Consider the following 85,533-nt stretch of genomic DNA (forward strand, 5'->3'; position numbering starts at 1 on the left):
TACACTTTCATGCCATATAAAGTGTTGAAAACTAAATAGCGAACACCAATTATCATCAGCATTATTGAATAAAACCATTCAGCTTGAAGTTTTGCTACATAAAACGCTAAAAACAAACCAACAAATAAAATAATAGTGCTTTCTAAGGCCAATTTACCTAATGGATTTTTAGGATCATGATTGCCAGAGCGTTTAAGCGCTTTTGAAAGTAGCATGGCTAAAGGATGTATAAACATACCACCAAAAAACAAAGTAAGCATACTCGATTGATTTGAATGCAGTAATGCGACAAAGCCAGCTATACACCAAACCAAGCCAGACACTAATACACCGGTTCCACCACCGAAGTATGCGAGGTTCATATTTTGTTGCGCATCTTCAAACTTCATAAAAATCCTTAATTTTAGAAATATCCCTAATTTAATATTATCGCATCGTTATTAGTTACAAATCGTTACTCGAATACACACTTAAAATAGGGAATTTATAATCGGCAAACGATACAGTTACCGATTGTGTTTCGTTGCCTTTAAAACCGAGTTTAAATTCCATTGGCATGAATCGGCTGCCGTCAGCAAAAAGTGCAAGTAAGTGCTCCTCGCCTAATTCGCGATTGCCCGACGATAAGTTAGTTAGCGTTATAACAGCCCAGCGTTCGCCCTCTTCATTGCTCATTAATACATAATTAACGATTTTAAAATCCCCTTTTTTAGGGGTTATGTTGCTATCGTTTGCAAACGATAAGTGCATGCTATTTGGTACTGCACGGTCAACATTTAGCGCTTTGATAGAGTCGGCTTGGGTTGCCCACGAAAGCACCAATAAAATGATCACTAAGGCTTTATTCACTGTTAGTTCCTTTTTATTACCTAGTAAAATACCTAGTAAATTACTTAACAAATTACATAACAATAACTGTTTAAATTATATTTCGCATTCCATACCTATTATGTAAACAAACAATCATCGTTATTTACCCAGCGCTTTGGCTGCGCCATTGCAGACTAAGCGCTCATTCAGTGTGCTTGCGCTACTTTAGGGTAATAACGAGTGATAAGAGTAAATAATTCAAAGCTAACTTAAAGTAAAAAGCGCGATTAAACAGGAGTATAAACGTATGGCAAGCACACATAAAAACTCAACAATGGATTTATCTGATCCCAGTAATAGCATTCAAGTAAGAGGGGCGCGCGTTCACAACTTGAAAAATGTAGACGTTGATTTACCTCGTAACGCATTGGTTGTTTTTACAGGAATATCGGGCTCTGGAAAATCGTCGCTTGCGTTTGGAACGCTGTTTGCTGAGTCGCAGCACCGTTATCTTGATTCAGTATCGCCTTACGCCCGTAGGTTAATAGATCAAGTTGATGAGCCCGATGTTGATTCTATTGAAGGGCTACCGCCTGCCGTTGCTTTGCAGCAGCAACGCGGCGCGCCCTCGGTTCGCTCATCCGTTGGCAGCATAACAACTATTTCTAACGCGCTACGCATGCTTTACTCTCGTGCTGGCGAATACCCCAAAGGGCAAAGCATACTTTACGCCGATGCGTTTTCGCCGAATACGCCACAAGGTGCGTGCCCAGAATGCTCAGGGATAGGCCGAGTGTTTGAAGTAACCGAAAAGCTACTTGTGCCAGACGATACAAAAACTATTCGCCAGCGCGCCATTGAAGCGTGGCCACCAGCATGGCAAGGTAAAAACCTAAGCCGTATTCTTACTTCCCTTGGTTATGACATAGACACACCTTGGAACAAACTTTCTAAAAAAGCACGCGATTGGATTTTATTTACCGACGAAACACCTACTGTGCCGGTATACCCAGAATACACCTATGAGCAAACACAAAATGCGATAAAAAATAGCGAAGATCCAAGCTACATGGGAACTTTTTCAAGCGCTAAACGCTTTGTTTTACAGTCTTTTGCTACTACGCAAAGCCCGCGTACAAAAAAGCGCGTATCACAGTTTATGCAAATATCGCAGTGCCCTACTTGCCAAGGTAAAAAATTAAAACAAGCATCGTTAAGTGTTAAATTTGCAGGGCTCGATATTGGCGAGCTATCTCAACTTACCTTAAACGAACTTGCTAAAAAATTAAGTAACGCCGCCAACACCAAAGTAAATAAAAATACAAAAAATCCAGAGCAAGCCATTGTTACGCAGCGCATTGCCAGTGACATTCTCACTCGTATTGAAGCACTAACCATGCTTGGTTTAGGGTACTTGTCGCTAGAGCGTACAACGCCAACGCTCTCACCCGGAGAACTACAACGATTGCGACTTGCCACACAAATTCGCTCTAAATTATTTGGGGTAGTTTACGTGTTAGATGAACCATCTGCGGGTTTACACCCTGCCGACACACAAGCACTTTTAAAAGCGCTCGATGAGCTAATAGCGGCTGGCAATTCTGTATTTGTTGTTGAGCACGATGTTAGCGTTGTTAAACACGCCGATTGGATTGTTGATGTAGGCCCTGATGCAGGTGTGCATGGTGGCGACATTATTTACAGCGGCCCTGTTGAAGGGTTAAGAAAAATAAAAAATTCGCACACCGGTCGTCACCTTTTTGCTAAAAACGCCAGTCAAGAGTCTACTCAAAACAGCGCGCAAAAAAAGGAGCATAGGCAGCCAAAAGCGTGGTTAAAATTGGCTGATGTTGAGCGTAACAATCTTAAAAAACTCAATGCAGAATTTCCATTAGGTGTTATGACAACAGTTACTGGGGTTTCGGGCTCTGGTAAATCAAGCCTAGTAAGCCAAGCGTTAGTAGAACTTGTTTACGAAGCACTTGGGCAAAAAGTAGTAACACAAGCGCCAACCGACGAAGCCGACTTACTCGAACAAGAGCTGCAAACACACACCAGCGGAAAAATCATTGAAGGTATAAATAATATAAGCCGCCTAATTACCGTAAATCAAAAAGCGATTGGCCGTACCCCTCGTTCAAACTTAGCTACCTATACGGGTTTGTTTGATCACGTGCGTAAACTATTTGCTTCAACACAAAAAGCAAAAGAGCGCCGTTACGATGCCGGTCGTTTTTCGTTTAATGTTGCTAAAGGTCGCTGTAAAAATTGTGAAGGCGTTGGCTTTGTGAGTATAGAGCTACTGTTTTTACCTAGCGTTTATTCACCTTGCCAAGTATGTCATGGCAAACGTTATAACGAGCAAACGCTTGAGGTTACATATCGTGATAAAAACATAAGCGATATCCTCAATTTAACGGTTGAATCGGCGTATACCTTTTTTGAAAACGAACCTGCAATACTACGATCACTCGATGCACTTATGCAAGTAGGTCTTGGGTATTTGCGTTTAGGGCAACCTGCAACTGAGCTTTCTGGCGGTGAAGCGCAGCGTATTAAATTAGCAACCGAGCTGCAACGTGCACAGCGCGGCAACACGCTTTATATTCTCGATGAGCCAACTACGGGTCTGCATCCATCTGATGTATCAATGTTAATGTCGCAGTTAAATAAATTAGTTGATGCTGGCAACACCGTTATTATGGTTGAACACGATATGCAAGTAGCCCGTAATAGTGACTGGGTAATTGATGTAGGCCCAGGCGCGGGGCAACAGGGAGGCGTGATAGTCGCACAAGGTACACCGCAAAAGGTGTCTGAGTCAAAACAAAGTAAAACTGCGCCATTTTTAAAAGCGCAATTAAGCCACACACACTCTGGTTAAGCGGTTTATCGTCAGTTTGCGTGTAATAAAAAAGAGCCAGAGGCTCTTTTTTATTAATCAAGGGCCAACCAAACGCCCACAAGTATCATTAAACTGCCTGCTATACGGTTCATCCATTTAATATTATCGCCACGGGCTAAAAATAAACGTAAGCTTTTACCGCCTGTTGCATACGCTAACATACTTAAAAATTCGGTGGTCATTATAACGCCAAGCAATACTAAAAGCTGAGGAGCTACAGCATGGTCAACACTTATAAACGGCGGTAATAACGAGATCATAAACGCCCACCCTTTAGGGTTAGCAATTGCGGTTACAAAACCCTGAGTAAATAACGACTTCCTACTTACGTCACTTGGTTTTGAGGTATCGACCGACATTTTGCCTTTGGCTCGCCACATGTTAACGCCAATGTAAATTAAGTACGCACCGCCTACCCACTTTAAAATGGCAAATGCATCTGGGTAATTTAGCATTACGCTTGCAACGCCTAATACCGCAGCTATGGCAACGGTTGCTACGCCTAACAGCTCGCCTATCATCATCCATAATGTGCGGCGCACGCCAATGCTCATACCGAGTGTCATGGCAAGGGTCATACACATACCTGGGGTGATAGACACAAAAAAGAACGTAGGAATAAAAACCGCAAGTGCTGATACATCAATCATTAATTTACTCTTATATTAAAAGCAAAAACGCGGCTATAAGTAGCCGCGCTGTTGCTTACTCATGTTTATTACTATTGCCCAGTACTTACCACGGGTTCAGTAATAACCTCTACTGGCTCTGCTGTATCATTTAGCAAATACTTATCTAACCACTGTTCTTGTTCCCACAATACATGTAATAAGCTTTTACGCGCACGGTAACCATGTGCTTCGTAAGGGAGCATTACTAAGCGAGCATCTTTACCTAAACCTTTTAGCGCTGCGTACATGCGCTCACTTTGCATTGGGAAGGTTCCTGAATTAGGATCTTCTTGACCGTGGATCATTAGCATTGGCTCGTTAATTTTTTCAGCGTGAAAAAACGGCGACATATTAGCGTACACACTTTGTGCTTGCCAAAAATCACGCTCTTCTCCTTGAAAACCAAACGGCGTTAATGTGCGGTTATACGCGCCACTGCGGGCAATACCTGTTTTAAATAAATCGCTATGAGCCAATAAGTTAGCAACCATAAATGCACCGTATGAGTGCCCTGCTATGGCAATTTTGTTTTTATCGGCAATGCCTTTTTTAACCAATACATCAACAGCTGCTTGCGCACTTGATACTAACTGCTTTCTAAAGTTATCGTTTGGCTCGCTGCCATCAATACCCACTATTGGCATTTTAGGGTCGTCAAACACAGCAATCCCTTTAGCAAGGTAAGGCATTGGCCCCCAATAACCAATGTAGGTAAATGCATAAGGCGATTCGCGAACTTGCGATGCTACGGCTTTATCTTTGTATTCAAGTGGGTAAGCCCACATAAGTACCGGTAACGGCCCTTGTGTTTTATCGTACCCTGGTGGTAAATAAAGCGTGCCCGAAAGCTCAACACCGTCGTCGCGTTTATAACGTAATTGCTCTTTAGTTACGCCTTTAAATGCAGGGTACGGGTGCTCAAATGTCGTTAATTGCGTTAGCGTGTCGTTATCTAAATTGCGTATAAAAAAGTTAGGTTGCTCAGTTTTAGATTCGCGAATAGTAATAAAGCGCTCACCTTCGTCGTCAAGCAGAGCGCGTACACGCTCGTAGTATGGCGCTTCTGATTGCCATAAACGCTTGCTGCTATTTGTTTTAACATCGTATTGGTCTAAAAACGGGATATTACCTTGCTCTGAAGCTCCATTACCGCGCAGGTAAATATAACGCCCGCCTACAATTTTAATTACGTTTGCGCCTAAATCGTTGCGCTCGTAAATTGCATTACCAGGGTCTTTATACGCATCGTTGTAACTACGCTCTGAAAATAGCACGCGGTTTCTGTCGGCATTTCGTGGTTGTACTATGTAAGTACGTACTTGGCGATCGCTAAAGCGCCAGTCTGTCAGCATGGCTACGTTTTCGTTGCCCCACTCAATACCAGAATAACGGCGTTCTACTTTGGCAAATAATTTAGGCTCGCGTTTAAATGGTGCACGTAAGCTGTGAACATAATCATGATGCTCAACGTCGGTTTTCATGTCGCCGCCATCTTGTGCTTCTGCCCAAATAACTTCAGCGCCTTGATCGGCTCGCCATTCAAAATCACGGCGGCCAGTGCGTACACTGTCGTAACCTTGTGGAATGTTATCGGCAAGTGGCTGTTTTGCCAGCTCTGCTAATGCATAGCCGCGCATGCCCCATATTTGCCACGTGCTTGCAAAGCGGCTGTAAGGCACTTGATACGAAAACGGCTCATTAATACCGGCAACTAAAATATTGGTAGAATCAGGTGATACCGAAAACGATTTAAATAAAGAAGGGCTACCTATTGCTTGAGTATTGCCATCAAGCGTTACGTAAGCCAGCTGCCCTTGGCCGTAAAACTTAAATTGTGCTTCATCAAACGGGCTTGTTAATAAATTTTGGTAAGTACGTGCTGGTGCTTTTTCGCCAGTACTTTGTTGAATAACAGGCACTACATTTTGGCTGTTATTTTCAAGCCTTGGTTTACCAAAATTAACAGCAAGATTTGCAACAATGGCGCTGCTATCTGGCAGCCATTTATATGGTGAGGCAGTTAGTACCGAATTTAACGCAGCACTAGTTAACTCTTTTGCTTGTTTGGTTTCAACGCTGTAAAGCCATAAGTTGGCTTGGGTTGGTTGCTCAACAACAAAGGCTAAATATTGACTATTAGATGACCATTTAGGTGAGCGAATAATGCCATTAGGTAAGTTGTTAATACTGATAACCGACCCGCTTTGAACATGCTTTAGCTCCACGGCGCTAAATTTGGCACTCACACGAGAGCGCGAAAAATTAGCGGGGTTTAGCTTAATACCAGCAAGCTTAAGCTCTTCTTTTGCAAGTTCATCAAGGGTTACTACACGTTTGCGTTCAAAAAGCGCTAGCCACTGGCCATCGCTCGATAAGTAACTAGTGGGTGCTAACTTAGCGTCAACCAATGCTGCAAGTTCAGGTGATGGGGTTTGATAGCCCTGCTCGGCGTAACTTGTTGGTACTAATGCCGCACAACAAATAAAGGCAACTAACAGCCTAAAAGCGCTCATGTTTTTATCCTTTTGTTATTTTTTACTCTTATAGGCGTATATAAACACGTTTTGCTTTGTTCATAAAGTATTAAGGTAAGTTAAACACCTCTAAAAGATGACTTAATAGTGCTGATTAAGCTAAACTACAGCGCTATTTATTCACCACTGCGGTACTTAAAATACAATGCATAACAAAGCCAAATCAGTCACTATTTTTGATGTTGCAGAGCGTGCTGGTGTATCAAAATCAACCGTATCGCTGGTACTTACCAAAAGCAATAAAGTGGGCAATAAAAGTAAACAAAAAATACTCAAAGCGATTGATGAGCTAGGTTACGTTTATAATCGTGATGCCGCTGCTATGCGCTCAAAGCGCTCAAATTTAGTGGCCATAGTAATAAACGATTTAACTAACCCAGCTATGGCACACCTTGCTACCAGCCTACAACTTTTGTTAAACGACAATGGCTTACAAGCCATGATTGTAAGCAGTAATAATAGTCTTGAACTACAAGCAAACGCAGTTAAAAACTTAAAAGAATACAACGCGGCTGCATTTATTATTTGCCCCGTTGCTAATACTTGCCCCAAATGGCTTGATACGCTCAGCGCGCAACACAAAGTAATTACCGTAATGAGCGAAGTGCCCTTTAGCGCAGCTCCATGCGTATTACCCGACTATAAAAAAGCCAGCCACGTAGCCAGTATGCATTTACTCGCACAAGGTGTGACAAACATAGCATTTATAGGCAATGAACTTACTTTAAGTGATTCACAAGCACTGCAAAGTGGCTTTAATACCGCATGCGCGCAGCACAGCATTGCACCATTAGCACCGATTGACTGCGCAGTAAACACAGCCCTTAGCGCTAAAAATGCATTTATAGAAGCATATAAACACAACCCCACATTAAACGCAGTGGTGTGTGCAAACGATATTATTGCTCAAGGTGTTATTGCCGCCATTAACTCATTAACTCATCACTCTATAAAAGTAGTGAGTTGCCACCACATTCCTAATAGCGCGGTTATAAATAATCAATTAACCACTGTGGCTATTAGTACAACTGATATAGCTAAGCGGTGCCTTTTAATACTGCAAGAGCTACTACAAAATACAGCCCCGCCAGTAAAAACACTGGTAAATGTAAACTTACAAATTAGAGATTCTAGCCAATGAAAAAAGTGCTGGTAATTGGCTACGTATGGCCAGAGCCAAATTCGTCTGCTGCGGGAACGCACATGATGTCGTTATTAAATGCATTTAGAGCGCAAAACTGGGTCGTTGAATTTGCAACGCCCGCGCAGCGCACCGATCACATGGTAAATCTTGACGACTTCGGCATAACCAGTCAAAGCATTGCACTAAACTGCGACAGCTTTGACGAATACGTTAAAGCCTATAATCCAGATATAGTCATGTTTGACCGTTTTATGATGGAAGAACAATTTGGCTGGCGCGTCGATAAACACTGCCCACAAGCGATTAAAATTTTAGATACCGAAGATTTACAATGTCTGCGTAACGCTCGCCACGAAGCGCACAAAGGTGAGCGCGAGTTTACAACCAGCGATTTACACTCAGACATAGCAAAACGCGAAATTGCCGCTATTTTACGCTGCGACCTAAGCTTAATTATTTCAAGTTATGAAATGAGCCTGCTAAACAGCGTATTTAAAATAGAGCCAAGCTTATTATACCATTTACCGTTTATGGTCGATTTAAGCTCACTGCCTACAAGTACAAAAACGTTTGAGCAGCGCCAGCACTTTATGACCATAGGTAACTTTAGACACGCGCCAAACTGGGATGCTGTACTTTACCTACAAAAAATATGGCCACTTATTCGCAAGCAGCTACCAAAAGCAGAACTACATATTTATGGCTCTTACCCACCACCAAAAGCCACGGCACTAAATAACCCTAAAACAGGGTTTTTAATAAAAGGCTGGGCCGATAATGCGTTTGATGTAATGCAAAGCGCACGCGTATGTTTAGCACCACTGCGTTTTGGTGCAGGCATTAAAGGTAAATTGCTTGAAGCCATGATTATGCAAACACCCAGCGTTACCACCAATATTGGCGCAGAAGGCATGCATAACGATTTACCATGGCCGGGTAAAATAGCCAACACCGCCGATGACTTTGCCAATGCTGCCATTGAAATGTACACCAATCAAAGTGACTTTGAACAAGCGCAGCAAGATGGCAACACGCTCCTTAATACGCTGTACAACAAAGTACAATTGAGTGCTGCGTTAATTCAAAAAGTCGATTCAATAAGTAGTGATTTAAACGCTCATCGCGAAAAAAACTTCACAGGCCAAATGCTCAAACATCATACAATGCGCAGCACTCAATACATGTCGCAATGGATAGCTGAAAAAAATAAAAAATTAGATTAAAAATGACTAGACACGCACCAATTAGTGTTTAAAATCGCGCCCATCAAACGTGGGCATTTTTAGCTGTATTGTCTATATTTTTAGCTTAGTTATCGCAATATTTGGTCCAAAAAGATTTGAAAACTGCAACCTTTACAGAAAAACGCAAATTTATCGTTAAATTGGGTAAGATGCTTCACAAATACGGTACGCCTGCTTACCGCTTAGAAGCTCACCTCATGGAAGTGGCTACATACTTAGGACTTAAGTCGTCGTTTGTTATGTCGCCAACCTCTGTAACGTTTGTTATTTGGACCGATGGCCACGAAGACGAATATACCCATGTTGCACGTGTAGACCCTGGCGATCACGATTTAGGCTCACTTGCCGACACCGACGACCTTGTAAACCAAATGCTTGACGACAAGCTAAGTTTACAAGAAGTTGATGCGCAACTAGACGCTATTTTTGTAATGCCAAACCCATACAACAAACTTGTTACGGGCGTTGCGTTTGCAACTTCTGGTGGTGCGTTTGCAATGTTAATGGGTACTAGCTGGACTGATGTTATTTGGTCATCGCTACTTACCTTAGTTGTTTATGTGTTTGTACTTTGGTCTGGACGCTCAAAACGCGTAGCTCATATGCTTGAGCCATTAGTGGCCATAATATCAGCCATACTTGCCTGTGCAGTAAGCGTGTATATAACACCTGAGATAAATATACGCTTGGTGGTACTTTCGGCCATTATTGTGTTTATACCCGGTTTAGCACTTGCGCTTGGTTTAGCTGAGCTGGCAGCACGGCATTTAGTGTCGGGCACAGCAAGAGTAATGGACTCGTTTATGCTGTTATTTAAACTGTATTTTGGCGGTTTTATTGGCATAGGTATTGGCTTTGCACTTTTTGGGCAAGCCGATTTTGTACAACCTGAACCATTACCAAAGTGGACCGCATGGCTGGCTATATTTTTACTTTGTAGCAGCTTAATCGTTATTTTTAGAACCAAACTTAAACACGCAGTTTGGTCTATTGCATCAGGCTTTATAGCGTATGGCACCAGTATTGGCTCGGCTATGTACCTTGATTACACATTAGGTACGTTTGTAGGTGCTTTATCGGTGGGTATATTTAGTAACTTGTTTAACCGCGTTGCTAATGCGCCGGCCTCTATTGTTGCCATGCAAGGCTTGATTGTATTAGTACCAGGAAGCAAAACATATATAGGCTTAAACTCACTTATTGAAGGCCAAGACTTTGTATATGCAGAGCACATAGGCCAACAAACGTTTTTAATATTTATGTCGCTTGTTGCAGGGCTAATATTTGCAAACGTCGCCCTACCGCCTAAAAAGAGTTTGTAAGTGATACTGAGCGCTCGCTTTACTTTGATTGAGTAAAGCGAGTGAAACGTTAAACTAAAACAACGACCAAGTAGCAATTGATGCCAATGCTAAGTGTTTTAGCTCTTTACATCGCACTTGAGTGAGCTCAAAAGCATCGTAGTGATTCCAACACTATACTAAAAATCTTCCATTTTAATCATATCCTACTTCTAATTTACACTTCCCTATTGAGCCAAAATACTCAATAGGGAAGTAACTAACTAGCGTGACCAGTTAGTTTTGGCAAGCTCTACAATTTCGTTTCCTTTGCCATTTATCAACGCTTTCATCATGTAAACACTAAAGCCTTTTGCTTGCTCTAATTTGATTTGCGGCGGCATTGAAAGCTCTTGTTTTGCTGTATCGACTTCTAAAACAACAGGTCCTGAGTGATTCATCATCTCGTTCATTGCCGATGGTAATTTTTCAGGGTCGTCCACATGAATCCCTTTTAAGCCACAGGCCTCTGCAATTTTAGCAAAACTTGGGTTTTCTAAATCGGTATCGCTTGATAAAAACCCACTGGCTTTCATTTCCATAGCCACAAAACTAAGTGAGCGATTATTATAAACAACAATCTTTATTGGTAAATTAAGCTGCTTAAGTGAGATTAAATCGCCCATTAACATCGAAAAGCCACCATCACCACACATTGCAATGACTTGGCGGTCTCTATCTACAGATTGAACCCCCATTGCCTGCGACATGGCATTTGCCATAGAGCCATGATTAAACGATCCAATTAACCGGCGCTTTCCATTCATTGATAAATAACGCGCAGCCCACACTGTTGGTGTACCTACATCACAAGTAAAAACAGCATCGTCAGCCGCTTGCTCGTTGAGTAAACGTGTTAGGTATTGCGGGTGAATTAAATTTTGCGAGGTTTTTCCACTGGCTAGTTCATCAAGATCTTGTCGAGACTCTTTGTAGTTTTTAACACATTTTTGTAAGTGCGAACTGCTCCGTTCACCTTTAATATAATCAAGCAGTGTGGTCACTGAATTTTTTGTGTCTCCTAATACGCCACAATCAATTTGAACGTGTCGCCCGAGTGACGCAGCCTGATTATCAATTTGCAATATGGTGGTATTTTCAGGATAAAAAGCACGATAAGGAAAACTAGTACCAATCATAAGTAACGTATCGGCTTCTTGCATTGCATGATAGCCCGACGCAAAGCCAATAAACCCAGTCATACCAACATCGTAAGGGTTATCGTACTCAATAAATTCTTTACCGCGCATAGCATGCACTATCGGTGCTTGCAATTTTTCGGCTAGCGCAACAATTTCATCGTGGGCATCCTTACAACCAGCACCACACAATAAGGTTACTTTTTTACTTTTATTAAGATGAGTCGCCATTGCTTCAATATCAGATAAAGCAGGGGTATAAGCTGCTGGTTTTGGCACGTTCCATTTTGGTTTGATAGCTTTAGGCATATCTTTTAATGCAATGTCGCCAGGTAGCACAAGTACACTCACGCCTTTGTTTAATATTGCTTGTCGCATTGCGGTTTCTAGCAGGTACGGCATTTGCTCAGGGCTCGACACCATTTCACAATACACACTGCATTCTTTAAATAATTCTTGCGGATGGGTTTCTTGAAAATAACTACTGCCAATTTCAGATGAAGGAATATGTGCGGCAATAGCTAATACCGGTACATTATTGCGCTGACAATCAAATAAGCCGTTAATTAAATGAAGATTACCTGGCCCGCAAGAACCCGCACACACCGCAAGCTCGCCTGATAAATGCGCTTCGCCACCGGCTGCAAATGCGGCAACTTCTTCATGTCGCGTTCCTAGCCATTCAATTGTTCCCATTTTTCGCAGGCTTTCACTAATGCCGTTAAGTGAATCGCCAGTTACTCCCCAAATGCGCTTTACGCCCGCTTGTTCGAGGGTTTTAGTGATAAAACTTGCGATATTTTGACTCATAATATAGAACTCCTAAATATTCAGTTATTCTGCAAATTGATTTTTTGCCTCTGCTCTATCAAGTAAGTCATCGTTTCGAAATGCGCTCAATTGTTGAGAATCGATAGGCTTAAATATTTTGATAACGATAGATATATTACTACTGAGACTTTACTAACAAACGCCTGGGTTTGCTGCGCCCCCATACTGATACATAAAACATGAATGTCCGCTTTAAAGTGTTTATGAATATGCGGGTGCGAGATTTTTAGTGGCTTAACTATGAATATGTTATTATGCGCTCAATTATTTTACTGAATGCTTTTCTCTTACTTCTATGTCAAATTCTGCTTCGTGCTTTACATTATTTTCTCAAAATATTGATTCTCTCGCGCTTCCGGAAAAGTTTACTTTCCCTTTTTATTACGAGCCGCAACCATTAGCTGTAGCAGCCACAAAACAATTACAGCAACAACTTGAAACGTTAATGCATTTAAAAGCAGAAAATGCCGGTAAAATGTTTGGGGTTTTAGTGGTGCAAAATACTAAGCAACAATTAGGCTTTTTAAGTGCTTATTCGGGGCAAATTGAAGGTGATAAAGCCAATATTAGCTTTGTACCGCCAGTTTCTAGCATGCAGCTGCAAGACGATAGCTATTTGACTCAAAGTAAAATAATTAACGATATTAATGCTCAAATTGAGCAATTAGAAAATAGCGAACAACTGCATGAAGTTAATAGCAAACTTGATGATGCAACACAAAGCTACCAGCAAGCACTATTAGCCCAACAGGCAGTAATGCAAGCCGGTCGCCAGCAACGTAAAATACAACGTACCGAAGGCGAATTAGAGCTTAGCGAAAGTGATTTTGAGCAGTTAAAAAATAAGCTTGCAGGGCAAAGTATCGTAGAAAAAAAGCAACTGCTGGCACTTAAAGCCTATTGGCAAAATATAATCGAGTCACTGCAGCAAACACACATCAATATTTCTGATGAAATTGCTCATTTAAAAAAGCGCCGTAAAACGCTTTCTAAAAGCTTACAAAAAAAGTTATTTGCGCAGTACCAATTTTTAAATGCAAATGGTGAAACTACAGACTTAAATGCCATATTTGCAGCATTACCTGAGCACACTCCTCCTTCGGGTGCTGGCGATTGTGCAGCGCCTAAATTATTACAATACGCCTATAAACATGACTTAAAGCCACTTGCTATGGCTGAATTTTGGTGGGGAGCTGCGCCTAAATCAGCAATTAGGCAGCATAAAAACTACTACCCTTCTTGTTACAGTAAATGCCAACCAATACTTGGGCACATGCTAAAGGGTTTAGATGTTGAAGATAACCCGCTACTTATCAACCCCGCTCAGGGTAAGGATTTAAGTATTGTTTATAAAGATGACGACTTACTTGTGGTAAATAAGCCCGCTGAGTTTTTATCGGTGCCTGGCGTAAATATTGAAGACTCAGTTTATATGCGAATCAAAACGCAGTTTCCAGAGGCATCAGGCCCACTAATTGTACACAGATTAGATATGTCGACTTCTGGGTTATTGATGATCGCACTTAATAAACGCGTGCACAAAGCACTGCAAAAGCAGTTTATTGAACGCACCATAGATAAACGTTATGTCGCATTAGTTAGTGGTAACGTAGCTGAGGATAGCGGAGTAATTGATTTACCCTTAGTGCTCGACTTTGATGATAAACCGCGCCAAATGGTGTGTTACAAACATGGTAAGCCATCACTTACTACCTGGCAGGTTTTAGAGCGTAACAACGATATTACCCGATTACAGTTATACCCTAAAACAGGGCGAACTCATCAATTAAGAGTACATTGCGCGCACAGTTTAGGTTTAAACATGCCAATTATAGGCGACACACATTACGGGCAAAAAGCCGATAGATTACATTTACATGCAGAATACTTAGCATTTACTCACCCAATTACACTTAAACGATTAGAATTTGAAGTAGCCGCAGATTTTTAACAAAAGCACATAAACCGCTACCACTAAAACGTACAAATATTGGCTTTTATTAATTAAATTGATATTGTTTATGGTCTTATTTTTCAATGATGAGTATAAGAAACTGTTCAAACCCAAGTTTATTAAGCAATGCGAAAAAGTATTTCAATAATAAAAATAAGTCAGCAAAGGATTAACATGGCTAACAATACACAAATAAAGATTTTAGGTAATACTTTATGGGCAAAGTATATTGTTCTCATTTTATTTTTACTTTTAAGTAAGCTTGCCTCAGCTAACGGCAATTCATTAAGTGCAACTTTACATGCGCTAGACTTTGACACGACTCAAACTCTCATCAATAACATAAAACAGAATGAACTAGACTATCTTCAAAATGAAGACAAACTCACTCAAGCGTTTGAAATAAGCAAAGAGCAAAATTGGGAAAACCTTCATCTAGAAGCGGCCGCTTTGTATGCGGAGTTACTTTTTAGACAAGAAAAATACGAAGCGTTAAACACACACTTATCCTATTACTTAAAGAACAAAGAGTTACCAAATCAAAAAAGTGTATATTTATTATTTCTCGAATCACAACTCAAGTCTCTAGCGAGAGAGCCAAACCCAGCTCCAGCACAAACGCTAGCCACAAAATTAGAAGAGAGCTTGCAACAGCATTCAACTAAAGAAAAAATCATTATTTTACGAGCACTTGCTTACTATTACACCGATACAGATGCATTGAAAAAGACCCTAAATGTTGCACTAGAGGGGTTAGAATTAGCATTAAAAGATGATGATTCAGCATCTCAAGGATACTTTTTTAGAAAAATAGCCGATGCATATAATTATCTAAACGAAAAAGACAAAGCCGTATATTATGCAAAAAAAGCGGTTGCGGCATATGAGCAAACACAAGATGGGCTTTTTACCTCAAAAGCATATTGGAGCTTAGGCAATGTATTGCTGGAGATTAAGAAACCTAAAGATGCCTTAATATACCTAGACAAAGCATTGCTCTATTTCAAAAAAGTTAATATGCAAAAAGGCTTAACCTTTGCTCAGTACTCAATTGCCAGTATTGAGTACTTACAAGCAAATTACGATAAAGCTTTAACTCTAACTAAAGAAAACATTGAGCTTGCTCGTTCTGCAGGTGTTCACGACATGCAACTCGCATCGCTCATTTTGTTAGCTGACATATATATAAAACTAGATTTACTTGATCAAGCAAATGAAGCAAACGATGAGGTGTTTTTTAAATTAGATAAATTCAGCCGCAGTATTTATAAAGCCGATTTTTTAAGTAAACGCTATGAGCTAAAACGACGCCTTAACTACACTGACGAGGCTTTTGAAGCAATTGAACAAAAGCTCCTTTATACAAAAAAACACTACGAAGCTACCAGTGAAAATAATATAAAAACACTACAGATACAGTTTGAAGTAAAAGAAAAAGAAGAAAAAATACAGCAACTAGAGTACGCAAAAGATATTAGTGAGCTACAAGCTAAAGAAGAATATCATCAAAAAATAATTTGGCGACTTAGCGCTGCTATTGCGTTTATTTTAGTTATTGCTTCATTATTATTATTTTATCGGCAGGCTCGACAACGTCAAAAATATCACAATATTTCATTAACAGATTACCTAACAAATTGCCCTAATCGCAGAGGAATAATGCGAGCAGCAGAAGCAAAACTTGGTGAAGGTAAAATGACTATAGCAATTGTTGACTTAGACTACTTTAAAAAAGTTAACGACCATTTTGGTCACGATGTTGGCGATTTAGTTCTTATTGCCTTTGCAAAAGCTGCAAGAGAAACACTATGTAATGATCATCAGTTTGGCCGTTACGGCGGCGAAGAATGGTTATTTGCACTAAATACGGCTGATGAACGAATAATTCGCGATATATTTAACCGACTCGCCATTAGCTTCGCCGAGCATTGCAGTAATATAGAAGACTTTCCTACAGATACAAAAATCACTTTTAGTGCAGGAGCCTCTGTAAGTAGCCCTTTAAAAAGCACACTGGATATTCTTATTAAGCATGCAGATAAATTACTTTATAAAGCAAAAGAAAACGGAAGAAACCAAGTCGTAGTTGATTAAATAAACACAGCTAAAAGTATTGGCTCATTTACTTGACTAAAGTCCGTCTAAAACCATTTGTTTAATTTTATGTGCTTTTACAAAATGATCTAATTTATGGGTGTGTATCCACCAAGTAGCAGCTTCCATAAGTAGCTCTGGGTCGTCGTTTTTATTAGCAAAAAAGGCATAAAAAGAAAGCCCTACATTTTCGCCTTTAACTGCTATTTTTTTATCGCATACGGTAATTATTTTTGCTCTTAGTTCTTCCCTCATACATACCTTATTTAGTTATATTTTTACTGTATATGTACTATTGAAATACGCCATTTAAAAAGCTAACGATTAGCTGTAAAAGACTTCTATCAACCAAACCGTGATTCTCAAGCTCTTTATTAGGCGTATTTACTTTTGCAGCTTTGCATTCATTATCTAATGTTTCATTTTTACGTGTATCGGTTTCGTATGCAATATCTGCTTGTTCCATACATTTTGCCGAACCTGCGTAAGGCTGTGCCGCACAAGCGCTTAGTAATAAAAAAAGTGGAATTACTATCAATAATTGCTTCATAACTAATCCTATTTTTACGCAACTTATTTACTTTAAATTACAGCTGCAAGTTAGCCTATTTACTTTTCTACCACCATTACAAAAAATTCAAAAAAGAACGTACCGATAGCATCAAAAAAAGTGTCATTTTTTTCATCCTTTTTAATTTGTGCGCTAATGCATTGATTATAAACTTCTGAGCTTGTTTGAGCGCCATTTCGAGCAACCGTTTCAGCCTCTTCAATGCATAAGTTAGGGTCAGAACGTGGGGCTGTACTACAGGCACTTAGTAAAGCGCACAGCAATAATGCGGCGATGGGGCTTTTTATGTTCATCCTTAAACTATCCTATTAAGTTAACGTGCTACCTGCATTTATACCGATTGGTATTATATGTGGGAGTAATACATATAGGTTGTACCTAAATAATGTTGCTACTTTATCACTGCAATAAAATAAACAACCAGTAAATATTTGTAAGGTTCTGTAGGGATTTATACTCACTTTATAATTGAACTACGTAAAAGCCTGAAATTATTGCATTCATATCACTGTAAAATTTACAGTGATAGCAGCATAAAAATAAAAAATCAAAATAAAAGCAATAAAATACATCAACTTAATATTTGGCATTTAGTTTGCTAGTTAATGGTATAAGCAAATAAATTGTAAAAGGATTAGTTATGAATATTTTTGAAGCACTACGTCATGACCATGACAAACAAAGAAAATTAGTAGATGCACTTATTCAAACGCACGGCGACACAGAGCAGCGCCACACGCTAATGGACGAGCTAAAAACAGAATTAGAACAGCACGCAAAGTTTGAAGAACGTTACTTTTACAACCCACTTATGTTTGATGACTTAACTCATGAAAAAGCGCGCCACAGCGTAGCTGAACATCACGAAATTGATGAATTAATTGAACAACTTGAAGATACCGAAATGAGCTCGTCTGCATGGTTAGTTGCAGCTAAAAAGCTGCACCATTTAGTACATCATCATTTAAGTGAAGAAGAACACGAAGTATTTCAATTAGCGGGTAAAGCACTAACCGAAGGGCAAAAACAAAGCTTAGCAAAGCAATACAACGACGCTATGCATTAACGTATAAACCGACTTCCGCACTCCCTGTGTACTTATTGGTTATAAGCCTTATGGCTTATAACCAATTTTTTTGCATGTACTTTATTACTTTACAGTAAATTTCACGTCTTGGTCGCGTAACAAGTAAAGTGCGAAACACGCAGCCCACATTGGCCATGCAGTGAAGAATAATAAGTTATTAAAGCCATCTATATACTGGTTGTACGAAGAAAGCGTTGATAAGCCATGCATTACAAAAATGATACCGTAAGTTATACGCTTTTTAATACCCGCTAAAAATGCCAATACTAATACAAGTTGTAGAGCACCGATAACATAAGCAACTATGTCAGATGAGCCACTAATACCGTAAAAATGTTCGAAAATACGTGCGCTATGACCAGGGTTTACGAATTTATCGAACGTCCACATAACCATTACAATAAATACGCCTAAACGCAAAGATAAAAGTGACCATTGCAAACGGTTTTGCACATCAGAACTCATTGAACCTGTCATAAAATTTCCTTAAATGAATATTAATAAACGTTGAAGTAACCTAGACCGTATAAGTTATTTTTTATTTCAAAAAAATTTAATTATTTTAACTAAAAAAGTAATTAAGCTTTGTAGTAATAAAAGTGAAGCTTATTTTAGGAATTAAAAAATGCTGCGTAAAAGTTAACAACTTTAAAATGTTAGCAGGTGAAAAGTAGTCTATAATTTAAAAAGCCCATTAAAAGCAAATATTTACATTCACTCTAATACAATCGCTCTATTGATATTTTATCGACTGATAAAACTATAGTACTTAATTACCACCTTTATAATACATCTGTTTTGTTATGTTCTAAAAAACAAAAAGAATCGAAATTTTACTGAAATTTATTTTTAATCCTTTCGGTCTTTATCGCCAACAACATTTTAACCGTAGAGAGAAAACGTTTGAAACACGCATATTTAGCACTTTCCCTAGCCACTATATTAAATACACCACTTAATGCTTTTGCAGCCGAAGAATCAAAAACAACAAAAGATGGCGCAATAGAGCGCATTGAGGTGGCAGGCCAAGCTATTAAATCTCAAGGTCTTTCGGTTAAAAACGCCACTGTAGACGGCCCTTTTGGCGACAACTTAGCCCTACAAGATATAGCCCGCTCAGTCACACCAATTTCAAGCGAGTTAATAGAGCAACTCAATATTACGACTTTACAAGACGTGCTCGCAGTAAGCCCTAATACCTATTCAGCCAGTGGTTTTGGCGCACCTAGTTTACCTACTATTCGTGGGCAATTAGGTGAGCTTTTTCAAGATGGCACACGCCGACAAGCCGGTAATAACGGCTTTGGTGTGCCCTTATCGTTCAACTCTATAGAACAGATAGACGTGGTAAAAGGCGCGCCGCCGGTATTATTTGGCTCAAGCCAACGCAACGGTGGTTTTGTAAACTTACATTCTAAAAAAGCATCAACTGACGAAAGTAAAGGCAAAGCAACGGTATCTGCAGGTCGATGGGATCAGTACAGTGTTTTAGTGGATTACAGTGCACCCATTGTAAAAGACAAAGTAGGCTTTAGAGTAAGCGCTGAACACATAGATAACGGCAGCTACTACGACTTTTCAGGCACAAAGAGCGACAGCTTATTTGCATCATTACGCGTATTACCCGATGACAAGAGCAGCTGGGATATTAACTTTGAGTTATACCAAGTTGAATTTACCGATAACGCAGGTATTAACCGCCCTACTCAAGCGCTAATAGATAATGGCCTTTATATTACCGGCCAAGGCGTGCAAGCAAACGGCAGTACTGTACCGGCAGCAGGTTCAATAATCTCACCAACTGGGCAAGTAAAAATAGACCGTAGTACAGTACTTACCGATCCTGATAATCAAAACGAAGCCACTACTTATTTACTACACAGCATTTATAAGCGTGAACTTTCCAACAACGCATCAATAAAAAACATTACGTATTTTCAGCACTTACAACGCGAAGAAATTGCACAAAATAGCTTTGTTGAAATTATAGATGGTGCCGATACCGCGCAAAACCGTACCGAGCTTACCTATCTTTGGAATAGCGACCAGCAAACAATTTTCGCATTTGATGTGCGTTATAACCGCGTATTAGGCTACAGCCAATTTACAACAGAAGCCGACTTACCTATTGATTTAACTGGCCCACTTTCAAACCGCCGCATTCCTTTAACTGATGCACAACAAGCACGTTTAATTGAAATTAGCTCAGGTGTATTTGTATCCCCTGGTGGTCAATATGATATTAATAATGACGGCAGTGGCGACTTTAACTTATCAGACACTACCGATTCGCGTTCATGGCAAACAGGTTTTGCTATTCAGCAAGATTCTGATTGGACAGATAAGTTTCATACAAGTGTTGGCTACCGCATTGATTTTTATGACGTAGACGCGCACGACCCAATAGCACCAGAGGGTGAAATTGCAGCTCGCGATAGCATTAACGATAAGCTACATTCTGGGCAAGTAAGCTTTAACTACCGATTAAACGGTGATTACACCACTTATGGTGCAGCAAGTTACAACGAAGCCACATCAAATAGCATGGCTGGCGGCACGTCTCTTGGTGGCGACAACACGATTAGCGCACAAAACTTTTCAACCGAAAATACCTTAGTTGAATTTGGTTTGAAATACGCACCAACCGACAGTGATTGGTACGCCGATGGTGCGGTGTTTAGCCAACGTCGTAGTTTACGTAATCGCGATGGTAGCAATACCGGCATTCGTACTACCGGCTTTGAAAGCCAAGTATTTTATGATGCTTACCCTTATTGGCTAAGTGCTGGCTACAGCTATATAGATGCTCGCTACGATAATTCTGCAAGTAGCCAAGATTCAGCACAAGTCGCTGATGCATTTGACAACTCACGTCCAGATATTATTGAAGGTACCAGTGTTGGCGCACCTAGCTTTACCGCTTTTGCACCTTCAAACACCCGTGTACAGGGCATTCCTGAGCAATCGTTCAGCTTTAACGGAAATTATTCAATTAATTCGAAATGGCAAACGGGTTTTTCAGGTCTATATACAAAGAGTTACCCATTAGACTTTTTGGCGACAGTAAAAATTCGTGATCAGTACACCCTAAACGTAAATACTAGCTATGCTTTTACGCCTAATACCAAGTTACGATTAGATGTGAACAACGTGACGAATCAAAAAAACTGGCGTCCAGTATTTGAAGGCGGTTACTTTGGTGCAACTTTAGCTTTTCCTGAGTTGCCAATTAACGCCAAGTTAACCCTTACGCATAGTTTTTAAGAGAGAGAACATGATAAAAAAAATATTTCTATTATTGATTGCAGCGGCCGCCGTCGGCCTGTTCTTTCATTTTGACTTACACCAACTACTTACGCTTGATGGCTTAAAAGGATCGATGGATCAGTTTAACCAATACAAAGAGCAGTCACCGTTACTAGTTATTGGTGGGTTCTTTTTACTATACGTAGTAGTAACTGCTCTCTCTTTACCAGGCGCCGCTATTTTAACACTTGCCGCAGGTGCATTGTTTGGCTTAGTTGAAGGCTTATTGGTTGCATCTTTTGCCTCAACTATTGGCGCAACACTTGCCTTTTTAGTATCGCGTTACTTACTACGTGACACTATTAAACAACGTTTTCCTGAGCGATTAGCCGCCATTGATGCAGGCGTTGAAAAAGAAGGTGGATTTTACTTATTTACCCTTCGTTTAGTGCCGGTGTTTCCGTTCTTTTTAATCAACTTACTAATGGGTGTTACTTCAATAAAGTCTTGGACTTACTACTGGGTAAGCCAAGCAGGTATGCTCGCCGGTACATTTGTATTTGTTAACGCAGGTACACAACTGGCGCAAATAGAAAGCTTATCTGGAATTTTATCATTCAACTTAATCTTATCATTCGCTTTATTGGGTATATTCCCATTCATTGCAAAAGGAATCTTAAACGTGTTTAAAAAGCGTCGCGTATACAAAAACTACACTAAGCCTAAAAAATTCGACCGTAACATGATTGTTATTGGCGCAGGCGCAGGTGGTTTGGTAACAAGTTATATAGCCGCTGCTGTTAAAGCAAAAGTAACCCTTATTGAAGCGGGCGAAATGGGCGGTGACTGTTTAAACTATGGTTGTGTTCCAAGTAAAGCAGTCATTAAAAGCGCTAAAATTGCAGAACAAATTCGCCATGGTGAAAACTACGGCCTAGAAAATGCGACACCGCAGTTTTCGTTCAAAAAAGTAATGGCACGTGTACACAAAGTAATTGCCGATGTAGCACCACACGACAGTGTTGAGCGTTACACCAACCTAGGCGTAGATGTTGTAAAAGGTTACGGTAAATTAATAGACCCGTGGACTGTAGAAATTAAACTTAACGACGGTGGCACGCAAACACTCACCGCTCGTACTATTGTTATTGCAACTGGCGCACGCCCATTTGTACCGCCACTACCTGGTATTGAAGAAACTGGCTATGTAACAAGCGATACATTGTGGAATAAATTTGCAGAGCTAGATGAGGCACCTAAAAAACTTGTAGTACTTGGTGGTGGTCCAATTGGTAGCGAATTAGCACAAAGCTTTGCTCGTTTAGGTTCAAGCGTTACGCAAATTGAAATGAGCGAACGCATCATGATCAAAGAAGATCTTGAAGTGTCTACTTTTGCTCACGAAGCGTTAACCGAAAGTGGCGTTAATATTTTAACATCGCACCAAGCACTACGCTGTGAAGCTCGCGATGGTAAAAAATATATTGTTGTTAAACATAACGACAAAGAAATAGATATTGAATACGACGAGCTATTATGTGCCGTTGGTAGAAGTGCACGCCTTAAAGGTTACGGTCTTGAAGAGCTAGGCATTGAAACAAACCGCACAGTAGTAACTAACGAATACCTAGAAACACTGTACCCTAATATTTTTGCAGCAGGCGATATTGTAGGTCCGTATCAGTTTACGCACGTCGCCGCTCATCAGGGTTGGTACGCAGCGGTAAATGGCTTATTTGGTCACCTTAAAAAGTTTAAAGTAGATTACCGTGTTATTCCGTGGACTACGTTTATTGACCCAGAAGTAGCACGTGTTGGCTTAAACGAGCAAGACGCAAAAGACAAAGGCATAGATTACGAAATCACTCGTTTTGAATTTGAAGAGCTAGACCGTGCAATTACCGACAGCGCTACAAAAGGCTTTATTAAAGTGGTTACACCCAAAGGCAAAGACAAAATATTGGGTGTTACTGTAGTATCTGAACACGCTGGCGATTTAATTGCTGAGTTTGTACTGGCAATGAAACACGGTTTAGGCCTTAACAAAATACTCGGTACTATACACAGCTACCCTACTTGGGCTGAAGGTAACAAGTACGCAGCAGGCGAGTGGAAACGCGCTCATGCACCTGAAAAAGTACTTAACATGCTTGAAAAATACCACACATGGCGCAGAGGCTAATATGTTTAAAACACCTCTAAAAGCATTGCTACTTGGTTCGGCTTTAGTTGTAACATCGTTTGCAACATCATTTTCGGCCCAAGCCCAAAACATGCACGATAGCTGGAATGCATTATTAAATAAGTATGTTGTCGCTATTAATCATAATCACAGTACTGAGGTTGATTACGCTGCTATAAAACGTGAGCATGCACAGCTAAAAACGTATTTAGATTCGTTAACGGCTGTAACGCAAAGCGAATTTGACGCGTGGGAAAAGCCTAAGCAACTCGCTTTTTTAATCAATGCTTATAATGCGTGGACTGTTGAGCTTATCGTCTCAAACCTTGCCAGTAAAGAGTACCCTGATATTAAGTCAATTAAAGACTTAGGGAGCTTTTTTAGCTCACCATGGAGTAAAGAGTTTGTGCCATTACTTGGCAAAACTCGCAGCCTTGATGATATAGAGCATGGTTTAATACGTGGCAGCGGTAAATACAACGACCCACGTATTCACTTTGCAGTAAATTGCGCGAGTATTGGTTGCCCAGCGCTTCGAGAAGAGGCCTATACAGCCACTGATTTAGAGAGCCAATTGCAAGAGCAAACAGTGCGCTTTTTATCAGATATGACACGCAATTTGGCTCAAGAAAATACGCTAAGCGTGTCTTCAATATTTAAATGGTACGGCGATGACTTTGAAAAAGGCTTTAGAGGTGCAAACACGCTACAGCAGTTTTTCTTGCAGTACAGCGATGCGCTTAAACTGATACCCGCTCAGCAAAAAGCACTTGAAAATGATGACATGAAAGTTAAATTTTTAGACTACAACTGGGATTTAAATGTTCGCCATTAAGTTTTGGCAAACACTGGCGCGATACAGCTTTTGCTGTGTCGCGTTTTGCGTTTGTACAATCGCAAATTTAGCTGCTTTTTCGAGCATTGCGTTTGCTAATACCGTTATTAACTCAAATAATAAAAGTAATTTAGTAATAAACACACAACAGGGATCTCGCTGGCAACAAGCTCAAGCACTTGGTAGCAATCAAGATGTGTACTTTTATGCATGGGGTGGCGACGCGCAAATAAATGCTTATATTCAATGGGCAGCGCAGCAAGTTAAAACTAAGTACAACATTAACCTGGTACATGTAAAATTAAGTGACACCAGCGAAGCAGTAAGCCGTGTACTTGCCGAAAAATCAGCAAATAATAACAACCAAGGCAGCGTAGATTTAATGTGGATCAACGGAGCTAACTTTGCCACCATGAGTGAACACTCTCTGCTTTTAAAGCAATGGGCGAATAAACTCCCCTACTTTGCATTAACCGATCCGGCTAATAACCCTGCTGTAACATTTGATTTTGGTTTACCTACCAATGGGATGGAGGCGCCATGGGGGCAAGCGTCACTTACGTTTTATTACGACAGCATTGCAATAAATGGTAAGGCAAACAATAAATTGCCGACGACATTAAACGAATTATTAAACTGGAGCGCACAAAACCCTGGCCGCTTTAGTTACCCAAAGCCGCCTGACTTTTTAGGTATGAGCTTTTTAAAATACGCCTTAGTTGTGCTGCATAAGCACAGCAGCGAAAACATTAAAGCGCAGCTAAACCAACCAGCTACAACTAAAAATACGGCGCAAGTGTTAAATCCACTGTGGGACTTTTTAGATAAACTACACCCAACTCTTTGGCGTGCTGGCACTCATTTTATGCAAAGTGGTGCTCAAATGCGCCGCTTAGTAGACGATACAGAGCTGAGTTTAGCCTTTACTTTTTCAGCACCTGAAGTACCGGCAGCTGTAAAACGCTATGATTTACCAAACAGCATTCGCAGTTACGCAATGAGTGATGGCAGTTTAAGTAATACCCATTTTGTGGCAATCCCTTACAATGCAAGCCACCAGCAAAGTGCGCAATTAGTGGCTAATTTTTTAATGAGCCCTGAGGCGCAAGCTGAAAAACAAAAAGCGCATATATGGGGCGATAAAAGCGTACTTATTCAATCAACGTTAACGCCTGATCAGCAAGCCTTATTTAAAACAGCTAAACCACATCCAAGTGCACTGCCTTTAAACAGTATTAAACGCACATTGAGCGAACCTCATCCAAGCTGGGTAAACGCCATTATGCAAGGTTGGCAAACCCGTTATGGAGTAAGCCAATGAGCGTTATTTCAAAAAGTGTACCTATTAATACCAAAGCAACAACGCAGTGCAGCACCGATATGTTTACGCGCATTGTAAAATTTAGCCCGCGATTTTTACTCGCTTTACTTATACTACCCGTACTTGGTGGCTTAATTAGCGTATTGCTGCCTGCCTTTGGTTATGCGCCCGTACTTGAGCAAACAACGTTTAGCTTGCAAGGTTTTAATGCCCTTTGGCAAACACCCGGCCTTACCCAAATGGTTACCTTAAGCGTTGCAACGGGCTTAATAAGTACTCTGCTTGCATTTATCATTACCTTAATGATTTTAGCTGCGTTTTTTAATAGCCCGTGGCTTAACCGAATTCAGCGTTTATTGAGCCCTATATTAGTTATACCTCATGCCGCCGCGGCTATTGCGGTAGGGTTTTTAATTGCCCCTTCAGGTATGATTTCACGCTTAGCGTCGCCTTGGTTAAGCGGCTGGGAACTTGCGCCAAACGGCATGTTTCCGCATGATTCATTCGGTATTAGTATTATTTTAGGCTTAACACTAAAAGAGCTTCCCTTTTTATTATTAATGGCACTGGGCGTACTTGCTCAACCTGAGCTTGGCAAAAAATTACGCCAACAACATAAGGTTGCGCTTAACTTGGGTTATTGCCCAATGACCGCCTTTTTTAAAGTAATACTGCCAAGTCTTTATCCGCTGCTGCGTTTGCCCCTTTTAGCCGTGCTTGCCTATGCAAGTGCCAGTGTAGAAATGCCACTCATTTTAGGCCCAAATACACCACCCACGTTGGCCGTTGCAATAATGCATTGGTTTAATGATGTTGATTTAAACCTGCGTATTAAAGCCTCAGCAGGTGCTTTATTACAACTGGCTGTTACAGGCGGGTTATTAGCCCTTTGGCTTGGCGCAGAAAAGGCCGTAAAAGTGCTATTTAGCGACTCTCTCACTAATGGAGTGCGCGAATACGGCGGATTTTATTGGCAAAAAATAACGGTCGTACTCACCACATTAGTAATTAGCTTCATATTGTTGTCACTTATTGGTTTAGTTATGTGGTCGGTTGCAGGCTTTTGGCGCTTTCCAGATGCAATGCCTGAGCAATTTACACTACTGCATTTTAAAAGTGCGCTAATGCAAATGAGCAGCCCGCTTTTTAATACGCTAGCAATCGGCTTAGTAACCACATTATTTGCCATTATTCTTACTTTATTGTGTTTAGAATCAGAGCAATTGAGTGATAAACCTATTTCTCGTTTTACCAGTTTAATTATTTACTTACCGTTATTAGTACCCAGTATTGCCTTTTTGTTTGGGCTAGTATGGATACAACAACTGGTAAATAACCAAGCCGCATTTTTTAATGTGGTACTTACGCATTTACTGTTTGTGTTGCCTTATGTGTTTTTGTCACTTGCGAGCAGTTATAGGCGCTTAGATCCTCGTTTTGCTCATGTTGCAGCAAGCCTAGGCGCAGCGCCGTGCAAGGTGTTTTTTAAAGTAAAACTACCTCAGTTGTTTGCCCCTATTTTAATTGCAGCCGCAATGGGCTTAGCAATTAGTTTTGGACAATACCTCCCCACGCTTTTAGCTGGTGGCGGGCGCATAACCACAATAACAACCGAAGCCGTTACGCTTGCCAATGGCGCAAGCAGACGCACCAGTGCCGTGTACGCTATTATGCAAATGGCGTTGCCGCTTATTGGATTTATACTGGCATGGGGTTTACCTAAATATTTTTTCAAAAGTGCACGTATTTAAAAGTGCACATATTTAAAGCACCCATGTTTAACACTATCAGGGTTAAGGTTTTTTAATGCAGTCATCGTTACAGATTAAAAATTGTCAGCTTTATCGCCAAAATGAGCTGTTACTTAGCTTAAACGAGCAAGTTAATGGCGGTGAAATTCTGACTATTATGGGCCCATCAGGCAGTGGTAAATCAAGCTTATTAAATTGGCTTACGGGTACTTTACCAAGTAGCTTTAAGGCCAATGGAGAGGTGTGGCTTAATGGTCAAAATATCGATAACACCCCTCCACACTTGCGCCATATTGGAGTGCTTTATCAAGACGCTTTATTGTTTTCGCATTTAACTGTTGCTGGTAACATTGCCTTTGCAATGCCAAAAGGCAATAGAAAACAACGCCTTGAAAAAATAGAACACGCACTTGAGCAAGTAGGTCTTAAAGATATGGGCAATCGTCACCCCGATAACTTATCGGGCGGGCAGCAAGCCCGTGTTGCATTATTACGTATGCTGCTGAGCGAACCTAAAGCCATTTTACTCGACGAACCCTTTAGCAAACTCGACACCCAACTGCGTGTTGATACACGCGAACTCGTGTTTAGCCAAATACGCGATCATAAGCTACCTGCAATTATGGTAACTCATGACCATAGCGACGCCGACGCTGCAAATGGCAAACTCATTACTTTAAGTAGCGCACTTTAAATACATAGCTTTAAACGCATAAGGCAATAAACATGCTAGACAAATTTATCACCCCTGTCATTAAGCCTCTTTTAACACCTGTGGTTATGCTTATGCATAAACGCGGCATAACCGCCGATCAGCTAACCGTAGTTGGCTTTTTAGTTGGCTTATTAGCCGTGCCATTACTGGCGTTTGAAATGTGGTACGGCGCATTAGTGGCCATTGCTTTAAATCGAATTTTAGATGGACTTGATGGCGCATTAGCACGTTATGCAAACCAAAGTTCAAGCGCGGGTGGCTTTTTAGATATCACACTCGACTTTTTATTTTACGCGGCTATTCCGCTTGGCTTTATTTTGGCAAACCCTGAGCAAAACGCGATAGCGGGCTCGTTATTACTTGCCACTTTTATTGGTACGGGCTCAAGCTTTTTAGCTTTTGCGATTGCCGCCGAAAAATTTAAACTCGAAAAACCGCAATTTAAATACAAAAGATTTTACTACTTAAATGGCTTAACCGAAGGCACTGAAACAATAGCGCTATTTATTGCATTTTGTATTTGGCCGCAGCACTTTGCTGTTATGGCGAGCATTTTTGCTATTGCGTGTGGCATAACTATTTTTACCCGTATACATGGCGGTTATCACACGCTTAAGCAACAAGAAGCCGATGCTAACAAAGCAGCTGAAAACGTGCCTAACAGTGCAAATTCTGAGGTAATAGATGACTAATGAAGTATGGTGGCGACTCGGCTGCTTTTTTAGCATTTTAATTATAATGATGCTGCTTGAATGGCAAAAACCTGCTCGCCAAGCACCTATTAAAAGCAGTACACGTTGGTTTGCTAATTTTGGATTAGTGTTTGCTTCATCAGTTATTGCGCGCTTAGTGGTCCCTATTGGGTTAACCGCTGTTGCACTTTACAATCAAGAGCACGGCATTGGCTTATTTAATCAAATAGCCCTACCAAGCAGTTTAATTATTATATTGAGCATACTTTTACTCGATATATTAATTTATTGGCAGCATAGATTATTTCATCAAGTGCCTATTTTATGGCGCTTGCACCGTGTACACCACGCCGATGCACATGTTGATACAAGTACGGGCTTGCGCTTTCACCCTATCGAAATTGTGCTGAGCATACTTATAAAACTCATTGCAGTAACAGCTCTTGGCGTACCTGCCATTGCGGTACTTATATTTGAAATAGCACTTAATGGTTTAGCATTATTTAATCATGCAAATATACGCCTACCTAATGCCATTGAAAAACCACTGCGTTTAATACTAATGACGCAAATTTTGCATCGAATTCACCATAGCCAAGTGGTTAGTGAAACCAACTCAAACTATGGTTTCAGTGTAATTTGGTGGGATAAATTATTTGGTAGTTACAAAGGTAAAGCTAAAAAAACCGACGCAGATATAAATATTGGTTTAAAAGAATACCCAAGCCAAAACCAAAATGCGTCCCTTTTGGGGTTACTTACAATGCCTTTTAAAAACAAGTAAAAACAAGCATATTTTATCTCATACAATACCAATCCACTTAAAATTGCTTTTATGTAGATTGGTATAAACAAAATACTCCTTAAATACTATAAATATACCTGTAACTAACCTTTTAATTGTTAAGTCCTTTCCTACTTTTTTGACGTAAAAAATATTCCGCTCACGCTCTCATCAAAAAACACAAACAACATAACTAATTGTATAAACTGCAATTTATATACAATCTAAAATTGGTAAACTGGTCTTACCGTAAACTAATTGTAAATAAAATAAACAAATATGTTGACCATTTGCGTACTCCACAATATCATTTGTAAGCGCTTACAAAACACAATCTAAAATGTAAGCGCTTACAGTATGAAGAACAAAGCTCAAAAAACAATTAATCTGACAATAATCTGTTGAAACCGGGGTTCAGTTATGAACATTGAAACAACGCACATTACACGTATACTTGCCGCTATCTCTTTAGTTACGTTAGCTGGCTGTGGTGGTGACTCTGCCACTAAATCAAATTTTGAAAATGTAGATGCCTCTGAGCCAGTATCAGATTGGCAAATGGTTTGGAGCGACGAGTTTGAAGGCTCAGCCATTGATACAAACAAATGGAACTATGAATTAAACTGCGATGGCGGTGGTAACAACGAGAAACAGTGTTACACCGACAGTGAGCAAAATGCATTTATTGCAGACGGTGTGTTAAACATTGTTGCCCTACCCGCTGAAGAGGGTGCAGAAAAACCTTACACTTCAGCGCGCTTAAATACGCGTTACAACGCCGACTTTACATATGGTCGCTTTGAAGTGCGCGCCAAACTTCCATCAGGACAAGGTAGCTGGCCAGCATTTTGGATGCTGCCAACTGATGAAGTTTACGGCACTTGGCCTCGTTCTGGCGAAATAGATGTTTTAGAATCAGTAAACCTTAAAACACCAGATGAAGACGGCGGTATAGAGTCTAGTATCCACGGCACACTTCATTACGGACGCGCGTGGCCAGATAACAGCTATACAGGTAAAGAATACAAATTCCCTGAAGATACTAATCCAGCAGATGATTTCCACACGTATGCTGTTGAATGGCAAGAAGGTGAAATTCGCTGGTACGTAGACGGTTACCTTTATGCAACTCAGCGTCAATCAGAAGTTCGTACTAATGCAAGTGGTGAGGCTGTAGGCCTAAAACATCGTGGTTGGTTTGCAGAATACTTTGAACAAGGTTCTGGCGAACTTACAACGCATTGGGATAGCGCACCATTTGATAAAGACTTTCACTTATTGCTAAACCTAGCAGTAGGCGGTGACTGGCCTGAAAACGTAAATGATTTAGGTGTAGACGCTAGCGCATTTGAAAACGGCCAAACCTTTGCTATTGATTACGTACGTGTTTATCAATGTGCATCAAACCCTGAAACAGGTAAAGGCTGTGAAACTATTCGCCCAGGTTACAATAGCCTAGATGATGCTTTGCTTGAAGGCGATGCACCAATTCCTAGCCCACCTTCGACAGGCATTGCAACACCGCTAACTATTTTTGGTGAGTCATTTAATCCAAATTGGCCTGCATGGGATTGTTGTGGTGGTTCTACTCCCGCTATTGTTGCAGATGAAACCCAAGGTGATGTAGTTGAATTTGTAGTAGGTGCAGAACCCACTGTAATGGGCTTTATTAGCCGTGAGATTTTTATTACTGACGAAGCAGGAAAAGCCAGCCCGTTTGATGCATCTCCAATGCTGGATGAAGGTTACGTTCGCTTTAAAATGAAAGTAACAAATGCACCAGGCACAGCTGATGCAGCTTGGCTTGTAAAACTTGAAAGTAATGAAGGTTCTAGCGCAGTAGAAATGCCGATCACAGACAGTGTTGAAGGCGTAAGCCCTGTTGTTGGCCAATGGCAAACTTATACATTTTTACTAAAAGATTTAGATGCTGCAGATTTAGATATCAGTGCAATTGATGTGATCATGGTGTTTCCAACATGGGGCGCAGGTGAAGGCGCTGTTTATTTAATTGACGATGTTGAGATTACTCAAGATAACTTAGGCGTATCACCTGAACTTACTATTTTTACTGATGAGCAAAATCTAGCATGGCCAATGTGGGATTGTTGTGGTGGCTCAACCCCTGTTGAAGCTATGGATGATGAAGAACATGGTCTAACTGCAGAGTTTAGCATTGGTGCAGAGCCTACTGTGATGGGCTTTAATAGCCGCACATCGTCAGGAGGCGCAGGCGAATCGTTTGACGCTAGTAGCATTTTAGATGAAGGCGTTATTCAATTTGATTTAAAAGTAACCTCTACTCCTAGCGACCCAGCTACACCGTGGTTGTTTAAAGTTGAGTCAAATGGCGGCGACTCTGCAGTAGAGCTTGAGTTAACGGCAAGTGTTGAAGGCGTAGCGCCAGTTACTGGCGAGTGGCAAACATATACATTTAAATTGTCTGATCTTGCAGCTGCTGGCTTAGATGTAAGTACTATAGATGTACTGATGATTTTCCCAGCGTGGGGTGCAGGTGAAGGCTCTGTTTACCGTGTAGATAACGTTAAGATTTATAATCCAAATGCAGCGCCAGCTGCAACGGGTGAGCTTACTGTATTTAAAGATGCAGCTGCCGATCAGTGGAGTATTTGGGATTGTTGTGGTGGCTCTACACCAACAACAGAAACCGATGATGACGCGCATGGCGCAGTAGCGCAATTTAGCATTGGTTCTACTGCTACAGTAATGGGCTTTATAGCTGATGAAGACGTATCGTTTGATGCCTCTGCAATACTTGAAAATGGTGTAGTTCAATTTGATATGAAAGTTGTATCAGCCCCTTCAGATATTGACGCTCAGTGGCTATTTAAAATTGAATCAATTGGTACATCGAGTGCCGTAGAGCTTGCTTTATCAAGCAGTGTTGAAGGCCAGGCACCTGTAACGGGCGAATGGCAAACATACACCTTCCCTCTTCAGCAATTGTTTGATGCAGGCTTAGACATTAGCGCATTAAACGTAATTATGGTTTTTCCTAGCTGGGACATGGGCGATGGCGCGCTTTACCGTATAGACAACGTGATTATTGCAAATCCATAAAACACACACCAATAGGCGCTTAGCGCCTATTGCTACACAACAACATTTTATAAAGCAGAGCTATTATGAACACATTCAATTTTAAAAAGAGCCAACTTGCGGCTTCTGTGTCTCTCATCATTGCTGCGAGCACATTAAACACAGCTATTGCGGCAGAAGCACAAACAAGCGTTTCATCTGATGTAGAAGTTATTGAAGTAAAAGGTATTCGTGGTTCACTTATTCGTTCTATGGATATGAAACGCGACTCTTCTGGTATTGTAGATGCCATTTCGTCTGAAGAAATGGGTAAATTCCCAGATACCAACTTAGCAGAATCATTACAACGTATTACCGGTGTATCGGTTAGTCGCGCAAACGGTGAAGGTAGCCAAATTACAGTACGTGGTTTTGGCCCTGAGTTTAACTTAATAACCTTAAATGGCCGCCAAATGCCGGGCACAGGTTATACACGTTCGTACAACCTTGAAAACGTTGCCTCTGAGGGCGTAAGTGCCCTTGAAGTTTTTAAAACAGCACGTGCAGACGTGCCAAGCGGTGGCTTAGGTGCAACAGTTAATATTTCTACTGCGCGCCCTTTTCAAAAGCCGGGTCAAAACTTTTCAGCAACCGTTAAAGCAAATCACGACTCGTCAAACGAAGCTGGTGATGACGTAACACCAGAGTTTTCTACTGTTTACAGTAATACTTTTGTAGATGACACTTTTGGCTTTGGTTTTTCGTTTTCGCACCAAGAGCGTGACTTTCAAAAACAAAGTGCAAATATTCAAGGCTGGCAGGCAAACGTAGACTTACCTGAATTAGATAGCAGCAACGTCGTTGATAACCGCACAGACCCTGCAGGTAACTACTATTTCCCTAAAGACATGAACTACTCTATTGAAGATGTAGAACGTGAACGTACAAACGGACAAGTTACCTTTCAATATGCACCGGTAGATGGCTTTGTAGCAACACTTGATTACACTGCAAGTAAAGCAGTTACAGGTTCTCAAAGTATTGGTTGGGGTATTTGGAACGACTTTGGTAGCAATATTAATGGCTACGAGCTTGATGAAAATGGTACGGCTGTTTATGCTGATATTAGCGGTAACGATGCCTCGTTTACAGCCAACAAAGGCACTACAGAAGTAAAAGCGCGCTCACTTGGTTTAAACCTAGATTGGGAAATTAGCGACACGTGGCACGTAGAGCTTGATTACCACGACTCTAAAAACGAAACCGATAACGGCGCCGACAATGGGCTGGGAAGTGCCGGCCAAGTAATTTTAGGTTCTGATCAGCTAGCTAATAAAATTTATGATTACCGCACAGGCGAAGTACCCAGTGCACAAGTTAATTGGTTAAATGGCACAAGTGAATTAACGCCTGGCGAAATTGATTCAAACTTTAGTCAATTTACTCACTCACCGGGTGAATCAAACATTGAACAATTACAGCTACATACAACATGGTATAACGAAAGTTATGACATTGGTTTAGTTAAAGTTAAATTTGGCGCATCACGTACAGAACAAAACACCGGTGGTTACACCGCGTGGAGTGGTTTAGTAGGTGGTCCAGGCTTTAACCCATCATATACAGAAATATTCCCAGACGGCATGTTTACCCGTCACGATACATCGGGCCTTTTAGATCAATTTGAAGGGGGCGGCAGTGACTTACAACCTGGTTACTACTATACCTACGATTTTGACGAAGCTGTTGCGCGCCAAATTGCTTACTTAACAGCAGATGTAACAGGCGGCGATGCATACGCCGCAAATGCATATATGGATGGTATTGACAGCGAAAGCTACGTAGAAGAAATCACTAATAGCTTTTATGTTCAATCAAGCTGGGAATTTGACGTAAGTAACTACTACGTAAAAGTAAATGCAGGCCTACGCTATGAGCAAACAGATGTAACCAGTACTGTACGTCAACGCGTTGAAGATCAAGTTAATTGGATCAGCGCTTCTGAGTGGATCATGCAATACGCTGCGGGCGGCGATGATAACTTCTTAGAACAACAAGGTGATTACGATGTTTTACTACCTTCAATCGACGTAAGTGTTGATTTAACTGAAGACGTAGTAGCTCGCGTATCTTGGGGTAAAACAATGTCGCGTGCACCACTAGGTAATTTAGCCGGTGGCCGTAGTTTAACAGGCAGCCCAAAACCGGGTTCTCGTACAGGTAGCCAAGGTAATACAAACTTATTGCCGTTTGAATCAACAAACCTTGATTTATCACTTGAGTATTACTACGCAGAAGGTAGCTACGCGTCTGTTGGATACTTTAAAAAAGATGTTGATAACTTTATTCAAACCACCATTACGCAAACCACTATTGATGGCTTGCACGATATTTTAAACGGCCCTCGTTACTTACAAGCCGTAAGCGATATTGAATCACGTGGTGAGCAAGCAACAACCGACGCTATTTTTGCACAAATGATTGCCAGCGGTTACGGCAATGCAAATGGCGTTATTGAACCAAACAGCGACGATCCGCTAATTACATGGAATATTAGCCAACCACAAAACACCGACAGTAAATCGGTAGATGGTTTTGAAGTAGCTGTTCAGCACTTAATTGGTGAAACCGGTTTTGGTGTAGGTGTTAACGCGACATTTGTAGATGGCGACGTTGAATTTGATAGCGAAAGCCTTGATCAACAAGCACCGCTTACAGGCTTAAGTGACTCAGCTAACTTCCAAGGCTTTTACGAAAAAGATGGCCTATCTGTTAAAATTACTTACGCATGGCGCGACTCATACCTAATTGGTGTTGGCCAAGCACAAGGTTCAGCTGATGCGCCTCCGCAATATGCTAAAGCGTATGGCCAGTGGGATATGAGCGTAAACTACGATGTAAACGAAAACGTAACCGTATTTTTTGATGGCATAAACTTAAATAATGCCACCGAAGAAGGCTACGGCCGTTACGAAGAGCAGTTTTTATTTGCTAATCAGTACGGCCCACGCTACTCAATTGGTGCCCGTTACACGTTTTAAACTATTCCCTAGTTAGAATAGTTAAGCCGCTTGTTTCAACAAGCGGCTTTTTTTATAACGTTTTTATTTGCTCAAGCAATACATCAGTTGTCCAATCAATGCCGTTATATGCCACATCGGGTTGGTAAAAGTCTCCTGCCCCATGTAGCGCATAATACAGTGATTGTATTTTGTTTTAACCAAGCCTAATTGCAATTACCACAAAACAACTAGTCTATTTTTTAGGCAAAAATCTAATGCATATTTTACTAAACTGCAAAGTTAAGATGGGTGCTTCGTTTATTTTTACCTAAATGCCAGCTCTAGAGATTGCTTAATGCTTGAGTAGACGAATCCATTCATCGGGGTTTGCTAAAATAAAGTCATAAGTATCTTCATTATCTAAAGTGATTGTTATGGCATCGCTTGTTAGTGGTAAAATGCCTGCGCCTGTCCCTGCTGACTTTTCAATTTTTACGATTGCGCTTCGTGTAAAAGTATAAGGCCCTAAACCAGCACTTTCATTGTATGGCTCAAAACGTACTTCACCTTGCGTTACATAAAATTTACCATCGGCTTTTGCAACACCACTTTGATACGTAGCGGTAGATGATTTGAGTATTTTATTGTTCATTCGGCGTTCCTGCTAATTAATGTACGTCAATAAAATGTATTCACTTTAGTAAGTTATATAGCTTTATGCTTTAAGGCAATTAGTTTGTACCTAAAAAGCAAATTATGATGACACCTACTTTATTTAACCCATTAGAATCTGGGCATCAAAAAACGCAAAGTTTGGATGGGTTTATTGTTAATTCTTCTACATCTTGTTAATTCTTCTACAGCCTCAACGCCAAGCTCACCGGTAAATTGGGAGCGTAGCGAGTAATTTATCCGCGTGCAGCTTTTTGTTAGGCATAGTCGGGGCAAGCTCCCTATTTTAAGCAGCACTTCTTGTGTTTTTTCCCAGTACCACATGGGCACTTTTCATTACGCCCAATCTTCTTAGATTTTCTAGTTACTGTGTTAAAATTAACCTTACTTTTTCCTTTCAATGACTGAGGCTTAGGAAGACCCTTAGTCGCCTTGTCCATTTCATCAGACTGTTCCCATTTAAACTCTTTACTAACACCAAATCTCAACCTTTGGGAACTGGTGCCAATGCATACACCGAACCATTGGTCAGCCTTCTGCTCATATTTCCTGACCTCACAATGACGATCTAACCGCTTCGCAGCCTCGGAATCTGAGTCATTGTTGCAGTGAATAGTAAGCCCCGTACTTCCTTCACTTATGCCAAGTGTTAAATCATGATGTTTACCATCTTTTTTCCCCAATTCAACTAACTTCGATATTCCGTCATTAATCATTTCGATTGTGTCGCCACTAAGTGTCAACAGCATAAAACCGAAATCTACAGTGCCTGAATGTTCACGCAATTCAATGTCTTTAACCAATCTGTCGAAGTGCGTTCCTTCGTACTTTGTTAATATCCCATCTGGAGTCTCACTGCCAGGAATGCCATCTCGTCTCGTCATCATTGCAAGATCTAAGTCAGCGCAAATGTCATCTCCTAGCTGCATCATTGTGTATTCACCATCCATCCAGAGATTTTGTTTTAGATGGTATGACAAGATCGTTAGCTCGTGAGTGGATAATATTTTATCGCCATACAGCGTTCTTCTGTTGACGTAGCTTAGGAAGTGCAAAGGAGACCTTAGCATCTCTGTTGCAACATCCAAGAAGAAAACATCCATCACAAATGCTGGTTTAATCAAATCGGTAGGATTTTGCTTGAGGAACTGCCTAGCTTGAAATGACAAAGCGGGATAATGATCAGATACCACGCAGAAGGGGTAGATTTCTTTAAATTCTCTTCTGATGGTTATTTCATTACCCTTTTCGTCTAAGAGCTTATAGTTATTGTCAGATAAATAATTTGAACATGAAAAGGCTTGGTCATATGCATCTTGAACGGCTTTTTTAAAGTCATCTTTTAGAGATAAGTCGTTCCCTTTGCGGGCAGCTATAGTCAGTTTCTTTGACTTTGCCTGCAATACTATTGCTCTATTTGCAAACACTACAAGAACGTCTATTTCACCAACTTTATTGCGCTTCGCATCAACAATATCAACATTCTGAAAAACTCGTTTTTCTCCGAAAACTCGCACAAGCCTTCTGCTTGAAAATTCTTCTGTAAATTCGCCGCGATGTCCCATCGCAATACTTCTGTACGCCGCATCCGAATTGAACCAAAAAAACGGCGTTTCGTATAACGCTTCTACCAAACTGTAATTTTGAAACAGTAAGTATTTATCTTCTTCAAGCTTTATTATTGGATAGGCATTTATTGGATTAAAGTCATCTAAGGATATGAAGTCGTTTTGTTCAATTGGCGAAACAAAAGATTCAATAACACACCTACAAGCCTCAACATCCAATCCGGACTTAGCGGCTATTTCTCTCAAGGAAAAGGTATAAGCTTCAAAGAAAGTCCATTCGTTTGGATGTTTATTTGCTAAACCAACAAGAGCATCATTAATCTTGTCGTTCTGCAACACCTGAATTGCTGATACAACAGACATGACTTGCTCAAGTGAATAGCCTTTGTTTTCAATTAGCCATGCGTTATCTTTTCTGTACTTATCTTCAGCTAGATCTCTATACTGAAAGTGGTATGCTGATTCACCCCCATAAAAAATTGACTCTCTTAATACAGCGCCAGAATTGAAAGGGTTAAAGTCAGCATCACCAATTTTATTTGGGTCAAATATCTCTTGCATTGGTGGCATCATGGAATGATGCAACTCCTGAAGTAAAGCATCTGTTCCGCTAATATATTCTTGCATCACTTCTGGCGAAGGTATTGTTGCATCTATATTCTTTTTACTTGCCAGTCCAATTAGTGTAGATATTTCTGTTCTTACCAAACGCTCCATTGAGAATTGTTGCAATACATCTTCAGGCTTCACTTCATCAGCGTATCTGATGGTGTTATCTCGAAAACAGAAATATGCGATTGCGTGGATGTAACCGGTAGATTGGCAAAGAACTTCTAGTTCTTTAAATATTTCGCTTTCCTTTCTGGCTATTTTATTTTCCGGCATCCAGTGCTCTCCAGATTGTATTGCCTAACACCCACATAAGGGGCAGTAACGCATGGGCTAGAATCCGAGCGAAGCGACAGAGCCCATGCGTTACTGTCCCAGCGAGCCTGCGAGCGGCTTAAAGTGATTGTTATATTTTTTTACCAAGCTTCTCTGAGCGGCTTTTTTTAACCTGTTTTTTTGAGTCCGTCTTTCCTTTGATAAATTCTTCAATACGCTCTATTTCATTTTTTTGAGCGATATCTTGCTGCTTTATCGAGTAAGATTTAGCTTCATCCTTGGTGCTAAACGATTTCATAACTTTTCCATCTACATCGATAACATCATAGATGATTTTATTTCCATCTTTTCTAGACTCAATCGGATAGAGAAGCTCACTGTTTTCAGAATTCAAATTTGTTTCCTTAAAATATAACAACTTTGTCTACGACATTTGTCGTTTTATAAACCGACAAATGTCCCTATATTACAATGCATTTATCTTAGCCAGCAAATAACCACCTGTAAACAATTAGTTAACTACAAAGAAATCTCCGTTAATGCTGTAACACACCAAAATGGGGGAGAGCAGTAATATCCGACAATGCATAAATCACTGCACATTTTTAGAGCAACTTTTATAAAAAGTTAATATCGTAAAATCGTTTTTAACGCAGGTAATGAGTTATTAAAACGCTTAGGTTTTAACGTTTTGAACCCGGCTGGTATTGTACTTATATATTACAACACGCTTAAAGTAGCGTTGTGAGCAATGTGAATAAAAGCGCTGCAAATATGCAGCGCCCTCATTACTTAATGGTTGTTGTGTTTAAGTTTGAATTGCTTTATTAGAAAAAGCCGAGCGGGTCTTCGCTGTAGCTCACTAATAAATTTTTAGTTTGTTGGTAGTGATCAAGTGCCAGTTTGTGCGTTTCGCGCCCTATTCCTGATTTTTTATAACCACCGAATGCAGCATGTGCTGGGTACATGTGATAGCAGTTGGTCCACACTCGCCCTGCTTCTATTTTACGACCCATGCGATAAGCACGGTTCATGTTTCTACTCCACACCCCTGCGCCTAAGCCAAATTCTGAGCTGTTGGCAAGTTCAAGTGCTTCGGCTTCATCTTTAAAGGTCGACATAGAAATAACAGGGCCAAAAATCTCTTCTTGGAATACACGCATGTCGTTTGTACCTTTAAGCAGTGTAGGTTGTATGTAATAACCGCCGTTTAAATCGTCATTTAGCTGCTCTACGTTGCCGCCGGTGAGTACTTCAGCGCCTTCTTTTTTGCCTATGTCTATGTAACTAAGTATTTTATCAAACTGTGCTTTTGAAGCTTGAGCGCCCACCATGGTTTCGCTGTCGAGTGGATTGCCGCGTTTAATTTGTTGGGTACGTTCGAGTATCCGCTCAATAAACTGCTCGTATATATCTTCTTGAATAAATAATCTTGATGGACAGGTACATACTTCGCCCTGGTTAAAGTAAGCAAGTACGGCGCCTTCTATAGCTTTTGATAAAAAAGCATCGTCTTTTTCCATTACATCATTAAAAAATATATTGGGCGATTTACCACCGAGCTCGACCGTTGAAGGAATAATATTTTCAGCAGCGCATTTCAAAATATGTGAGCCCACAGGCGTTGAACCCGTAAATGCAATTTTAGCGATACGCTTGCTTGTTGCCAGTGCTTCACCCGCTTCTTTACCAAAGCCGTTTACTATATTTAATACGCCCGCAGGGAGTAAATCGCCAATTATCTCCATTAAAACTAAAATAGAAGCTGGTGTTTGCTCAGCCGGTTTTAAAATTACACAGTTACCTGCAGCAAGTGCTGGCGCTAGTTTCCAGGCGGCCATTAAAATAGGGAAATTCCACGGAATAATTTGCCCAACCACACCTAGTGGCTCGTGAAAATGATACGCAACGGTGGTTGCGTCTATTTCACCTATAGTGCCGTCTTGCGATCGTAGGCACCCTGCAAAGTAGCGAAAGTGATCTGCCGCTAGCGGAATATCAGCAGCGAGTGTTTCACGAATTGCTTTACCGTTATCCCATGTTTCGGCAACAGCTAGTAACTCTAGGTTTTGCTCAATTCGGTCGGCTATTTTTAGCAGTATGTTACTTCGGTCGGTCACCGACGTTGTGCCCCATTGCTCTCGCACTGCATGCGCTTTATCGAGAGCCAGCTCTATGTCGTCTTTGTCTGAACGCGGTATTTGGCAAAATACCTTACCGTTTACTGGGCTTATATTATCAAAGTATTGGCCATTTACTGGCTTCACCCACTCTCCGCCAATGTAGTTCCCGTATTGTTGTTTAAAGTTTACGAGTGCGCCATCGCTACCTGGATTTGCATATATCATGTGTGTGCTCTCTTTATTGTTGTTAGCTAAAGGTCGAACATTTATATAAAACAAAATGCTTTATATTTAATCAATGTTGATTGACATTAAACTAACAAGTACCTAAAAACTTGATTAGCTGTCCACAAAAGTTGTCTGTGAGTCCAAACTAATAAAACCTAAAGGATTGATATGCACACATCTCAGTTAAACAAAAAACGCCAACAACTTGATGTATTAATAGAAAATAAAGTCACATTCGCTGCAGATAGCAGTGAGTTGAGTATTTACGACACGTATCAAAGCGCGCAAAAGGTAGCACTGCACTCAAACGAGCTGCTGTTTTGTGCCATGCTAAGCGGCAAAAAGGTAATGCACGTAGAAAGGAGCCAATACCATAAAGTATTTTTACCACACGAGTCGTTTGTATTAGCGCCAGAGCAAGGTGTTTTAATTGATTTTCCACAAGCATCAATGCACGCCCCAACCACCTGTTTAGCCATTGAAATTAGCACAGATAAAATAACGAGCGTGGCGAATGCACTAAACATGCAGCAAAATTTTGCACACGATGGCTTATTTGAATATGTACCTCAGTTAGTGCATACCCAACATAATATTCAAACGCAGCAATTATTAGAGCGCATGGTGCATTTATTTAGTGAGCAAGGCGCACAGCGACATTACTTGATTGATTTGTCGTTGAACGAATTGATCACCCGTTTATTACAACAACAAAGCCGCGAGCTATTGCTAGCTAGCTGCGATAAGCCACGCCTTAAAACAAAAGTGAGCGATGCCCTGCTTTATATTGAAGAACACTTAAGTGAAACGCTCGACATAAATACCTTATGCAAAATAGCATGTATGAGCCGAAGTAAGTTTTATCATCAATTTAAACTCGCATTTGGCACTACCCCAGCCCTTTGGCAGCAACAGTTAAGACTAAAAAAAGCGCGTACTCAATTACTACAAGGCCATGCAATTAGCCAAGTGTGCTTTGATGTTGGATTTAATAGCGCGAGCCACTTTAGTCGCCTATTTAAACAAACCTTTGGCATTGCGCCTAAAGAATGCCGACATTAGCCCTAAAATCTTATTTTTTTACTTTGCTAACGCCCTGAATATGTTAGTTTATTAACATGAGTATTGAGTAAAGAATTGGTATGAGTAAGCAAACCCGCTGGACCCTAAAAAGTATTGCTAAAGAGTTAGGTGTTTCTAACGCGACAGTATCTAATGCGTTTAATCGCCCTGATCAGCTATCGGCTAAACGCCGAGACGATATTCTTGCAGCGTGTAAAACTTTGGGCTATTACGGGCCTAATAAGGCCGCGCAATCATTGCGTAACGGCACATTTAATATTGTCGCTTTAGTGCTGCCCGATAGTGTGGAATACATGGTGTCGGACCCTGTAGCTAGCAGCTTTATGCGCGGTGTTACCTCGGTGCTTGAAAAAAATGGCATTAATGTTTTATTGTTTTCAGGTAATAGCGATAACCTTAACAACGTGGTCGACTTTGTAGATGGCTTTATTTGTTATGGCCGCCCTCGTAATAACGCGTTAGTAGAGCAGTTAAAAACAGTGTCTAAACATGTAGTGACAATTGATTTTGATATTGCTCGCAATGCCTCTGTAAATATTAATAACGAGCAAGCAAGTTACGAAATTGCTAAACACGTACTACATAATCAAAACGATAAAGTGGCTATATTAGGGCTTAGGTTACTTGATGAAAACGTATTATGCCGCGTGTATGAGCATCACGAATTTGAAACCGGACAATCTATTTCGCATCAACGTTTACGTGGTTATCAACGCGCTTTAAGCGAGGCAAATATTACGGTGGCTGACGATCGTATTTGGAACATTCCTGAAAGCAGCGAGCGTTTTGCTAATATTGCTGCTAAAGAGGTTTTAAGTGCCTCCCCTCGCCCTAACGTTATTATTTGTATGAGTGATTTAATTGCCCTTGCCACAATGCGAGAAGCAATAAAACAAGGCATAAAAATAGGTGAAGAACTGCGTATTGTGGGCTTTGATGGTATTGATGAAGCAGCCCGGTTTGTGCCTCGCCTCACCACCATTCATCAAAACAGCCAAGAAAAAGGCGTTATAGCCGCTGAATTATTTATTTCTAAAGAAGAAAAAACTCAGGAAGTCAGTTACGAATTAGAGATTGGTGCGAGTAGTTAGCTTACAAACCTTGTAATAGTTTTATGTGTTAAAAAGCCAAGCTACTTAAGCTTGGCTTTTGCTTTACATGGCGTTTGTAAATTACTTTTATAACATTAAGCTAAAAATGAATTTAAGTTAATCGTTGTTTCTTCATCACCATTTACCTGCGTAATAAGTGCATGGCGTAATTTAAAATCAACAGTAAGTGAAATAGTTTGCTCATCTAGTTGCCACGATAAACAACACATACTGCCTTCACCTTGGGCGCTAAATTCACCTGCAAATGCAGGGTGTGAATTGCGAATTTTAATTAATTCAATTAAACCTTTTACTACAGGCTTATTTAAGGCTTTGTCGATTATATTTGCATCTAAATATGGGCGGTTAATATCACGGCCAACATTTGTATTAGCTAATAGCTCCATATCATTTTCACAGGCAAATAAGCCGCCGTAATACACTTGTGGTACACCTGGAGCAAAAAATTGAATTGCACGCGACAGTAAGTAATCAAAGTCTTTAGCACCTAATGCGTTGTAGTACGTACAGTTAACTTGATATAAGTCGACATTACTCGCTGCAGCGCCCGTAGCTTGGCGGCTTTGGTTGTTGCTGTTGGCGTGCATAGTTTCTACTAGGTTATCAATCTGCTGTGCATTTAATAGCCCTGGTTTGTCGCCCATTGGACCTGCGTCAATAATGCCAATACCGTCGTGTGTATCAAGTACGGTTAAGCAATTACGTGGCGAAATTTGTAACCATTTGAGTAGTGCATCTACATCGTTGTTAAATAAGCTGTGTAAAATAAGCGGTGGTAACGCAAAGTCGTAAACCATATTTACGCGTTTTGCCACTTCTACCTGAGTTTGATAATGGCTATGAATTTCTGCAATGGTTTCCATGCCTAAATCGTTTGCTTGCTTAGATAAGTTATCTAGGTAGCCAAACGTTTCATCAAGCATAAAGCAGTTAGTGCCAGCTTGCTTAATGGCGTAACCCGCCGCATCTAAACGAATAATATTTACATTGTTAGCCGAAAATTTAGTAAGTACGTTATTTAAATACGCAACACCGGCTTCTACTTTTACGTTTATATCAATTTGGTTATCGGTAAAAGTGGTCCAAAAGTCGTACGTTTGGCCGTCGCCGCACTGCATTGGCGTAAAGCAACTACCTGGGCGTGGGCGGTAAATTGCTTTTTGCTCAGCTTCGCTCATACCATTTGGAAATACATCATCTTTGGTTAAAAACAAATCCCAAAATTCTGATTGCTTACCTTTAGCTAATACATCTTGAAACTGAAAAGACTGCGCCGATACATGGTTAACAATTAGGTCAGCCATTAAGTCGAGATCTTTACCTAATACTTGTATGTCTTCCCAAGTGCCTATTCTAGAATCAACTTCACTATGATCAATAGGGTCAAAGCCAGCATCGCTGCCATCAATAGGATTGTAAAATGGCAATAAGTGCACACCACCAAATACGCCTTTTAAAGGGCCGTTTAAAAGTGTGGTTAGCGCGCCTATATTTTGGCCAGTGATTCGATCAGCATATGTGATCAATTGAACTTTATTCTTCATCATTGTGTGATTACCGTGTTGAAACTTAATCGATTAAGATATATCTTTAACTAGCGAGTAAGAATTTACAAGTAATTTTTAATAATTTTACATACAAATTTCGTGTCTCACGTAATACTACAGTAAGCAACTGACTGACTTACGAAGTATTAATAGAGAATTTAACGAGGAATAAACACATGACAAAATCACACACTCACGTAAGCAGCGACCCACTGCAACAAATACGCTGGCTTACATACATGATGTTTTTTATGTTTGCCATGACCTCTGACGCAGTCGGCATGATAATCCCCGAACTTATAAAAGATTTCGGTTTGAGCATGACTCAAGCTAGTGCATTTCATTACGCTCCTATGGCACTCATTGCCTTTAGTGGATTATTTTTAGGCTTTTTAGCTGACAGCCTTGGCCGTAAAAAAACCATTATGCTAGGTCTATTAATATTTTCCGCGAGTTGTTTTTTATTTGCATTTAGCACCAGTTTTACTTTCTTTTTAGTATTGCTTTGCTGCATAGGCCTGGCCATTGGTTTATTTAAAACCGGCGCACTGGCATTGCTTGGCGATATTTCACATAGTAACGACGACCATACTAAAACTATGAACAAGGTTGAGGGCTTTTTTGGCATTGGCGCTATTGTAGGCCCTGCCCTAGTTGGTGTTTTATTAGTGCAAAACGTTAGTTGGACATACCTGTATATTACCGCGGGCGTAATGTGTTTAATCCTTGCTTTATTAGCATGGCGCGCAGACTACCCTGACGTAGTTAAAACAACTGAAAAGCCAGCCTCTTTGGCCACGACCATGAAAATGGTAAAAAACCCTTATGCACTTGGCTTTTCTTTAGCTATTGCACTTTATGTAGCGACTGAAGTGGCTATTTATGTATGGATGCCAACGCTATTAAAGGACTACACAGGCTCTTGGCCACTCCTTGCCACTTATGCACTTACTATATTTTTTATACTACGTGCTGCAGGTCGTTTTATTGCCGTATGGTTACTAAATCGTTATAGCTGGCAAGGTGTTATGGCTTATTTAAGCTTAGGTATTGCGCTTTGTTATGTGGGTACACTTATTGGTGGCGTTGACTGGGCTGTAGGGTTACTACCTCTTTCAGGTTTATTTATGTCTATGGTTTACCCAACTTTAAACTCTAAAGGTATATCGTGTTTTCCTGCTGAGCGCCATGGAGCCGTAGCCGGCGTTATATTATTTTTTACCGCATTATCGGCTGCTTTAGCTCCTTTATTTATGGGTATGATCAGCGATTACTTTGGCCATGTGCGCTATGGCTTTTACTTAGCAACAGGGTTTGCCGTGATTTTATTTGTAGCTATGTTGTTCAATTATTTACGCGACCCATCAATGAGTGCTTTACAAGAAAATAACCCAACAGCTTAAAAACTTGTATCTCAATACAATAAAAAAACACTTTTAAAATCAATACATGAATAATAAAAGAGCAAATTAAACACAAAATGATTTGCTTATTGTAAAATATTTGTTATTTTTACTTAATCGATTAAGTAAAGACAACAAATCCTACTGGGTTCAACACAACGAGGCGTTCACATGACAACACACAATACACCTTTATATTTAATCAGCGCTTTAGCACTTGCCGTAAGTCAAGGCGTTAACGCACAAGAAACAGACCAAGCAACACCTGAAGCATCACAAAACAAAGGTCTTGAAACAATTGTTGTAACCGGCGTACCACGTCGAACAACAATCATGGCTTCAAGCGTATCAGTTAGTAGCGTATCACTTGAACAAGTTCAAGTGTCTACTCCTCGCTCAACAGCCGAGGCTTTTAGAATAATCCCTGGTATTCGTGCAGAATCTACAGGTGGCGAAGGCAATGCAAATATTGCTGTTCGTGGCCTGCCAGTTGCTTCAGGCGGTGCAAAATTTTTACAATTACAAGAAGATGGTTTACCTGTAATGCAATACGGTGATATCGCTTTTGGTAATTCAGATATTTTTATGCGATTAGATAACACTGTGCAAACTATCGAATCGATTCGTGGTGGCTCAGCATCTACTGCAGCAAGTAATGCACCTGGTGGCATTATTAACTTTATCTCTAAAAATGGCGAAAACGAATCTGGCAGTGTGTCTACAACACTTGGCTTAGATTACGACAGCGTTCGTACAGACTTCGAATACGGCACTTACTTAACCGATAGCGTGCGTTTTCATGTTGGTGGTTTTGTTCGACAAGGCGAAGGCCCGCGCGAAACAGGTTACACGTCTAATAAAGGTGGCCAAATAAAAGCTAATCTTACAAAAGATTTCGACAACGGTTACGTTCGCCTTTATTACAAACACTTAGACGATAAGAGTGTTGGCTACCTTCCAATGCCAATGTACTCAAATGGTGACTCTATTGCTGGCTTTGATGCGCAATCAGACACACCTCACTCAGCATTATTTACTAAAACAGTACGCTTAAATGGTGAAAACCAAATTAGCAGTGGTGATATCCGTGATGGTATGAATCCAAAGGTTGACTCTGTTGGTTTTGAAGCTGTATTTGATTTAGATAACGATTGGCGTATTGAAAACCGTTTCCGTAAGTCATCAATTAGCGGTAACTTTAATTCACCTTTCACAGAACAAGTCGGTAGTGCAACATCAATAGCTGAAAGCATTGGTGGCGCAGGTGCAACCTTGAGTAACGCGAACACCGGTGAAGCGTTTAACGATGGTTTAGCAATGAAGATGGTGACATTTGATGTCACAATGAATGACTTCGGCTCTATAGTTAATGACTTTAAATTAACTAAATCGTTCGACGATGATACCAGCCTTACATTTGGTTATTACGCGTCAACTCAAAACATTGCTATGTCGTGGTTATGGAATTCTTACGTAATGGAGCTCAAGGGTGACAATGCTGCATTATTAAATGTAACAGGTGCCGATGGCACTGAGTTATCTGAAAACGGTTTATACGCCTACAGTGCATTTGGTAACTGTTGTCAACGTGATTACGATACAGAATACGATACTCGCGCCCCTTACGTAGCATTTTCGACTAAGCTAGGTGACGTAAGCATTGATGCAAGTGCTCGCTACGATAGCGGTGAAGCTCGCGGAACATACGCAGGTGCAGTGACTTCAACAGTAGATATGAACCGCGACGGTGTGATCTCTGTGCCGGAACAAAATGTTGCTGGAATTGATACTGCCAACGCAAGCCCAGTAAACTATGACTGGAACTATTCGTCTTATTCAATTGGTGCTAATTACCAAATTGACCCAAGCCTTGCCACGTTTGCACGTATAAGTAAGGGTGGGCGAGCAAACGCCGACCGACTTTTATTTGGTAAAGTACGCGCCGACGGCTCTGTTGCAAAAGAAGACGCTGTTGATGAAGTGAGCCAATTTGAGTTTGGTGTTAAAAAGCGCTTTGATTCATTATCAGTGTTTGCTACTGCGTTTTTTGCCGAAACTGAAGAGCAAAACTTTGAAGCAACATCACAAACATTTTTTGACCGTGAATACGAAGCAAAAGGGATCGAAATAGAATCTACTTACTTTATTGATGCATGGGATTTTCGCGGTAATTTAACCTGGACCGATGCAGAAATAGCCAAAGACGCACTTGCTCCTGAGGTAGTAGGTAATACACCGCGTCGTCAAGCCGATTTAATTTACTCATTAATGGCACGTTACAACTATGAAAAAGGCGCTGCAGGGGTAAGTTTCATTGGTACTACCGATGCATACGCTCAAGATAATAACGATCTACAATTTGACGGCTACACACAGGTAAATGGCTTTGTAAGCTATGACTTATCTGAAAACCTTAATATTGCGCTTAATGTGAATAACCTATTTGATACAGTAGGTATTACAGAAGCAGAAGAAGGTTCAGTACCTGAAAATAACATTATTCGTGCCCGTACTATTAACGGCCGCACAACGTCGGTAACTTTAAAATACGCTTTTAACTAAATGTGTGTATTGCGCTGCGGTGAGTAGTCACTGTAGCGCCTTTTAAAGTATGAATAAATAACACCCTTCACGTTTTTTAGCCTAGCCTTGCTAGGCTTTTTAGGATATTCCAAATGACTAAACTCCTGTGCTTAGGCGAGCTATTAATTGATATGCTGCCACAAGATGCTAATAACTCAGCCTATTTACCTATACCAGGTGGCGCGCCTGCCAATGTAGCTGTTGGCTACGCAAAACTCGGCGCAGAGGCTGCATTTTGTGGTGGTAAAGGGGACGATCATTTTGCCAATCAATTAAGTAATGCATTAGCGCAATACAATGTAAATACAGACTATTTATTTACCATTGCAGGCTCACAAACCGCCATGGTTATAGTAAGCCTTGATGAAACCGGCGAGCGTAGTTTTGGCTTTTATCGCCATAATACAGCCGATGTACTATTAACCCAGGCGCATTTAGCGCATATAAATTGGCAAGAAATAAGCACACTACACTTTTGTTCAAACACATTAACCGAATCAGCAATTGCCAACACAACGGTTAAAGCGCTAGAACTTGCAAAAGCGAATAATAAGCTCGTCAGTTTTGATGTAAATTTACGCTACAGCTTGTGGGAAAACACAAACGATATAGCAAGCAATGTAAAAGCCTGTTACACCTATTGTGACATAGTAAAACTCTCGCGTGATGAACTTAATTTTTTAGCCCAGCATAGCGATACAACGAGCGATGATTACATTCAAATGCTATTAAATACCGGAGTTAAACTGGTGTTTTTAACCGATGGGCCAGAGCCTGCCACGGTTTACCACAGCGCATTTACACTTAACGAATCGGCACCAAAAATAAACGCCGTAGATACAACAAGCGCAGGTGATGCATTTATAGCGGGGGTTTTATACTACTTAAATAACTTAGGAAGTGATTTACCACTAGCAGATAAACTAAATGATAAAGCGAGCGTAAAAGGCGCCCTGCACTTTGCTCTTAAATGTGGCTCTAAAGCGTGTTTAGCTAAAGGGGCATTTCCGGCATTACCTGTGCTGGCTGATGTAATTTAAATGATTAAAGCCCCATGTTACGGGGCTTCAAGTTAGAGTTATATCTATTGCTTTATAAAAGTGACACCTTTTGGTATTTCATCTTGGGGTAACCGAGTAGAGTGCATTTGCGATAACAACCATTTGTCGCCCACTTTTGATACAACGGCACTTTCTAACCAATAAATATCAATACTTCTTTCGGTGCTTTTAATATTGGCTTTATTCCAGTAATTAATAAATGCAACATCACCCACTACACGCGAATTTATAACACTAAAATAATTAGTTCTTATAAAGTCAGAAGGCTTAACAACATTTATAAAGTCATTAATAGTCCACACTTCACCGTGCTCTAAAAGTAGAAATGAATCATCAACGGCCGCACGCATTTGCGTGTGATCAACGTTAGAAACAGCCAAAAAAAGATCGCTAACCGGCGTGAATATGTTGTTATCTTTTGCATGTATTGATGTAGAAAATATCAGGAATGTAATAAAGGTAAGTACTTGTTTCATTGTTTTTATAATGTGTAGTTTGCTCAATAATAATTAGTGTATTTTAATAGAGCAGTATTAACAATTGAAATAAACCGAATGTAACTACCTAACAATGTTACTCATAGAGCAAAAAAGCACTCTATAAGAGTGCTTTAATTTAATTTTTTCAATCAAGCTATTCATCTAGCCAATCTATGGCTGCGGTAGCATTTTCAAAGTATTGAACCTCACCCGATATGAACCAGTTACCTATTTTTGCCATTCGAGCTTGCCACTCTTTATTACCGTAAATAGCTACTTTTTTAAATTCTTTAGAGTGCTTAACACCTAACTTTAAGTCATCCCACGCTGCGCGTAGTTCCCAACCTTCAAGTTCGCTACCATCTATTAAGGCGTTCACGACTGGGTGCTTAACTTCGCCAAGAGCTGAGTTTATCATTGGGGTAATTATTTTATAATCGTCGTGAGTAAGCGTACCAACGGCTTTAAGTTTTAAAAAAAACTCTCTTCCTGCACGTTCAAGACCAATCGATAAACCATGTGTTGTGTGTACCATTACTGCTCTCCTTAAATAGGCTGAGTGGTAAAGTACACCTTCTAAAATTAATTAGTCCTGAACTAAATCAATAAATAATCTCAAATAAACGACTCAATTACGCATTTTGTACGCGAGATATCTGGTTTTCTACATCAGTTAAATGGCCCGTTTTAAGCCATACTTTTGCACCATTACTTCCCGCTTTAACGTTAACAGAGCTATTAATAGGCACTCTTAACCAACTGTTTTTTACAAAGGTATCGGCTTGCTCATCAAATGAGCCTTCTAGTACTAAGAACTCTGCTCCACCTTTTGCGTTTATAACCATGCAAGCGTTAGGCTTAAAGTGCAACAAGCATACGTCTTCAAAGTCGTCTTGGTATAAAGGGGTTACGGCTACATTTTTAAAACTAGGATGCACCGTACTTTGCATCAAGTCTGTTTGCAAACGCACGTGCGTTCGATCATCTGGCTGAAACTGCCATAACTTTACAAATATAACGCAGCCATTTTCAGACCCCGGTTTATGCTTTGATTGCGGTGGATTACGGATATAAGAACCTGCCACAAAGTCACCATGTTCATCTTGAAATACCCCTTCAAGCACAACAAACTCTTCACCGCCTGTATGAACATGCGGCGAAAATTCACTGCCAGGTGCATAACGAACAATAGTCGTTGCGCGAGCAACTTCGTCGCCCACACGGTCCAGTGCTCGTCTATCAACACCCGCCATTGGCGATGCAACCCACGGTAGCGTTTCGCTATGTACAACAACTCGTTTACTAAAATCGGCAGCAATTTTCATATTTGGCTCCTAACCGTAACTCCACTTAAACTTTAAACTAACAACCTAATTAAGCCGCAACACTTGGGCGTTCTGCTACTTTTTCTTGCCATGCAACTAAATGGGTTAACTTATTCGGGATTGCTATTTGTGCAAATCCAGCAAATACCAGACCAGCATACAATGTAATATCAGCAATACTAAACTGCTCACCAGCAACAAACGCCGATTGCGCTAGTACATCATTAAAATAGCTAAACCCTTGGCGTGCTTTTTCGCCTTGTTTTTCACCCCAAGCCACATTTTGATACGTTTCAAGCTCTGGACCTAAGCCATCAGTTGCATGATGAAAGTAAGTTGCCACAGCGTCAAGCACCATAGATTCTGCGCGTTTTTGCATCATGTTAATTACTGCACGCTCTTTTGCGGTTTCACCCATTAAAGATGGGCCTTCAAATGCGGTATCAATATACTCAGTAATAGCGGTACTTTCTGATATAAACGTGCCGTCATCTAGCTCTAATACGGGCACACCTGCTAATGGGTTTTTAGCTAAGAAGGCTTCTGTTCTGTGCTCACCATTTAATAAATCAACAGGTACAAACTCAACATTTGCAGTGGCATTTTTTTCAGCTAAAGCGATACGAACACGAAGTGGGTTTGGAAAGTTTTCTACATCATAAATTTTCATAGCAATCTCTATCTTTATTGTTTAAAAGTGAATTAATGGCAGCAACCTACCTACCGGTAGGTAATTTATAATATTAAACTAAATTTAAGTCAACGTTTAAATTTTTCTGATTTATAGGATTTAACTTAATTCATAATAAAATTAGGGGGTTGCTTAAAAATAAAAACGCTTGTAAATAACTACCTACTGGTCGATAATTTTGCTATACCAATTGCATTAAATAAGTGATCTATTATTGCGCTAAGAAAATAGCGCAATAACAACAAGGCGAAAATTATGACATCTAGTTATTCTATATGAATAATTTTTAACGCAGTTAGTGAGTTGTTTAATGCGATACAATGATCATGTTTTAATAAAATTGGTATTACTGCAGATAGGAAAATATTAAAAGTGAGTAAAAAAGAAGCGTTATTAAAAGCAGCTGAAAACAAGGTGCGCCTTGGCGGATACAGTAATTTTAGTTTTAGAGAGCTCGCAAGCGAAGTTGGAATTAAGAGCGCCAGTGTGCACTATCACTTTCCGACTAAGGCCGATTTAGGTGCTGAGCTTGCTCATCAATATACTAATTCTTTTTTAGCTGCGTTAGGCGAGCCAAACGAGCTTAAAGCAAGCGGTAAAAATCCTATTGATGTGTACACTCAGCTTTTTAGAAGTGCATTAGTAACCGATCGTAAAATGTGTTTATGTGGTTTGCTAGGAGCCGAAAGCGATAGCCTTCCAGATAAAGTACGCCTTGAAGTAAAACGCTTTTTTAATCAAAATTTAACATGGCTTAGCGCTGCGCATTTAGCTAATGGTGACCTCAACCCTACTAAAGCGGCTATTCAAACAGTGAGCTTGCTTGAGGGCGCTATGATGATAAGCAAAACGCTCGACGATAACAGTTACTTTGAACTTGCAACTCAGTAATACCTTAATTTAGTACACAAAAAAAGCGAGCTATTCATTATGAATAGCTCGCTTTTTTAATGCTTGAAATAACTTATGTGATTATTATTAAACCGCTGTTGGTTTAACTTTATGCTTAGAGTGCACAATAGCTAAAACAATTAAGCCAATCACTGTTACTACAGCACCAATAGGTTTACCTAAATCACTTGATAAGTTAAGACCAATTGCGGCAGTACCAATATAAGAAACCGTTACCGCAGTTGCTATAACAGCAGGAACACTCGCAATCCAATGGAATGTACCACGGTCAAACAAGTACTTAGTGGCAAGCCATAATACGCTTGTAGAAAGCAGCATGTTTGAAAATGCAAAGTAGCGCCAAATTAATGAAAAATCGAGTTTCGTCATAAAGTAAGCAATAGTAAGTATAGGTACAGCCACTAATAAGCGATTACGTAAACTTTGCGGAATATTAAACGCATCAACAACTGTTAAACGTAATGAGCGGAACGCTGTATCACCAGAAGTAATTGGGAAAACGGCTACTGCAATAATTGCCATTATACCGCCAAATACACCTAAGTAACTGTTAGCTACATGGTTAACAACTAAACCTGGACCACCTTGATCAAGCAATGCTTTTAAGCCAGCGTAACCATCTGGGAACGCTGCAATACCTGCAAGTGCCCATACACAACCTACAATACCTTCACACATCATAGCGCCGTAGTAAACTGGACGTACGTATTTTTCGTTAGTTAAACAGCGCGCAATAATTGGCGCTTGAGTAGAGTGAAAACCACTAATAGCACCACAGGTAATTGTTATAAATAACAATGGCCATGTTGGTAATCCATCTGGGTTTGGCTCTAAAAAGTCATGTGCGTGATCAGCTTCAAAGTAAGCTAAAAAGTCACTTGGTACCGGTAAGTGCGGCGCATTAATTAGTAATGAAATAGCAATTGCCACTGTCATTACAATCATTAGCGCACCAAAAATTGGGTAAAACTTCGTGATAATTTTATCAATTGGTAGCAAGGTAGCTAAAAAGTAATACGCTAAAATAGCGAGTACCCAAAAGGTATTATTTGCCAGTATTGTACCTTCAAAAAAATCAAGGTTACTTAGCAAACCTGCAGGGCTCATAATAAATACTACACCTACAAAAAACAGTAGCATGGCAGTAAATACAAGCATAAAGCCTTTAAATACGACGTTGTAATAATGGCCTGCGATTTCTGGTAGGCTTTTACCGTCTTCTTTTATACTCATTACACCTGAGAAGAAGTCGTGTACAGCGCCACCTAAAACATTACCAAGTACAATCCATACTAGTGCAACTGGTCCGTATAAAGCACCTAAAATTGGGCCAAATATTGGACCTACGCCAGCAATGTTTAAAAACTGAATTAAAAATGCTCGTACAGGGTGAATAGCTACGTAATCAACACCTTCGCTAAAGCGTTTTTGTGGTGTGTCAGCAGTTGAATCCAAACCGGCTTGTTTTTCAACAAATGGGCTGTAAAACTTATAGCCCAGTATTAAAATAGTGAGGCAGATAAAAAAGATGATCATAAAGCACGTTTCTCTTTTTGTATTTTAGTTATAGAGCGCATTGTGTGTCGCCCCGCCTTTTCAATCCGTGAATAATCGACGAACAATAACAAAGCTTCAACCCTCAAACAATAAGACGTTTAGCTAATACAATAATCGATATAAGCCACTATTTACGCAACCTGCACACTAAACGTTCCACATTGAATGTTTATTACACACGTCTTATTTTGGGCACAAAAAAAGCGGTTAAACTTTTACGTTATAACCGCTTTCACACACAATGTTTTTTTAAAGTGGGTTCATAAACTCACTAATTTGTTGATGCGTTAAAGTAGGTGTTGCGCCAGAACTTTCGGCGACCATTGCTCCAACGGCACATGCAAAGTCAACGGCATATTGCGCGTCGTCGTTGCTACAAAGCTGATAAATTAACGAACCTAAAAACGAATCCCCTGCGCCAACAGTGTCAATTACGCTAATTAAATAACCTGAATTATAAAAATTCTCGCCTTTGATTGTTAATAAAGCACCGTGGCTACCTTTGGTTACACATAAGTAATCGGTATTTGTTTGCTGTGCTATAAACGCTAAATTTTGTTCAAGCGAATGAAACTTACAACCCATCGCTTTTGCTATTTCGTATAGCTCTTCATCGTTTAATTTAATAAAGTCTGCTTTATTCATTAAATCTACAAGTGTTTCTAGCTTGTAATGCGGTGCACGTAGGTTTACGTCAAACACTTTGAAGTTTGCTACATCAACTAATTGATTTAACGTTGCTAAAGACGCTTCGCTTCGCCCAATTAAGCTGCCAAATACAAATACATCACTACTTTTGACTTTACTAAGTAACTCATCAGTAAGCGCTATATTATCCCACGCAGTGTCTGCCACTATTTCATAACTTGCTGAGCCACCACTGTCGAGTGTTACCTCAACCGTGCTAGTTTTTTTGTCACTATTAATAGCAATGTATTCGCAGCTTACGCCTTTGCTAGTAATTTCGCCTAGTAACTCAGCGCCTAACTCGTCGTTACCAACAGCGCTGATCATGTCGGCTTTAATGCCTAGTGAGTTGATACGCACACACATATTAAGTGGCGCGCCACCTAAGCGTTTACCTGAATCAAAACAATCCCACAGCACTTCGCCAAAGCAGCTAACACTTACGTTTTCGCCTGATTTATGATTAATTAAAATGCTCATAATTAGTTACTCTTTTGATCAAGTACAGCCTGCATAATGGCTTTAATTTTACTATTAGGTGCATACAACGCAGCAATCGACTTTTTATATTCAGCAGTAAACGTTTCGTTATGCTCAAGCTTACCAAACAAGCTCGTTAACTTTAAAAATGCAGACGGGCTAGTTTGAGTCTCTTGCGCGTAAGAATTAAGCTCTTTGTGCATCGCATCTTGAATTTCAAGTTGCTCGCCGTTTTCACTTAAACCCTTATCGCTGTATAAGCACCAAGTAGCAATAACAAGCGTTGCCAGTGATACATCGCGACCTTGTACTAGGTTTTCGTTAATTGTAGCAATTAAAAACTTAGGCAGTTTAGCTGAGCTTTCACTACAGATACGCGCTAGGCTGTCTTTAATATTAGGATTAGCAAAACGCTCTATTAACGTATCTTTGTAGCTTTCAAGGTCAATACCTTCAAGTGGTTCAAGATTTGGCGTTACTTCTTTATCCATAAAAGCACGCAGGTATGTGGCAAATAATTCATCAGATACCGTTTCGTCTATAGTGCCATAGCCATGGATTGAACCTAATAAACCAAGTACAGAATGCCCTGCATTAAGTAAGCGTATTTTCATGGTTTCATAAGGCGTTACATCAGTAACAAACTGTGCACCAACAACGTCCCAATTTGGGCGAGAGTCACTAAATGTGTCCTCTATTACCCATTGTGTAAACGACTCACAGGTAATTGGCCACTCGTCGCTAACACCATATGCATCAACCACATAATCAATATCACTCTTTTTAGATACCGGTGTAATACGGTCAACCATCGCATTTGGAAACGATACGTTTTGCTCAATCCACTCACTTAGGTCTTTGTCTTGCTCTGTAGCAAAGGCTAAAAGCATTTTACGTGTTACGTTACCGTTGTGCTGAATGTTATCGCACGACTGCACTGTAAATGCGCCTAAGCCTTGCTCTTTACGCAGTTTTAACGCAGCCGTAATGTAACCAAACGCTGTAATTGGGTCGTTCGGGTTATTAATGTCGTTAATAATATCTGGATTACTGTAATCAAACTCGCCCGTTGCAGGGTTAAAGTTGTAGCCGCCTTCGGTAATAGTAAGCGACACAATTTTAGTATCGCTGTGCGCTAACTTATTAATTACCGCTTGTTTGTCCTCTGGAGCAAACAAAAAGTCGATCATTGAGCCAATTACTTTGTTATCTATTTTACCGTCTGGGTGTCTAACAGTAAGCGTATAAAGGTAATCTTGCTGCTTTAAAATATCACGCAGACCACGGTTACCCTCTAAAAGGCCAACACCACATATGCCCCATTGCTCAGAGCCTGGGGTTTTTAAAAGCTCGTTAACATATACCGCTTGATGAGCACGATGAAAACCGCCCACGCCAATATGAACAATACCGGCTTTAACTGCGCTACGGTCGTAGGTTGGTGTATCAACATGGCTTGGTAATTGAGCCAAGCTTTGTTGGTTTAGCCCTGTAACTAGAGCGTCAGTGTGTTGATGTTGCGTCATGGTGCGACCTTACTAAACAAAAATAAAATATAAATTACGATACTGTATTACGATAAGTAATTACGATGCTGTATTGAGTACTTTATGGCGTTTTAACGACCAGTACGCAGTAACAAAATAAATAACAGTACAAATAAAACAGGCTATTTCGAATTGCGATTTATTAGCGCTGTACATACTCATAGTTTCACTGAAAAACATCACCTGGCTGGCAAATATAAAAATAATAACCAGTGAAACCGTAGAAACCGCATTAAGTACTTTGGTAAATACAGAGCTGTCAATTACTGGCTTTGGAATGTCTTTAGCTTCAGCAGCTTGATATTCTTTAATATCACGTTGCTCTTGCTCTTCTGCTTCAATCTCTTGTGTGTAATCTTCACCGGCGCCGTATTTTTTAGCTAAAAGCGTATAAATAACGATTGTGAAAATCCACGTAGGAATAAACAAGTAGTAAAACGACATTACATCAATAGCATTTAAACCAAAGCCAAACACAAGCGCTAACGCCCAAGATGCTATAGCCGGTACGCTGCGGGTAATGTTTTTATATTTAGCCCAGTAACGTGTTAGGCCAATTTTAGGAAATAACACATGTTCAGCAAACACAATGCCGCCTACTGGCACAACTAATAAGCCTGCGTAGGTAAGTAGCGGAAGCATTTGTGAAAATACAAACGGGAAACACGCAATAATCACGGTTACAACACCTACAATAGCGGTTGTGCGTTCACGTGATTGATTAACAAATATAGATTGTGCTGCAAGACCTGCACGGTAAAGGTTTGCGTTAGCTGTAGTCCAACCGGCAATAATTACAATAACAAAGCCAGTCCAACCTAATGCATGGTATGCAACATCGCCCGGATCAAGTGATGAAATAGTTGTTTTAAGTAATACCGCAACACCTGCGCCCATAATACCGGCAGAGATCCACGCTAAGTAATGACCAAAAAACATGCCCACGCCAGAAAACAAGCCATAGCTTTTGCGTTTAGCAAATCTAAAAATAGCCATGTCGATTAAACCAAAGTGAGTAATTGAGTTAGCAGCCCATGCAAAGCCAATCACTTCTAATAGGCCAATGCCTTTTTCACCATCGGCATTGGTGCCCGTCCATATGGAGGAGTCGCCTATGGTCATAAAGTCGCTAAAGCTAGTTAAAGAGGTAGAACCTAATACGTGATTTGAAAGCTCAGGGAATAACGCGAACGAACCTGCAATAAATATAACAAATAGCCACGGCGCGCACAGTTTCGAAAAGTCAGCAACCGTAGAAAAGCCATACATCGCAACAAACACAACAATAGAGCCAACAGCTAAAACAATGGCTACAAACCAAAAGCTATTTGGATACCAATCAAGTTGCGCAGGTATATCAAACAAAAACCGCACGGCGGTGGAGGATACCGTGATCATGGCGGCCGATATAACACTAAAAATAACCACGTTAGCCCAGTTATAGAGCTTGGTCATTGAGTTACCAGCGATTTTGTTTAAGTAGTTATATAAACTTAAGCGGGTTTCTACTGCAATGGGTGCAGTAATCAGCCACCAAGAACACATTGCTAACAGGTTACCTATTAATAAACCCAGTAGAATGTCGATGGTTGAAGCGCCTAATGCAACAAACGTTGCACCAATAACAAATTCAGTAGCCGCAACATGTTCGCCGGCGTATAGCCCTGCAAAATGCTTCCAGCCGTGAAGCTTATTATTAGCAACAGGAAGTTGCTCTTCGTTTACATCTTTAAATGTTTGTGTGTGTGGACTCGTTGCCATGGTATTTCCTATTGTTAACAGCAAAGTACTTAATACCTAAATACTTCGCCTTTTATAATTTGGCTTATAAACGCATGATGTTTTGCCATGTTTTGTTTTATTTTTAGTAAAGCAAAACCATCTACATTTATATTTTGCGTTTGCTTGCCTGTCAGTGTGTAAGGCGAGCAAATCGCGTTTAAAACTTTGTTTATTTAAAAAGCTGCGTGTTTACTGCTTTTTAAGTGCAGGGTATGCACTAAAAAAATCTTGCCAATGCGTTAAATGATCAACATTTGGGTAAGCACTGTGTACATGATTAACAGAGCCTTGCATATGTTGCCCACCGCTGTAATGCAGTACTTGCATGTTGGCGTCAATTCCTGCATTTACGCCGGCTTTACTGTCTTCAATCACTAAACAATGCTCTGGCTTTACACCCATTTGTTTAGCTGCATGTAAAAATAAATCGGGTGCTGGTTTGCCACGCTTAACTTCGCTGCTGGTAAAAACCGTATCGCTAAAGTACTTACTTAAACTCACTACGCTCAACGCTTTTGCGGTGCGTGCTGGGCTGCTGCTAGTAGCTATACAAATAGGCACAGCTAAATTGTTAAGTACGTCTTTTATACCGTCAGTCGTGGTTAGCCCTGTTTCAAATTCGTTTAACAGTGCTTCGCGGTAGTCACCTTCAAAGCTTTCAGGAAGAGTGACATTAAATGCATCCGCTATTTTTTGGCTTACTGTTTTAAAATTGCAGCCTAAAAAGTGTTGCTGTACATAAGCACGGTCAATATCAACGCCTTTTTCAACAAGCATATTAATGAGTACTTGTGCGCTTAAAATTTCGCTATCAATAACAACGCCATCACAATCAAATATCACTAGCTCAATGTTAGTATTCATCTTGTCACCTTATTAAAACTGTTTGGTTTAGCTAATTTAAGTATAACGAGTTAAGCGCGATTAATATTGTGCAGCTTTTTAGTGCAACTCAATAATGAGCATAAGCCCACCGATTGAGCATATTCCCTTTATTGCACGAATATGTCAACACACTGTAAGTATAAAACGCACCAGCTTGGTGAAAATACACTCAGATAAAACTAAAAACCTTTGTATTTAATCAACTTTATAAAAGCATATTGCGACCAAGGTCGTAGTAAAAAAATTCCGTTAACGTAAAAAGTGCTCCTGTTAATTTATTTCATCTATTTTACAAATCACATCAATCTAATTAATCAGTTTTACCGAAGTCAATAAAATCAATACTATCGTTAACAGATTAACAGCCTGCACCACTGCCGGCACTTTTAAATAGATGAGGTCGACAATGAATACTCAAATAAACAAAACAAAATTAACACTAACTGCACTGGCACTTGCAATAGCATTACCGGCAAGCGCAGCAACAACACTTACTAAAGATAACGGCGCAGCTGTTGGTGACAACCAAAATTCAATTACTGCGGGCGAACGTGGCAGTGTATTACTAGAGGACGTGCAACTAATTCAAAAACTGCAACGCTTTGCACGTGAGCGTATTCCTGAGCGTGTTGTGCATGCTCGTGGTACTGGCGCACACGGTGTGTTTGTAGCATCAAAAGAGCTAGACGATTTAACAATTGCAGCACCGTTTGCACAAGCTGGTAAAGAAACAGACGTATTTGTTCGCTTTTCATCAGTAATTCACTCAAAAGGTAGCCCAGAAACACTGCGTGACCCACGTGGCTTTGCAACTAAGTTTTACACAGACCAAGGTAACTGGGATTTAGTAGGTAATAACTTACCTGTGTTCTTTATTCGTGATGCGATTAAATTTCCAGACATGGTTCACTCTTTAAAACCATCTCCGGTTGATAACATTCAAGATCCTAACCGTGTATTTGACTTTTTCTCGCACGAACCAGGTTCTACACAAATGCTAACGTGGGTTTACAGCGACTACGGTACACCAGCAAGTCTTCGTAAAATGGACGGTTGGGGTGTACATGCATACAAAATGATTAATAAATCGGGTGATGTTAAATACGTTAAGTTTCATTGGGTAAGTCAACAAGGTATTGATAACCTTGACGCAAAAGAAGTGGCAAAAGTACAAAGCCAAAACTTTCAGCATTTAACACAAGATTTATACACTGAAATAAACAGAGGCAATTTCCCTAAATGGGATCTGTACATTAAAACGCTTGATCCATCGCAGCTTGATGACTTTGATTACAACCCGTTAGATGCAACAAAAATGTGGTTAGACATTAAAGAAACTAAAGTAGGAACAATGACCTTAAACCGTATGCCAACTAACTTCTTCCAATCTACAGAACAAGTAGCAATGGCACCGGCAAACATTATTCCAGGTATTGAGCCATCAGAAGACCGCTTATTACAAGGTCGTATGTTTTCTTACGCTGATACACAAATGTACCGCCTAGGTGCTAACCACCAGCAATTGCCAATTAACCGTGCAAAAGTTGAAGTGGTTAACTACAACCAAGACGGTGCAATGAACTACGGGAACACAACAAGCAATGTGAACTACCAGCCAAGCCAAGAAAACGTAGCTGAAAACCCAATTGCACGTAGAAGTAACACAGAGCTTAAAGGCTTTGTACAACAAGCCGCGATTAAAAAGCAGCAAAACTTCGCGCAAGCAGGTGTTATATACCGTGGTTTTAGCAAACAAGAACGTACAAACCTAATTAATAACCTAGCAGGCGATTTAGGCAAAGTGCAAAACAGCAGTGTTAAACACAAAATGCTTAGCCACTTTTACAAAGCAGACAGTGAGTACGGTACACGCTTAACTAAAGCTGTAAACGGCGATATTAAAATGGTTAAACAACTAGCAGCTAACTTGTAAGTAGCTAGTTGTAATTAACTAGCTGTAAGTAATCAGTTGTAAAAATTAGTCCCAACTAAGCAGCTATACAAACAACCACAATAATGAGGAAGGGATAACCCCCTTCCTCTTTTTATAAGAGACAATTGTTATGCGTAATTTATTAATTATAGTCGCTCTACTACTGAGCTTTACCAGTAGCGTTTACGCTCAAAATACCCCAAGTACACAAACACCCAGTACGCAAGTTGAAAGCCAACATTCTGCAAAAACTCAATACCAAAGCTTATTTGCTTATTACTTTGCCGCAGCACGTACCAACGACACCGCTGTAATAGAGCAATTTGTAGATGCTGGTATCCCTATCGACAGCTACAACAATAAAGGTTACACCGCGTTAATGATTGCCACTTATCACGGTAATAAAAACACAGTTAATACGCTATTGCACTTAGGCGCTAATGCCTGTTTAGAAGATAACCGTGGTAACACAGCGCTAATGGCCGCTATTTTTAGAGGTGAATTTAGTATCGCTAAAACACTTGTTAGCCTTGATTGCGACAATGCGCATCAAAACAAAGCAGGTCAAACAGCCGAGCAATTTGCACAAACATTTGGTCAACAAAAAGTTATAGAGTTACTAGCGCAGGTAAATAATGCAAAATAATCCGCACACAACAAAAAGCCCTAAAATAATAGGGCTTTTGATTTACTAAATATATGTTCAAATTAAACGTACTTACTCTAAAAACAGTGTGTTTATTAAGCTTTCTTGTTCTTTTCCAGCTTCATGTTTTAATGCTCGTATAAAATCCATAGAATTAGCGGGACTGTTTGGATAACCATGATTTTTCCAAACCAACTTGAGCGCATTAATAATGGGTTCATCCCCAATAGCAGCGCGTAGCTTAGCAAAGACAATGGTTGCTCGCGAATATTGATCAAAGCTTTGTGTAGCATCAACTAAGGCTGATCGCTCCTTTATGTTCATCAGCATACTTTGCTCATAGCGTGTTGTTTCATACTCAACCAGCGCTTGCATTGTTGCTTTCCCATAACGCTGCTCTATAACAACAAGCTCAATATACTTTGCCATAGACTCCACTAAAAAAGCGCTATCTGAAAATACCCCATTACCAATATCATGGCCAAACCATTGATGCGCGGTTTCATGAACTGCACGGCGATAGCGTTGATCAAAGCCTGCATTAGCGCTTGGCTTTGATCTAAAACCAACACTGTCTTCAATAAGTATAAGTTGCGGCAATGCATAACCTGTAGCACCAACACTAGGCGAGCCTATTAAACTCAATTGTTTTGCTCTATAAGGGCTTATATTATTAAGCCATTTTATTGTATCGCCCATTGCGCTGAGGTTTACAGCTATAGACACCGCTCGTGCTGGCTCGTTTTTATCTTTAGCAAACACGTTTAATATCACGCCATTTTGCTGTTTGGTAACAGGGGAATAAGGCACCGTCACCCAAGCTGGGATAGCATTTATGGGTGTACGAGTCTCAAAATGAAATATTTCGCGGTCATCTTTGCTGGTACGTGATATTTCCTCTCCTTGGGTTATAACCTGATAACCCCTTGTTGTACTCACTTTACTCGACATAGTAAGCCACTGGTAATGAGTACTTGCTTTCGCCGTTTTAGCAAATAGCTTCGTGGGTCTAATCACCGACTTCACTTTAAGTGTGTGTTGCTGACGAAGTATAGGATCGGTTAATTCATAATTATCTTGATAGCCAACAGTCGGCAATAAAGGCACTGATCGTATATAGCTAAATTCAGGGGTTATTATCTGATGGCCTCTTACTGGCCAAAGCTTAGCTTGATGAACATCAAACCGTGTAACTAGTTTACGTATTTCTCCTGGCTGCATTTCATTCTCAAACTTAAACACAGCTTGATTAAGCAAGGGAAAGCTTTTAGCCCTTTGCGCGCCATAGATTTCAATATCAGCCCATTTATAAAAACCAGAGCGCCCAACCAATATCTCTTTAATAGGGGCTTGATGGGTGTTTTTTAAGGTATATATTAAGGAAAAATGAGCTTGCTGCTGATGCGGGTAAAAGTCTACATTAGCATCAATGTGCATAATGCTTGGCTGTGCTACATTGCGCCATTGTGAGAATGCTTTTTCGTATTGTGCTTTAAATGCCTCGCGTTTATGCGAGTTGGTTAAAGGCTTCTCCTCAACCAGTCTTAAATGTAATTGAGTAAATAGCGCCACAGTGATAAGTAAAGGTATAAGTAACCAAAAATGTTTAACCCCCATTACTCTTTGGCTCAACCCGGCACCTCGGTGATTAAAAATCCCCGTAATTATAACTAAACTTATACACGCCACTAACCAAACTGATATATAAGGCCAATAACTACTTATACTTGCACGATAACCCCAAAAGTTATCAGGTGCCTGCAAAGGCGTCCAACCAACACTCCACAATGTATGCGTAAGACCAAGATAAGTCATTATCGGTGTAAATTTGATCAGTAAAATAACAGCAATTAGCAAACCCGCAATAAGCTGCGAACGACACAAATTAAATACACACAAAAATACACACGCAATAATGGCAAGCACAATTGCCATCAAAAATAAAATGGTTAAATGTACTTCAAATTGATATGCACTGTGTAAAAACCACTGAGCTGCACTTACCCCTAATAAGCTCATTGTTAAAAAAACCAATATCATAGTACCTAGGACCAGTAACTGACTGTTTAAAAAGTAATATGTTTTGAGCGGTGTGGCAGCGATCAGCTCAGCTATATTATAGTATTTAGCAAAGCAGCTTACTTGCCAGCTCCACAAAGCCATTAATAAAGTGCCAAACAACAATTGCATATCAAATGCATAATAGCTAATCGCATCAAGGCTTGTGGTGCTCATAACACTCATTGGTTCAACATAACTAGACGACGAGGCAACACTATTAAAAACCATCACCGGCCAAACAAAAATAATCAGTAAAGTAACAGGGTGTGAAACCAAATTAACCAGCGTAATTTTGTATAAACTGGCCATCATCAAAAATGGTTTTTGCGTGACTCTCGCTGTTTTATATTCAGCGGGTTTTAACGTGTTGTAACGAATGTATTCGTTAGTATTTTTACCATTTTCACTCTTTAATAATGTGTTTTTTTTATTGTTACTAAAAGTAATATAAAAAATACCAACAGTAAGCATACTCACAACAACGCGATTAATAGCAAATGAAGCCCCTAATGAATTGGTTAAACTGTTTATTACGGCTGTGTATGCAAAAGGGTCAAGCCAAACAAATAATGTATAAAATCGATTGCTTATAATACTACTTCCAGCAAGTATTGGATTTCCGGTAATACTTGCAAGCATTATGTAGCCTATCCACAACACCGCAAAAACAACATAATTGGGTAATGAATTAGCTGATTTATGGCAAACAAAAAAGGCAACAACAACTAAAAAGCAGCTATTTGGTAACAACACTAAAAAGCTATTAAATACAGTAAAAGAAACCATATTTGGTATATAGCCCAATTGCCTTACTTGCATGTATATCATTACTAAATCACTGATTAAACTAATAATAAAAACCAAGCAAATCAGTAAGCATACTCTTGCTAAACTGCGCTTAAATAAGCTAGTTTGCGTAGCATAAATAAGCTCCTGCATTGACGCGTGCTGATCTCGTAAAAATATAACGGGCGCCAATACTCCTACAAGCACAGGTAACTGCATCATTTGTAGCATTGTAATATTTAACTTAAATTGTTTTAACGAATTAACTTCAACTGCTGCAAGCCCAGAGGACAACATAACCGCAAATACCAAAGGGATAATAATGCACAGCCAAACAAGTGGTTGGCGCACTGCATATCGCCACTCATTAAAAATTAACATGTTTGACTTCCTTCATTGAGTGCAAAAAAGTACTTGTCTTGAAGCGTAGCGGGCGAGTTTATTGCATTTTGTGCAGGCGCTGTGTCTGCATACACACGAAATGACGCTCTACCATAGCGATGGCTCTTACTTAATACATGCTGATTTGGTATGCCCGTAGGTAAACTTTCGAGCTGCCAAATCTTACCTTCTAAAGGAACTAGTAACTCTTTTACGTCACCGCTTTGTATGAGTGTTCCTTGATCTATAATGGCCACGTAGTGACATAAATTTTCTACATCTTCAACAATATGGGTCGATAACAATATCAACCTATTTTGACTAATACTAACGAGTAAATTATTTAAACTTTCTCGTTCCACAGGATCAAGCCCAGCAGTGGGTTCATCCATAATAATTAGTTTTGGGTTACCTAACAAAGCCTGAGCCACGCCAAAACGCTGCTTCATTCCTCCCGAAAAATTAACGACCTTTTTATTAGCAAACTGAGTCAAATTGGTTAGTTCAAGTAAACTATTAATTTGGTTTTTGCGTGCATTACCATCTATGCCTTTTAATACGGCAATATGCTCAAGTAACGCCCGGCAACTCATATTGGGATACACGCCAAAATATTGTGGTAAATAACCTAGCTGCGATCTAAGCGCATCTGGTTGGCTAATCACATCAAGGCCATTAAAATTAATATGTCCGGAGTCGGCATTTTGTAAACACGCGAGTGTGCGCATAAGTGTTGATTTACCCGCCCCATTAGGGCCAAGTAGACCGACCATACCGGCGGGTAGAGTGATCGTCACATCATTCAAAGCCTGCGTACCATCTGCGTATTTTTTGTTGATATTTTTCAGTGTAAGCATTAGTTTCATCCTTAATTGGTATAGCACCAGCTTAAGAAAGCAAGTCAATACAAGCGAGAAAATAATGGTTAACGTATTGAAATAAATGATGAACATAAAAAAGTAACGTTGGTCATTTAAATATGACCTTTCATCATTTAAATAAACGGCCTAGTATGCTTAAAACGGTTACTAACCCTATGAAATAAAATAATTATTTTAAAAATAAATTATGATTGAAACAATTTTATGGATAAACTAGCGCGCTCAGCGTAGTGAATTGTGCAAAGGTAATGTTTAAAATAAAAAGACAATTTTATCTAAGCATATCTGCTCAGAAACTATAATAAAAACGGAGTCACATATGCAGCAAGCCAATACACCAATATGGCAACGCTTTAGCATTACCCAGCTAATAATTTTTTTACCGCTAATAGCCGCTATTATGCTCGACTCTCATATACGCTTTTTGTCATCACATATGGATTCAACGAGCCAATATCTGGCTATTAATATTCAACTTTTTTTACAGTGTATTCCCTTTTTTATTGCCCATGCGTTTGCATATCGTTTATTACTTACACCCGCAATCATAGTTTGGCTGTTAGGCTTTTTAGCCTATCCATCTCTCTTGCTAGTATTTAATAACCAACTTCTTAACTTTTCGCAATGGCAATACCTTGATGCACAATGTTGGACACTGTGCGCATCTGCAAGTGGTATATGGCTTATTACTAAACGCACTAATAAAAATAACAATGTGTTGAGTAATAAATGGCTTAAATCCTTGTTTTCACTTGATACTGTCGTGTTTATAGTACTTTTAGGTTGGGCAATAGTTACATCAAGCATACTCAATACGCACACTGATCCTATGTTAAATCAGCCTATTGAGCCTGTTATTGACGTTTATAAAGTATTCACACAGTTTGATACTTTTTTGGGTTACCTTTGGCAAATTACTGTTTGTGCCGGATTAGTATATGGAGTGTATTTATTAAATAGATATTTATTAATACGCTACGTATTAACCTATCATGGCGTATTAATATTTTTGTTTGCAAGTTTAATAAGCCTCGTTGTACTTACACCTATATTAACATCGTGCTTGCTACTGTTACCTATTAACGATTTACCCTCAGGCATTGCTAACTTAACACCAGGCGGTAATGATAATATTTTCAGCCCTGAAAATTATCAGTTTGTATTCTTATTTTTGGCTATAAGCACACCGATTATTTTAGCGTTTGAACGACAGCAACAACACGTTCAAATTAGCAACATTGCCCAGCAACAAACAAAAACAGAGCTAAAGCTACTTCAACAGCAAATTAACCCTCATTTTTTATTTAATACATTAAACAACCTTTACGCACTAACATTAAAAAAAGCAGATAATGCACCAGATCTTGTTATGCAATTAGCTAACTTACTGCGTTACAGTGTTTATGAAGGCCAAAAAGCACAGGTGAGTTTAGAAAAAGAAATTAATTAATTAAAAGGTTTTATTGCATTGCAGCATTTACGAAGTGCTGAGCGCTGCAACTTTGATGTGCAATGGCCTGAATATCAACAACACTATTTAATTTCGCCACTACTGTTAATAATGATTTTAGAAAACGCGATAAAGCATGGTGTAGAACCCACGTCACAAAAAGTAACGGTTGTGTTTAAAATCACCATGGCCGATAACATACTAACGCTATTTTCCTCTAACCCTATTCTACCTAATAACAATTCAGAGCATGGGGTGGGACTTAACAATTTACGCCGTAGGCTGACTCTTTTATATCCAAATAAGTACACATTAATTATTAATGAAAATAAAAATCTTTGGCAAACCACACTTAAATTGGAGCTGCCTGCATGTTAAACACAATAATTGTTGATGACGAGCCGCTCGCGCATGACGTTATACTTCATCATTTAAGTGCACATAAAGACATTAATATAAGCGGACAATACCTTAACGCTAAAGATGCATTATGTGCTTTAGCCACATCATCTATTGATTTGTTATTTTTAGACATAAACATGCCCGAACTATCAGGCATTGCATTACTCAAAGTGCTCGCGAATCGACCACAAGTGATTATTATTAGTGCGTATCAAGAATATGCTTTAGCCGGTTTTGAACTTGACGTAACTGACTACCTACTAAAACCAGTCTCTGCGCAACGCCTTGAACAAGCACTCAATAAAGTACGGAAAAAAAGAAAACACATAACGCTAAATCCCAAGGCACCTCTGACTATTACGCTTAAAATCGATCGTGAAAAACATAAAATTCAATTAAGCGACATAGACATGTTTGAAGCGTATGGAAATTATGTAAAAGTATGGCAAGGTGAAAAAGCATTACTTGCAAGCTGCACTCTCAAATACATATTGCAAGAGCTTGATACTTCATTTATTCAAGTCCACAAATCTTACGCTATTAACCAACACAAAGTGGTTGCGTTAAGTAATGAAAGCGTTCAACTAGCATCAGGCGTGTCAGTAAAAATTGGCAAGTCATTTAAACAACAAGTGCGCGACATTATTTAACCTGAGATCTTATTTTATGTTTACCTAAAACATAACTTTAAGCTCCCCCTATCAGCGACTCTAAACTTTAGCACTTAACCTTTGCGGCTTTTCTCGCGTTACAAAGTAGCAAATTAGCGAGCCCACTGTTACCAGTACAACCCCTTGCCAAAACGAAGCACTCAGCGTAATAGATAAATACAGCGCTGAAATAATAGTAGAAAACACCGGTGTAAAGTACGAAAGCGTACCCAACAGCATTAAGTTACCGCCAATAATAGCTTGATTCCACAGTGCATAACCGCTCCCCACGACTACACCAGCTAATAATAACGTCATGCTTGAGCCCAGTGAAAACGTTAATGGCGCTTCATTACTAAAACCATATTGCGCCCACAAACTCATTGCCGTAACAGTAAAAAATAACGTAATGGCATTTTTACCATTACTCAGCTTTTGCGTAACTACGCAATAAATAGCCCATATAAACGCTGCAGCTAATGCCATTAAATAAGTAGCAGGATTATCAGCAAAGTTAGTAACAAGCGTATCGACCGACATTTCTTGATCGCCCGTAATACACCAAGCAACGCCTAAAAAAGCAATAATCATGCTTGGGTAAACCCAGTAACTTACTTTTTTGCGCCCAATAATAATAGAGAGCAATATTGTTAGCGTGGGCCATAAATAATTAATAACCGCCATTTCCATTGCCTGATGACGACTATTTGCCATACCAATAGAAAGCGCCAAACAAATTTCGTACGATACAAATAATAAAGTACCTACTACCAAGTAGCGTTTCGAAAAACTACTAAACTTGGGCACTCCCATAACCAAAATTAAAAATATCGCACTGACAGAATACATAGCCGCAGCACCACCAATGGGGCTAAACAACTCAGAAATATCCCGTAGTAATGCAACTAAGCAACTCCACAGTAATATTGCAGCGACTCCATATAGTGTATATTTATTTTTGCTTATAAAATCCATTTGCCAATCCAAAAGTACTACTCGTAAATTTGAAACTAAACTAACAGTAATTATTTAATTAAACAATTAAAGTTAATAGCTTAAACCTCTCGCCTGTTTTTAACATTCACCCTTTTTAGTAATTGACCTTTTGGTCAGTAAAGCTACAATCAATCAATACGTTAAACACGCAAACTCAACAATGACCACACAAATAAAACCAAATAAAAAAGAAGTGACACGCGAGAAAAACCAAAAACTAATTTTAGATGCCGCCGAGCAATTGTTTTCGCAACTAGGTTACGACGGAGCAAGTATGAGCATGGTTGCTAAAGAAGCGCAGGTGCCAAAAGCTAATATTTTGTATTACTTTAAAAGTAAGGATGGTCTGTACGAGTCTGTGATCGACCGCATAATAGCTAATTGGAACTTAGGGCTCGATAACGTCACAATTAACGACGATCCAGCTACCGTGCTTTATAACTATATTAAAAGCAAAGTAATACTGGCCGTAAATCAGCCAATGCAATCTCGCTTATTTGCTAGTGAAATACTGCGCGGTGCCCCTTATTTACAAAACTACTTTAGAACCAATACCCGCCCTTGGGTTAAACAAAAGGTTGATGTACTTCAAGCATGGATGGACGCAGATAAAATGGATAAGGTTGATCCCTACCATTTGCTTTTTACTATTTGGTCTACCACGCAATATTACGCCGACTTTCAGGCTGAGGTTTTACTCGTAATGAACAAATTAGAGTACGACGAAACCGATGTGGCACAAATTACGCAATCAATTGCCCACATAATTTTAAAAGGTATTGGTCTTAAAATACCTGAGCAAAGTGAGACTTAACCCATGACATCCTTTACTACTCCCGATTTATTTGACGATCATCGCGATAACGTACAAGTAGCAGACAGCGGCCTTTATCACTTTGGTAAAAAAACCACGTTTTATGGCAAAGTAGTTACCGTTACCTGCCCAGAAGACAACTCTTTTGCCGCCGATATATTGCATGAAAATGGTGAAGGTAAAGTATTGGTTATAAACGGTTTTGCGAGCAAACGCTTTGCATTTATAGGCGATATTATGGCTGAGCGTGCCCTAAATAATGGCTGGGAAGGCGTAATAATAAATGGCTGTTGCCGAGATATTGAAATACTCGCCACAATGAACTTACCTGTAATGGCGCTAGGCTCTACACCGCGTAGTACCTTAAAGCGCGGCTTTGGTGATAAAAACCAAGCTGTTACCATGCTTAGCACCACTATTGAACCTAACGATTGGGTTTACGCCGATATTAATGGTTTAATCATCAGTAAAACACCGCTTATTTAGCACTCAAAACCATATAAATAGAGACCAACTTGGTGCACCTACGCACCAAGTTGGTTTGTTTTAGCTCATTTTAATCTCACTATTTTTATAGCCCACATTTACAAATCTCATACAACCCAACAAAACCTGACCAGTTGGACAGGGTTTTAATTTATGGCATTCCTCTTGCTTAGTCTAAGCACTATAAAATCAAAACTACCGATTAAAAAGCACAGCTTTAGCAATTGCATTAAATTAGTGATCTATTATAACGCGAAGAAAATGACGCAGTGAATGCGCTATTTAATCCGATAGAATGAACATGTTTTTAATAAAATTGGTATTTATAATAATAACCAGCCCGCTTTTTAATCACTCTTAACTTAATAAGTAAGTACTTGGTCAGTTTTATAATAATGAGCTGCAAATGAGTGATAAAAAAAACAACAAAGGTATATTTTGCAATCACGGTCCTACCCTGTGGCAAACAAACCACTCTGGGGTGCTTGCAAACAATCGCTTAGCTGTAAAAGATGTATTTGCAGTAAAGGGCGAGCGTAACAGCGCAGGCAACCCACACTGGTTTAAAACAGCTAAACCGGCTCAAAATACGGCAAGCTCGGTTAATAAGCTCATGACCGCTGGTTGTAACTTTATAGGCTTTACCCATACTGACGAACTGGCTTATAGCTTAGAGGGTAATAATATACATTATGGCGCTGCGCAAAATCCTAAATTAAAAGGGCATGCTTGCGGTGGTTCGAGTATGGGGTCTGCTGCATCCGTTGCTGCAAACTTAGCTGATACTGGCTTAGGCACCGACACCGGCGGCTCAATTAGAATACCCGCCAGCTATTGTGGTTTATATGGCATAAGGCCAAGCCATAACGTGATTGAAAAAGACGGCCTAATACCGTTGGCTCCGCCTTTTGATACCATAGGTTGGCTTACCCAAAGCGCCGAGCTATTAAGCGATGTAGGTAATGTACTGCTACCAAATCAAGCTATTAATAACGTTGATACCTTAGTTATTTGCGAGCCGTTATTTGAACTCGTTGACCCTGCTTTACAAGCCCCACTTAAACAATTGCTTGAAAAAACCAAGCCTAATTTTAAGCACCATAAAGAATTTGAACTACCTAACAGCAACTTATTAAATGAACTTGCTGATAGTTTTAGAGTACTGCAAGGGCGAGCAATCGCAAAAACGCATAAAGATTGGCTTCAATTGCCGGGGCAACTTCCCCAGTTTGCTCCAGCAATTGCGGCACGTTTTAATATGGCGCTTGCCCTAACTGATCAAGAAGAACAAGAAGCACTAAAAGTACAAACCCAATGGCAAACACTAATAGCTAAAAACCTAAATACAAACAGCTGTTTATTTTTGCCAACCACCCCCACAACCGCACCTAAATTAGGCGCCGACACAAGCGCCTTACGCATGCAAATTATTACGCTTTCGGCAATTGCAGGACTTAGTGGCTCAGCGCAAGTGCATTTACCGCTGGCTGATTTAGCAAATGATCATCCGTATGGTTTTTCATTAATGATGAGCCACGGTAACGATAAAAGCCTACTTGCTTGCGTTAAGCACCTTGCTGCACACTTTAAACAGGACACACCGGCATGACCACACACAACATTGCATTTACCGCGTCTCATTTTTCGGCCACTGAGGCGGGTATAAATATACTAAAACAAGGCGGTACAGCCACCGAGGCTATGGTAGCCGCTGCCGCTGCTATTAGCGTTGTATATCCACATATGAACTCAATTGGTGGCGATAGCTTTTGGCTTATCGATAACCCAAACCAAAAAACGCCCATCGCTATTGACGCCTGCGGCCGAGCTGCAAGTAATACAAGTGCTTATAACACGCTCACACAAATACCAGAGCGCGGCGGACTAAGCGCATTGACTCAAGCGGGTACAATACGCGGTTGGCAAAAAGCCCTTGAGCTAGATGAACACGCAGCACTGCCACTGTCAAAAATTTTAGCGCCCGCCATTGCACTTGCTCGCGAGGGCTTTACCGTTACAAAAAGCTTGCAAGCAGGCTGCGAAAAGCTAGCTGCTGCAAATAATACCAATGACGCGTTTAAAAGCCTCTATATACCCAATGGTAAGCCCTTGCAAGCAGGTCAGCATTTTAAAAACCCTAAACTTGCAGCAACATTTGAACACTTAGCAAAACAGGGTTTAAACGCATTTTATGAAGGTGCACTTGCTAACTCATTTGCCGCCGACTTAGCAAAAGCAGGTAGCTCAATTACCGTAAGTGATATTGCAAATACTAAAGCCGAGGTCGTTACTGCGCTAAATGCAAACTTATCAGGTATTGATTGCTATAACTTACCCGCACCAACACAAGGCGTGCATTCACTGCAAATAATTGGTGCCGTAAATAAACTAAAACACAAAGCTAAAACCGATGCCGACTGGATGCATTTAATTGTTGAGGCAACCAAACAAAGCTTTACCCATCGCCCTACTCTTTGGGCTGACCCTGAAGTATTAGGAGACGATTATAAAAACGCACTAACCGATAATCGCTTAAGCCAACTTGCTAATAATATTGATATGACCAAAGCCAAAAAATGGCCTTTTAGCGCAGAGCCTGGCGATACCGTGTGGATGGCAGCTAGAGATAAAAACGGCCAATTAGTCAGCTTTATTCAAAGTATTTATTGGGAATTTGGCAGCGGAATATTAATGAGCGAAGGCGGTTTTGTGTGGAATAACCGTGGTTTAAGCTTTAGTTTAAACAATGAAGGTATTGATGCGGATAACAATATTAACGCCCTTGCGCCAAATAAAAAGCCGGCTCATACACTTAACCCAGCAATGGCAAAGTTTAGCGATGGTCGTCGCCTTGCCTACGGCACTATGGGCGGTGAAGGGCAACCACAAACCCAAGCCGCTGTTTTTGCAGGCTACGCATGGCGAAATAAATCAATAAACCAAGCCATTAGCGACCCTCGTTGGTTACTTGGGCGCACATGGGGCGATACGAGTACAAATTTAAAAATTGAAAAAGAGTTAGTTTTTCATATAGAACATGAATTAAATCAACGTGACCACGATTGGGTAAGCGTTGATAATAATAACGAAATGATGGGGCACGCTGGGGCTATTTTAGATACACCTACAAGCCTTGAAGCTGCAACAGATCCTCGTTCAGATGGACGTGCAACAGTAACTACAGCAGGAACACAATGTCAGAAATAATAAATCAATGGCCAATTATAGTAGCCTTAATAGCAACCGGTATTTTTGCCGGTATTTTAGCAGGACTTTTTGGTGTAGGCGGCGGTATTGTTATCGTCCCTGTGCTGTATTTTTTACTGCAAGGTTTTGGCGTAAGCCCAGAGTCGGCAATGATGATAGCCACTGCCACATCACTTGCAACCATAGTACCTACTTCGCTTTCATCTATTCGCTCGCATCATAGCAAAGGAAATATTGACCTTGCGCTAATAAAATACTGGGCACCGTTTATATTAGTTATGGCGGTAGTCGGTAGTATTATTGCTCATACCGTTCGCGGTAACGCATTAGTGCTCATGTTTGCCTGCATTGCTATTTTAGTCAGTTTAAACATGTTATTTAGAGCCGGCGCACCTGCGCTTGTAAAACAACTGCCAGGTAAATTTGGTCAAGGCGTTATGGCAAGTATTGTAGGTGGTTTGTCGGTAATGATTGGCATAGGCGGCGGTACTATTGGCGTACCTATGCTAAACGCATTTAATGTACGCGCCCATGTTGCAGTAGGAACTGCGGCCGTTTTTGGTTTATTGATTGCGCTACCAGGTGTTATTACCTTATTAAGTATTGGCACAACGCCAACCGATGCTCCCCTAGGTACGTGGGGGTTAGTTAACCTCCCTGCCTTTTTTCTTATTATTCCGCTGACTATTTTATTTGCGCCTATTGGCGTAAAAATTGGTAGTAAGCTGGATCAAAAACAACTAAAACGCGCTTTTGCCGTTGTCTTAATGATAACCGGCATTCGCATGCTTATTCAGACTCTGGGAGCCTAAAATATGTTTAATAACACGCAAGTTCAAACCTTAAACCCACCACAGCGTTTATTAATGGGACCAGGTCCAATTAATGCAGATCCTCGTGTTTTACGTGCTATGTCGGCGCAACTTATAGGTCAATACGACCCAGTAATGACCGGTTTTATGAACGAAACCATGGCACGTTACCGCGAAATTTTTAAAACTAAAAACGAATGGACCATGCTAATAGATGGCACATCGCGCGCGGGTATTGAAGCCGTATTATGCTCAATTTTACGCCCAGGCGATAAAGTACTAGTGCCAATTATGGGGCGCTTTGGCCACCTACTTGCTGAAATAGCAGAACGCGTTGGCGCAAAGGTGCACACAATAGAAGTACCGTGGGGCGAAGTGTTTACGCCAGAACAAATAGAAAAAGCCATTGTTGATGTAAAACCCCATGTACTTGCTATGGTACAAGGCGATACATCCACCACCATGAACCAACCTCTTGAGCATATTGGCGATATTTGCCAAAAGCACGATGTACTATTTTACTGCGATGCCACCGCCTCTATTGTGGGCAACGAACTTCCTGCCGATGAATGGAAACTCGATGCACTTTCTGTTGGCCTGCAAAAATGTTTAGGCGGTCCTTCTGGGTCTGCGCCATTAACACTAAGCGACAAATGCGCCGAGTGGATCCAAAAACGTAAAAAGGTAGAAGCAGGTATTCGCACAGCCGATCATATCGACGGCACAGAGCCCTTTGTGCGCTCTAACTATTTTGATTTAGGTATGATCATGAATTACTGGGGAGAGGAGCGCCTCAACCATCATACCGAAGCCACCAGCATGCTGTATTGCGCCTCAGAATGCGCCCGCATAGTCATTGAAGAAGGCGTGGATAACTGCGTAGCGCGCCACAAATTACATGGCGATGCCATGCTAACAGGCATTCAAGCGCTCGGCTTAAATGTATTTGGCGATTTAACACATAAAATGAACAATGTACTGGGTGTTTATATACCCGAGGGCATTAATGCCGATCACGTACGCGGACAAATGCTAACCGATTTTGGAATAGAAATTGGCACTTCGTTTGGGCCACTGCATGGCAAAATTTGGCGTATTGGCACTATGGGCTACAACGCCCGAAAAGATACCGTATTACAAACACTTGCAAGCTTAGACGCTTGCTTGCATGCCAACGGTTACAAAGGCCCTAAAGGCGAAGCCGCCATTGCAGCCCTTGCTCACTATAAATAAACAAGGATTTAGCATGACGATTGTAAGCCCACAACACAGCCCTTTATTAGATAAAGAACTTGCTGATGAATATGCAACACGCGCTTTATCTCGCTGTAAAACTCTCAGCGCACTATCGCAAATGCAAGGCGGTATTCACCGCGTGTACTTATCAAAAGAGCACAAAGAGTGTAACGCTGTTACCGCATCGTGGATGGTTGAGGCGGGCATGCAATCGTGGCAAGACGAAGTGGGCAACCTTTGGGGGCGGCTTAAATCATCAAACCCCCATGCTAAACGTTTAATTATAGGATCGCACCTCGACACAGTTCCAAACGCAGGTGCGTTTGATGGTATTTTAGGTGTACTGCTGGGGATAGAAATTGCAGCGCTTGCATATAAGTTAAAGCTCGACCTGCCCTTTCATTTAGATGTAGTGGGCTTTTGCGATGAAGAAGGCACGCGCTTTGCCACAACTTTAATTGGCTCAAAAGCCCTCGCCAACGAATTTGACCCACAGTGGCTAAACATTGAAGACACAAACGGCATAACTATGCGCCAAGCCATGCTCGACTTTGGCCTAAACCCTAACGACTACGCAAAGGCCGCACTAAACAAAAACGAATTACTAGCTTACTGGGAAACTCATATTGAACAAGGCCCTGTACTCGAATCGGTTAATCAGGCGCTCGGAGTAGTAACGGCTATAGCAGGTGCTAAACGCGCCATGCTTACCCTAACAGGGCAAAGTGGTCATGCGGGTACAACGCCAATGAACTTGAGGCAGGATTCACTAGCAGGCTGCGCCGAACTTACTCTTGCCATAGAGCAGCTAGCAAAAAACGCGAGTAATGGCGAAGTTGCCACCGTAGGGCAAATACAATCTCGCCCCGGTGCTACAAACGTGATTGCAGGTAAAACAACCATAAGCCTAGATGCACGTGCACAAAGCGACACCGATCTCGCTAACTTACTAAGCGCCATACAAAGCAGCGCTCAATCTATAGCAAGCAAACGCAATTTAACGCTTGATTGGCAATGGACTCATGCCGCCGATGCCGTTGCGTGTGATACTCAAATTCAGCATTTGTTTTCAAGCGCATGTAAACTCAATAACCAAGCATCGCCTTCACTTGCTTCAGGCGCTGGGCACGATGCAATGGCAATCGCTCCAATTTGCCCCGTTGGCATGTTATTTATACGCAGCCCTGGCGGTATAAGCCACCACCCTGCAGAAGCCGTTATTAATGAGGATGTTCCTAAAGCACTGAGCGTAATGTACAGCGCGCTTTTGCTTTATGTAAAAGAGTTTGAATAGTTTTGAATAGTTTTGAATTAATAGAGTAAACCAAATAGATTAACTTGGTATATTTAGGGGCTTAAACCTCCTCAAAGTCATTTGGAGGTTGTTACTAATTGCAGGAAAACGCAGGAATACATGTTACTTAAAGCAGCTTTATCGAGCTACCCTTTGCTCTTTCAAGCTAAGGCGTTTATGTGAGCTATATACATGTTGAATATTCGTATCGTTAACTAAATATGCATCCATTTCAGTCGTAATTAGACCCGATAATGGCTTGATTTCAAGAACACCCAACTCACCTAAATTTGCAGATAGTAAAGTATTATTCCTAAAAGCGAACAAAGTTTTGTCAGTATCTCGTAAGTCACCATTTACATATAATTTAGCACCACTAAACCAAGCGTTAATTATTTTAACTTTGATTGACTTAACAGTAAATTCAAAGGATTTTCTCATCAGATCTCCATACCCAGAAAATGTAATTACTATACTTTATGTTCTTATGTGTTTTGCGCACAAACACTTTCGTTTAATACCCGCTTAGTCGATGCAGGGTAATTTTTTAGTGCAGCCAAAGGGCGAATTGGCCGCTGAACCAAATTACCTGAGCAGTTTGGGCACACGTTATTTAACAGCGTTTGAGCACAGCTAGAACAAAACGTGCATTCAAATGAACAAATAAAAGCCTCACTGGACTCTGCAGGTAGATTCTTATCACAACATTCACAATTAGGTCTTAAATCTAGCATTTAGAGCTCCCTTTTATCCACCCAATGCTGAGTAAATATCTATTACCTTTTATAACTTTTGATACCTGATGCTCACTTACATCAGGGCGGAATAGCTTAACCCGCTTTGTTTCAAATATCGGATTACTGCAAATAAACTCACCACCCAAATCTGCTTTTTTAAGCACTATATTCAATCTATAGTGTTTACCAGATGCAACTTTGTCTGTGTGTGGTGCTATTTCACTTCCTTGTGGAAATTTAAGCAAATATGTATCAAATTTAATTGGCCACGTAGCACCACAAATCAACATTTTATCGTAGCCTGACTTTTGCCTGCCTCGCTCCCAACAAAATAATTTACTCAAAAAAAACATACAATCCCTCAAAACAGCTAACAAACAGTAAGTTAACTCGTTTTTTTATTTTTATTGATAAACAAACCATAGCCGAGTTCATATTTTGGTTCAATCCTTTACTGTATTTTACGTGGGATATAAAAGGGCGTTTGAGTGACTTTATTGAGGAACTAAGGGCTTATCTTTCTTAATACATCGCGTTTTGCAGTTTTTCTACATTATGAACAAGACAATACAGTTGCCGCAGCGTAAAGAAACAGCTAAACAGGACAGCCATTCTAACTTAATGAAAAAACTTAGGCTGGCGTCACTGTTAATTCATCAAAAATTGAACATGTTTTCGAGAGCCGCCTCTAAAGACATGGGCATATGACGTTTATTCATAATTCGGTTGTTAAGCTCTTCTTTAAGTGATTTAACCGTAGTGCAATACTCTAAACGTTTAGCAATTTCATCACATTCATTATTTAGCGCCGCTAAATGGTTTACAAAATTATCTTTAATTTGCGCTTTACTACGACCATTAAACTTACGCCACACAATTGTATATTGGTCATTACTTTCTTTTTGTTGGCGATGCTGTTCATTTAGCTCGATTATTTTATTTTGCAGTAACGGTATTAAGTTTGCTTTGGTTTCTTCATCAAAATCGACATCGTCGTCAAAATGGCTTATGTAAAGCTGTAATAAAGTAAAACCGTCTTTCTCTTTTCGAGCTTGTACTAACTGTTGCATTAGTTCGTGTTTTTCTGCTTTTTTTGCAAGATCAGATTCTTTATCTGGATGCAACTTAGATGCTAAACGTTTATACATTTTGTTTAGTTGCGAGCCTTTAAATAACTTTTCTAATTTTGAGTTGTTTTTTTGTTGTTTAATTTCATCGCGATCAAATCGTTCGTGTTGGTCAAAAAAGTCATCCCAATCTTCATCTTGTTCATAGTGCATATTATCTGCACTAAACGCTTCATCATCTTTCTCCTCACCAAAACCTTGCTCGTCAAGGTGCTTATAAAGCAATGAAGGCTCAGCTGTTATTTCTCTCAGTTCGTCATCTGTTAATTCTAAACCGGGGAAATCTTGTTGTAACATCTTACGTAATATATTTAACTCTGAAGAAGGGATTGTACTAACCGTATCTTGGTTATATTTATTTAGGTAAGATTGAAAAATTTGAGACACTTCCTCAACATTCAATTCGCCAATGAATGGATGTTCTGACAAATAATCTAAATCTTCATTTATCCAATCCACAAGTTCATTACGCTGTTCAATAGTTAAACTTTTACGTTGGATAAACTTACTAAAATGAATAATTTGTTCTGCAATCATTTGAGCTTGGAGTTGCTCATGGTGCTCTACTTGTTCTTGAAATTGAGAAAACAGGGTCTGCTTTTTAATATCAAAGTTTGCGTTACGCTTAGTATGTTTTTCAATTCGCTGCCATAAACGCTCTAATTCAGAGGGCGTTCTAGTCGCAGCTTGTTGCTTTACATTTTTTAAAAATGTCATATTAAGTTCCACTAAAATTTGTATCCATTACTTTTTATGCACGTAATTTGTATGCTTTAATTATAAATTTAATTAAAGCATACATAAAGCCAAGCATTAAAAAAGTAACTAAACAATTATTTAATGCTTTAGGTCAATAAGGATAAAAAGCGCCTGAGTTCATTTAAGAACAATATGCTAAACAGTGACTTTAACTAATATTTACTCGTAACGCTCGATTAAGTAAATATTATGATGGCTATAATTACGAAGCAAATCAAAATATAGCCACCCGTTTTACTTTAATGCTTATTTAAAGCTTATTTAATAGTTACCTTTGCATCACTTACCCATGTTTCAGTTATAGCTTCATCATTTTTATCAACTAAATACGCGCGTATGTTCACCGGATTGTTGTTAGCTTGTTTGTAGTCAAACGCTAATCGCCATTGGTTTGTACCAACTACCGGATAAACTCCAATAGGTTCTAGTATTTCACCGTTGCTGGCTTCAACAATCGGCTTTATACCACTTTTGTTATCTAAGCCTTTAAATACTGGACCTTCAAAATCAATCACCATTTTGTTAACGCCTTCAGGAATAGGCTGGCCGGGGATCCCGCCTAAGCCTTGGCGAGTATTTACAACGCTTGCAAGGTTTTTTGATTTTGGATCGAGTGGACGCCATTCAATATCATAAGAAAAGGTAAACTCGTCGCCTTTGCGCGCCTCTTTTTCGGGCACCCAGTAGGCAACAATATTGTCGAACGTTTCATCTTTTGTAGGAATTTCGATTAACTGTACTGCGCCTTTGCCCCAATCGTCAGTAGGTTTAATCCACGCTGATGAACGCTTATTGTAAAATACGCCGTCGTCTTGGTAGTTATTAAAGTCACGATCTCTTTGGATTAAACCAAACCCTTTTGGGTTCTCATCAATAAAGCTATTGGTCGACACCGACTGAGGATTATTTAATGGGCGCCAAACGTATTGACCCGATCCTGTGTGAATAGCTAAGCCATCGCTATCGTGAATTTCAGGGCGCCAGTCTTTAGCTTCTGTTTTATCTTTTTGTGAGTACCAATACATACTAGTTAGCGGTGCTACACCTAAGCGTTCAACATCGGCGCGCATATACAAATTAGCCGTTACAGAGGTAATATGGCCTTTGGCTTCTTTGTTATCTTTGCTTAAACCAAATCGATAAGCACCAGTAATAGAAGGCCCTTCAAGCAATGCCCAAACAGACACACTTTCACCTTTTTTCTCTGCAGGACCAATCCAAAATGCAGAAAAGCGCGGAAACTCTTCTGGTTGATTCATACCCGTATTAATCGCGATACCTCGAGCCGACAGTCCATATTGCCCCTCTGGCCCATCAGTACGAAAATAAGACGCACCTAAAAAAGATATCCAATCTGGTTTCATATCTGGGCGCATTATTCTAAAGCCTGCAAATCCAAACCCTTCTGGGAGATCGTGAGCTGGGCTATCAGCTGGCATATCAAAAACGTCATTACTAAAAGGTACGTTTTGAACCTGATTTTTATCGTCTCTGATGTAAATACTTACTGGCTCAGGGAAATATCTGCCAGGGTAAAATAATTGTACAGGTGCCTTTTTTCCACTTGGGTATAAGGTTTCATCTTCTTTAAAGCGTATTTTCCAATGTTCGTCATACGTAATTTTATCGATTAACTCCGGCGCTGGCACCTTAGTTGGCGCATAGGGCTTTTCGGCTGAAGCTTTTGCTAGGGCTTTTAAGTCTTCGAATGAAAACTCCGTTTTATCTACTGCTTCTGTCGCGTAAGACGACATCGAAGTGCTAAAAATAATTGCGATAAATAACTTTAATTTCATAAAAAGAATGTCCAATAAATTGAGTCAAATAAAAATAGGAACGCTGCACGAACGTATGTTTAACTTAAAGTTCTGTATAGATATTACGTGACGTAATATGAACTAGCGTTTACTAAAGTATTGTTATTTGACTACAGGTCCTCCCATAATTAATTTGTTTTTACGGGAATTGGTTTTAAGGGAAATTGCGCGCGTTTAATGATATCGCTGAAGTGAAAATAAACGGAGATTGCGCTGTTTATTGGACGAAGCCGTCAAGAGGTATGGATATATTTAGGTTTTAGTTGCCCACTATTCCAAGGCAAATATTTGTAGAGTGGCTGGTTTTTCTATTCGTTGTAGTTACATAGTTGATTTGGGCTAAAGCGTATTATAAGCAGTAAAAAGTGAAGGGTAAGCCTATATAGAACTCTGGTATTTAAATCGATAAGGATTACATTTAGGTGTTGAAAAACAAATAGGCTCACCACTTTTAAAATTTGCAATTAATAGCTAAATTTGACTAGTCGTCCACCTCAGGGCGTGTTGTTACGTGTTTGTTCATCGTAGCTAAAAGATCTTCTTTACATTTATCAGGTTTCAACGACTCAGGGTTGAAAATTATGGCAAGTACTTTATCAACATATATATAGATTGAACCATTAACTTCTTCGATATGCTCTACAACATCCCAGTCATAAAAGTTATAACCATATTGGTGGATTTCTTTTATACCATCAGCGCTTATTTCAAACTCTTTAGGACCAATCATTATTCCATTTTCATTTGGTGTAAAACATTGTGCAATTTTCACTTCCATAAATTTACTGAGAGCGACGTAAATAAAAAATAAAATGGATAATGTGAAAACAGAAAAGAACAACTTATTTTCTATTCCGCCAGACTGAAACTGAAAGAAGGACATAAAACTAAAAGTTAGCACCAACCAAAGACACACATTTTTAAGCATGGGTATCCATGTATAGGATTTCAACACCTTAGATGCTGTGTGAGCGTAAAAAGCGTCATAGTCGGCTTTAGATGTTTTAATTTTAAGATTCAAAAGATTCTCCATAATCTGAGATACGTATAATTAGCCTGTAGATTAACTCGTTTTTTATTTTTTATTGATAAACAAACCATAGCTGAGTTCCTATCAACTTAAAATCAATTTACCCATGCATTTATTGACCGTAATATTCCGCTTTTTATTTTAAAGAGAATCAGGCTTAATAAAGCCAAGTTGTTTACCATTCTATAATTGATAATTTCCGTAACGGTTAGAATAAGGTCACCCTAACTGCCCTTCATCATTAGTCATTTAAAACGCCTTTAACTGTATTATTTTTTTAAGACGTTTTTTAATGACCTTTTGCTCGCAATAAAGCCCGATAAAACCACCAACAGCAATTGAAGCCACAACCAAAAACCAATATAAAGGGCTGTTAGATGCCTGAATACCCGAAATATAAAGGTATAAGTTGAACGGGATAATAAAAAATAAGCTACCTAATACTTTAATGAATTCCCTAAAAAGCTCTGTATCAGACTTTGCTTTGTCGATATGAGAGTTAATAGTTTCATTTGATATCTCATTTAGCTCTGGGTATGTCTTTTGTAACCAATTTAAATAATTCAATTATGCATCCTTGTATTTTTATATCTAGTACTGCCTTAAATAGGCAAAATATATTTGCTAAAGTAAGCGACATAGCAGTAAAAACCAGATTTTTTTTGTTCTGCTTTACGACTTGTTATACGTTTTTACTACTCACTATTAGATTACAAGCTATCACCACATCAGATCGGTAATACTCTACAATTTCAGCTAACTCTTTATCTGATTTAACTAAGAACTCAGCGGAACATCTTTCTCTAACATGAATTAAAGGTAAATGATCTGTATCAGATGAAATTACACCAAATACATGAAACTCAGTATTCCAGCATTGACCATACTTTTTATTTCCAATTTGACAAAGATTCATAACTATATTTAAGTAATCATCATCGCTTTCAAGTAACTTGGTAGCAAGTATAATTACATCATCAAACATTTTATTTACACCGAGCTTTAGAAGCGTATAACGAGGCTGTAGAATAGCTCTAACAGCCAAATAATAGTAAGTTAAAATAGAGACGCAGAAAAATGTTATTTGTCCTAGTTTATTACTTGTTATAAACCATTAACTACCAAATTCTCGGCTAACAATTGCTGCGGGGACAATATCTTCTGGTAGATCACTAGAAGCCTTTTGAGCAAAGTCACCAGCCATACCAAATACTTTGTCAACTGGATCGACTTTCACTCCGTTTTCGACAGCTAACTCCAGAAGTTTCTTGCCGATATCGTTACAAGAACTAACCCAGTTTTTTGGTAATTTCCCCACAGTGATTTTAGGCTGACAAACTAGTTTAAAAGTTTCTTTACCTGTAGTGGTCAATAAAATTTGGCCACAGTTTTAGAATCTTGATATCTAACCTCAGATTCATTTGGCGCTAAACCGGCATTATAATGATGCGGCCTAACGTTGTTGTAATATCCGTTGATATAATCACTAACGCTATATTTAGCATCTATAAAATTTCCATATCCAAC

General features: G+C 40.0%; 70 protein-coding genes and 1 pseudogene (1 of these 71 running past the window's edge). 35 read left to right on the plus strand and 36 right to left on the minus strand.

The genetic code is table 11. The annotated features are described in order from the left end of the window. Nucleotides 1-389, minus strand: partial view of a hypothetical protein gene (locus tag I6E85_RS00735; protein WP_231388463.1) — the 5' portion only. 226 nt of this gene lie to the left of the window's left edge; only the first 389 of its 615 coding nucleotides appear in the window; the start codon lies at nt 387-389; its stop codon lies beyond the left edge, outside the window. 55 nt (nt 390-444) lie between these two features. Continuing rightward, complete coding sequence (locus I6E85_RS00740) at nt 445-849, minus strand: hypothetical protein (RefSeq protein WP_007375644.1); 405 nt, start codon at nt 847-849, stop codon at nt 445-447. 268 nt (nt 850-1,117) lie between these two features. Here I6E85_RS00740 and uvrA point away from each other — a divergent pair, with 268 nt between their 5' ends. Beyond that, complete coding sequence (gene uvrA, locus I6E85_RS00745; RefSeq protein ID WP_024591894.1) at nt 1,118-3,694, plus strand: excinuclease ABC subunit UvrA; 2,577 nt, start codon at nt 1,118-1,120, stop codon at nt 3,692-3,694. A 53-nt stretch (nt 3,695-3,747) separates the two neighbouring features. Here the strand turns inward: uvrA and I6E85_RS00750 are convergent, their stop codons facing one another. Then, the gene (locus tag I6E85_RS00750) at nt 3,748-4,365 is read right to left on the minus strand and encodes a LysE family translocator (protein WP_024591895.1); all 618 of its coding nucleotides are present in this window, start codon (nt 4,363-4,365) and stop codon (nt 3,748-3,750) included. Nucleotides 4,366-4,436: 71 nt separating this feature from the next. Beyond that, entirely contained in the window at nt 4,437-6,899 is a 2,463-nt protein-coding gene (locus tag I6E85_RS00755) for a prolyl oligopeptidase family serine peptidase (protein ID WP_024591896.1), read from the minus strand. A 166-nt stretch (nt 6,900-7,065) separates the two neighbouring features. Here I6E85_RS00755 and I6E85_RS00760 point away from each other — a divergent pair, with 166 nt between their 5' ends. From I6E85_RS00760 to I6E85_RS00770, 3 genes are all read left to right on the plus strand, one after another. Continuing rightward, nucleotides 7,066-8,061 (plus strand): LacI family DNA-binding transcriptional regulator, encoded by a 996-nt coding sequence (locus I6E85_RS00760; RefSeq protein WP_197236455.1) that lies wholly within the window; start codon nt 7,066-7,068, stop codon nt 8,059-8,061. Continuing rightward, a complete protein-coding gene (locus I6E85_RS00765) occupies nt 8,058-9,287 on the plus strand; it encodes a glycosyltransferase (RefSeq protein ID WP_197236456.1) in 1,230 nt (409 codons plus the stop codon). The genes I6E85_RS00760 and I6E85_RS00765 overlap by 4 nt, the downstream gene beginning before the upstream one ends. 116 nt (nt 9,288-9,403) lie before the next feature. Continuing rightward, nucleotides 9,404-10,630 carry a threonine/serine exporter ThrE family protein gene (locus I6E85_RS00770; RefSeq protein ID WP_010553647.1) on the plus strand — a complete coding sequence of 409 codons (1,227 nt, stop codon included), beginning with the start codon at nt 9,404-9,406 and terminating at the stop codon, nt 10,628-10,630. A gap of 242 nt (nt 10,631-10,872) precedes the next feature. On the opposite strand, the gene poxB is transcribed toward I6E85_RS00770, so the two are convergent. Continuing rightward, complete coding sequence (gene poxB / locus I6E85_RS00775; RefSeq protein WP_197236457.1) at nt 10,873-12,597, minus strand: ubiquinone-dependent pyruvate dehydrogenase; 1,725 nt, start codon at nt 12,595-12,597, stop codon at nt 10,873-10,875. Between the two features lie 316 nt (nt 12,598-12,913). On the opposite strand from poxB, the gene I6E85_RS00780 reads away from it, so the two are divergent. Together I6E85_RS00780 and I6E85_RS00785 are read left to right on the plus strand one after the other, a co-directional pair. After that, on the plus strand, nt 12,914-14,569 hold the full coding sequence (locus tag I6E85_RS00780; RefSeq protein WP_197236458.1) for an RluA family pseudouridine synthase: 1,656 nt from the start codon (nt 12,914-12,916) through the stop codon (nt 14,567-14,569). A gap of 177 nt (nt 14,570-14,746) precedes the next feature. Then, entirely contained in the window at nt 14,747-16,666 is a 1,920-nt protein-coding gene (locus tag I6E85_RS00785) for a GGDEF domain-containing protein (protein WP_024591903.1), read from the plus strand. Between the two features lie 36 nt (nt 16,667-16,702). On the opposite strand, the gene I6E85_RS00790 is transcribed toward I6E85_RS00785, so the two are convergent. Genes I6E85_RS00790 through I6E85_RS00800 form a run of 3 tightly spaced genes read right to left on the minus strand, consistent with a single transcriptional unit; the run spans nt 16,703 to nt 17,530 of the window. Next, nucleotides 16,703-16,921, minus strand: coding sequence for a DUF6500 family protein (locus tag I6E85_RS00790; RefSeq protein WP_024591904.1), 219 nt, complete (start codon nt 16,919-16,921; stop codon nt 16,703-16,705). A 37-nt stretch (nt 16,922-16,958) separates the two neighbouring features. Further along, nucleotides 16,959-17,216, minus strand: a complete 258-nt coding sequence (locus I6E85_RS00795) for a hypothetical protein (protein WP_024591905.1) — start codon at nt 17,214-17,216, stop codon at nt 16,959-16,961. Nucleotides 17,217-17,275: 59 nt separating this feature from the next. Continuing rightward, on the minus strand, nt 17,276-17,530 hold the full coding sequence (locus tag I6E85_RS00800) for a hypothetical protein (protein WP_024591906.1): 255 nt from the start codon (nt 17,528-17,530) through the stop codon (nt 17,276-17,278). A 347-nt stretch (nt 17,531-17,877) separates the two neighbouring features. On the opposite strand from I6E85_RS00800, the gene I6E85_RS00805 reads away from it, so the two are divergent. After that, entirely contained in the window at nt 17,878-18,303 is a 426-nt protein-coding gene (locus I6E85_RS00805) for a hemerythrin domain-containing protein (protein WP_024591907.1), read from the plus strand. A gap of 84 nt (nt 18,304-18,387) precedes the next feature. Here the strand turns inward: I6E85_RS00805 and I6E85_RS00810 are convergent, their stop codons facing one another. Continuing rightward, on the minus strand, nt 18,388-18,801 hold the full coding sequence (locus I6E85_RS00810; protein WP_007581772.1) for a hypothetical protein: 414 nt from the start codon (nt 18,799-18,801) through the stop codon (nt 18,388-18,390). Between the two features lie 426 nt (nt 18,802-19,227). Here I6E85_RS00810 and I6E85_RS00815 point away from each other — a divergent pair, with 426 nt between their 5' ends. The 10 genes from I6E85_RS00815 to I6E85_RS00860 all read left to right on the plus strand — a co-directional run bounded on the left by I6E85_RS00815 (nt 19,228) and on the right by I6E85_RS00860 (nt 35,930). After that, nucleotides 19,228-21,588: a TonB-dependent siderophore receptor gene (locus tag I6E85_RS00815; protein WP_197236459.1), complete on the plus strand. Its 2,361-nt coding sequence runs from the start codon at nt 19,228-19,230 to the stop codon at nt 21,586-21,588. 10 nt (nt 21,589-21,598) lie between these two features. Then, nucleotides 21,599-23,752 carry an FAD-dependent oxidoreductase gene (locus tag I6E85_RS00820; RefSeq protein ID WP_197236460.1) on the plus strand — a complete coding sequence of 718 codons (2,154 nt, stop codon included), beginning with the start codon at nt 21,599-21,601 and terminating at the stop codon, nt 23,750-23,752. A gap of 1 nt (nt 23,753) precedes the next feature. Continuing rightward, nucleotides 23,754-24,587 carry a DUF547 domain-containing protein gene (locus I6E85_RS00825; RefSeq protein WP_197236461.1) on the plus strand — a complete coding sequence of 278 codons (834 nt, stop codon included), beginning with the start codon at nt 23,754-23,756 and terminating at the stop codon, nt 24,585-24,587. Then, entirely contained in the window at nt 24,574-25,908 is a 1,335-nt protein-coding gene (locus I6E85_RS00830; protein WP_182711713.1) for an ABC transporter substrate-binding protein, read from the plus strand. The genes I6E85_RS00825 and I6E85_RS00830 overlap by 14 nt, the downstream gene beginning before the upstream one ends. After that, complete coding sequence (locus I6E85_RS00835) at nt 25,905-27,659, plus strand: ABC transporter permease (RefSeq protein ID WP_197236462.1); 1,755 nt, start codon at nt 25,905-25,907, stop codon at nt 27,657-27,659. The genes I6E85_RS00830 and I6E85_RS00835 overlap by 4 nt, the downstream gene beginning before the upstream one ends. A gap of 55 nt (nt 27,660-27,714) precedes the next feature. Further along, entirely contained in the window at nt 27,715-28,353 is a 639-nt protein-coding gene (locus tag I6E85_RS00840) for an ATP-binding cassette domain-containing protein (protein WP_182724073.1), read from the plus strand. A 32-nt stretch (nt 28,354-28,385) separates the two neighbouring features. After that, complete coding sequence (locus I6E85_RS00845; RefSeq protein WP_182724074.1) at nt 28,386-29,066, plus strand: CDP-alcohol phosphatidyltransferase family protein; 681 nt, start codon at nt 28,386-28,388, stop codon at nt 29,064-29,066. Further along, the gene (locus tag I6E85_RS00850) at nt 29,059-29,850 is read left to right on the plus strand and encodes a sterol desaturase family protein (RefSeq protein WP_182724075.1); all 792 of its coding nucleotides are present in this window, start codon (nt 29,059-29,061) and stop codon (nt 29,848-29,850) included. Before I6E85_RS00845 ends, I6E85_RS00850 begins: the two co-directional genes overlap by 8 nt. 420 nt (nt 29,851-30,270) lie before the next feature. Further along, complete coding sequence (locus tag I6E85_RS00855; RefSeq protein WP_182724076.1) at nt 30,271-32,931, plus strand: glycoside hydrolase family 16 protein; 2,661 nt, start codon at nt 30,271-30,273, stop codon at nt 32,929-32,931. 65 nt (nt 32,932-32,996) lie between these two features. Beyond that, a complete protein-coding gene (locus I6E85_RS00860) occupies nt 32,997-35,930 on the plus strand; it encodes a TonB-dependent receptor (protein ID WP_182753145.1) in 2,934 nt (977 codons plus the stop codon). A gap of 313 nt (nt 35,931-36,243) precedes the next feature. Here I6E85_RS00860 and I6E85_RS00865 read toward each other — a convergent pair whose 3' ends face one another. The 4 genes from I6E85_RS00865 to I6E85_RS00880 form a co-directional block, all read right to left on the minus strand. Then, nucleotides 36,244-36,543: a hypothetical protein gene (locus I6E85_RS00865; protein WP_024596978.1), complete on the minus strand. Its 300-nt coding sequence runs from the start codon at nt 36,541-36,543 to the stop codon at nt 36,244-36,246. A gap of 301 nt (nt 36,544-36,844) precedes the next feature. Further along, entirely contained in the window at nt 36,845-39,016 is a 2,172-nt protein-coding gene (locus I6E85_RS00870; RefSeq protein WP_182724078.1) for an SEC-C metal-binding domain-containing protein, read from the minus strand. 130 nt (nt 39,017-39,146) lie between these two features. Then, on the minus strand, nt 39,147-39,410 hold the full coding sequence (locus tag I6E85_RS00875; RefSeq protein ID WP_024596980.1) for a hypothetical protein: 264 nt from the start codon (nt 39,408-39,410) through the stop codon (nt 39,147-39,149). A gap of 433 nt (nt 39,411-39,843) precedes the next feature. Further along, the gene (locus tag I6E85_RS00880) at nt 39,844-41,364 is read right to left on the minus strand and encodes an aldehyde dehydrogenase family protein (protein ID WP_182724079.1); all 1,521 of its coding nucleotides are present in this window, start codon (nt 41,362-41,364) and stop codon (nt 39,844-39,846) included. A 171-nt stretch (nt 41,365-41,535) separates the two neighbouring features. Between I6E85_RS00880 and I6E85_RS00885 the strand changes: the two genes are divergently transcribed. Both I6E85_RS00885 and I6E85_RS00890 read left to right on the plus strand, forming a co-directional pair. Continuing rightward, a complete protein-coding gene (locus I6E85_RS00885; protein ID WP_024596981.1) occupies nt 41,536-42,429 on the plus strand; it encodes an AraC family transcriptional regulator in 894 nt (297 codons plus the stop codon). 80 nt (nt 42,430-42,509) lie between these two features. Beyond that, on the plus strand, nt 42,510-43,541 hold the full coding sequence (locus I6E85_RS00890; RefSeq protein ID WP_024591929.1) for a LacI family DNA-binding transcriptional regulator: 1,032 nt from the start codon (nt 42,510-42,512) through the stop codon (nt 43,539-43,541). A 95-nt stretch (nt 43,542-43,636) separates the two neighbouring features. Here I6E85_RS00890 and gtfA read toward each other — a convergent pair whose 3' ends face one another. Further along, a complete protein-coding gene (gene gtfA / locus I6E85_RS00895) occupies nt 43,637-45,109 on the minus strand; it encodes a sucrose phosphorylase (RefSeq protein WP_182724080.1) in 1,473 nt (490 codons plus the stop codon). Between the two features lie 176 nt (nt 45,110-45,285). Between gtfA and I6E85_RS00900 the strand changes: the two genes are divergently transcribed. The 3 genes from I6E85_RS00900 to I6E85_RS00910 all read left to right on the plus strand — a co-directional run bounded on the left by I6E85_RS00900 (nt 45,286) and on the right by I6E85_RS00910 (nt 50,135). Continuing rightward, nucleotides 45,286-46,512, plus strand: coding sequence for a sugar MFS transporter (locus tag I6E85_RS00900; RefSeq protein WP_039488390.1), 1,227 nt, complete (start codon nt 45,286-45,288; stop codon nt 46,510-46,512). A gap of 171 nt (nt 46,513-46,683) precedes the next feature. Beyond that, nucleotides 46,684-49,074 (plus strand): TonB-dependent receptor, encoded by a 2,391-nt coding sequence (locus tag I6E85_RS00905; protein WP_197236463.1) that lies wholly within the window; start codon nt 46,684-46,686, stop codon nt 49,072-49,074. A gap of 113 nt (nt 49,075-49,187) precedes the next feature. Next, entirely contained in the window at nt 49,188-50,135 is a 948-nt protein-coding gene (locus I6E85_RS00910; protein WP_197236464.1) for a carbohydrate kinase, read from the plus strand. Between the two features lie 44 nt (nt 50,136-50,179). On the opposite strand, the gene I6E85_RS00915 is transcribed toward I6E85_RS00910, so the two are convergent. From I6E85_RS00915 to I6E85_RS00930, 4 genes are all read right to left on the minus strand, one after another. Continuing rightward, entirely contained in the window at nt 50,180-50,632 is a 453-nt protein-coding gene (locus I6E85_RS00915) for a nuclear transport factor 2 family protein (RefSeq protein ID WP_024591934.1), read from the minus strand. Between the two features lie 157 nt (nt 50,633-50,789). Beyond that, a complete protein-coding gene (locus I6E85_RS00920; protein ID WP_002960091.1) occupies nt 50,790-51,170 on the minus strand; it encodes an STAS/SEC14 domain-containing protein in 381 nt (126 codons plus the stop codon). Between the two features lie 97 nt (nt 51,171-51,267). Next, on the minus strand, nt 51,268-51,960 hold the full coding sequence (locus I6E85_RS00925; RefSeq protein ID WP_024591935.1) for a cupin domain-containing protein: 693 nt from the start codon (nt 51,958-51,960) through the stop codon (nt 51,268-51,270). Between the two features lie 49 nt (nt 51,961-52,009). Further along, the gene (locus I6E85_RS00930) at nt 52,010-52,630 is read right to left on the minus strand and encodes a glutathione S-transferase family protein (RefSeq protein ID WP_024591936.1); all 621 of its coding nucleotides are present in this window, start codon (nt 52,628-52,630) and stop codon (nt 52,010-52,012) included. A gap of 393 nt (nt 52,631-53,023) precedes the next feature. Here I6E85_RS00930 and I6E85_RS00935 point away from each other — a divergent pair, with 393 nt between their 5' ends. Continuing rightward, nucleotides 53,024-53,542 (plus strand): TetR/AcrR family transcriptional regulator, encoded by a 519-nt coding sequence (locus I6E85_RS00935; protein WP_024591937.1) that lies wholly within the window; start codon nt 53,024-53,026, stop codon nt 53,540-53,542. An 87-nt stretch (nt 53,543-53,629) separates the two neighbouring features. On the opposite strand, the gene I6E85_RS00940 is transcribed toward I6E85_RS00935, so the two are convergent. The 5 genes from I6E85_RS00940 to I6E85_RS00960 all read right to left on the minus strand — a co-directional run bounded on the left by I6E85_RS00940 (nt 53,630) and on the right by I6E85_RS00960 (nt 60,480). Beyond that, nucleotides 53,630-55,099, minus strand: coding sequence for a carbon starvation protein A (locus tag I6E85_RS00940; protein ID WP_010553606.1), 1,470 nt, complete (start codon nt 55,097-55,099; stop codon nt 53,630-53,632). 270 nt (nt 55,100-55,369) lie between these two features. Further along, entirely contained in the window at nt 55,370-56,287 is a 918-nt protein-coding gene (locus I6E85_RS00945; protein WP_007584308.1) for a carbohydrate kinase, read from the minus strand. Nucleotides 56,288-56,289: 2 nt separating this feature from the next. After that, a complete protein-coding gene (locus tag I6E85_RS00950) occupies nt 56,290-57,813 on the minus strand; it encodes a mannitol dehydrogenase family protein (protein WP_024591938.1) in 1,524 nt (507 codons plus the stop codon). Between the two features lie 60 nt (nt 57,814-57,873). Beyond that, a complete protein-coding gene (locus I6E85_RS00955; protein ID WP_024591939.1) occupies nt 57,874-59,595 on the minus strand; it encodes a cytosine permease in 1,722 nt (573 codons plus the stop codon). A gap of 210 nt (nt 59,596-59,805) precedes the next feature. After that, the gene (locus I6E85_RS00960; protein ID WP_024591940.1) at nt 59,806-60,480 is read right to left on the minus strand and encodes an HAD family phosphatase; all 675 of its coding nucleotides are present in this window, start codon (nt 60,478-60,480) and stop codon (nt 59,806-59,808) included. A gap of 427 nt (nt 60,481-60,907) precedes the next feature. On the opposite strand from I6E85_RS00960, the gene I6E85_RS00965 reads away from it, so the two are divergent. Both I6E85_RS00965 and I6E85_RS00970 read left to right on the plus strand, forming a co-directional pair. After that, nucleotides 60,908-62,434: a catalase gene (locus I6E85_RS00965; protein ID WP_024591941.1), complete on the plus strand. Its 1,527-nt coding sequence runs from the start codon at nt 60,908-60,910 to the stop codon at nt 62,432-62,434. A gap of 130 nt (nt 62,435-62,564) precedes the next feature. Next, a complete protein-coding gene (locus tag I6E85_RS00970; protein ID WP_024591942.1) occupies nt 62,565-63,080 on the plus strand; it encodes an ankyrin repeat domain-containing protein in 516 nt (171 codons plus the stop codon). Between the two features lie 72 nt (nt 63,081-63,152). Here the strand turns inward: I6E85_RS00970 and I6E85_RS00975 are convergent, their stop codons facing one another. Together I6E85_RS00975 and I6E85_RS00980 are read right to left on the minus strand one after the other, a co-directional pair. Further along, on the minus strand, nt 63,153-66,308 hold the full coding sequence (locus tag I6E85_RS00975; RefSeq protein WP_024591943.1) for a M1 family aminopeptidase: 3,156 nt from the start codon (nt 66,306-66,308) through the stop codon (nt 63,153-63,155). Further along, nucleotides 66,302-67,165, minus strand: coding sequence for an ABC transporter ATP-binding protein (locus tag I6E85_RS00980; RefSeq protein ID WP_197236465.1), 864 nt, complete (start codon nt 67,163-67,165; stop codon nt 66,302-66,304). Before I6E85_RS00980 ends, I6E85_RS00975 begins: the two co-directional genes overlap by 7 nt. Nucleotides 67,166-67,508: 343 nt before the next feature. Between I6E85_RS00980 and I6E85_RS00985 the strand changes: the two genes are divergently transcribed. From I6E85_RS00985 to I6E85_RS00990, 3 genes are read left to right on the plus strand one after another with little or no spacing between them, the layout of a single operon-like run. Then, nucleotides 67,509-68,639 (plus strand): histidine kinase, encoded by a 1,131-nt coding sequence (locus I6E85_RS00985; RefSeq protein ID WP_231620986.1) that lies wholly within the window; start codon nt 67,509-67,511, stop codon nt 68,637-68,639. A gap of 18 nt (nt 68,640-68,657) precedes the next feature. Beyond that, entirely contained in the window at nt 68,658-69,017 is a 360-nt protein-coding gene (locus I6E85_RS20875; RefSeq protein ID WP_231620987.1) for a hypothetical protein, read from the plus strand. After that, complete coding sequence (locus tag I6E85_RS00990; RefSeq protein WP_024591945.1) at nt 69,011-69,691, plus strand: LytTR family DNA-binding domain-containing protein; 681 nt, start codon at nt 69,011-69,013, stop codon at nt 69,689-69,691. The genes I6E85_RS20875 and I6E85_RS00990 overlap by 7 nt, the downstream gene beginning before the upstream one ends. A gap of 60 nt (nt 69,692-69,751) precedes the next feature. Here the strand turns inward: I6E85_RS00990 and yddG are convergent, their stop codons facing one another. Then, on the minus strand, nt 69,752-70,666 hold the full coding sequence (gene yddG, locus I6E85_RS00995; protein WP_024591946.1) for an aromatic amino acid DMT transporter YddG: 915 nt from the start codon (nt 70,664-70,666) through the stop codon (nt 69,752-69,754). Nucleotides 70,667-70,847: 181 nt separating this feature from the next. Between yddG and I6E85_RS01000 the strand changes: the two genes are divergently transcribed. From I6E85_RS01000 to I6E85_RS01030, 7 genes are all read left to right on the plus strand, one after another. Then, on the plus strand, nt 70,848-71,501 hold the full coding sequence (locus tag I6E85_RS01000; RefSeq protein WP_004334664.1) for a TetR/AcrR family transcriptional regulator: 654 nt from the start codon (nt 70,848-70,850) through the stop codon (nt 71,499-71,501). A 3-nt stretch (nt 71,502-71,504) separates the two neighbouring features. Beyond that, the gene (locus I6E85_RS01005) at nt 71,505-71,987 is read left to right on the plus strand and encodes a putative 4-hydroxy-4-methyl-2-oxoglutarate aldolase (protein WP_024591947.1); all 483 of its coding nucleotides are present in this window, start codon (nt 71,505-71,507) and stop codon (nt 71,985-71,987) included. A 406-nt stretch (nt 71,988-72,393) separates the two neighbouring features. Beyond that, nucleotides 72,394-73,596 carry an amidase family protein gene (locus I6E85_RS01010; RefSeq protein ID WP_197236466.1) on the plus strand — a complete coding sequence of 401 codons (1,203 nt, stop codon included), beginning with the start codon at nt 72,394-72,396 and terminating at the stop codon, nt 73,594-73,596. Continuing rightward, nucleotides 73,593-75,194: a gamma-glutamyltransferase family protein gene (locus I6E85_RS01015; RefSeq protein ID WP_197236467.1), complete on the plus strand. Its 1,602-nt coding sequence runs from the start codon at nt 73,593-73,595 to the stop codon at nt 75,192-75,194. Before I6E85_RS01010 ends, I6E85_RS01015 begins: the two co-directional genes overlap by 4 nt. Beyond that, a complete protein-coding gene (locus I6E85_RS01020) occupies nt 75,182-76,006 on the plus strand; it encodes a sulfite exporter TauE/SafE family protein (protein ID WP_197120554.1) in 825 nt (274 codons plus the stop codon). Before I6E85_RS01015 ends, I6E85_RS01020 begins: the two co-directional genes overlap by 13 nt. Nucleotides 76,007-76,009: 3 nt before the next feature. Further along, nucleotides 76,010-77,239: an alanine--glyoxylate aminotransferase family protein gene (locus I6E85_RS01025; RefSeq protein ID WP_121954396.1), complete on the plus strand. Its 1,230-nt coding sequence runs from the start codon at nt 76,010-76,012 to the stop codon at nt 77,237-77,239. A gap of 13 nt (nt 77,240-77,252) precedes the next feature. After that, nucleotides 77,253-78,536 carry an allantoate amidohydrolase gene (locus I6E85_RS01030; protein ID WP_197236468.1) on the plus strand — a complete coding sequence of 428 codons (1,284 nt, stop codon included), beginning with the start codon at nt 77,253-77,255 and terminating at the stop codon, nt 78,534-78,536. Nucleotides 78,537-78,674: 138 nt separating this feature from the next. Here the strand turns inward: I6E85_RS01030 and I6E85_RS01035 are convergent, their stop codons facing one another. The 10 genes and pseudogenes from I6E85_RS01035 to I6E85_RS20880 form a co-directional block, all read right to left on the minus strand. Beyond that, complete coding sequence (locus I6E85_RS01035; protein WP_024591953.1) at nt 78,675-78,977, minus strand: hypothetical protein; 303 nt, start codon at nt 78,975-78,977, stop codon at nt 78,675-78,677. A 44-nt stretch (nt 78,978-79,021) separates the two neighbouring features. Continuing rightward, on the minus strand, nt 79,022-79,270 hold the full coding sequence (locus tag I6E85_RS01040) for a DUF1272 domain-containing protein (protein WP_081709180.1): 249 nt from the start codon (nt 79,268-79,270) through the stop codon (nt 79,022-79,024). Further along, nucleotides 79,264-79,626, minus strand: coding sequence for a 2OG-Fe(II) oxygenase (locus I6E85_RS01045; protein ID WP_024591954.1), 363 nt, complete (start codon nt 79,624-79,626; stop codon nt 79,264-79,266). The genes I6E85_RS01040 and I6E85_RS01045 overlap by 7 nt, the downstream gene beginning before the upstream one ends. Nucleotides 79,627-79,929: 303 nt before the next feature. Then, a complete protein-coding gene (locus I6E85_RS01050; protein WP_024591955.1) occupies nt 79,930-81,117 on the minus strand; it encodes a hypothetical protein in 1,188 nt (395 codons plus the stop codon). A gap of 299 nt (nt 81,118-81,416) precedes the next feature. Further along, nucleotides 81,417-82,955, minus strand: coding sequence for a glucan biosynthesis protein (locus tag I6E85_RS01055; protein ID WP_101163243.1), 1,539 nt, complete (start codon nt 82,953-82,955; stop codon nt 81,417-81,419). A 502-nt stretch (nt 82,956-83,457) separates the two neighbouring features. Further along, the gene (locus I6E85_RS01060) at nt 83,458-83,754 is read right to left on the minus strand and encodes a YcxB family protein (RefSeq protein WP_139016245.1); all 297 of its coding nucleotides are present in this window, start codon (nt 83,752-83,754) and stop codon (nt 83,458-83,460) included. 501 nt (nt 83,755-84,255) lie between these two features. Further along, the gene (locus I6E85_RS01065) at nt 84,256-84,573 is read right to left on the minus strand and encodes a hypothetical protein (protein ID WP_007584349.1); all 318 of its coding nucleotides are present in this window, start codon (nt 84,571-84,573) and stop codon (nt 84,256-84,258) included. A 115-nt stretch (nt 84,574-84,688) separates the two neighbouring features. Beyond that, nucleotides 84,689-84,991 carry a hypothetical protein gene (locus tag I6E85_RS01070; RefSeq protein ID WP_197236469.1) on the minus strand — a complete coding sequence of 101 codons (303 nt, stop codon included), beginning with the start codon at nt 84,989-84,991 and terminating at the stop codon, nt 84,689-84,691. Nucleotides 84,992-85,120: 129 nt separating this feature from the next. Continuing rightward, nucleotides 85,121-85,378 (minus strand): hypothetical protein, encoded by a 258-nt coding sequence (locus I6E85_RS01075; protein ID WP_197236470.1) that lies wholly within the window; start codon nt 85,376-85,378, stop codon nt 85,121-85,123. Further along, nucleotides 85,375-85,533: pseudogene (locus I6E85_RS20880) on the minus strand (IS3 family transposase); the annotation flags it as partial. The gene I6E85_RS01075 and the pseudogene I6E85_RS20880, both read right to left, overlap by 4 nt.

It is taken from the genome of Pseudoalteromonas sp. NZS71, from assembly GCF_015864715.1.
GTDB classification, from domain to species: Bacteria; Pseudomonadota; Gammaproteobacteria; order Enterobacterales; family Alteromonadaceae; genus Pseudoalteromonas; species Pseudoalteromonas arctica.

Excerpts from the sequence above, each read along its gene's own strand:
- I6E85_RS01005 (WP_024591947.1), top strand. The coding sequence starts at position 71,505 with ATGACATCCTTTACTACTCCCGATTTATTTGACGATCATCGCGATAAC.
- I6E85_RS00825 (WP_197236461.1), top strand. The coding sequence starts at position 23,754 with ATGTTTAAAACACCTCTAAAAGCATTGCTACTTGGTTCGGCTTTAGTT.
- I6E85_RS00840 (WP_182724073.1), top strand. The coding sequence starts at position 27,715 with ATGCAGTCATCGTTACAGATTAAAAATTGTCAGCTTTATCGCCAAAAT.
- I6E85_RS00800 (WP_024591906.1), bottom strand. The coding sequence starts at position 17,530 with ATGAACATAAAAAGCCCCATCGCCGCATTATTGCTGTGCGCTTTACTA.
- I6E85_RS01015 (WP_197236467.1), top strand. The coding sequence starts at position 73,593 with ATGACCACACACAACATTGCATTTACCGCGTCTCATTTTTCGGCCACT.
- I6E85_RS01045 (WP_024591954.1), bottom strand. The coding sequence starts at position 79,626 with ATGTTTTTTTTGAGTAAATTATTTTGTTGGGAGCGAGGCAGGCAAAAG.
- yddG (WP_024591946.1), bottom strand. The coding sequence starts at position 70,666 with ATGGATTTTATAAGCAAAAATAAATATACACTATATGGAGTCGCTGCA.
- I6E85_RS00965 (WP_024591941.1), top strand. The coding sequence starts at position 60,908 with ATGAATACTCAAATAAACAAAACAAAATTAACACTAACTGCACTGGCA.
- I6E85_RS00785 (WP_024591903.1), top strand. The coding sequence starts at position 14,747 with ATGGCTAACAATACACAAATAAAGATTTTAGGTAATACTTTATGGGCA.
- I6E85_RS01030 (WP_197236468.1), top strand. The coding sequence starts at position 77,253 with ATGACGATTGTAAGCCCACAACACAGCCCTTTATTAGATAAAGAACTT.
- I6E85_RS00835 (WP_197236462.1), top strand. The coding sequence starts at position 25,905 with ATGAGCGTTATTTCAAAAAGTGTACCTATTAATACCAAAGCAACAACG.
- I6E85_RS00765 (WP_197236456.1), top strand. The coding sequence starts at position 8,058 with ATGAAAAAAGTGCTGGTAATTGGCTACGTATGGCCAGAGCCAAATTCG.
- I6E85_RS00950 (WP_024591938.1), bottom strand. The coding sequence starts at position 57,813 with ATGACGCAACATCAACACACTGACGCTCTAGTTACAGGGCTAAACCAA.
- I6E85_RS00915 (WP_024591934.1), bottom strand. The coding sequence starts at position 50,632 with ATGAAACAAGTACTTACCTTTATTACATTCCTGATATTTTCTACATCA.
- I6E85_RS00850 (WP_182724075.1), top strand. The coding sequence starts at position 29,059 with ATGACTAATGAAGTATGGTGGCGACTCGGCTGCTTTTTTAGCATTTTA.
- I6E85_RS01035 (WP_024591953.1), bottom strand. The coding sequence starts at position 78,977 with ATGAGAAAATCCTTTGAATTTACTGTTAAGTCAATCAAAGTTAAAATA.
- uvrA (WP_024591894.1), top strand. The coding sequence starts at position 1,118 with ATGGCAAGCACACATAAAAACTCAACAATGGATTTATCTGATCCCAGT.
- I6E85_RS00900 (WP_039488390.1), top strand. The coding sequence starts at position 45,286 with ATGACAAAATCACACACTCACGTAAGCAGCGACCCACTGCAACAAATA.
- I6E85_RS00795 (WP_024591905.1), bottom strand. The coding sequence starts at position 17,216 with ATGAAGCAATTATTGATAGTAATTCCACTTTTTTTATTACTAAGCGCT.
- I6E85_RS00890 (WP_024591929.1), top strand. The coding sequence starts at position 42,510 with ATGAGTAAGCAAACCCGCTGGACCCTAAAAAGTATTGCTAAAGAGTTA.
- I6E85_RS01060 (WP_139016245.1), bottom strand. The coding sequence starts at position 83,754 with ATGGAAGTGAAAATTGCACAATGTTTTACACCAAATGAAAATGGAATA.
- I6E85_RS01040 (WP_081709180.1), bottom strand. The coding sequence starts at position 79,270 with ATGCTAGATTTAAGACCTAATTGTGAATGTTGTGATAAGAATCTACCT.
- I6E85_RS00940 (WP_010553606.1), bottom strand. The coding sequence starts at position 55,099 with ATGATCATCTTTTTTATCTGCCTCACTATTTTAATACTGGGCTATAAG.
- I6E85_RS00855 (WP_182724076.1), top strand. The coding sequence starts at position 30,271 with ATGAACATTGAAACAACGCACATTACACGTATACTTGCCGCTATCTCT.
- I6E85_RS00755 (WP_024591896.1), bottom strand. The coding sequence starts at position 6,899 with ATGAGCGCTTTTAGGCTGTTAGTTGCCTTTATTTGTTGTGCGGCATTA.
- I6E85_RS00845 (WP_182724074.1), top strand. The coding sequence starts at position 28,386 with ATGCTAGACAAATTTATCACCCCTGTCATTAAGCCTCTTTTAACACCT.
- I6E85_RS01070 (WP_197236469.1), bottom strand. The coding sequence starts at position 84,991 with ATGTTTGATGATGTAATTATACTTGCTACCAAGTTACTTGAAAGCGAT.
- I6E85_RS00990 (WP_024591945.1), top strand. The coding sequence starts at position 69,011 with ATGTTAAACACAATAATTGTTGATGACGAGCCGCTCGCGCATGACGTT.
- I6E85_RS00985 (WP_231620986.1), top strand. The coding sequence starts at position 67,509 with ATGCAGCAAGCCAATACACCAATATGGCAACGCTTTAGCATTACCCAG.
- I6E85_RS00780 (WP_197236458.1), top strand. The coding sequence starts at position 12,914 with ATGTCAAATTCTGCTTCGTGCTTTACATTATTTTCTCAAAATATTGAT.
- I6E85_RS00975 (WP_024591943.1), bottom strand. The coding sequence starts at position 66,308 with ATGTTAATTTTTAATGAGTGGCGATATGCAGTGCGCCAACCACTTGTT.
- I6E85_RS01055 (WP_101163243.1), bottom strand. The coding sequence starts at position 82,955 with ATGAAATTAAAGTTATTTATCGCAATTATTTTTAGCACTTCGATGTCG.
- poxB (WP_197236457.1), bottom strand. The coding sequence starts at position 12,597 with ATGAGTCAAAATATCGCAAGTTTTATCACTAAAACCCTCGAACAAGCG.
- I6E85_RS01010 (WP_197236466.1), top strand. The coding sequence starts at position 72,394 with ATGAGTGATAAAAAAAACAACAAAGGTATATTTTGCAATCACGGTCCT.
- I6E85_RS00880 (WP_182724079.1), bottom strand. The coding sequence starts at position 41,364 with ATGATATATGCAAATCCAGGTAGCGATGGCGCACTCGTAAACTTTAAA.
- I6E85_RS00930 (WP_024591936.1), bottom strand. The coding sequence starts at position 52,630 with ATGAAAATTTATGATGTAGAAAACTTTCCAAACCCACTTCGTGTTCGT.
- I6E85_RS00790 (WP_024591904.1), bottom strand. The coding sequence starts at position 16,921 with ATGAGGGAAGAACTAAGAGCAAAAATAATTACCGTATGCGATAAAAAA.
- I6E85_RS01020 (WP_197120554.1), top strand. The coding sequence starts at position 75,182 with ATGTCAGAAATAATAAATCAATGGCCAATTATAGTAGCCTTAATAGCA.
- I6E85_RS00820 (WP_197236460.1), top strand. The coding sequence starts at position 21,599 with ATGATAAAAAAAATATTTCTATTATTGATTGCAGCGGCCGCCGTCGGC.
- I6E85_RS00925 (WP_024591935.1), bottom strand. The coding sequence starts at position 51,960 with ATGAAAATTGCTGCCGATTTTAGTAAACGAGTTGTTGTACATAGCGAA.
- gtfA (WP_182724080.1), bottom strand. The coding sequence starts at position 45,109 with ATGATGAAGAATAAAGTTCAATTGATCACATATGCTGATCGAATCACT.
- I6E85_RS01050 (WP_024591955.1), bottom strand. The coding sequence starts at position 81,117 with ATGACATTTTTAAAAAATGTAAAGCAACAAGCTGCGACTAGAACGCCC.
- I6E85_RS00760 (WP_197236455.1), top strand. The coding sequence starts at position 7,066 with ATGCATAACAAAGCCAAATCAGTCACTATTTTTGATGTTGCAGAGCGT.
- I6E85_RS01000 (WP_004334664.1), top strand. The coding sequence starts at position 70,848 with ATGACCACACAAATAAAACCAAATAAAAAAGAAGTGACACGCGAGAAA.
- I6E85_RS00905 (WP_197236463.1), top strand. The coding sequence starts at position 46,684 with ATGACAACACACAATACACCTTTATATTTAATCAGCGCTTTAGCACTT.
- I6E85_RS00885 (WP_024596981.1), top strand. The coding sequence starts at position 41,536 with ATGCACACATCTCAGTTAAACAAAAAACGCCAACAACTTGATGTATTA.
- I6E85_RS00910 (WP_197236464.1), top strand. The coding sequence starts at position 49,188 with ATGACTAAACTCCTGTGCTTAGGCGAGCTATTAATTGATATGCTGCCA.
- I6E85_RS00810 (WP_007581772.1), bottom strand. The coding sequence starts at position 18,801 with ATGACAGGTTCAATGAGTTCTGATGTGCAAAACCGTTTGCAATGGTCA.
- I6E85_RS00865 (WP_024596978.1), bottom strand. The coding sequence starts at position 36,543 with ATGAACAATAAAATACTCAAATCATCTACCGCTACGTATCAAAGTGGT.
- I6E85_RS00920 (WP_002960091.1), bottom strand. The coding sequence starts at position 51,170 with ATGGTACACACAACACATGGTTTATCGATTGGTCTTGAACGTGCAGGA.
- I6E85_RS00860 (WP_182753145.1), top strand. The coding sequence starts at position 32,997 with ATGAACACATTCAATTTTAAAAAGAGCCAACTTGCGGCTTCTGTGTCT.
- I6E85_RS00970 (WP_024591942.1), top strand. The coding sequence starts at position 62,565 with ATGCGTAATTTATTAATTATAGTCGCTCTACTACTGAGCTTTACCAGT.
- I6E85_RS00830 (WP_182711713.1), top strand. The coding sequence starts at position 24,574 with ATGTTCGCCATTAAGTTTTGGCAAACACTGGCGCGATACAGCTTTTGC.
- I6E85_RS00750 (WP_024591895.1), bottom strand. The coding sequence starts at position 4,365 with ATGATTGATGTATCAGCACTTGCGGTTTTTATTCCTACGTTCTTTTTT.
- I6E85_RS00870 (WP_182724078.1), bottom strand. The coding sequence starts at position 39,016 with ATGCCGGAAAATAAAATAGCCAGAAAGGAAAGCGAAATATTTAAAGAA.
- I6E85_RS00945 (WP_007584308.1), bottom strand. The coding sequence starts at position 56,287 with ATGAGCATTTTAATTAATCATAAATCAGGCGAAAACGTAAGTGTTAGC.
- I6E85_RS00805 (WP_024591907.1), top strand. The coding sequence starts at position 17,878 with ATGAATATTTTTGAAGCACTACGTCATGACCATGACAAACAAAGAAAA.
- I6E85_RS01025 (WP_121954396.1), top strand. The coding sequence starts at position 76,010 with ATGTTTAATAACACGCAAGTTCAAACCTTAAACCCACCACAGCGTTTA.
- I6E85_RS00955 (WP_024591939.1), bottom strand. The coding sequence starts at position 59,595 with ATGGCAACGAGTCCACACACACAAACATTTAAAGATGTAAACGAAGAG.
- I6E85_RS00960 (WP_024591940.1), bottom strand. The coding sequence starts at position 60,480 with ATGAATACTAACATTGAGCTAGTGATATTTGATTGTGATGGCGTTGTT.
- I6E85_RS00980 (WP_197236465.1), bottom strand. The coding sequence starts at position 67,165 with ATGCTTACACTGAAAAATATCAACAAAAAATACGCAGATGGTACGCAG.